This window comes from Leucobacter chromiireducens subsp. solipictus (assembly GCF_016758195.1).
GTDB classification, from domain to species: Bacteria; Actinomycetota; Actinomycetes; order Actinomycetales; family Microbacteriaceae; genus Leucobacter; species Leucobacter solipictus.
In genome coordinates this window covers 57,672-173,014 of record NZ_QYAC01000005.1, presented here as the reverse complement: position 1 = coordinate 173,014, position 115,343 = coordinate 57,672, and the positions used below count along the sequence as shown (strand labels likewise).

The 115,343-nt window shown below is 66.3% G+C and carries 91 protein-coding genes, 6 tRNA genes and 2 pseudogenes (2 of these 99 cut by a window edge); 42 read left to right on the top strand and 57 right to left on the bottom strand.

All coding sequences use genetic code 11. The annotated features are described in order from the left end of the window. The 4 genes in view from D3230_RS10540 to D3230_RS10525 are tightly spaced (at most 5 nt apart) and all read right to left on the bottom strand, a layout consistent with a single transcriptional unit that may run on beyond the window. Positions 1-14: the start of an ABC transporter ATP-binding protein gene (locus D3230_RS10540; protein WP_202344994.1), read on the bottom strand. Its footprint begins 1,168 nt before the window's first position; 14 of the gene's 1,182 nt are visible here — the first part of the coding sequence; its start codon is at positions 12-14; its stop codon lies beyond the left edge, outside the window. Between the two features lie 5 nt (positions 15-19). After that, complete coding sequence (locus D3230_RS10535; protein WP_202344993.1) at positions 20-805, bottom strand: ABC transporter permease; 786 nt, start codon at positions 803-805, stop codon at positions 20-22. Next, on the bottom strand, positions 805-1,722 hold the full coding sequence (locus D3230_RS10530) for an ABC transporter permease (protein WP_202344992.1): 918 nt from the start codon (positions 1,720-1,722) through the stop codon (positions 805-807). The genes D3230_RS10535 and D3230_RS10530 overlap by 1 nt, the downstream gene beginning before the upstream one ends. A 5-nt stretch (positions 1,723-1,727) precedes the next feature. Continuing rightward, positions 1,728-2,879: an extracellular solute-binding protein gene (locus D3230_RS10525; protein WP_237467353.1), complete on the bottom strand. Its 1,152-nt coding sequence runs from the start codon at positions 2,877-2,879 to the stop codon at positions 1,728-1,730. Between the two features lie 303 nt (positions 2,880-3,182). On the opposite strand from D3230_RS10525, the gene D3230_RS10520 reads away from it, so the two are divergent. The 4 genes from D3230_RS10520 to D3230_RS10505 all read left to right on the top strand — a co-directional run bounded on the left by D3230_RS10520 (position 3,183) and on the right by D3230_RS10505 (position 9,238). Then, a complete protein-coding gene (locus D3230_RS10520; RefSeq protein ID WP_202344991.1) occupies positions 3,183-4,412 on the top strand; it encodes a flavin monoamine oxidase family protein in 1,230 nt (409 codons plus the stop codon). A 28-nt stretch (positions 4,413-4,440) separates the two neighbouring features. After that, positions 4,441-5,901 carry a PucR family transcriptional regulator gene (locus D3230_RS10515; protein ID WP_202344990.1) on the top strand — a complete coding sequence of 487 codons (1,461 nt, stop codon included), beginning with the start codon at positions 4,441-4,443 and terminating at the stop codon, positions 5,899-5,901. A gap of 527 nt (positions 5,902-6,428) precedes the next feature. After that, positions 6,429-8,231: a phospho-sugar mutase gene (locus tag D3230_RS10510; protein ID WP_202344989.1), complete on the top strand. Its 1,803-nt coding sequence runs from the start codon at positions 6,429-6,431 to the stop codon at positions 8,229-8,231. Continuing rightward, positions 8,231-9,238, top strand: coding sequence for an ADP-dependent NAD(P)H-hydrate dehydratase (locus tag D3230_RS10505; protein ID WP_202344988.1), 1,008 nt, complete (start codon positions 8,231-8,233; stop codon positions 9,236-9,238). Before D3230_RS10510 ends, D3230_RS10505 begins: the two co-directional genes overlap by 1 nt. Here D3230_RS10505 and D3230_RS10500 read toward each other — a convergent pair. From D3230_RS10500 to sdhC, 6 genes are all read right to left on the bottom strand, one after another. Continuing rightward, positions 9,228-10,529 (bottom strand): thymidine phosphorylase, encoded by a 1,302-nt coding sequence (locus D3230_RS10500; RefSeq protein ID WP_202344987.1) that lies wholly within the window; start codon positions 10,527-10,529, stop codon positions 9,228-9,230. The two genes, D3230_RS10505 and D3230_RS10500, sit on opposite strands and share 11 nt — an antisense overlap. 90 nt (positions 10,530-10,619) lie before the next feature. Continuing rightward, positions 10,620-11,594: a YihY/virulence factor BrkB family protein gene (locus tag D3230_RS10495; RefSeq protein ID WP_237467351.1), complete on the bottom strand. Its 975-nt coding sequence runs from the start codon at positions 11,592-11,594 to the stop codon at positions 10,620-10,622. Between the two features lie 39 nt (positions 11,595-11,633). Then, a complete protein-coding gene (locus D3230_RS10490; RefSeq protein WP_202344986.1) occupies positions 11,634-12,398 on the bottom strand; it encodes a succinate dehydrogenase iron-sulfur subunit in 765 nt (254 codons plus the stop codon). Positions 12,399-12,401: 3 nt separating this feature from the next. Further along, positions 12,402-14,234, bottom strand: a complete 1,833-nt coding sequence (gene sdhA, locus D3230_RS10485) for a succinate dehydrogenase flavoprotein subunit (RefSeq protein WP_202344985.1) — start codon at positions 14,232-14,234, stop codon at positions 12,402-12,404. 45 nt (positions 14,235-14,279) lie between these two features. Next, complete coding sequence (locus D3230_RS10480; protein ID WP_202344984.1) at positions 14,280-14,723, bottom strand: succinate dehydrogenase hydrophobic membrane anchor subunit; 444 nt, start codon at positions 14,721-14,723, stop codon at positions 14,280-14,282. A 15-nt stretch (positions 14,724-14,738) separates the two neighbouring features. After that, complete coding sequence (gene sdhC / locus D3230_RS10475) at positions 14,739-15,155, bottom strand: succinate dehydrogenase, cytochrome b556 subunit (RefSeq protein WP_202344983.1); 417 nt, start codon at positions 15,153-15,155, stop codon at positions 14,739-14,741. Positions 15,156-15,394: 239 nt separating this feature from the next. Between sdhC and D3230_RS10470 the strand changes: the two genes are divergently transcribed. Further along, positions 15,395-16,525: a mannose-1-phosphate guanylyltransferase gene (locus D3230_RS10470; protein ID WP_202344982.1), complete on the top strand. Its 1,131-nt coding sequence runs from the start codon at positions 15,395-15,397 to the stop codon at positions 16,523-16,525. A 7-nt stretch (positions 16,526-16,532) separates the two neighbouring features. Here D3230_RS10470 and D3230_RS10465 read toward each other — a convergent pair whose 3' ends face one another. Together D3230_RS10465 and D3230_RS10460 are read right to left on the bottom strand one after the other, a co-directional pair. Beyond that, positions 16,533-17,249 (bottom strand): hypothetical protein, encoded by a 717-nt coding sequence (locus D3230_RS10465; protein WP_202344981.1) that lies wholly within the window; start codon positions 17,247-17,249, stop codon positions 16,533-16,535. Positions 17,250-17,282: 33 nt separating this feature from the next. Next, positions 17,283-18,089: a FadR/GntR family transcriptional regulator gene (locus D3230_RS10460; RefSeq protein WP_202344980.1), complete on the bottom strand. Its 807-nt coding sequence runs from the start codon at positions 18,087-18,089 to the stop codon at positions 17,283-17,285. Between the two features lie 209 nt (positions 18,090-18,298). Between D3230_RS10460 and D3230_RS16545 the strand changes: the two are divergent. From D3230_RS16545 to D3230_RS10440, 5 genes and pseudogenes are all read left to right on the top strand, one after another. Beyond that, positions 18,299-18,802 (top strand): annotated as a pseudogene (locus tag D3230_RS16545) (ABC transporter ATP-binding protein); the annotation flags it as partial. A 42-nt stretch (positions 18,803-18,844) separates the two neighbouring features. Beyond that, on the top strand, positions 18,845-19,384 hold the full coding sequence (locus tag D3230_RS16540) for an ABC transporter ATP-binding protein (RefSeq protein ID WP_337249165.1): 540 nt from the start codon (positions 18,845-18,847) through the stop codon (positions 19,382-19,384). An 89-nt stretch (positions 19,385-19,473) separates the two neighbouring features. Then, on the top strand, positions 19,474-20,652 hold the full coding sequence (locus tag D3230_RS10450) for an ABC transporter substrate-binding protein (RefSeq protein ID WP_202344979.1): 1,179 nt from the start codon (positions 19,474-19,476) through the stop codon (positions 20,650-20,652). Positions 20,653-20,810: 158 nt separating this feature from the next. Next, complete coding sequence (locus D3230_RS10445) at positions 20,811-21,695, top strand: ABC transporter permease subunit (protein WP_202344978.1); 885 nt, start codon at positions 20,811-20,813, stop codon at positions 21,693-21,695. 26 nt (positions 21,696-21,721) lie between these two features. Continuing rightward, positions 21,722-22,531 carry an ABC transporter permease gene (locus D3230_RS10440; protein ID WP_202344977.1) on the top strand — a complete coding sequence of 270 codons (810 nt, stop codon included), beginning with the start codon at positions 21,722-21,724 and terminating at the stop codon, positions 22,529-22,531. 176 nt (positions 22,532-22,707) lie between these two features. Here D3230_RS10440 and D3230_RS10435 read toward each other — a convergent pair whose 3' ends face one another. Next, positions 22,708-23,484, bottom strand: coding sequence for a TetR/AcrR family transcriptional regulator (locus tag D3230_RS10435; RefSeq protein ID WP_202344976.1), 777 nt, complete (start codon positions 23,482-23,484; stop codon positions 22,708-22,710). Between the two features lie 145 nt (positions 23,485-23,629). Here D3230_RS10435 and D3230_RS10430 point away from each other — a divergent pair, with 145 nt between their 5' ends. From D3230_RS10430 to D3230_RS10415, 4 genes are all read left to right on the top strand, one after another. After that, complete coding sequence (locus D3230_RS10430; RefSeq protein ID WP_337249155.1) at positions 23,630-25,039, top strand: APC family permease; 1,410 nt, start codon at positions 23,630-23,632, stop codon at positions 25,037-25,039. 88 nt (positions 25,040-25,127) lie between these two features. After that, the gene (locus tag D3230_RS10425) at positions 25,128-26,753 is read left to right on the top strand and encodes an amidohydrolase (protein WP_202344974.1); all 1,626 of its coding nucleotides are present in this window, start codon (positions 25,128-25,130) and stop codon (positions 26,751-26,753) included. Between the two features lie 38 nt (positions 26,754-26,791). Further along, positions 26,792-28,207, top strand: a complete 1,416-nt coding sequence (locus D3230_RS10420; RefSeq protein ID WP_337249154.1) for an APC family permease — start codon at positions 26,792-26,794, stop codon at positions 28,205-28,207. Between the two features lie 204 nt (positions 28,208-28,411). After that, on the top strand, positions 28,412-29,176 hold the full coding sequence (locus D3230_RS10415; protein ID WP_202344973.1) for an apolipoprotein A1/A4/E family protein: 765 nt from the start codon (positions 28,412-28,414) through the stop codon (positions 29,174-29,176). A gap of 13 nt (positions 29,177-29,189) precedes the next feature. Here D3230_RS10415 and D3230_RS10410 read toward each other — a convergent pair whose 3' ends face one another. Next, positions 29,190-30,026, bottom strand: coding sequence for a biotin--[acetyl-CoA-carboxylase] ligase (locus D3230_RS10410; protein ID WP_202344972.1), 837 nt, complete (start codon positions 30,024-30,026; stop codon positions 29,190-29,192). A gap of 235 nt (positions 30,027-30,261) precedes the next feature. On the opposite strand from D3230_RS10410, the gene D3230_RS10405 reads away from it, so the two are divergent. Genes D3230_RS10405 through D3230_RS10395 form a run of 3 tightly spaced genes read left to right on the top strand, consistent with a single transcriptional unit; the run spans position 30,262 to position 32,924 of the window. Next, the gene (locus tag D3230_RS10405; RefSeq protein ID WP_202344971.1) at positions 30,262-31,863 is read left to right on the top strand and encodes a carboxyl transferase domain-containing protein; all 1,602 of its coding nucleotides are present in this window, start codon (positions 30,262-30,264) and stop codon (positions 31,861-31,863) included. Then, complete coding sequence (locus D3230_RS10400) at positions 31,860-32,210, top strand: hypothetical protein (RefSeq protein WP_337249153.1); 351 nt, start codon at positions 31,860-31,862, stop codon at positions 32,208-32,210. The genes D3230_RS10405 and D3230_RS10400 overlap by 4 nt, the downstream gene beginning before the upstream one ends. A 27-nt stretch (positions 32,211-32,237) precedes the next feature. Then, positions 32,238-32,924 (top strand): NUDIX hydrolase, encoded by a 687-nt coding sequence (locus tag D3230_RS10395; protein ID WP_202344970.1) that lies wholly within the window; start codon positions 32,238-32,240, stop codon positions 32,922-32,924. On the opposite strand, the gene D3230_RS10390 is transcribed toward D3230_RS10395, so the two are convergent. From D3230_RS10390 to dgt, 5 genes are all read right to left on the bottom strand, one after another. Continuing rightward, entirely contained in the window at positions 32,914-35,616 is a 2,703-nt protein-coding gene (locus tag D3230_RS10390) for a LuxR C-terminal-related transcriptional regulator (RefSeq protein ID WP_202344969.1), read from the bottom strand. The genes D3230_RS10395 and D3230_RS10390 overlap by 11 nt on opposite strands. A 43-nt stretch (positions 35,617-35,659) precedes the next feature. Beyond that, positions 35,660-36,613: a class C sortase gene (locus tag D3230_RS10385; RefSeq protein WP_337249152.1), complete on the bottom strand. Its 954-nt coding sequence runs from the start codon at positions 36,611-36,613 to the stop codon at positions 35,660-35,662. A gap of 21 nt (positions 36,614-36,634) precedes the next feature. Next, positions 36,635-38,176 carry a SpaH/EbpB family LPXTG-anchored major pilin gene (locus D3230_RS10380; RefSeq protein WP_202344968.1) on the bottom strand — a complete coding sequence of 514 codons (1,542 nt, stop codon included), beginning with the start codon at positions 38,174-38,176 and terminating at the stop codon, positions 36,635-36,637. Between the two features lie 50 nt (positions 38,177-38,226). Beyond that, entirely contained in the window at positions 38,227-42,681 is a 4,455-nt protein-coding gene (locus tag D3230_RS10375; protein WP_202344967.1) for a DUF7927 domain-containing protein, read from the bottom strand. Between the two features lie 412 nt (positions 42,682-43,093). Further along, a complete protein-coding gene (dgt, locus tag D3230_RS10370; protein ID WP_202344966.1) occupies positions 43,094-44,707 on the bottom strand; it encodes a dGTP triphosphohydrolase in 1,614 nt (537 codons plus the stop codon). Between the two features lie 99 nt (positions 44,708-44,806). Here dgt and D3230_RS10365 point away from each other — a divergent pair, with 99 nt between their 5' ends. Next, positions 44,807-45,376, top strand: a complete 570-nt coding sequence (locus tag D3230_RS10365) for a hypothetical protein (RefSeq protein WP_202344965.1) — start codon at positions 44,807-44,809, stop codon at positions 45,374-45,376. A 106-nt stretch (positions 45,377-45,482) separates the two neighbouring features. Beyond that, positions 45,483-46,202 carry a YceI family protein gene (locus tag D3230_RS10360; protein ID WP_202344964.1) on the top strand — a complete coding sequence of 240 codons (720 nt, stop codon included), beginning with the start codon at positions 45,483-45,485 and terminating at the stop codon, positions 46,200-46,202. 240 nt (positions 46,203-46,442) lie between these two features. Here D3230_RS10360 and D3230_RS10355 read toward each other — a convergent pair whose 3' ends face one another. Continuing rightward, positions 46,443-47,639, bottom strand: a complete 1,197-nt coding sequence (locus D3230_RS10355) for a RimK family alpha-L-glutamate ligase (protein ID WP_202345160.1) — start codon at positions 47,637-47,639, stop codon at positions 46,443-46,445. Between the two features lie 24 nt (positions 47,640-47,663). On the opposite strand from D3230_RS10355, the gene D3230_RS10350 reads away from it, so the two are divergent. Further along, complete coding sequence (locus D3230_RS10350) at positions 47,664-48,143, top strand: putative ATP-dependent zinc protease (RefSeq protein WP_202344963.1); 480 nt, start codon at positions 47,664-47,666, stop codon at positions 48,141-48,143. 66 nt (positions 48,144-48,209) lie between these two features. Here the strand turns inward: D3230_RS10350 and D3230_RS10345 are convergent, their stop codons facing one another. Then, a complete protein-coding gene (locus D3230_RS10345; protein ID WP_202344962.1) occupies positions 48,210-48,518 on the bottom strand; it encodes an META domain-containing protein in 309 nt (102 codons plus the stop codon). 339 nt (positions 48,519-48,857) lie between these two features. Here D3230_RS10345 and D3230_RS10340 point away from each other — a divergent pair, with 339 nt between their 5' ends. The 3 genes from D3230_RS10340 to D3230_RS10330 all read left to right on the top strand — a co-directional run bounded on the left by D3230_RS10340 (position 48,858) and on the right by D3230_RS10330 (position 52,947). Continuing rightward, positions 48,858-50,957 (top strand): S1 family peptidase, encoded by a 2,100-nt coding sequence (locus D3230_RS10340; RefSeq protein ID WP_202344961.1) that lies wholly within the window; start codon positions 48,858-48,860, stop codon positions 50,955-50,957. A gap of 198 nt (positions 50,958-51,155) precedes the next feature. Next, positions 51,156-52,250, top strand: a complete 1,095-nt coding sequence (locus tag D3230_RS10335; RefSeq protein ID WP_202344960.1) for an N-formylglutamate amidohydrolase — start codon at positions 51,156-51,158, stop codon at positions 52,248-52,250. Between the two features lie 79 nt (positions 52,251-52,329). Beyond that, positions 52,330-52,947, top strand: a complete 618-nt coding sequence (locus tag D3230_RS10330) for a GNAT family N-acetyltransferase (RefSeq protein ID WP_202344959.1) — start codon at positions 52,330-52,332, stop codon at positions 52,945-52,947. Between the two features lie 74 nt (positions 52,948-53,021). Here the strand turns inward: D3230_RS10330 and D3230_RS10325 are convergent, their stop codons facing one another. Further along, positions 53,022-54,365 carry an anaerobic C4-dicarboxylate transporter gene (locus D3230_RS10325; protein ID WP_202344958.1) on the bottom strand — a complete coding sequence of 448 codons (1,344 nt, stop codon included), beginning with the start codon at positions 54,363-54,365 and terminating at the stop codon, positions 53,022-53,024. A gap of 138 nt (positions 54,366-54,503) precedes the next feature. Between D3230_RS10325 and D3230_RS10320 the strand changes: the two genes are divergently transcribed. From D3230_RS10320 to D3230_RS10305, 4 genes are all read left to right on the top strand, one after another. Beyond that, entirely contained in the window at positions 54,504-56,177 is a 1,674-nt protein-coding gene (locus D3230_RS10320; RefSeq protein WP_202344957.1) for a SulP family inorganic anion transporter, read from the top strand. Next, positions 56,174-57,442 carry a heparan-alpha-glucosaminide N-acetyltransferase domain-containing protein gene (locus D3230_RS10315; RefSeq protein ID WP_202344956.1) on the top strand — a complete coding sequence of 423 codons (1,269 nt, stop codon included), beginning with the start codon at positions 56,174-56,176 and terminating at the stop codon, positions 57,440-57,442. Before D3230_RS10320 ends, D3230_RS10315 begins: the two co-directional genes overlap by 4 nt. A gap of 82 nt (positions 57,443-57,524) precedes the next feature. Then, positions 57,525-58,799, top strand: a complete 1,275-nt coding sequence (locus D3230_RS10310; RefSeq protein WP_202344955.1) for a MalY/PatB family protein — start codon at positions 57,525-57,527, stop codon at positions 58,797-58,799. Then, entirely contained in the window at positions 58,796-60,202 is a 1,407-nt protein-coding gene (locus D3230_RS10305) for an O-acetylhomoserine aminocarboxypropyltransferase/cysteine synthase family protein (protein ID WP_202344954.1), read from the top strand. Before D3230_RS10310 ends, D3230_RS10305 begins: the two co-directional genes overlap by 4 nt. A gap of 169 nt (positions 60,203-60,371) precedes the next feature. Here D3230_RS10305 and panB read toward each other — a convergent pair whose 3' ends face one another. The 7 genes from panB to D3230_RS10270 all read right to left on the bottom strand — a co-directional run bounded on the left by panB (position 60,372) and on the right by D3230_RS10270 (position 65,658). After that, positions 60,372-61,220 (bottom strand): 3-methyl-2-oxobutanoate hydroxymethyltransferase, encoded by an 849-nt coding sequence (panB, locus tag D3230_RS10300; protein ID WP_202344953.1) that lies wholly within the window; start codon positions 61,218-61,220, stop codon positions 60,372-60,374. A gap of 5 nt (positions 61,221-61,225) precedes the next feature. Then, positions 61,226-62,098 carry a pantoate--beta-alanine ligase gene (gene panC, locus D3230_RS10295; protein ID WP_202344952.1) on the bottom strand — a complete coding sequence of 291 codons (873 nt, stop codon included), beginning with the start codon at positions 62,096-62,098 and terminating at the stop codon, positions 61,226-61,228. Continuing rightward, positions 62,095-62,844, bottom strand: coding sequence for a DUF2520 domain-containing protein (locus D3230_RS10290; RefSeq protein WP_202345159.1), 750 nt, complete (start codon positions 62,842-62,844; stop codon positions 62,095-62,097). The genes panC and D3230_RS10290 overlap by 4 nt, the downstream gene beginning before the upstream one ends. An 8-nt stretch (positions 62,845-62,852) precedes the next feature. Continuing rightward, a complete protein-coding gene (locus D3230_RS10285; protein WP_202345158.1) occupies positions 62,853-64,016 on the bottom strand; it encodes a UDP-N-acetylmuramate dehydrogenase in 1,164 nt (387 codons plus the stop codon). A gap of 65 nt (positions 64,017-64,081) precedes the next feature. Next, positions 64,082-64,510, bottom strand: coding sequence for a MaoC/PaaZ C-terminal domain-containing protein (locus D3230_RS10280; protein WP_202344951.1), 429 nt, complete (start codon positions 64,508-64,510; stop codon positions 64,082-64,084). Next, on the bottom strand, positions 64,507-64,971 hold the full coding sequence (locus tag D3230_RS10275) for an FAS1-like dehydratase domain-containing protein (RefSeq protein ID WP_202344950.1): 465 nt from the start codon (positions 64,969-64,971) through the stop codon (positions 64,507-64,509). The genes D3230_RS10280 and D3230_RS10275 overlap by 4 nt, the downstream gene beginning before the upstream one ends. Before the next feature lie 57 nt (positions 64,972-65,028). Further along, positions 65,029-65,658: a DUF937 domain-containing protein gene (locus D3230_RS10270; RefSeq protein ID WP_202344949.1), complete on the bottom strand. Its 630-nt coding sequence runs from the start codon at positions 65,656-65,658 to the stop codon at positions 65,029-65,031. A 235-nt stretch (positions 65,659-65,893) separates the two neighbouring features. Here D3230_RS10270 and D3230_RS10265 point away from each other — a divergent pair, with 235 nt between their 5' ends. Then, positions 65,894-67,660 carry an acetyl/propionyl/methylcrotonyl-CoA carboxylase subunit alpha gene (locus tag D3230_RS10265; protein WP_202344948.1) on the top strand — a complete coding sequence of 589 codons (1,767 nt, stop codon included), beginning with the start codon at positions 65,894-65,896 and terminating at the stop codon, positions 67,658-67,660. A 4-nt stretch (positions 67,661-67,664) separates the two neighbouring features. Here the strand turns inward: D3230_RS10265 and D3230_RS10260 are convergent, their stop codons facing one another. Continuing rightward, positions 67,665-68,930 carry a GNAT family N-acetyltransferase gene (locus tag D3230_RS10260; protein ID WP_202344947.1) on the bottom strand — a complete coding sequence of 422 codons (1,266 nt, stop codon included), beginning with the start codon at positions 68,928-68,930 and terminating at the stop codon, positions 67,665-67,667. Positions 68,931-69,071: 141 nt separating this feature from the next. Between D3230_RS10260 and D3230_RS10255 the strand changes: the two genes are divergently transcribed. Beyond that, complete coding sequence (locus D3230_RS10255; RefSeq protein ID WP_202344946.1) at positions 69,072-70,439, top strand: MFS transporter; 1,368 nt, start codon at positions 69,072-69,074, stop codon at positions 70,437-70,439. A gap of 111 nt (positions 70,440-70,550) precedes the next feature. After that, a complete protein-coding gene (locus D3230_RS10250; RefSeq protein WP_202344945.1) occupies positions 70,551-71,537 on the top strand; it encodes an LLM class flavin-dependent oxidoreductase in 987 nt (328 codons plus the stop codon). Positions 71,538-71,564: 27 nt separating this feature from the next. On the opposite strand, the gene D3230_RS10245 is transcribed toward D3230_RS10250, so the two are convergent. Together D3230_RS10245 and D3230_RS10240 are read right to left on the bottom strand one after the other, a co-directional pair. After that, positions 71,565-74,243, bottom strand: a complete 2,679-nt coding sequence (locus D3230_RS10245; RefSeq protein ID WP_202344944.1) for a MucBP domain-containing protein — start codon at positions 74,241-74,243, stop codon at positions 71,565-71,567. A 56-nt stretch (positions 74,244-74,299) separates the two neighbouring features. Further along, positions 74,300-74,473, bottom strand: coding sequence for a hypothetical protein (locus D3230_RS10240; RefSeq protein WP_202344943.1), 174 nt, complete (start codon positions 74,471-74,473; stop codon positions 74,300-74,302). A gap of 215 nt (positions 74,474-74,688) precedes the next feature. Between D3230_RS10240 and D3230_RS10235 the strand changes: the two genes are divergently transcribed. Next, on the top strand, positions 74,689-74,964 hold the full coding sequence (locus tag D3230_RS10235) for a hypothetical protein (RefSeq protein WP_202344942.1): 276 nt from the start codon (positions 74,689-74,691) through the stop codon (positions 74,962-74,964). A gap of 565 nt (positions 74,965-75,529) precedes the next feature. On the opposite strand, the gene D3230_RS10230 is transcribed toward D3230_RS10235, so the two are convergent. The 3 genes from D3230_RS10230 to D3230_RS10220 all read right to left on the bottom strand — a co-directional run bounded on the left by D3230_RS10230 (position 75,530) and on the right by D3230_RS10220 (position 78,628). Continuing rightward, on the bottom strand, positions 75,530-78,091 hold the full coding sequence (locus D3230_RS10230; RefSeq protein ID WP_202344941.1) for a helix-turn-helix transcriptional regulator: 2,562 nt from the start codon (positions 78,089-78,091) through the stop codon (positions 75,530-75,532). Positions 78,092-78,450: 359 nt separating this feature from the next. Beyond that, a tRNA-Met gene (locus D3230_RS10225) sits at positions 78,451-78,524 on the bottom strand. 35 nt (positions 78,525-78,559) lie between these two features. Then, a tRNA-Leu gene (locus tag D3230_RS10220) sits at positions 78,560-78,628 on the bottom strand. Positions 78,629-79,036: 408 nt separating this feature from the next. Between D3230_RS10220 and D3230_RS10215 the strand changes: the two genes are divergently transcribed. Both D3230_RS10215 and D3230_RS10210 read left to right on the top strand, forming a co-directional pair. Next, the gene (locus D3230_RS10215; RefSeq protein ID WP_202344940.1) at positions 79,037-80,035 is read left to right on the top strand and encodes an FRG domain-containing protein; all 999 of its coding nucleotides are present in this window, start codon (positions 79,037-79,039) and stop codon (positions 80,033-80,035) included. A 373-nt stretch (positions 80,036-80,408) separates the two neighbouring features. Then, positions 80,409-81,854, top strand: coding sequence for a hypothetical protein (locus D3230_RS10210; RefSeq protein ID WP_202344939.1), 1,446 nt, complete (start codon positions 80,409-80,411; stop codon positions 81,852-81,854). Positions 81,855-81,945: 91 nt separating this feature from the next. Here the strand turns inward: D3230_RS10210 and D3230_RS10205 are convergent. The 4 genes and pseudogenes from D3230_RS10205 to D3230_RS10190 all read right to left on the bottom strand — a co-directional run bounded on the left by D3230_RS10205 (position 81,946) and on the right by D3230_RS10190 (position 86,483). Then, positions 81,946-83,103: pseudogene (locus D3230_RS10205) on the bottom strand (IS3 family transposase). A gap of 330 nt (positions 83,104-83,433) precedes the next feature. Further along, positions 83,434-84,459: an SNIPE associated domain-containing protein gene (locus tag D3230_RS10200; protein ID WP_237467350.1), complete on the bottom strand. Its 1,026-nt coding sequence runs from the start codon at positions 84,457-84,459 to the stop codon at positions 83,434-83,436. Between the two features lie 303 nt (positions 84,460-84,762). Continuing rightward, complete coding sequence (locus tag D3230_RS10195) at positions 84,763-85,983, bottom strand: hypothetical protein (RefSeq protein ID WP_202345157.1); 1,221 nt, start codon at positions 85,981-85,983, stop codon at positions 84,763-84,765. Between the two features lie 423 nt (positions 85,984-86,406). Continuing rightward, positions 86,407-86,483 (bottom strand) — tRNA-Met (locus tag D3230_RS10190). Positions 86,484-86,915: 432 nt separating this feature from the next. Between D3230_RS10190 and D3230_RS10185 the strand changes: the two genes are divergently transcribed. Continuing rightward, positions 86,916-87,557 (top strand): hypothetical protein, encoded by a 642-nt coding sequence (locus tag D3230_RS10185; RefSeq protein ID WP_202344937.1) that lies wholly within the window; start codon positions 86,916-86,918, stop codon positions 87,555-87,557. Positions 87,558-87,791: 234 nt separating this feature from the next. Here D3230_RS10185 and D3230_RS10180 read toward each other — a convergent pair whose 3' ends face one another. The 4 genes from D3230_RS10180 to D3230_RS10165 form a co-directional block, all read right to left on the bottom strand. Next, the gene (locus D3230_RS10180) at positions 87,792-88,706 is read right to left on the bottom strand and encodes a DUF4238 domain-containing protein (RefSeq protein ID WP_202344936.1); all 915 of its coding nucleotides are present in this window, start codon (positions 88,704-88,706) and stop codon (positions 87,792-87,794) included. Positions 88,707-88,787: 81 nt separating this feature from the next. After that, positions 88,788-89,849 (bottom strand): tyrosine-type recombinase/integrase, encoded by a 1,062-nt coding sequence (locus D3230_RS10175; RefSeq protein WP_202344935.1) that lies wholly within the window; start codon positions 89,847-89,849, stop codon positions 88,788-88,790. 608 nt (positions 89,850-90,457) lie between these two features. Further along, entirely contained in the window at positions 90,458-91,093 is a 636-nt protein-coding gene (locus tag D3230_RS10170; RefSeq protein WP_202344934.1) for a recombinase family protein, read from the bottom strand. A gap of 709 nt (positions 91,094-91,802) precedes the next feature. Continuing rightward, a complete protein-coding gene (locus tag D3230_RS10165) occupies positions 91,803-95,930 on the bottom strand; it encodes a DUF7507 domain-containing protein (protein ID WP_202344933.1) in 4,128 nt (1,375 codons plus the stop codon). 606 nt (positions 95,931-96,536) lie between these two features. Between D3230_RS10165 and D3230_RS10160 the strand changes: the two genes are divergently transcribed. Next, a complete protein-coding gene (locus D3230_RS10160) occupies positions 96,537-97,799 on the top strand; it encodes a helix-turn-helix domain-containing protein (RefSeq protein WP_202344932.1) in 1,263 nt (420 codons plus the stop codon). A 135-nt stretch (positions 97,800-97,934) separates the two neighbouring features. Here the strand turns inward: D3230_RS10160 and D3230_RS10155 are convergent, their stop codons facing one another. Together D3230_RS10155 and D3230_RS10150 are read right to left on the bottom strand one after the other, a co-directional pair. After that, a complete protein-coding gene (locus D3230_RS10155) occupies positions 97,935-98,531 on the bottom strand; it encodes a recombinase family protein (protein ID WP_202344931.1) in 597 nt (198 codons plus the stop codon). Positions 98,532-99,071: 540 nt separating this feature from the next. After that, positions 99,072-99,329 (bottom strand): helix-turn-helix domain-containing protein, encoded by a 258-nt coding sequence (locus D3230_RS10150; protein ID WP_119284855.1) that lies wholly within the window; start codon positions 99,327-99,329, stop codon positions 99,072-99,074. Between the two features lie 157 nt (positions 99,330-99,486). Between D3230_RS10150 and D3230_RS10145 the strand changes: the two genes are divergently transcribed. The 5 genes from D3230_RS10145 to D3230_RS10125 all read left to right on the top strand — a co-directional run bounded on the left by D3230_RS10145 (position 99,487) and on the right by D3230_RS10125 (position 103,298). Next, positions 99,487-100,389, top strand: coding sequence for a hypothetical protein (locus tag D3230_RS10145; protein WP_237467345.1), 903 nt, complete (start codon positions 99,487-99,489; stop codon positions 100,387-100,389). A 73-nt stretch (positions 100,390-100,462) separates the two neighbouring features. Beyond that, positions 100,463-101,137: a DUF4282 domain-containing protein gene (locus D3230_RS10140; RefSeq protein WP_202344929.1), complete on the top strand. Its 675-nt coding sequence runs from the start codon at positions 100,463-100,465 to the stop codon at positions 101,135-101,137. Then, a complete protein-coding gene (locus tag D3230_RS10135) occupies positions 101,110-101,397 on the top strand; it encodes a DUF2510 domain-containing protein (RefSeq protein ID WP_202344928.1) in 288 nt (95 codons plus the stop codon). The genes D3230_RS10140 and D3230_RS10135 overlap by 28 nt, the downstream gene beginning before the upstream one ends. Beyond that, entirely contained in the window at positions 101,394-102,098 is a 705-nt protein-coding gene (locus D3230_RS10130; protein ID WP_202344927.1) for a hypothetical protein, read from the top strand. Before D3230_RS10135 ends, D3230_RS10130 begins: the two co-directional genes overlap by 4 nt. Before the next feature lie 18 nt (positions 102,099-102,116). Beyond that, entirely contained in the window at positions 102,117-103,298 is a 1,182-nt protein-coding gene (locus D3230_RS10125; protein ID WP_202344926.1) for a hypothetical protein, read from the top strand. Positions 103,299-104,088: 790 nt separating this feature from the next. Here D3230_RS10125 and D3230_RS10120 read toward each other — a convergent pair. From D3230_RS10120 to D3230_RS10100, 5 genes are all read right to left on the bottom strand, one after another. After that, positions 104,089-105,504: a class I SAM-dependent methyltransferase gene (locus D3230_RS10120; RefSeq protein WP_202344925.1), complete on the bottom strand. Its 1,416-nt coding sequence runs from the start codon at positions 105,502-105,504 to the stop codon at positions 104,089-104,091. Continuing rightward, positions 105,501-106,346, bottom strand: a complete 846-nt coding sequence (locus D3230_RS10115; RefSeq protein WP_202344924.1) for a hypothetical protein — start codon at positions 106,344-106,346, stop codon at positions 105,501-105,503. Before D3230_RS10115 ends, D3230_RS10120 begins: the two co-directional genes overlap by 4 nt. Before the next feature lie 65 nt (positions 106,347-106,411). Further along, complete coding sequence (locus D3230_RS10110; protein ID WP_202344923.1) at positions 106,412-107,029, bottom strand: recombinase family protein; 618 nt, start codon at positions 107,027-107,029, stop codon at positions 106,412-106,414. Between the two features lie 324 nt (positions 107,030-107,353). Next, a tRNA-Met gene (locus D3230_RS10105) sits at positions 107,354-107,427 on the bottom strand. Positions 107,428-107,456: 29 nt separating this feature from the next. Further along, positions 107,457-107,528 (bottom strand) — tRNA-Thr (locus D3230_RS10100). A 121-nt stretch (positions 107,529-107,649) separates the two neighbouring features. Between D3230_RS10100 and D3230_RS10095 the strand changes: the two genes are divergently transcribed. After that, positions 107,650-108,123 (top strand): hypothetical protein, encoded by a 474-nt coding sequence (locus D3230_RS10095; protein ID WP_337249151.1) that lies wholly within the window; start codon positions 107,650-107,652, stop codon positions 108,121-108,123. 182 nt (positions 108,124-108,305) lie between these two features. Here the strand turns inward: D3230_RS10095 and D3230_RS10090 are convergent. The 3 genes from D3230_RS10090 to serS all read right to left on the bottom strand — a co-directional run bounded on the left by D3230_RS10090 (position 108,306) and on the right by serS (position 110,609). Further along, a tRNA-Ser gene (locus D3230_RS10090) sits at positions 108,306-108,396 on the bottom strand. Between the two features lie 58 nt (positions 108,397-108,454). Continuing rightward, positions 108,455-109,333: an HAD family hydrolase gene (locus D3230_RS10085; protein ID WP_202344922.1), complete on the bottom strand. Its 879-nt coding sequence runs from the start codon at positions 109,331-109,333 to the stop codon at positions 108,455-108,457. A 4-nt stretch (positions 109,334-109,337) separates the two neighbouring features. After that, complete coding sequence (serS, locus tag D3230_RS10080; RefSeq protein ID WP_202344921.1) at positions 109,338-110,609, bottom strand: serine--tRNA ligase; 1,272 nt, start codon at positions 110,607-110,609, stop codon at positions 109,338-109,340. Between the two features lie 103 nt (positions 110,610-110,712). Between serS and D3230_RS10075 the strand changes: the two genes are divergently transcribed. Then, positions 110,713-111,711: a diacylglycerol/lipid kinase family protein gene (locus D3230_RS10075; protein WP_202344920.1), complete on the top strand. Its 999-nt coding sequence runs from the start codon at positions 110,713-110,715 to the stop codon at positions 111,709-111,711. A gap of 62 nt (positions 111,712-111,773) precedes the next feature. On the opposite strand, the gene D3230_RS10070 is transcribed toward D3230_RS10075, so the two are convergent. The 4 genes from D3230_RS10070 to D3230_RS10055 form a co-directional block, all read right to left on the bottom strand. After that, the gene (locus D3230_RS10070; RefSeq protein WP_202344919.1) at positions 111,774-112,898 is read right to left on the bottom strand and encodes a hypothetical protein; all 1,125 of its coding nucleotides are present in this window, start codon (positions 112,896-112,898) and stop codon (positions 111,774-111,776) included. After that, positions 112,895-113,272: a PadR family transcriptional regulator gene (locus tag D3230_RS10065; RefSeq protein ID WP_202344918.1), complete on the bottom strand. Its 378-nt coding sequence runs from the start codon at positions 113,270-113,272 to the stop codon at positions 112,895-112,897. Before D3230_RS10065 ends, D3230_RS10070 begins: the two co-directional genes overlap by 4 nt. A 281-nt stretch (positions 113,273-113,553) precedes the next feature. Further along, on the bottom strand, positions 113,554-114,513 hold the full coding sequence (gene pheA, locus D3230_RS10060) for a prephenate dehydratase (RefSeq protein WP_202344917.1): 960 nt from the start codon (positions 114,511-114,513) through the stop codon (positions 113,554-113,556). 209 nt (positions 114,514-114,722) lie between these two features. Continuing rightward, on the bottom strand, positions 114,723-115,343 hold the 3' portion of the coding sequence (locus tag D3230_RS10055; protein ID WP_202344916.1) for an aspartate-semialdehyde dehydrogenase. It continues 444 nt past the right edge of the window; 621 of the gene's 1,065 nt are visible here — the last part of the coding sequence; its start codon lies off the right edge, out of view; its stop codon occupies positions 114,723-114,725.

Genomic DNA, 115,343 nt, shown 5'->3' with positions numbered 1-115,343 from the left:
TCGTTGTGAGTCATAGCGTTCACGCTACCGGTCGCTTTCTCTTCCGCGTGGCGAACTGGGCGATCAGCATCACGACGACCGAGGTCAGCATCGTGATCACCGCGACGGCCGCCACCGTGGGGTCATTGGTCTGGGTGACGCTGTTGAAGATCTTCACCGGCAGGGTCTGCAGTGAAGGACTCTGGATGAACAGCGACAGGATCACCTCGTCGAACGAGGTAACAAACGCGAACAGGGCTCCCGCGGTCACGCCCGGCGCGATGAGCGGCAGGGTGATGCTGAAGAAGGTGCGGACCCGGCCAGCGCCCAGCGATGCGGAGGCCTGTTCGAGCCGCGGGTCCAAACCCTGCAGCGACGCCATCACGTTCGTGATGACGAGCGGCATGGCGACGATCGTGTGCGCCAGGATGAAGCCGGGCAGGGTGCCCAGCAGGTTCATCCGCAGGAACAGCGAGTACAGACCCACTGCGAGCACGATGCCGGGGACGATGAGCGGAAGCAGGAAGTAGCCTTCCAGGAGCCCCTTGCCCCGAAACTTCACCTTCGAGAGGCCGAGGGCCGCGAGCACGCCCACGGCGGTCGCGACGAGCATCGTCAACACGGCCACCTGCAGCGACGAGAACAGCGCCTTCATCCAGGTCGCGTCCGTGAAGAAGTTCTCGTACCAGCGCAGCGAGAAGCCCTTGGGCGGGAAGTTGAACGAGGGTGCCTCGTTGAATGACATCGGGACAATCACGAGCGTGGGCAGGATCAGCCACAGCACGATCAGCACGGCGAAGACGCCGAGTACACGCTTGAACGTCATCAGCGATTCACCCCCGGGAACAGGCTGCCGCCCTTATTGAGCCGCGATACGACCACCAGGATCAGGATCGTACACACCAGCAAGAAGATGCCGAGCGCGGTGCCCTGGCCCCACATGAGGAAGACGCTGATCTGCTGCTGGATCATCGCGGAGATCATGATCTCCTTCGACGAGCCGAGCAACGCGGGGATGATGTAGAACCCGAGACCGAGGATGAACACGGTCACGCCGCCCGAGAAGATGCCGGGCTTCGACAGCGGCAGATACACCGTGAAGAAGGCGGTCACCGGGTTCGCGCCGAGGTTCGAGGCCGCCGGCAGCAGACGCTTATCGATCTTCGACATCGACGAGTACAGCGGCAACACCATGAACGGCAGCAGCACCTGGCTCATCCCGAGCGCGACGCCGAAGGTAGTGCGGATGAGGGGGATCGGTCCGATCCCGAACCACGCGGCAAGAATGCCGTTGATCGGGCCGGTGTCCTGCAAGAGCACCATCCAGGCAAGGGTGCGGACCAGAATCGAGGTCCACAGCGGCATCATGATGAACAGCTGCATCATGTTGCGCGTGCGATCGGAGACGATCGTCATGAGATACGCGTACGGATAGGCGAGCAGGAGGCAGACGATCGTGACAATGATCGCGGTCCCGAAGGTCCGCAGCACCACCGTGAGATTCGCCTCGGTCGTGAACAGCCAGACGTAATTCTGCATGCCGGGCTGCGGGTCCGTCACCGAACGAATCAACACGTCGATGAGCGGTGCGAGGAAAAACAGGGAAACGATGACGAACGCCGGGATCAGGAGCAGGAGCGGGCGCCAGTTCTTCGGCCCTCGCTTCTTCGCGGCCCCGGGGTCCGCACCGAGGGCGATCGCGCGCGTCGACGCGTCGCCCTCGGTGACGGTGAATTCGGTCATGACGATCAGTTACCGGTCGCCCAGCCAGCCCACGCTGCCGCGAGTGCGTCGTAGTTCTCGACCCAGAAGTCGACGTTCGGGGCGATGCCCGTGTCGAGGTGCTCCGTGGTCATCCACGTGGTGAGCTGCTCGTCCATGTCCGGCTTCGCATCGATATTGACGCCGCCGTAGGAGGTCTCCTCGGTCATCTTGGCCTGCTGCTCAGCGCCCAGCGAGAAGTTCACCGCGGCGAACGCTGCCTGCTTGTCTTTCACGCCCTTGGGGATGCCGTTCGAGTCGACCATGATCATCCACTGATCCCACATCGGGGCGATCGGAGCGCCCGCCTGCGCGGCACCGTAGCCGCGGCCCGACCAGACGAGGCCCATCACGGCTTCCCCGGACTCGAGCTGCTGCTGAGCGGCGGCACCGGTCGTCCAGCCGATCACGTCGTTGCCGAGATCCTTGTACATGTCGAACGCGCCCTCGATGTCCTCGGGCTTCAGGTTCTTCAGGTCCTTGCCCTGCGCGGTGAGCGCGAACTCGACGGTCTGCGGATCCACGTAGGTGGACTGGCTCACCGTGCGCTTGCCGGGGAACTTCTCGGTGTCGAAGAAGTCGGCGGCGCTCGTCGGCGGGTTATCGCCGAACGCCTCGGTGTTGTACGCCACAACCAGGCCGTACAGGATCTGCGGCACCATGCACTCATCGGTGATCGTGCCCTCGGGGATCTTCGAGACGTCGATCTGCGAGTAGTCATACTTCTCGAACAGGGTGCCGCAGCCGCGGGCCGTGTCGAACTGGGTGGTGTTCACGATGTCCCAGCTGACGTTCCCGCTATCGACCATGGCCTTCAGCTTGCCGGCGTCGAAGGCGTCCTGGTTAAAGGTGGCACCGGAGGCCTCCGCGAAGGGATCCCAGAGCGCGGCCTTCTGGCCATCCTGGAACACGCCGCCGGATCCAGCGAACGTCAGCGTGACGCCGTCGAGCGCGCCGGCCTTGATCTCACCGGCGACCGGGGTTCCGAGGTCGCGCTCGGGCGCGGGCTCGGCGGTGCCGCCACCGCCACCGCTGCACCCGACGAGCGCGAGCGCGAGCGCCGCGGTGCCCGCGGCGAGCGCGAAGCCGCGCCGGGCGGTCACGCCGCGGCGTGACGAGAAGGTTCTCAGACTGGACATGGGTTCCTCACTTCGTTGTGATCGTGGTCCACTATGGTCATGATCGGTGCCGGCGCGATCCCGCATCGGGCGGTGTCTCGGACCCCGGCACGACCCGAAGGTAGCAGCGAAATCGGTGTCCTGACCCGGCCGTGTTACCGCTTCGTTACCGCCAGCGGGAAGTTTCATAGCTTTGTACGGCGGCCCCTCCGCGAGGTGTACAAACATAAGGTTTCGCGCGCTCGGCCCCGGTTTCGGTGCCCGGATTTCGCGCGCCGATCTACGATGGGAGCGTTGGATCGGGCTGTTCAAGGAGGAACACGCATGGACGTTGTTGTCATCGGAGCCGGACTCGCGGGACTCACCGCGGCCTGGGAACTCGGCAAGGCCGGGCACCACTGCACCGTGCTTGAGGCACGCGACCGCGTGGGTGGCCGCACCTGGTCCGAGCGGCTCGGCAACGGCGAGATCACCGAGCGCGGCGGCGAGTACGTCTTCCCGACCGAGTTCCCGATCCGGCGGCTCTCCGCAGAACTCGGTGTGCCGATCATGTCGCACAACGTGCGCTACGGCCGCCGCACGGTCAACGGCCGGGTGATCTCGTTCGCGGAGCTCGAACAGACGAGCGAGCGCGTGCGTCAGACGCTCGCGCAGATGCTCGCCGACGGCGAGCGCGAGGTGTCCCTCGAACACGCGTTCGCGACGGCGCTCGGGGCCGACTACCGTCTCGATCCCGTGTACCGGCGCACCACGACCTCGGCGGCGGCGGATCCCACGCGGGTCAGCGCCGAGGCGGTGTTGCTGCACGAGTCCTCGACGGTCAACGGGTACGTCGAGGACGGCGGCCGCTTCGTGGGCGGCAACCAGGCCCTCTCGATCGAACTCGCACGACGCCTGGGGGATCGGGTCCGGCTCGAATCCCCCGTGACCGCCGTCGACCAGTCCGACACCGGCGTGCAGGTCACGCTCCACGACGGCACCCGGATCGACGCGGATGCCGCGGTCATCGCGGTGCCGCTCCCCCTGTTGCGCGAACTGTCGCTCGGATTCGCGCTCCCCGACGCGCAGCAGCGCGCGATCGACCACCGGTTCATGGGCGTCGCCGCGAAGCTCGGCGTTCCCCTCGCCCGAGTCGATGCCGACATCGCCCTGCAGAACCCCGACCACACCTGGTGGTCCTGGCGCTCGCTCAGCGTCGACGGGGAGCACCGCATCAACGCGCTCTCCTCCTTCGCGGGCGGACCGTTTGCGCTCGAGGCGCTCGGCGTCGCACAGGGGCCGGACGGCTGGGTCCAGGCCCTGCGGGAGATGCGCCCCGAGCTCGACATCGCCGGAGACGTGCTCCTCACGACGTGGGAGGACGACCCCTGGGCGCGCGGCGCCTACTCCGCGCCCTCGCTCGCCTGGGAGGCCGCGGATGCCAGCGCGTTTGCGCAGGCCGCGGGACGCGTGGCCCTCGCGGGCGAGCACACGGGACTCGCTCAGTCCCTGTCCGGGGCCGTGGACTCCGGCGTCCGCGCCGCCCTGGCGCTCGGTCGATCGGTGGCGGGCTGAACGTGCCCAGGACGCGTATGCTGAAGCCATGACCTTCACAGTGAGGTCGCTGCTCGATTTAGCCGCTGTCGGCACCACCTCGCTGACGCCCGGGATCGGGGAGGACCGACACATTGAGTGGGCCCACGTCTGCGAGCAGCCGGCGCCCTGGCTGTGGCTCGGTCAGCACGCCCTCGTCATGACCACGGGCATCGGCGTGCCCGAGGGCACCGCCGCACAGTGCGCGTACCTGTCGGGCATGCACGACGCTGGAATCGCGGCGATCACCATCGACGCCGAGATGCCGGCGTACCCGTTCACCCCCGAGGCGCTCGCGCACGCCGCCCGGATCGGCTTCCCCGTGCTCCAAACGGAGTACGAGGTGCGGTTCGTGACGCTCGCCATGACCGTCGCGGAGGCCGGGCAGCGGGAGCGCGCCGCCCGCGTGCGGCAGACCGAACAGTTGTACGCCGCCCTCGGCGAGCACGACGTCGACGACGCGATCGACGCGCTCCTCGACGAGCTGGGCCGGATTCTCGGCGCCGACCTGAGCCTGCACCCGCACGAGCGCGGCGCGGGGCCGGGGGCCTTCCGCCAGCTCGGTGCGGGGCTCTGGGCGGCGCCGCTGCTCTCCCCCGGCGAGCCCGAACTTCAGATCGCGCACTCCGGGCCCGTGGATCGCACGCTCCTCCAACACGCCGCCGCGATCGTCGACAACGCGCTCGCGGTGAAGGTCGCCGCGCGACGCAGCGACTGGCTGCACGGATCGCTGCTCCTCGGGGACCTGTGCGACGAATCGGTCGCGTCCGCCCCCTCAGAGCACCTCGTCGAAGCGTACGGGGTCCACCCGCCGTATCTTCTCGCCGTGGCCCAGCACCCGGATACGCGCGACACCCTCGACCAGGTCCACGCGGCATTCGGATCAAGCCGGATCCCCGCCCTCGCGACGCTGAAGGACGGGCAGGTGCTCGTCCTGATGAGTGCCGCAGACCCCATCGAACCGCTGCTGGGCGCGCTCGCCGACACGCGCTCCGGTATCGGGGTCAGCGCGGCCTTCACCGAGCTCAGCACCCTCCCGAACGCGCTCCGGCAGGCGCGCAGCGCGCTCATCCGCGCGCACCAGTCCGGTCGGGTGATGCGCTTCGACGAGCAAGAGGCGACCTCGCTGTTTCTCCCCAACGACCCGGAGCAGCTGCGCGGCATCGCCCGGCAGGTCCTGGGGCCGCTGCGCACCTACGACGAGCAGCGCGGCACCTCGCTGACGCACACGCTGCGCATCTTCCTGGAGGAGAACCGCAGCTGGGTGCGGGCCTCGGAGCGCCTCTTTGTCCACCGGCAGACCCTCATCGCTCGGATCTCGCGGATCGAGAAGATCATCGGACGCGACCTATCGTCGATGGAGGACACCGCCGAGTGCTGGCTCGCGGTGCAGGCGGCGATTGGCTGCGGCGATCTCGCCCCGAATGACCCGGCTCCCGAGGCGGAGGAATCGCAGCGCGCGCTCCGATAGTCTGGCCATTCGTCTCGAGGAGGCCATGTGTTGCATGTTCTGGTGCCCTGCCGGATCGAAGCCGCGCGCGCACCGAATCACAGGAGATTCACGCTCCCAGGCCCGAAAACGGGAAAAATCTCCTGCGCGTTCGTGAATCTCCGAGGCGTTGGTGAGCGCAGAATCTGGCGCACGCAGGATCTGGTGCACACGGGAACTGGTGCACGCAGGAGCGCGGGAGCGCAGGATCGGCTGCGCGCGGGGCCGGATCCGCGGACCCGGCCCGACGTGGTGTTAGCGGGCGCAGCTGCAGCGCTCGGCTGCGGGCACGCCCGCGAGCGCCTCTTCGATGTGCTCGCCGCAGCCAGCCCAGGTCATCTTGCTGCAGGTCTCGCAGCGCACGGAAGCGCACATGGGCGGTCCTTTCCACGGAGGGTACGGTGTCGGATCCGACACCCCAGATAGCCTACTCGCGCTCCGGGCGGGTCGCATGCGCGAGTGGTAGCGTGAAAAGACTTCGGCGCTGGCCGTGGGAGGGAGAGCACGCGATGGGACTGCGCGCGGGGGATACACACACGCACACGGAGGACCGCGTGCTCGCGGCCGCGACGGCATGGGCGGAGCAGGATCCCGATTCCGACACCCGGCAGCAGGCGCTCGAGTGGGTGGCTCAGGCGTCCGCGGGGGACGCGGCCGCTCGGGCGACGCTCGAGGCCGCGTTCGCCGGCCGGCTCGCCTTCGGCACGGCGGGTCTCCGCGGGCCGCTCGGTGCCGGCCCGGCGCGCATGAACCGCATGGTCGTGGCCCAGACGAGCGCCGGCTTCGCGGCCTACCTGCGGGATCGCGCGGCGCGCGGCGAGACCGCCACCCCACCCTCGGTGGTGATCGGCTTCGACGGCCGGGTGAACTCAGAGGTGTTCGCCCGGGACGCCGCCGAGATCATGGCCGGTGCGGGGCTGCGCGTGTTCCTCTTCCCGGTGGCGGGACCCACACCCCTCACCGCGTTCGCCGTGCGACACCTCGATGTCTCGGCGGGCGTCATGATCACCGCGAGCCACAACCCGCCGCAGGACAATGGCTACAAGGTGTACCTCGGCGATGCCGACGCGGGCTCCCAGATCGTACCGCCCGTCGATGCCGAGATCGCCGCACACATCGACGATGTCGCCGCGCGTCCCCTCGCGGAGCTGCCCCGCTCCAGCGACGTCACGGTACTCGATGCCTCGGTGGCGGACGCCTACGTGTCCGAGACGGCGGCCGCGGTGCTCGCGGCCCTCCCCCATCGCCCCGACGGGTCTGGTGTCGCGAAGGGGTCGGACGCGGCGCTCCGGATCGTCTACACGGCCATGCACGGGGTCGGCTCCGAGCTCGCCCAGCGCGTGTTTTCCGCCGCCGGCCTCCCCGCGGTCATTCCCGTCCCGGAGCAGGACCAGCCCGACGGGGCCTTTCCGACCGTTGACTTCCCCAACCCCGAGGAGCCCGGCGCCCTCGATCTCGCCTACCGCGTGGCCGCCCACCACGACGCCGAGTTCATCGTCGCCCACGACCCGGACGCGGACCGGCTCGCGATCGCCGCGCCGGATCCCTCGGATCCCGCACGGTTCCGTCGGCTCACGGGCAACGAACTCGGGCTGCTCCTGGGCTGGCGGGCCGCCGAGCGCGCGTGGGCGCGAGCCGAGGAGACCGGCGGGTGCCCGAGCGGAACGCTCGCGTGCACCATCGTCTCCTCGCCGGCGCTGCGCGCCGTCGCCGGGGAGTACGAGCTCGGCTACGCGGAAACGCTGTCCGGCTTCAAGTGGGTGTCGCGCACGCCCGAACTGATCTTCGGCTTCGAGGAGGCGCTCGGGTACCTCACCCACCCCGAGATTGTGCGGGACAAGGACGGCATTTCCGCGAGCGCGGACGCGATCGCGATGGCGCGCGAGCTCGCCGCCGAGGGGCGCACGGTGTGGGATCTGCTCGACGAGGCGAGCGAACGCTTTGGGCACTTCGCGAGCGGGCAGATCACGCTGCGGCTGGAATCGATGGCTGCGGCGTCGGAGCTTGCCGCCCGGGTTCGCGCCGAGCCGCCGACGGCGTTCGGGGGCGTCGCCGTGGACCGTCTGCAGGACCTGTTGCACCCGGGTGCCGCCGAGGTGCCCGCTGACGTGCTGCGCTTCGATCTTGCCGACGGTTCCCGGGTGATGATTCGCCCGAGCGGGACGGAGCCGAAGCTCAAGCTGTACCTCGATACCTTCGCGAACGAGGGCGACGCGGCCGCCCGCCGCACCGCCGCAGAGGCCGCACTCGCGGAGCTCACCGCCGCGGTTCAGGAGGTTCTCGCGGACCTGCAGGGAACGCCCGGAGCGTGATGACCGCCGGCCGCATGATCGACGCCGCCCGCTGGCTGCGGCGGCCCGGCGCGGACGATGACAAGTACCGGCGCGGCGTGCTCGGGGTGCGCACCGGGGCGCCGGAGTACCCGGGTGCGGCGGTCCTCAGCGTGACCGCGGCCTGGCGCACGGGCGTCGGGCTCCTGCGCTACGTGCCGCCCGCGTCGATCGCGCCCCGCGAGCTCGGTCTGCCCACCCCGGCAGCGGCGGTGCTGGCGGTGCGCCCGGAAACCGTGTTCGGTGCTTCGGAGCGGCCGTGCGACGCCTGGCTGATCGGTTCGGGCACGAACCCCGCGACCCGCACCCCCGCGGAGACGGAGCAGCTCGCGGAGCTCCTCTGCGGGACATCCCCCGTCGTCGTCGACGCGGGGGCGCTCGATCGTGTCGGGGTCCCGCCGCATCGCGCAGGGGCGGCCCACACGGAGCGCGCCCCGCTCCTGCTCACCCCGCACGCGGGGGAGTTCGCCCGACTGTGGGAGGCGGCGGGACTCGGCCCCGTGCCGGCGGAGATCCGGGCTCCTGACGCGGTCGCGGTCGCGGTCCGCGCGGACGCAACCGCCCGACTCGCCTCGACGCTCGGGGCCACGGTGCTCCTGAAGGGTTCCGTTAGCGTGTGCGCGAGCCCCGAGACCCCGCCGCTCACCGCCGGACCCGCAAGCCCGTGGCTTGCGACGGCGGGCACCGGCGACGTGCTCGCCGGGATCCTCGGCGCGCTCATCGCGAGTCACGCCGCAGCCGTCCGTGAGCATCCAGCACTCCTCTCGGAGCTCGGGATCGCGGGCGCGCTGCTCCACGATCGGGCCGCACGCATTGCCGTCGGCGAGCTTCCGGAGCGCCCGGCCGGGCCGGGCCCGTCCGGGGAGGCGGCACCGGGGCACCCCATCACCGCCCTCGATGTTGCCGAGGCGATTCCCGCGGCCTTCGCACAGCTCGCTTCCGCGACCGGCGGGAAGCGCCCCGCGCGGGGTGCCGCCGCTACCCGGTGATCCGACCCGCCACGAGCGGTCGCGGCTGCGGTGTCTCCGGTCCGAGTTCCACGGCCGTACCGAGCGATTCGAGGCCACGCGACATGCGTCCCGCGTCGTCACATCGGAGCTCGAAGAGCGGATCCCCGGCCCGCACCGGGTCCCCCGGGCGCACGAGGACTTCCACGCCAGCCGCGTGATCCACCGGGTCACCGGGTCGAGCTCGTCCGGCCCCGAGCCGCCACGCCCCGACCCCGACCGCGCGGGCGTCGACCCGCTGCACAACGCCGTCGGCCGCGGCGCGCACGATCTCCGTTTCACGTGCAACCGGGAGCGGTGCATCGGGGTCGCCGCCTTGCGCGCGGATGATCCGTCGCCACGCGTCCCACGCGCGACCGTCGCGGAGCGCGGGTGCGGGATCCACCTCGGGCTTCCCCGCCAGATCCAGCATCTCCCGCGCGAGCGCGAGCGTGAGTTCCACAACGTCCTGCGGTCCGCCACCCTGCAGCACCTCGGTGGACTCCCGCACCTCGTTCGCGTTCCCCACCGCGCGGCCGAGGGGGGCGTCCATATCGGTGAGGAGCGCGACGGTCCGGAGCCCCGAGTCCGCGCCGAGCTGCACCATCGTGGTCGCGAGCTCCCGCGCATCGTCGAGCGCGGGCAGGAATGCCCCCGAACCGAACTTCACATCGAGCACGAGACCGTCCGCGCCCTCGGCGATCTTCTTGCTCATGATCGAGGATGCGATGAGCGGCACCGCAGCGACCGTGCCCGTCACATCGCGCAGCGCGTACATCGCTCGGTCCGCCGGAGCCAGCCCGGGGCCCGCCGCGCAGATCACTCCCCCGGTGTCACGCAGCACGCTGGTCATCTCCTCGGTCGACAGCGCCGCCCGCCAACCGGGGATCGACTCGAGCTTGTCGAGCGTGCCACCGGTGTGCCCGAGACCGCGCCCGGACAGCTGCGGCACGGCGACGCCCAGCGACGCGAGGAGCGGCACGAGCGGGAGGGTGATCTTGTCGCCGACGCCGCCCGTGGAGTGCTTGTCGATGGCAGGGCGGCCGAGGCCCGAGAAGCTCAGGCGCTCACCACTCGCGATCATTGCCGCGGTGAGATCACGAATCTCGCGCCGCTCCATGCCCTGAATCACGATCGCCATCAGCAGCGCGCTCATCTGTTCCGGTGCCACCACGCCGCGTGTGAAGGCGTCCACCACCCAGCCGATCTCCGCGGTACTGAGTTCCCCCGCGTGACGCTTCACCCCGATAAGCTCGACAACGTCGTGGGGCTCGGGGGCGCGGCGATCCTGCATATGGCCAGCCTAGGCTGCGCGGGCGGTCCGGAGCCAGTGAACAGCGCGTGACGCCGGATCCGGCATCCCGACGCGGAGGGCGCTCGGGCGCTAGGAGGCGACGGCCGCGGGCTCCGGCAGACCGAGTTCCCGATCCTGACCGGTCGCGATCCAGGATGCGGTGAGGAGCAGCGTACGGCAGATGAAGTTGAACCACAGCAGCAGGCCGATGAACACCGCGAAGGTCGCGAGCAGCGGGTTGCTGGAAGCCCCGCCGAGCAGGGCGCTCCCGAGGATCTTCAGGCCGAGCAACGCGATCCCGCCGAGCGCACACCCGGTGATGAGCGGCCATCGGGGCACGTACACCTCGGCGAGCAGGCGATGCACCGCGATCAGCACGAGCACATCGAACACATACATCGCCCCGTAGCGCACGAGCGTGCCCACCCAGCCGAAGAACCAGCCGTCGGAGTTCGCGCCGATCACCGAGAAGAACCAATCCACGATGCCCGAGCTGAACACCGTCAGTGCGGCGGAGACCAGGATCGCGACAAAGAATCCCACGGCGAGCAGGAAGTCGCGCAGCTTCAGGAGCAGGGCATTGCGGTACTCCTTGACCTCCAGGCCAAAGATGATCCGGATCGAACGGCGCGTGCCGGTGAACCAGTTGATCGCCACCCACACGAGCGAGGCACCGGCGAGGATGCTGGTCCAGTCGAGCGCACGGGCCGCCAGGAGCGTCGAAATATCGACCGCGCTCCCACTCCCCTCGCCCAGCAGGCCGGGCACGAGGAGGTTGAGCTGGTCGATCAACGTCTGCAGCAGCTCCGGGCGGCTCCGCAGGAAGATCCCAAACGTGCCAAAACCCACATAGAGCCCCGCGAACACCGCGAACAGTGCCTGATAGCTCATGCCGCCCGACAGTACGCTGCCGCCCACGTTGGTGAAGTGCGAGAAGGTGCGCAAGGGGTGCGTGCGCTGAACGCGCTGCCACAGCGTCATCCCGCGCTGTACCGCCTCGGAAACACGCGACGCCCCGCGGTCTTCTTCGGTCGTGGCCGGAGAAGTATCGCGGGGCGTCGTCATGCTGCCATGCTAGCGGGCAAGGTGCCCGCCGTGGGGACCTTAGGAGGTCTTGCCGGTGCGGATCGCAGCCTTGACCTCGGCGATCGCCTTGGTCACCTGGATGCCACGCGGGCACGCGTCCGTGCAGTTGAAGGTGGTGCGGCAGCGCCACACGCCCTCGGTGTCGTTGAGGATGTCGAGGCGAACCTCGGCGTTCTCGTCACGCGAGTCGAAGATGAAGCGGTGCGCGTTCACGATCGCGGCAGGGCCGAAGTACTGGCCGTCGGTCCAGAACACGGGGCACGAGGTGGTGCACGCCGCGCACAGGATGCACTTGGTCGTGTCGTCGAAGCGCTCGCGATCCTCGATGGACTGGATGCGCTCCTTGCCACCCTCGGGTGCCGTGTTCGACACGAGGAACGGCTGCACCTCACGGAACGACGCGAAGAACGGCTCCATGTCGACGATGAGGTCCTTCTCCAGCGGCAGGCCCTTGATGGCCTCGACGTAGATCGGCTTCGAGATATCGAGGTCCTTGATCAGCGTCTTGCAGGCGAGACGGTTGCGGCCGTTGATGCGCATCGCATCGGAGCCACAGATGCCGTGTGCGCAGGAGCGGCGGAAGGACAGCGTGCCGTCCTGGTCCCACTTGATGCGGTGCAGCGCGTCGAGGATACGATCCGTCGGATACATCTCGACGTCGAAGTCCTCCCAGTACGCCTCACGCCCCGACTCGGGGAGATAGCGGCGCACCAGCAGCGTCACGGTAAACGGCTTGGGGGCGTCCTCAACCTGTGCGGGAGCCTCGGTGGTAACGGTGCTCATGACCTAGTACTTCCTCTCCAGCGGCGGGTAACGCAACTCGCCCTGCTCGTTCCTCGTCACGACGACCGGCTTCCAGTCCAGACGGATGTGGTCCTCGGGGTTCGCCGAGTGGGGGTCACCCGTGAGGTACGCCATCGTGTGCTGCATGTAGTTCTCGTCGTCGCGGTTCGGGTAGTCGTCGCGCATGTGGCCGCCACGGCTTTCCTTGCGGTTCCGGGCTGCGAACACGAGCACCTCGGCGAGGTCGAGCAGGAAGCCCAGCTCGATCGCCTCGAGGAGGTCGGTGTTGTACCGCATCCCGCGGTCCTGCACGCCGACGTTGTTGTAGCGCAGGCGCAGGTTGTGGATCACGCCGAGAACCTCGGTGAGCGACTCCTCGGTGCGGAACACCTGAGCGCCGCGATCCATCGACTCCTGGAGCTCCTTGCGGATGTCGGCAACGCGCTCGGTGCCGTTTCCGTTCCGGAAGCCCTCCACGAGCTCGCGCACGAACTTCGCGGGGTCCTCGGGCAGCGGCGTGAAGTCCACCGTCTGCGCGTAGTCCGCCGCGTGGTTGCCGGAGCGCTTGCCGAACACGTTGATGTCGAGCAGCGAGTTGGTGCCGAGGCGGTTCGAGCCGTGCACCGAGACGCACGCGCACTCGCCGGCGGCGTAGAGGCCGGGGACGACGGTGGTGTTGTCCGAGAGGACCTGCGCGTCGTTGTTCGTCGGGATGCCACCCATCGCGTAGTGCGCGGTCGGGAAGACCGGGACCGGCTCGGTCACGGGGTCGACGCCCAGGTACGTGCGCGCGAACTCGGTGATGTCCGGGAGCTTCGTCTCGAGGACCTCGGCGCCCAGGTGGGTGCAGTCGAGGTACACGTAGTCCTTGTGCGGACCGGCACCGCGGCCGTCGAGCACTTCCTGCACCATCGAGCGGGCAACGATGTCGCGCGGCGCGAGGTCCTTAATCGTGGGCGCGTAGCGCTCCATGAAGCGCTCGCCCGAGGCGTTGCGGAGGATCGCGCCCTCGCCGCGCGCACCCTCGGTGAGGAGGATGCCGAGGCCGGCAAGGCCGGTCGGGTGGAACTGGTAGAACTCGATGTCCTCGAGCGGCAGGCCCTTGCGCCAGATGATGCCGACGCCGTCGCCCGTGAGGGTGTGCGCGTTCGACGTCGTCTTGAATACCTTGCCAAAGCCGCCGGTCGCGAACACGATCGACTTGGCCTGGAAGACGTGCAGTGCACCCGTCGAAAGCTCGTAGGCGACCACACCGGACGGCTTCTGCACGCCGTCGACCTCGGTCATCACGAGATCGAGCACGTAGTACTCGTTGAAGAAGTTCACGCCGAGCTTGACGCAGTTCTGGAACAGCGTCTGGAGGATCATGTGGCCCGTGCGGTCGGCGGCGTAGCAGGCGCGGCGCACCGCGGCCTTACCGTGGTCACGGGTGTGCCCGCCGAAACGACGCTGGTCGATCTTGCCGTCCGGGGTGCGGTTGAAGGGCAGGCCCATGTTCTCGAGGTCGATGACCGCGTCGATGGCCTCCTTCGCGAGGATCTCAGCCGCGTCCTGGTCGACGAGGTAGTCGCCGCCCTTGACGGTGTCGAAGGTGTGCCACTCCCAGTTGTCGTCCTCAACGTTGGCGAGCGCCGCGGCCATGCCGCCCTGCGCTGCGCCCGTGTGCGAACGGGTGGGGTAGAGCTTCGTGATGACCGCGGTCTTCGCCTTCGGTCCGGCCTCGATGGCCGCGCGCATGCCGGCACCGCCGGCACCCACGATCACGACGTCGAACTGGTGATAGGTAACGCCGTCCTTGACGGTAACCTCTTCGCCCTGATGGGTATCTGTAGCCACGTGGGTCCTATTCTCGTTACTGAAAATCTGTGCCGGGATACCGGGTTATGCCTTGCAGAACGACGCGACGAGCGCCGGGTCTGCACCAGCGGGGCAGGGATCCAGCGTGTAAATCACGAAGGTGCCCAGCAGGATCAGCAGTGCTGCCGACAGGAAGAGCGCGACCTTGAAGGCCTTGGCGAGTCCGGGGCGCGACACGTAGTCGTTCACGATCGTGCGCATGCCGTTGGCGCCGTGAATGAGCGCGAGGATCAGCAGCAGCGTGTCCCAGATCTGCCAGAACGGGCTCGCGAGCTTGCCGGCCACGAAACCGAAGTTGATGGCGTGGACCCCGCCCTCGGTGAGGAGGAGGTTGGAGGCGAGGTGTCCGAACACGAGCACCACGAGCAGCACGCCCGAGACGCGCATGTAGATCCAGCCCCACTTTTCCCAGTTGGTGCGCTTCTTCGCGGGGGTCTGTGAGCGCGGAGCGTCAATCGTCATCGTCATGTTTCTCTCCTCGCCTTAGTGACCGAACACGTTCATCAGGTGGCGCGGCAGGAAGCCGGCCATCGTGATGACCCAGGCGGCGATGACAACCCAGAACATGACGCGCTGGTACTTCGCGCCCTTGCTCCAGTAGTCCACCAGGATGATTCGGATGCCGTTGTAGGCGTGGAAGACGATGGCGGCGACCAGCGCAGCCTCGCCGAGGCCCATAATGGGCGTCTTGTAGGTGCTCATGACCGCGTTGTACGCCTCAGGGCTGACCCGGATGAGCGCGGTGTCCAGCACGTGGACGAGCAGGAAGAAGAAGATGGCGACACCGGTAATGCGGTGCAGAACCCACGACCACATTCCCTCGTAGCCGCGGTAGAGCGTGCCACCCGGGCGACTCTTTTGCTTCGCCGCGGGCGCGGCCTCTGCCGTTTGGGCTGACACGAGCTTCCTCCTTGGTCTTGCTTCGCCGGACAGGAGCCGGCAGCTGACATCGTGTTCTCACCGCAGTACGGGCGCGCTCGGCGCACCCAAAACCACACCAGGCTGAGAATCCACTGCGCCATCCATTATGACACCATTCTGAAGCGCACCCGAACCCACGCGGCGGAGGCTGTTTTTCGTCCGCGAGCGCCGCAGCTTCTCCCCGCGGAGGCCCAGCGCACCCGGCTAGTCTGGAGTCCATGACCGACGCTTCTGAGCACTCCTCCGCCATCGACCGGCTCACCTGCGTGATCCCCGCGGGCGGGGTGGGTTCACGACTCTGGCCACTCTCCCGCGCCAATGCCCCGAAATTCCTGCTCGATCTCACGGGATCCGGCGATTCGTTGCTACGCGCGACCTGGGTGCGTCTCGCACCGATCGCGCCGCCTGAGCGCGTCATGGTGGTGACCGGGAACTCGCACCGCACCTCCGTGGCGGATCAGCTGCCCGAGCTCCTCGCGGAGAACCTGATCACGGAAAGTGAGCCCAAGGACTCCTCCGCCGCGATCGGCCTCGCGGCCGCGATCCTCGAGCTGCGCGATCCGGACGCGATCCTCGGCTCCTTTGCCGCCGACCACGTGATCCGCGGCGACGTCCTCTTCCAGCGCGCGGTCACCACCGCGGTGCAAGCCGCCGACCAGGGATATATCGCCACGATCGGCATCCACCCGTCGCATCCGGCGACCGGCTTCGGATACATTTCATGCGGCACTGCCCGCGGCGATCTCGCGCCCTTCGACGTCTACGACGTGACCGAGTTCGTTGAGAAGCCCGACGCCGCCCAGGCAGAGCAGTATCTCGCCGATGGCGGGTACCTCTGGAACGCGGGGATGTTCATCGCCCGCGCGAGCGTCCTCCTGGACCAGATGGCCCTCGCGGAGCCCGAAATGGTCCGCGCACTGCGCGAGATCGCGGCAACGTGGGGCACCGAGCAGGGCGCGGCGACCCGCGATCGGCTGTGGCCTACGCTCCCGAAGATCGCGATCGATTACACGGTCGCGGAGCCGGCAGCGGCCGCGGGCAAGATGGTCTGCGTGGCCGCCCACTTCGACTGGGACGACGTGGGCGACTTCGCCTCCGTGGCGAATCTCCTGACGCGCGGCCGCGGCAGCGACCTCGCGGTCCTGGGCGATGGGGCGCAGGTGCTGTCCGACGCGTCGAGCGGCATTGTGGTCTCCGAGAGCAACCGGCTCGTCGCCCTCGTCGGCGTCGAGGACGTCGTGGTGGTGGACACCGCCGACGTGCTCCTTGTGACCTCGAAGCGGCGCGCACAAGATGTGAAGAACCTGGTGAACCGCATGAAGGTCTCGGGCGGCGGGCACCTGCTTTAGGAGCGTCTCAGCCGAGGAGCGCGAAGGGGTAGCGGGTCGAGCGAACCGCGCGGCCCGCGGCGACCAGGGCGTCAAGTTCACGCTCGGGTTCGGGCCCCATGCACCGGTCGCCGGTCTCACGGTCGGGATCTGCGGAGAGGACCACGCGCCCACTGGCGTTAATGAGCGTCGCGCCGCCGGCGAGTTCGGCCTGCAGCGCCCCCTCCAACGAGGAGACGAGCACGTCGGCGCAGACCACGCCCGCGAACGTGCCGTTCAGGAACACCGGGATCGCCGAGGTCAGCGTGATTTCGTTGGAGCACAGGTAATCCACAAAGGGCCCCGCAACGTGCCGAACGCCCGTCGCTTCGGGCACGCGGTACCACTCGAGTCGCACGAGATCGATGGCGGCCTGGCCGGGGCCAAAGGTCGAGGCGGCCAGAAGATTGCGGTGCGGACCCTGCCACCATGCGAGGGGGTTTCCTTCGGACACGACCGCGTCGCTGGCGCAATATCCGGCACCGTAGAGCGGCCGCTCGCTGCCGTCGAGGATCGCGTGGGCGTCACGTTCCACCAGGCCAGCAAGGTGCGGGCCCGTCACGCGCCCGTCAGCGATCGCCTCGGTCAGCTGCGCCTGCAGCCGCGGAAGCCACTCGTCGAGCGGGGCGAACACGCCGTCGAAGAACTCCTCGATGCGCGCCAGCGCGGCGTCCAGCTTCCGATCCTGTACGGCCTGCTGTGGCATGTCGTCCCCCTCTCCGCTGAGGCTCTGCCCGGATCACTCGTCCCGGCTTCGAGCCTCCAGTGTGCCACGAAGATGCTCCGGGCGGGGATCCGCGAGAAGTTCGGCGCGAAACGCGACGAGCCACCGCACGGAGGCGCGAACCCCCTCGCGCACGGCCGCACGCGCCCGGGACACGTCGCCGGCGCGGGTCGCCTCGAGCTGGGCGACCAGCGCGTCGTGGGTCCCGAGCCGGGCTTCCCGGTCCAGGTCCTGGAGCGCGAGGAACGGGGTGAACTCGGTTTGCACGCGCACGTGCTCGTTCGTGAGCCGCACTGACTGGCTGAGCGCCGCGAGCTCCAGCTGCACCTCGGTGATGCGGCGCCGCCACGGCGCCCGCTCCAGGCCGCGGGACTCGTCGAGAATCTCGGCGACAATCTCAAGCTCCTCCGGCGTGGCGCGCTGGCACGCGTATTCGGCGCAGGCCGCGGACACGACCTCATAGTGCACGCCGAGATCGGCGAGCGAGACGCGCGGGAGGTCCATCAGGGCGCGCGCGTTCACTTCCTCGACCGCGCCGTGGCTCGGGCGCACGAAGCTGCCGCCGTTCCGACCGCGCCGCGTTTCGATCAGGCCGCGGTGCCGGAGCGTGCCCAGCGCCTCGCGCACCGTGACGACGGCGACGCCGAGGAGCGCCGAGAGTTCCGTTTCGCTCGGCAGTCGCTCCCCCTCGGTGAACGCGCCCACCGAGATCGCCTGGACGATCCGGGACTCGACGAGCTCGGTGCGCCCTTCCTCGCCGATCGGGGAGAACGCGGCGACGCGCAGGCGGCTCGGCGGCGACAGCAGCGCGGTTTCGCTCATGCGTTCCCTCCGTTCGCGGCCGATGTGCGTCGAGTCGGATCGAACTGAGCCGGATCCCACTTGAGTCTGTCACGGCCGGCGTGGAGATTTGCTGTGCCGCTCCGTCATCGAATCGTGATCTTGGCACACGCACATCGTTAAAATCCTATAAACCCATATGTTATGGTTCATCACATTGGTTCGACAACGACGTTGAGGAGCAGCGCACCATGCCCCACCCCACCCCCCACGCCACCGAGGCAGAGATCGCCGTCTCGGTCCAGGGCGTGCGCAAGCAGTTCGGCGACCTCGTGGCCGTCAACGAGCTCGACATCGACATCCGCGCGGGCGAGTTCTTCTCGATGCTGGGCCCGTCGGGCTCCGGCAAAACCACCGTGCTGCGCATGATCGCCGGCTTCGAAGAGCCCACCGCCGGTCGGATCCTGCTCCACGGCACGGACGTCACGAAGTCGGCCCCGTTCGATCGCGCGGTCAACACCGTGTTCCAGGACTACGCGCTCTTCCCGCACCTCACCATCGCGGAGAACGTGGCCTAAGGGCTCAAGGTGCGCGGGATCAGCAAGACGGAGCGCGCGGCCCGGGTCGGGGAGTCCCTCGAACAGGTACAGCTCAGCCACCTGGCGCAGCGCCGGCCGTCGCAGCTCTCCGGCGGGCAGCGCCAGCGGATCGCCCTCGCTCGCGCCCTGATCCTGCGCCCCCAGGTGCTCCTCCTCGACGAGCCGCTCGGCGCCCTTGACAAGCAGCTCCGCGAGCAGATGCAGTTCGAGCTCAAGCAGATCCAGCGCGAGGTGGGGATCACCTTCGTGTTCGTGACCCACGATCAGGAAGAGGCCCTGACGCTCTCCGACCGCGTCGCGGTGTTCAACGGCGGCAAGATCGAGCAGGTCGGCAGCCCCCGCGAGGTGTACGAGTTCCCGCAGACCGAGTTCGTGGCGCGCTTCCTCGGCGTCACGAACTTCCTCGCCGGCGCCGACGCCCAGCGGGTGCTGGGCACGGCCGCGCCCCACAGCGTGCGCCCCGAACGCGTCGTACTGCAGGATCCGAGCGCGCCCGTCGCGAGCGGCGAGATCGCGCTTCCCGGCACCGTCGTCGAGACCGTCTACGCCGGCGCACACACGCGCACCCTCGTCGAGACGGCCGGCGGGTTCCGGTTCATCGCCGAGCAGCAGAATTCGGGCACGCCACACGCAGCGCCCACGATCTCGCGCGGCGACGCCGTGAGCGTTCGCTTCGCACGGGATCACGCGGTCGCCGTGCCCGAAGCCGCGCAGGCCGCAACTCGCACCGCGGCCTGATCCCGCGGGGCCAGCGGCTCCGCTCTCCCGCCCCACCGTTCTCATCCGCCACATCCACCCCATCCACCCCATCCACCCAAGGAGTTCCAATGAAGAAACAACTGCTCATCCCCGCGGCGTTGATCGCCGCGGCGGGCCTCGCGCTCTCCGGCTGCGCCTCGTCGAGCGGCGGCGATGCCGCCCCGGGCGAAATCTCGATCGACGTCCCCGATATCCCCACCATGGAGGGGCTCGGCGACACGGAGCAGGAGGTCAACATTGTGGCCTGGTCCGGCTTCGTCGAGGACGCCTGGGCCAAGCCGTTCGAGGACGCCACAGGATGCACCGTGAACCGCAAGGTCGCCGCGACCAGCGACGAGATGGTGCAGCTGATGCGCACCGGCGAGTACGATCTGGTCTCCGCGTCCGGTGACGCGAGCCTCCGGCTCATCGTCGACGGCAACGTGCAGCCCATCAACACCGAGCTCATCCCGAACTTCGGCGACGATATCGTCCCGGGCATGAAGGGCCAGATGTACGACACCCTGAACGGCAACGTGTACGGGATCCCGATCGGCCGCGGCGCGAACATCCTGCAGTACGATTCCACGGTCGTGACCGAAGAGCCCACGAGCTGGGACGTTGTGTGGGAGAAGGACAGCCCCTACGCGGGCAAGATCGCCGCCTACGATAGCCCCATCTATCTCGCGGACGCCGCGATCTACCTCATGGAGCACGAGCCGGATCTCGGGATCACGAACCCCTACGCGCTCGACGAGGCTCAGCTTCAGGCCGCGACCGACCTCATGAAGCAGCAGAACGGCATGGTGTCCGAGTACTGGTCGCCCGCGACCAACGTCACCTCCTTCACCGGCGGCAACTCGGTGGTCGGCACGTCCTGGGAAGTGCTGCGCAAGGCCACCCAGGACGACAAGTTCAAGAGCGTGCTCCCCGAAGAGGGATCGACCGGCTGGTCGGACGCGTGGATGCTCGCCGCCGAGGCGAAGAACCCGAACTGCGCCTACGCCTGGATGGACTACACCAGCGCGCCCGACGTGAACGGCCAGATCGCGATGAACTTCGGTATGGCCCCGGCGAACGCCGCGTTCTGCGAGACCAGCGACGAGGCGAAGGCGCACTGCGACTACTTCAACGCCACCGACGAGGAGTACTTCACGCAGGTGTGGTTCTGGACCACCCCGATCGACCAGTGCATCGACGGCCGCACCGACGTGCGGTGCACGAACTACCAGGACTGGACGAAGGCCTGGGCCACGGTCAAGGGCTAACGCTCGCCCACACATGACGATGGGCGCCCGCTTCGCGGTCGCGCCGCGGGCACCCATCGTTTCCCATCCGGGCGCACAGCGCCCATCCCCACGGGACATAACGCGCGACGCCGCCCGGTATTCCCGTCCCGTCACCACTCTCGCAGCGAGGAAGCACCGTGAGTCACCAGCCCGCACTCGACCGCCGCCCCACTCCCCTCTCCACCGCGCTCGCCCGGCACCCACGGGCGCGCCTCGCGTCACTTCTGGCTTTGCCGATGACCTGGCTCGTGGGCGTGTACATCCTGTCGCTCGCGCTCCTCCTGATCACGGCGTTCTGGACGACGGATCCGTTTACCTCACGCGTCAAGCCCGGCTTCACGCTCGAGAACTTCCAGCAGATCTTCACCGTCCCGGCCTATCTCGGCACGGCGCTGCGCACGCTCGGGATCGCACTCGCGGTGACGGCGATCTGCGCGGCCGTGGCGATCCCGCTCGCCGTCTTCATGGCGAAGGTCGCGGGTCCGAAGCTCCGCGCCACGCTTGCCGTCCTGGTGACGCTGCCGCTCTGGGCCGGGTACCTGGTCAAGATCATCGCCATGCGCCTGGTCTGGACCGAAACCGGCTTCTTCAATTGGGCGCTCTCGCCCCTCGGAATCGAGGGACCCGGCTTCGGCATCCTGACGGTGATCCTCACGCTCGTGTACCTCTGGTTCCCCTATATGGCGATCCCCGTATACGCGGCGGTGTCACAGATCCCGGCGAATCTCTTCGATGCGTCCTCGGACTTGGGCGCGCGTGGCGGCCGCACGATCCGCACCGTCGTGGCCCCGCTCCTCCTCCCCTCGCTGATCGCCGGATCGATCTTCACGTTCTCGCTCAGCCTCGGTGACTACATCGCCGCGATGTACGTCGGCGGCTCCACGCAGATGATCGGCAGCATCATTGCCCAGAACATCAACCTGAACCCGCCGCTGGCGGCCGCGTTCTCGGTGGTGCCCATCGTGCTCGTGGTGCTGTATCTCACCGCCGTGCGCCGCACCGGCGCGCTCAACAATCTGTAGCCCGGTCGGCTCGCAAAGGAGACCCCATGCTTCGCCTCACTCGCGGCACGAAGATCGTGCTCGGCCTCGTCACCCTCGTCGCCCTCGGGTTCATGTACATCCCCCTGTTCGTGATCATCATGAACTCCTTCAACGCGGGCCGCGTGCCCGGTTGGCCGATCCCGGGGTTCTCGCTGGAGTGGTGGCAGAAGGCGCTCGCCAATCCGGCGGTGCATGCCGCGCTGCTCAACTCCGTGGTCGTCGCCCTCATTGCGACCGCGATCGCGCTCCTGCTCGGCACGCTGGCGGCCTTCGCGCTGCAGCGCTTCCGGTTCTTCGGGCAGCAGACCGTGAACCTGCTGATCGTGCTTCCGATTACCCTCCCCGGCATCGTCACCGGTGTCGCGCTCTCGAACACCTTCCACCAGGTGCTGAAGCCGATGGGGATCAATGTCGGGTACTGGGGCATGATCATTGCCCACGCGACGTTCTGCGTCGTGATGGTGTTCAACAACGTGATCGCCCGGTTGCGTCGCATGAATCCGAACCTCGAAGAGGCCTCGATGGATCTCGGCGCCGGCATCGCGCAGACCTTCCGGCTCGTCACGTTCCCGCAGTTCCGCAGCGCCTTCATTGCGGGCGGCCTGCTCGCCTTCGCGCTGTCCTTCGATGAGATCGTGGTCACGATCTTCACGGCGCCACCCGGGGTCGAGACCCTGCCGCTGTGGATCATGAACCAGATGGCTCGCCCCAACGAGGTCAACCAGGTCAACGTGGTCGCGACGGTGATGATCCTGCTGTCCCTGATCCCCGTGTACTTCTCCCAGAAAGCCTCCGCCGCGGGCGACGCCCGCTAGGGGTGCCGGCCGCGCTCATCAAAACCTCGGAGATCCTGCGCCCAGGTCCGGTTTCAGGGAGAAAATCTCCTCGATTTCCGTGAATCTCCTACCGTTTGAGTGACGTGTGGAATGGTCGTACCGAGCGTCAACGCCCAGACGAGTGCCTACCGGGCGTCTGGGCGGGGCGGGGGCGGCTATGCCGCTCCGGCCCCGTCTGCCGTATCGGGAAGGTCTGTGCCGGATCGGGGGCTCAGGCCCGCCGCCGCGTACTCGGCACGGAAGCCGGCGAGCAGTGCGCGTAGCCCGAACTCGAACGCGGCGTCGGCCGTGCTCGTGCCCGTGGCGGCGAGCGCCGTCTCACGCGCGGCGTAGGCTGCGGCGAAGGCGGGCACATCGCTGCGGGGGCCGGGATTGAGCATCTCGTCCTCCGCCGCGAGGTCCAGCGCCGATCCGAGAATGAAGGACTCGAGCGACACCATCAGGGTGAGGGCCCGATCCCCCGGCCAGCCGGCACGCACCAGCGCGGAGATCACGGTCTCGTACATGAGCGAGGTGACTGAATCCGGCGTGAGCGGGAGCACGGCGAGCAGCGCGATCGTGGGCGGGTGCGCGGCGAAGGTGTCGCGATAGTGCCGCGCCCAGCCGGCGAGGGCGGTATCCCACGGCTCGCTCGCGAACATGTCGGTCGCGATGCGGTCGCTGATGAGTTCGCGGACACCGGCGATCAGCTCGGACTGCCCCGCGACGTGGTTGTAGAGCGCGGACGGTCGCACGCCGAGCTCACTCGCGATTGCGCGCATGCCGACGCTGTGGGCGCCGCGTTCCACGATGAGTCGCAGGCCGGTTTCCAGAATGAGTTGGCGCGACAGCACGCTCGTGCGGGGTCGCCCGACACGGCGCTTCGGGGGCTCTGTGCCGGTCTCGCTGCGTCGCGGACCGTGCGGCCTGGGCGTCTTCGCCGGTGTCGACATGTGTTCCTCCGCGCCCAGCTTGGCACGAATGTGCGGGCTCGTGGGTTTCGAAGTCGCGCTCGGGCGCGTTTCGTACTATTCTCAACTCGGCCGTAAAAGAACCCTGTTCATTTATGACCGATCGATCCGCATCAAAGGAGATCCAGTGAGTCAAGCAGCCACACGAAACGGCCTCAAACGAGAACTCGGCTTGGGAGGCCTCGTCCTGTTCGGCCTCGCGTACATGGCCGTGGCAACGGTGTTCACGACGTACGGAATCGTGAATCAGATCACCGAGGGCAAGCTCCCCCTCGCCTATGTCGTCGCGCTGCTCACCATGCTCTTCACCGCCAACAGCTACGCCGCGATGGTGCGCAAGTACCCGGTCGCCGGATCCGCCTACACGTACACGCAGCAGGCCTTCGGCGGCGGTGCGGGCTTCCTCACCGGCTGGGTGCTCCTGCTCGACTACCTCTTCATCCCCATGATCAACTTCATGATCCTGGGGCTCTACGTCAGCACGCAGTTCCCGAGCGTCCCCGCGGAGCTCGTTTCGCTGATCACCCTCATCGCCGTGTTCATTTTCAACGTGCTCGGCATCACCCTCGTCAACAAGCTCAACATCGTCATCGTCAGCATCTCCGGCGCCGCGATCATCCTCTTCGCCGTGTTCGCCATCAAGACCGCGATCGCGGATCCGACGGCCCCCGGACTGATCGACCCGTTCATCCCCGGCAGCGCAGGCTTCAGCCCGATCTTCACGGGGGCCGGGATCCTCGCGCTCTCATTCCTCGGCTTCGATGCCGTCTCCACGCTCTCCGAAGAGGCCAAGCACCCCCGCCGCGACATCCCCCGCGCCATCATCCTGACCGCGCTCATCGGCGGCGCGCTGTTCATCTTCGTCTCCTGGGTCGGTGCCCGCGCGTACCACCTGGACGACTGGAGCCAGGCACCGCGCGAACTGCTCGACGCCGCGGGCGTGGTCCTCGCCCACCACGTCGCCGGCGAGTGGCTGGGCATCCTGTTCGTGGTCTTCACCGTGGCGGGCTGCTTCGGATCCGGCCTCGCCGGCCAGGTCTCGGTCTCACGCATCCTCTATTCGATGGGCCGCGACGGCACGCTCCCAAAGCCGCTCGGGATCCTCTGGAAGCGCTTCGGCACCCCGGTCGTCGCCGCCGGCACCGTGTCGGTCTTCGCGCTCGCGAGCCTCTTCCTCACCCTGGAGCAGGCGGCGTTCATGATCAGCTTCGGCGCGCTCGCCGCCTTCGCCATGGTGAACCTCTCCGTGATTCGCGTGCACCTCTTCCCGCGGCGCGGAGACGAGGCACAGCGCTCCGCCAAGGACCTGATCCTGCGCGGCCTCTTCCCGCTGATCGGCTTCGCTCTGACCATCTGGCTCTGGACCTCGCTCGAGTCCATGACCTGGATCGTTGGCGGAATCTGGTTCGCGATCGGCCTCCTCATTCTCCTGTTCAAGACGAACTTCTTCCGCAAGCCCGTCCCCCGCATGGATTTCTCCGAGGGGCCCGAAACCTCGGTCGTCGACGCCATGGGCGAGGCGACCCCCTTCAAGTAATCTGACGGGAGCCGTCCACGGCCCCGCACCCATCACCGGCGACCGCCACCGCGCGGCGCCACCACCGAGTAGCGAAGGACGCAGTCACATGAGCACCACCGTATTCACCGGCGGCACCATCCTCGTCGATCCGAATCCCGCGGGCCCCGCCCGCACCAGCGACGCGATCGCGTTCCGCGACGGCCGGGTCGTCGCGCTCGGCACCGAGGCCGCCGCGCTCGCCGACGCGCCCGGTGCCGAGGTTGTCGATCTGGCGGGCGGCACGCTGGCACCCGCCCCCGGCGACGGCCACGCGCACCCGATGCTCGGCGGCGTCGAGGCGCTCGGCCCGGCCGTGCGCCAGGCAGCCGACCTCCAGGGGATCCTCGACGCGGTCGCCGAGTGGAAGGCCGCGCACCCCGACGCCGAGTGGATCGTCGGGGCGAGCTACGACGCCACCTTCGCGGAGGGTGGGCTGTTCGACGCGCGCTGGCTCGACGAGGTGACGGGCGACACCCCCACGATCCTGCGCGCCTGGGACTACCACACGGCATGGGTGAACTCCGCCGCTCTGGCGGCCGGCGGGATCACCGCCGACACCCCGGATCCGCACCTCGGCCGGATCGTGCGCCGCGCGGACGGCAGCCCCCTGGGCACGCTGCAGGAGTCCGCCGCTAACAACTTCCTCGCCGACGTCGTGCCGGCGTTCCCGCTCGCACAGCGCCTCGACGCGATCGAACGCGCCACGCGCAACTACGCCGAACTCGGCATGACCTGGGTGCAGGACGCCTGGGTGGAGCCCAGCGATATCGAGGTCTACCTCACCGCGGCGCAGGCCGGGCGGCTGCACACGCGGGTGAACCTGGCGTTCCGCGCCGACCCGGTGCGGTGGCGGGAGCAGCTCGCCGAGTTCGAGGCGGCACGCGCGAGCGTCCGAGACCTGGGCGCGGAGCGGCTCTCCGGCGAGACCGTGAAGTTCTTCCTCGACGGCGTCGTTGAGAGCCACACCGCCGCGCTGCTCGCCCCCTACGCGGATCGCAGCGACGACTCCGGGCTGCCGAACTGGGAGACCGCGGAACTGAACGCTGCGACGGCCGCGTTCGACGCGCTCGGCTTCCAGCTCCACCTGCACGCCATCGGCGACGCCGCGAACCGCAGCGCTTTGAACGCCCTGGAAGGTGCCGCGGCGCAGGATCCGGAGCGCGAGCGGCACCACGTTATCGCGCACGTCGCCGTGCTGGACCCCGCGGATGTCGACCGCTTCGCGCAGCTCGGGATCATCGCGAACTTCGAGCCGTACTGGGCGCAGTGCGACGCCGTCATGCGGGACCTGACGATCCCGCACCTGGGCCAGCCGCGCGACGAGTGGCAGTACCTCATCGGTTCGGTCCACCGCAGCGGCGCGACCGTGTCCTTCGGCAGCGACTGGCCCGTGACCACGATCGACTGGCGGCCGGCGCTCGCGACCGCGATCACCCGGCACGACCCGACGGACCCCACGGCAACCGCGTGGCTCCCCGAGGAGCGCGTCGACGCGGCGACGGCGTTCGGGGCATACACCACGGGCATCGCGCGGCAGGCCCTCGCGGCGGAACGCCGCGGCACGCTCGCCGTCGGCCAGGACGCCGACGCCGTGTGGCTCGCCGACAACCCGCTCGCCATCGCGCCCGAAGCCATCACGGGACTCGCCGTGCGCGGCACGTGGTTGGCCGGAGCACGCACCTTTACCCCATAATTCCAGTAACACTGCTGCACAGAGTCAAGGGAGACATCGTGAGCACATCCACCCAACCGCAGATGAAACGGTCGCTCGGCCTCGTCGGGCTCACCCTGTTCGGGGTGACCTACATGACCGTGATCACCGTGTTCACGACCTACGGGATCGTGAACCAGGTGACCGACGGACACCTCCCGGCCGCCTACATCGTCGCGGTCGTGACGATGCTGTTCACCGCGGCCAGCTACGGCGCCATGGTGCGCCGCTATCCGGTCGCGGGCTCCGCCTATACCTACACGCAGCAGTCCTTCGGGGGCGCGGCGGGCTTCCTCACCGGCTGGGTGATGCTGCTCGACTACCTCTTCATCCCCATGATCAACTTCATGCTGATCGGGATCTACCTGAACACGCAATTCCCGGGGATCCCGGTGTGGGTGTTCACGCTCGCCGCGCTGCTCCTCGTGCTCCTGTTCAACATCCTCGGGATCAACCTGGTCAACAAGGTGAACATGGCGATCATCGCGCTCTCCGTGGTGCTCGTCGTGATCTTCATGGTGCTCGCCTTCAAGCACGCCCTCGGCGGCAACACCGAGATCAGCCTGATCGAACCCTTCACCTTCGGTGAGGGCGGCATCGGCGCGGTCGCCTCGGGTGCCGCGATCCTCGCCCTGTCCTTCCTCGGCTTCGACGCGGTTTCGACGCTCTCTGAGGAGGCCAAGCGGCCCCGCAAGGACATCCCCCGCGCCATCGTGTTTGCGACGCTGCTGGGCGGCCTGTTCTTCATCCTCGTGTCCTGGGCCGGAGCCGTCGCCTACGCGCCGGACTGGGCCGGATTGAGCGACGCAGAAATCGAGGCGGCGGGTGTCACCGTCATGAACAACATCGGCGGCGAGGCGTTCACCGCGTTCTTCGTGGCCGTGTACGTGGTCGGCGCGTTCGGATCCGGCATGACCGGCCAGGTGTCGGTGTCCCGCATCCTCTACGCCATGGGCCGCGACGGCATGCTTCCCCGCCCGCTCTCCCGTCTGCACCAGCGCTTCGGCACGCCGATCGTCGCCGCGATCGTCGTGTCGGTGTTCGCGCTCTCGAGCCTGTTCCTCTCGCTCGACACCGTGGCGTTCATGATCAGCTTCGGCGCGCTCGCCGCGTTTGCGATGGTGAACCTCTCCGTGATCCGCACATACCTCTTCCCGAAGGGTGGGCGTCGGGAACCGCTCACCGCCCGATCGGTCCTGGTCCACGGCGTCGCCCCGCTCATCGGTTTTGCGCTCACCATCTGGCTGTGGACCTCCCTTGAGGCGACCACCTGGCTCGTGGGTGGGATCTGGTTGCTCGTCGGCGTGGTGATCATCGGCCTGGTGACGCGCGGGTTCAGACGCCCCGTACCGAAGATGGACTTCACGGAGGGCGACCCGACCACCCAGCAGATCGACGCCCTGGGCGAGGAGTACCCGCTCGAGGGGACGCGCTAGCCCGGCGGAACGGTGTCGCGCGAGTTACCCAGGGTGGGCCTGGAGCACGCAGGTGCTCCAGGCCCACCCCTGCGTCGCTCACAGGCGCACCTTTCGAAGGCTTATCCACAGTTCCCCGCAACTGAGGACTTCGTGCTTTCGCAGCCCGTGTTCAGCACGTAGTGTGGGGCGCATTCGAGCAGCCACGCACCGATCGGAGGCACCGTGGACGCGCCATCACTCATCCCGCTCATCTCAGCGGTCGCCGCGGTCATCGCAACGACCCTGGTGGGTCTCCGCACGATCTCGCGGCAGGCCGAACAGCGAGCTGACGCGCACACGGCGCAGATCCGGGGACTCGATACCCGGCTCACCGCGCAGATCAGCGCCGTCGACACCACACTCACGGACCGAATCGACGGGCTCGACACACGACTCAACGGGCGAATCGACAAGCTCGACACCACACTCAACGGCCGAATCGACAAGCTCGACACGACGCTCAACGACCGAATCGACAAGCTCGATGCCAAAGTCGACGCGTTGGACACGAAGCTCACCGAGCGAATCAACAAGCTCGACACCACACTCACCGAGCGAATCAACAAGCTCGATGCCAAAGTCGACGCATTGGACACGAAGCTCACCGAGCGAATCAACAAGCTCGACACAACACTCACCGACCGAATCAACAAGCTCGATGCCAAAGTCGACGCATTGGACGCGAAGCTCACGGCCCGAATCGAGAACGTCAACTCCAGCCTCACCGCCCGGATCGACCACTTCAACACCACCCTCAGCACCCGAATCGACAGCCTCGATACCAGGCTTGCCCAGGAGTCCCATGATCTTCGCGCAGAGCTTAGCTCGGGTCTCCTCCGGCTCGACGACCGGCTGTACGCGATCATCACCAGGCTCAGCGAGCCGAGTGATGATCAGGGACGCACGTCGGAACACCCGGACCGGAACGGGCGTGCGGTGCCGGGGTAAGGCACGCGCAGGGTTAGGGCACGCGCAGGTGTTCCACATCCCCAGCGGAGACCGTGAGGACCCCGCCAGTGGGCAGGTCCACGATGAGCGCACCATCGTCGGCGAGCGCCCTGGCCCTCCCGTCAACGACCTCATCCCCCGGCAGGTGGACCCGCACTTCGGTGCCGAGCGTCAACGAATGTCGAGCCACTCGGGCGCGCGCGGCGGCCGGCTGCGTCTCAGCGAGTGTCAAGAGCTCCCGCAACGCGGTGACGTAGTCGGCGAGGATCGTGTCCGCGAGCGCCGTGCCGGCCGGTTCGAAAAGGTTCTCCACGCCGTTGACGTCCGCGCCCGCGGCGAGCAACGAAGACGCCCGATCCGTCGGCAGCTCCTCCTCGGGGATCAGGAGGTTCAGCCCCGTCCCGACCACCACCGCCCCGTCCGGAAGCAGCTCGCACAGGATCCCGCACAGTTTCTGCCCCGGCCGCCCGGCGATCGCGTCGTCCTCGTCGCGCACGTGAACATCATTCGGCCACTTCACGCCGACGCGTCTGTCGTCGCCAAAACGCCGCTGCAGCGCGGTGGTCATGGCGGAACCGACGAGCAGCGGGAGCCAGCTCAGGCCCAGCCCCACCCGCGTGCCCGGGCGGCGCACCAGCACTGAGATGGCGAGCGCCTGCCCGGGCGGCGTGACCCAACCGCGATCCAGCCGGCCCCGGCCCGCCGTCTGGTCCGAAGTCAGAAGCATGGTGCCATCGGCCAGCGGCGACTGCGCGCTCCGCGCGAGCTCGCGCAGCTCCGCATTTGTCGAGGAGGAGCTCTCCCGCCAGATCACTCGCGGCAGCAGTTCGGCGGTGCGCGTTAGGTCCATACCCCCACGCTATACCGCTCGGCCGCGGCTGGCCCCGCGGGCCCGCCTGACCGGCCACGCGGCTGCCCGCGCGTCTGGCCGCTCCCCCTCGCGACGCATCGCCGACACGGGCGGGGCACTCCGGCCGGCACGCCTGGGTGCGGGCGGCATTTGGTAGGGAAGTGACGAAGGATCCGGCATTCCGTTGGAGAGGTTGGGAGGGTACGGGCATGGGCTCCGCGCTAGGCTGGCATCCGTGACTGCAGAAAACGCCACCCCAGCGACCCCGGCCACCACCGCGGGCCGTATCGCCGACCACCGCCGCAAGTACCAGGAGGCCGTGGGCGATCGCGATGCCGCGGCCGCGGCGAAGCAGCACCCCCGCGGCAAGATGACCGCGCGGGAGCGGATCACCGCGCTGCTCGACCCGGGCTCGTTCGTTGAGTTCGACAAGTACGTGAAGCACCGCAGTGTGGGCTTCGGCATGGAGAAGAGCCACCCGTTCGGCGACTCGGTCGTCACCGGCGCGGGCACCATCCACGGCCGCCAGGTCGTGGTCTACTCGCAGGACTTCACCACCTTCGGCGGCTCGCTCGGCGAGGTGGCCGGCGAGAAGATCGTGAAGGCCATGGAATTTGCGCTCAAGACCGGCGCACCCGTGTTCGGAATCCTGGACTCGGGCGGGGCACGCATTCAGGAGGGCGTGGTCTCCCTCTCCAAGTACGCGAATATCTTCCGCTTGAACACGATGTGCTCGGGCGTGATCCCGCAGATCTCGATCGTCATGGGCCCGTCGGCCGGCGGCGCGGTGTACTCCCCGGCACTCACCGACTTCGTGATCATGGTGGACAAGACGAGCCACATGTTTGTCACCGGCCCCGACGTCATCAAGACGGTCACGGGCGAGGAGGTCGGCTTCGAGGAGCTGGGCGGCGCGCTCACGCACAACAAGACCAGCGGCGTCTCCCATTACCTCGCGAGCGATGAGCACGACGCGCTCGACTACGCGCGCGCCCTGATCAGCTACCTGCCGGACAATAACCTGGCCGAAGCCCCGGTGTACGACAGCGACACGGCGCTCGAGATCACGGATGCGGATCGCCGCCTCAACACGCTGATCCCGGACAGCCCGAACCAGCCCTACGACATGAAGACCGTCATCGAGGGGATCCTCGATTCGGGCGATTTCCTCGAGGTGCAGCCGCTGTTCGCCCCGAACATGCTCATTGGCTTTGGCCGTGTTGAGGGGCGCACGGTCGGCATCGTGGCGAACCAGCCAAACCAGATGGCCGGAACGCTGAACATCGACGCGAGCGAGAAGGCCGCGCGATTCGTGCGGTTCTGCGACGCGTTCTCGATCCCCATCCTCACGCTCGTCGACGTGCCCGGCTACCTGCCCGGCACCGATCAGGAGCTCCAGGGCGTGATCCGCCGCGGCGCGAAGCTGCTGTACGCCTACGCTGAGGCCACCGTGCCGCTCGTCACGATTATTACGCGCAAGGCCTACGGTGGCGCGTACATCGTGATGGGGTCGAAGCAGATGGGTGCCGACTTCAACATCGCGTGGCCCACCGCCGAAATCGCCGTCATGGGCGGCTCCGGTGCGGTCAACATCCTGTACCGCAAGGAGCTCGCGGCCGCCGCCGAACGCGGCGAGGACGTCGAAGCGCTGCGCGCCGAGCTCACCGCGAAGTACACCCAGGACGTGACGAGCCCGTTCCTCGCCGCTGAGCGTGGCGAGCTCGACAACGTGCTGGAGCCCGCGGGAACGCGTCTTGCGGTGATCAAGTCCCTGCGCGGCCTGCGCGGCAAGCGCACCGAGCAGCCCGCCAAGAAGCACGGCAACATTCCACTGTGAGCGCCGTGCAGACTCCGAGCAGCGCCGAGTCTATCGCTGTCTCAGTGCGTGAGGACGCGGACCTCGCCGAACTCTCCGACGGCCACCTGCCGCCGGACGCGGCCGCCCGCGACGCCGCGAAGCGCGAAGAACTCGGCCCGCAGGACGACACGATCCGCGGTGAGGACATTCACTTCGTGACCCGGCAGGTGAGCGCCGAAGAGCGCGCCGCCGTGATCGCCGTGCTCACGCAGGTCCGTGCGGAAGAGTCCCAGCAGATGAAGCGTGTGGCGCGCCGCGACCGCGAGCCGTGGGCGCGCTCGCAGCGTGTGCCCGAGGGGATCTCGGACCTGCTCGCGGAGGGATAACCCCGGCGGACCGCTAGGCTGACGGCTATGGACCGGTCAGTTGCCGCTGCGCAGGAGGAGCTTCGGGCGCTCATGGGGCGTGGACTCCGACTCCAGTTTCCGCCCCAAGGCGCGCTTGCGGATGCGCCGCTTCGGCACTCCGCGGTGCTCATCCTGTTTGGCGCGCTGGATCGGAAGCCCGCCGTCGGCGGGGCCACGACGGTGCCGCCGGAACTGGACGTCTTGCTCACCCGGCGTGCCGACAGGATGCGGCATCACGCGGGGCAGATTGCGTTCCCCGGCGGGGGCGTCGAGGCCGGGGATGCCGACGCCGCGGCGACCGCGCTGCGCGAGGCCCAGGAAGAGACCGGGCTGGAGCCGGCGGGGGTTGAGGTCCTGGGGATGTTGCCCGAGGTCCACATTCCCGTGAGCAACAATCTCGTTACCCCCGTCGTCGGCTGGTGGCGGTTGCCGAGTGCCGTGGCTGCCGATCATTCGGAGTCGGTCGAAGTGTTCCGAACCCCGGTCGCCGAGCTGCTCAGCCCTCGCGCGCGCGGCACCTCGGTCCTCACTCGCTCGGGGTATCACCATCGGGGTGCCGCGTTCAAGCTGGGACCCCAGTTCGGCTCCCGCATCGTGTGGGGGTTCACCGGGATCCTGCTGGCGACCCTGTTCGACGAGCTCGGCTGGTCTGAACCGTGGGATGCGGGCCGAGAGTTTCCCGTCAGGCCGTAGCCGCGACGCCAGGCATGCGGGGCGCGGTGATCGCCGGCACCGGGTCGACGATGCCGATCTCGCGGGCCCGCACCGCGGCCGCTTCGCGCCCGGCCACCCGCAGTTTTCGATACACGCTCCGCAGGTGAAACTTGACGGTGTGCGGCGTCACGAACAGCGATTCTGCGATGACGGGGAGCGGCGCGGAAGACTCGGCGATGGCCTCGAGAATCCGGAGTTCGGCTTCGGTCAGTGACGCGTACGGCTCACAGCGGCTCGACGCGGGGAGATCCCGAATGACGCGCGCGAGTGTCGCGGGAAGCGGTTGCGGTGACGCCTCGGCGAGCTCGGTGAGCGTGTCGTAGGGGATGAGTTCGAGGCCGCTGTGGGTGCCGTGTTTGGTCATCGCCTCTGCCGCAGCCTGAAAGTCTCCCGCAGCGGCGTGAGCGTCCCCGAGCGACCAGTGGGCGGCGGCGCGCACGAGCCGCGCCGCGATCCGCAACCAGGTGCTGGCGCGACCGTTGAGCAGCGCCGAGCTTTCGGCCACCGCCGCGGCGTCGTCCCCGCGGAGGAGAGCCAGGCGCGCCCGGCCCAGGATGCCGTCCGGGAATCCCTGGGGCAGCGTTGCCAGCCGATCCCAGGACTCCCGGTAGTTGCCGTGCGTGGCGAGGACCTGCGCGGCGTAGGCTTCAAGCACCTGTTGCGGGTCGTTCCGGTGCGGGTAGAACCGCTTGGCCTCACGGATCCGTGCGTCGAGCCCCGCGATCGCGGCGAGGTTGCCGTCGCGCTGTCGCACGATCTCCGCTTCGGCCAACGCAAGGTACGGCCACTCGATCAGTGTGGCGTGCGGTTGTGTCACCGTGGCGAGAAGATCGGCCAGCTGCGCCGGATCCGCCGCCTCCGCGGCGATCAACAGGCGCGCGACCGTGACGTTGAGGCTGGCGCGTGCGCCGTGCCCGTCGGGCAGGAGCTGGGTGAGTTCCTCAGCGGCGGCGAGCACGCTGCGCGCTCGAGCCGTCTCTCCATTGATCGCAGCGACCACCGCGATCCCGGTGTACGCCCGGTACTGCTTCGCTTCCGCGTCGAGCAGTTCCGCCCACTCCGCCGCGCGTTGAAAGCAGCGGGCCGCAAGTCTGAGATCGCCTGAGGTTTGTCCGGTCTCGGCGATGGTCGAGAAAATGAACGGTGTGGCCAGATGCAGCGGCGTGAAACTCACGCCGGCCGCGCTCGCCGCGTAGCCCTCCAGGAGTTCCCGTTCGAGCGCACGCGCCAATTCGAGCGCGCGTCCGTCATCGTCGAGCCGTTCCACCGCGACCAGGATAGCCCGCGTTGGGAAGTACCGTTCAGGATCCTCCGGGTGCACGTGCTGGGCAACGCCGACGCGGAGCGCCTCACGCATGTCCGTTGCCTCATCGACCGTGCAGTTGGCGTTCCAGATCTCTGAGAGCAGGAAGGCCCCGAGCAGAAAGGGGTGTGCGGTGAGGTCGTCGATCGGGATGCCGTGTAAGGGTTCGAAAACCTGGCCGGAAACGCCGATGCGTTCGGGAAACACGGTCGACAGTGCCCGGCTCGCATCCGCGTACTCGCGCAGCGAGAGCAGAGCGCGGATGCCCTGCTCGGGTTCGTCGTGGCTCAGTTCGATCGCGTGCTGGTGCTGCAGTTGCCGAGTCTCGGTCGCGCCGAGCTCGCGCCGGGCGCGACGCCGCAAGGCCGTGGCGAAGCCGGGATGACAGCGGAGGCGGGCGCCGCCCGGGTACCAGTGGAGCGTGCCGAGGCCGAGCTCGCAGATGCGGTCCACGATCGAGGCGGTTTCGGCGTACGCCAGTCCGATCGTTTCACTGAGCAGCTCGATGCTCACGCGATCGCACACGGCGGTGATGTACAGGGCGCGCTGCCCGAGGGCGGAAAGCGAGCGTTCGGTGTAGTCGGTCACGAAGCGCTCACTGAGCGCGTCGAGGTCATCCACGGTGGCCCCGTCGGTGATCGCATTCAGCAGAAGCCTGACCGCATAGGGCCAGCCGCCAGCCCCCACATGAATCTTGTCCACGAGCCGCTCGCTGCTCAGTCCGAGGCGCGCACCGAGGGCGCGTGAGTCTTCGACCGTGAAGGCGAAGTGTTCGTCGCTGCACACCTGGACCGTGCTCCGGGCGGCGACGAGCGGACCGTCGAGCGCGGCGAAGCGACGGGACAGCACCGTGAGGTGGAGGTGCGCGCTGAGCTCAGGGAGCTCTGCCAGTTCCAGGTCGAGCGCGGGCCGAGTGAGACGCTGATAGTCGTCGATGATGAGCATGGTCGGGCCCGTGAGCCGGGTCACGGCGCGGTGTGCGGCGGTACGCTCGTGGGCGACGACAAAGCGTGCGGCGCTGCCCTGCGCGGCCCCACGCTCCTCACACGCTTCTTCGCCGGTGAGCGCCTCACGTATGGCCCGCCACAGCTCTCCCGGGCCGCTGCCGGCTTCGGGCACGCGCACCCAGCAGACCCGGAGGTGCGCAAACGCGGGACTGCGCACCCACTGGCTCGCGAGCACGGTCTTCCCCATGCCCGCGGGGGCAGAGAACAGGGTGATCGGGGCGATGAGCTGCGGGAAGAGCCGCGCGCGCTCGATCGCGGTGAACCGCTGCTGCGGAATGCTTCCCCCGGGTCGCGGCGGGGTGAGGGGAACGGGGTCCGCGGCGGGCATCGCCAATGATGTACCTGTGTGTTCACTTGCCATAGACCATCCCCCGAAGTCTCCACCTTCAGGATAACCCACGGCGCTAGAGTGTGCCGCCCCCAGGTTCGTCCACTGCGCTTGCACCTGTCGCCGCCAGCCGACGTCGTGTCCGGGCCCGCTGCTGCAGGATGAGCGCGCCGCTCGTCGCACCAGCACCGCCGAGCAACGCCAGAATCCACCACGGGAACCCAGCGCTCAACTCGTCACTGTGCAGCGCACCCGAGTCGGCCTCGGGTCCCGGCACACGCTCACCTCGCACGAGGAGGCGGTGGCTATTCACGCCGATCGGTGAACAGGTAATGAGGGTGACCATGTCCTTCCCCGCTTCAATGCGGAGCGAGTCAGTGTTATCGGGAAGAACGTTCCGCACCGAACGAACCTCGTAGTAGTGCTTCTCCCCGAGCACTTCCACGGAGAACGTATCCCCCACGCGAGCGCCGTCGACGAGCGGGGTAAACAGCCGCGCGTTCGCAAGACCGGAGTGCGCGGTGAGGACGGAGTGGGTGGAGGGTCCGCCCACGGGCAGCGAGGAGCCGTAGAGGTGGCCGGCGCCCTTCGAGATGACCTCATCGGAGGTACCGTGTGACAGCGGCAGGGTGATCCCGAGCGACGGGTAGCTCACCGCGCCGATCACCCCGCGGTCGCTCACTCGGAGAATCTGTTCGTAGGCCGCGTACGCCTCGTCTTCTTCTTCCGGCCCGACCGGGGCGCTTGAGTACGGATCGCGCAGCAGTCCCTGCGGCATATGTGCATTGTAGGCGTCAGCGAGCAGCAGCTCTTCGGCGCGAGCGGCCGGGTCGATATCGGTGACCTCCTGGCGGTAGCCGGTGATCTCCGAGTTGTGGTTGCGGGACGAGAACCAATCCGCGGCAACCGGATAGAGCAGGATCGCAAGTCCGATCGTGATCACGAGGACGACGAGCACGGCATCGCCGCGCCCGCGCTTCCGACCGCCCCGTAGGGTGGTCGGAAGCGCGGGCGCGGTCGACGTCGTCACGAAAGGATCCCCTGAACGCGCTTATGCGGCGCGATCCGCCTTCCGGCGGCGCAGCAGCATCGCGATGCCGCCGCCGATGACCAGCAGGCCCGCGATGGTGAACATCCAGGTCCCCGCCGCGCCCGTGAGGGGCAGCTCGAATCCGGCGTTCTTCGGAGCGTTCTCGACAGTCAGCGCCTCCACGGCGGTGCCGCCCGCGGTGACGGTCGTGCGGATCGGTTCGGCGAGGAGCTCGTACCCCTTCGGTGCCTCGACCTCAACGATCCAGTAGTAGCGGTAGTCGTCCGCGCTGGAGATCTCCGCACCGTTCACGAAATCGCTGACGTGCAGGCCGGAGATCCGAACCGTGCCGTCGGCCGCCGTCTCGAAGGTATCCACGCCGTTGATCGCCACCGGCTTGGCCGCTGCGGTACCGGCCTGCTTTGCGTCGGCCTCGGAGGTGAAAACCTGGAACTTGGCACCGGCGAGCTTCGCCGCGGCGTCCTGGGTGGAGACCTTGCTGATGAGCACGTCGCCCCAGCGACTCTCGACCTCGGGGGTCACGACCGGGCCACCCGGCTCGCCGGGCTTCACCTCGAAGGAGTCCTTGTTGGGGAACACGACGGCGGTGTTCGTGATCTTGCCGTCACCGATGGTGCCATCCGCGAGCGAGATCACCGTCGTGGTCAGCACCACGCGCACCTTCGCCTGGGGGTCCGCGGCGGCGGTGCCGAGCTTCACGAGGCCGGGGGCCTGGAAATCGATCGTGACGGTGTTGCCGACGGTGTCGACGAAGTAGTCGGTGCCCTCGACGAGCGCGGGGCCTGCGGTCAGCGAGACCTCGGTCTTCGTGAGCGCCAGACGCGCGTCGAGCTCGTCAACCACGCGGTACCCGGTCGGTGCCGCGAAGCTCCCATCGGCGTTCGCCGTGCGGGGCAGGTCGCCCGTGATCGTCCAGCTGATCGCGTCGCCGACCTTGGTCGCGCGCTCATCCTGAACCGACTTCTCGGCCTTCACCGTCGAGTTCTTCGGGTAGACGTGAATGTCGGTGATCCACGCGTCACGCGTGTCGGGGTCCGTCAGCGGCACCGTCACCAGGAACGGTGCGGCCTTGGTCACACCGGCGGGTGCCTGGGTCTCCTGCACCAGGTACATGCCGAGCGGGAGGTCAGCGAACGTCGCGTCGCCCGCCGCGTTCGTGGTCTGCGGCGGGAGCGCGGTGCCCAGCTGAGCCGGCTTGCCGTCCGTTCCGGTGCCCGAGATCCGGGCGGTCGCGGCGTCCAGCGTCAGCCTGCTGGCGGCCTGCCAGCCGGCATTCTTCGTGAGGTCCAGATTCGTGATCGGGGTGACCGTGAAGGTCACGCCCGGAATCGCGGTCAGGCCGGTGGTGTCGCGCACCGCGCCCGTGGACTCGTCGCCCGCGGTTGCAGGCTGCTCGAACTTGTGAATGTTGATGCTGCCGGTGGCTCCGGGATCGGGCAAGCTGCTGGGCGCAGCCTGCGCGGCGGATGCCCCGCCGAAGGCAAGCAGCAGCGCGGTGGCTGCCGCGCCGATGCTGGCGAGAATGCCTCGCTGTCGATTCATGGGTGTTCCTTTCGTGAACGGTGAAACGTTGAGAAATCTGTGCGGCCGAGTCAGGCGGCAGCGCGGGCGCGCAGTGAGCGCCGGATCCACAGCCCCGCACCCAGCGCCAGGAGCGCCCCGCCCGCGATCAGTGTGATCGGCGGGACCCCGCCGGCCATCGGGAGCGGCAGGAGCTTCGGGTCGTAGACCTGCATGAGCCAGCCGGTCGGCATGACACACGCCGGGCCGCCGCCGCTCGGCAGCTTCGTGGGCGCGTCACAGCGCGGCAGGAAGAAATCGTCGACGCGATCGCCCGCGGCGCCATTGAACGAGCGGTCCGCCGGGATCCCGGGCTGGTAGATCCCGAGCTGCCCCTGACCGAGCGGCTGCCCGGCCTGGACGGGTCCCACGTGGAACCGGATCGGCTCGGCGAGCAACTGGTGCCCCTCCGCCGCCTTCGTCTCCACCAGGTAGTAGTCGCCCTCGGGCAGGTTGCTCGCGTGCCAGGAGCCCGGGGCCTGCCCGTCAGAGGCGTCCGTGTGCCGGAAGAATTCCGCGCACTCAGCGTTCTGCGTCACATCGCAGATCGCCTGCGTGGGCCCCCCGTTCGGGGTGTCCCGGATCTCGAATTCCACGCCCTGCAGGTTCCACTTCACGGAGCCAGGGTTGTCCGGATCGGCCGCGGTCGAGTTCTTCTGGATGTGGAAGTAGCCGTCACCGAGCTGGTGCCGGGTCTGGCACCGCTCGTCCTGCGTCACGTCCGTGCCGAGCTCACAGCTCAGCGGCGGGAGCGAGGTCGACGTGCCAGCGACAAAGTTGTCGAACAGCGCCATTGGGGCCGCAGGCACCTTGGACCCATCACGCTGCCACGGCTGCGTCGGATTCACCGGATCTGCCGGGTACCCCACCTGCACGGCGTAACTGACCTCGGCGCGCACAACGCCCTGAGGGATGTCGAACGCCTCGGTGTCGAGCGTCCACGAACCGCGTCGCGGATCCTCCGAGGCCGCGCGACCACTCGGGTTCTGGTGCACCGGTGCGGTCACCACCTCGTAGGGCAGCGAGTCAGGGCCGTCCTGCGCGGCGATGCCGGGGCGCCCCGCGTTCTGCATCACGTTGCCGTCCTGGTCCACCTGCGCGCCCGCGGCGTTCAGGAACCGCACACCCTGCACCTTGGGCACCACCCGGGGAGCCTCGGGGTCCCAGGTGGCGACGCGCATCACCTCAGTGATGTCGTCCGAAAGGTGCACGCCCGCGAGCGGGGAGCCCGAGAAGTTCCGGATCGCCACCGTGTAGTAGACGTTGCCGCCGGTGTGGAGTGACGCATTGTTCGGTGGCTGCGCGGACTTCACGATGTCCCACGCGGGGATCGGGTGCTCAGTGCAGAGCACGTTCTCGCCGGGCTTCGGCGCGCACTCGGTCGGCGGGGTCTTGCCCGCGCTGGTCACAAAGTTCCGCAGCAGGTAGCCGTGCGGTTCGCCGTCCCCCGCCGGTGCCTGGCGCGACTCCGCGTTGGCGTCCGCCGCGAGCACCGTCACGGTGTAGGAGACCGTGCGCTTCGCCCCGGGTGGGACGGCCCCCGTGATCGCAAGCTGTCCGTTCTCCGGGGTGAACTTCCCGGTGATGCCCACGGGAGTGAGCGGGGCGGTCTGCCCCGTGACGCGCGCGCCGTCGCCGTAGCGCAGACTCTTCACGTCCAGCTTCGCGTCGTCGAGCACGTCAGCGAGGTGGTCGACGTGCTTGACGCGCGCCTCGCCACGGCCGGTGTTCTCGAACGTCACCGTGTACGTGATCTGTTGCCCCGCCTGCACCGCGGTACCAGAGGCCGGGTTCGCGGTCTTGGTGATGGCGAGGTTCGGGTGCAGCGGATCGTTCGTGATCGTGCACAGCACCTCGGCACCGGTCACGCCGGCCGCGGTCGGGATCGTGACGTCCCACTCGTGAGCCTGCACCGGCGTGACCGTGAGCGGCTTCTTCGAGCCAGCGGGATCCTGCACGCACGCGAGCGCGCTCTGGTACATCTTGGCGGAGCCCGCGGCGGGGAAGGTCTCGCGGATGCGGTACGTTGCCCCCGCCTCAACGGGGACGTTCTCGATCTTCTCCGCCTGAACGCCGGCCTTCGTTCCGCTCGTCAGCGCCTCGTTGAGAACGGTGCCGCCGCGCAGGAGCTCCAGCTGGAACTGATCGGCGTTCTCGACTCGGTCGATCACGTTCTTCTGCAGCGTCAGCGTCGGGGGCGAGGCGCAGGAGGCGAGATCGACGAGGCTGAAGTTCGAGTTCTGCTGGGGGGTTCCAATGGGCTTCAGTGTGCCCGGCTCCGCAAGGGTCTGTGAGCTCCCCTGTTCCGCAACCATCTTGCCGCTGCCGAGGTAGGCGAGCCCGTTGAACCCACCCGCCTCATTCAGCGGGTTGCGCTGTGGGGTGCTGCTCGAAACGCGAACGCTCTTCCCGCTCTCGAGCTGTTGTGCGGTGAGGCTCCCCACGACCGCCTGGCCGGGAACCGCCGGTTGCCACCAATCTCCGGCCTTCGTGCTGCTGCTGAGCACGAAGTGCAGGTTGCCGTTCGCATCAAACGCGAAATCGCCGTTCCCCCAATAGTTGGTCATCTCGACGGAGGTGGTGATCGTCGCCGTCAGCAATTTGGCCGTTTCCGCCGTTCCCGAGCCCGGCGTGCGGTAGACGTGCAGGGTCGCCTGCTTCTGACCCGTGGCAACGCTGTAATAGCCGAAATAGAAGTCGCCAGACTTCGGCTCAACAGCGCCCGCGACGACGGTCTTTCCGCTGTCGATGTTCAGTTTCTTCGTTCCGACGCGGGTCACGCTCAGATTTCCGCTCTGCCCCTGCGTCGCGCGGAACACGCGCACCTCAGTGTCGGTGGACTTCTGCCCGGTGAACATGAAGTCTCGCGGCGAGCTCATCCCCAGCGCATTCGCGTTCCAGCCCTGCAACAGACTGGACTGTCCGAGCAAGACGTCAGCGTCGTGCCGGGTGATGCGATCCCTGTCGTTCACCGTGTACCGGTGCAGCTTGAAGGTTGTTCCCTGGACCTGGTCGAGGGCGTAAAACGTGTTCGCGTCGCAGGTCGCGGGAGCCTCGGGCTCGACCACGACAGGCGGCTCCGGATCGACCGGGTTCTCGCAGCCGGTCTCCGGGTCGCCGATGAAGGGGAAGGCGTGGAACTCGGATCCCGCGCCGTTGTGGGTGAGGTCGCCCGCGACCCAGTAGCGGCCATTGGCGCCCATGGCGGTCACGGTGGTGGCGGATCCGGGCGTGGGCACGATCACCGAGCCGGGGACCTGGGCACCGGCGACGGTGACCTTCGTGGCGGTCGGGAACGCCCACAGGAGCTGTGTTGCGGCCTGCCCGAACCGGGCATCGCCCATGCTGAGCTGCTGTTTGTTGACCCAGACACCCGAGATGTTGACCGTGGGGCTGGCACCCGTGACGGTGATCACGATGGGGTGGTTCGGTGCGATGTTCGCGCCGAGATTCAGCGCCCACGCCTGCGTGCCGAGCAGGCTCGCGTCGATCACGAACTGGTGCCGCGTGGCGCCCGGGGCACCCGTGAGCGTCAGGAAGCCGCCGGCCTCCGTGGTGACGGTTCCCAGCGCACCGCTGTTCTGATTGCGCTCGACCACCTGGCGCAGCGCGGCGTGACCGCCATCCGCCCACGTGCTGAAGGCGGGGCGTCCGAGGGCCGCGTCCCGGCCGAGCGCGGTCTGCGTGGTGCTACCGGTGTGCTGCAGGGCGATGCTGCCCGAGCCCGTGACCGTGCCGCCGACCCGCACGTGAACCGGCTTGGGCGCACCGGTCGCCGCGTCCACGGTGCCGGTGATCAGCTCGGCCCCGGAGCCGACGGAAACGTTCCCGCCCACGCGCAGCGCGGTGCTGCCCTCGGCCGGGATCAACCCCGATCCGGCACCGACCCAGCCGATGTTGTACTTCGATCCCGCCGCAAACGTCGCGTTGCCGCGCACCACGAGCTGACCCTCCAGCTCCGCACCCGCGGTGCGGGTGTAGTTGCCGCCCACGTAGACGCTGGCGTTGCCGTCGACCGGCGTGGGCTTGCTGGGGTTCGCGGGGTGCACCGTGCCGACGCCGCTCGGCGGCACGCACACGGGCGCTGCCGCGAACGGGGCCGCAGCGAGCGGCGCAGCCGCACCGCGATCCGTCACCTCACCGGGGGTTTCGGGGTTCGGCACCGCAGCGTCCGGGAGCTCCGTCGGCGCGGGCTCCGCGGTGCCACCGGGCTGGCCGGAGGCCGCGTCCGGCTGCGCAGGGGCTTCGATGTCCGCGGGGTCTTCGGGAGCGGTCGGCGGCTCGCCGGCCGGCTCGGAGTACTGGTGCTCGGGCGCGCTGCTGTCGAGCTCCGGCGTGGTCTCTGCCGGGGCGGCCTCCGCGAATGCGGGGACCACCGCGCTCAGCGGCATGATCGCCCCGGCCAGCACCGCGCCAGCGACGATGATGCCCGCGAGACGGCGCTGCGGCTTCCGCAGCGCGCGGCGCAACATCGATCGGTTCTGCATGCTTCCCCCACCGCGGCACTCCGCGGTTCTCCCCGTTGTTCTGTGCGTCGCGGTTTTCCGGCGCACTCCAGCGCGTGCGCGCACACCACAATGGGCCGTGCGGGCACGCCTCAGAGACGCACCCGAACGGGCGCGTCGATGCTCGTCGCGCGCCGAGGTCGTTCTGACGCGCACGAGTGCAGGGTCGTCGAGATTGCCCGGATCCGTCCCCACGGCTCCGGCGCGACACCCCCTGTCACCAGCCCCGTGTCCGCGAGCGCGGGCACGACGGCTTCGGTGTTCCCACCTGTGCTCACGCTAACAGCCCGTCGCGCGGAGCACCCGGCGGAAGCCGAAACCCTACCCCTCCCCCGCCGGAACCCTACCCCGCCGCCGCAAGGGCCGGCGGGGTCGCGGTGCCGCGGGCCAGGCGCTATCGGCCGGTGAGATCCCGGTGCGTGGTCACGGCCTGCTGATCGCTCAGCGCGGCCACGTAGTCAAGGATGGCGCGGGCCCGGCCCTGGCGCCGCAGCGACGCGTCATCGGCATCGCCGATCAGAAGCTCGGGCCGTTCCGAACGGAGTGCAAAGGTGGCCGCCGTGGCCTCATCCACCCACTCGAGCAGACGCCGGGGTGCGCGGCCCGCGTCGTCATCGTCCGTCAGCCACGCGTCAAAACCCAGGGCAAGGTCCGCCACGATCCGCGCCTGGCCCCGCTGGGTCTGCCCGAGTTCGGGGCGTTCGAGCACGAAGTGTGCGTGCACAAACTTCAGCACCATCACCTCATGCCAGGCCCGCTGATCGAGGCGGACGTGGCCGCTACGCACGTGCGGACGCTCCTCGACCACGATCGAGGTCCGCAGGTGCTCGATCCAGCGTCGCGTGAACCCGGAGACCGCGCGCTCACTGTCGATGCCGCCATCGTAAGGTGTGGCGAGGAGCGATTCGGCGACCTCCTCGGCGACGCGCGCAACCGCGGCGCGGAACGCGCTCCGGTCCGCGATCCAGGCGTCTTTGAGCTGGATCCGCCGCCAGAGCAGCTCGAGCGAGTGTCCGGGGGCCCGCCAGCTGGCTTCGAGCACCGGAAGGTCGATCGCCGCGAACGCGTCCGCGCCCGCCAGCCAGCTCCGGAGCTCCCCGGCGACCGCCGACTGCTGCAGCACACCCGCGCGCGCAAAATCGTCGAGGTCGTGCACCGCGTAGGCGATATCGTCCGCGAGATCCATGACCGCGCACTCCACGGTCTGCGCGCCGGGCGCGATCCCGGGGAACGCGGCGAGCGCGGTCTCCATCTCGGCGATGTCGAGCGTGTACCCGGAGAACTTCTCTGCCCCGGAGCGCGCGTCCGCACCCACGCCGCGCGGCCGCTCCGCAACGGGCTGCTCGTCCGTGGAGACGCCGATCCACGCGGCACGGGTCCACGGGTATTTGAGGGTCGCCGCCCGCGTCGCGGCGGTGAGGTTCAGCCCCGGGAAATCCCGGCCGAGCGTGTCGAGCTGCGTCAGGATCCGAAAGCTCTGCGCGTTTCCTTCAAAACCCTCTGCCAGGCCGAGGCGCTCGCGGGCGACCCGATCGAGCACCCGCTCGCCCAGGTGACCGAAGGGCGGGTGGCCAAGATCGTGCGCGTGCGCGGCGGCCTGCGCCACGACCGTGTCGCAGCCACCGAGCCGCGTGACGATGGCCCCGACCGCGTCGTCCGTGTGGCTCTCACCGCGGGCGAAGGCACGGTGCGCTGCCGCCTGCCCCGCAAGCTGGGCGGCGATCACGCGCGCCACGGCGCTCACCTTCAGGGAGTGCGTCAGGCGGTTGTGCATCACGGGGCCGACCCCGGACTGCGGCACCACCTGGGTCACATCCGACAACCGCGCGAAGTAGGAGGAAAAACGGATGCGTTCCAGATCCACCCGGAATTCCTGGGCAGCGGTGGCGTACTCGATCGCCAGATCAGCATCATCGGTCCCGGCGGAGCGGTGCTGTGAGGACTCGTGCTCGACGTGGCGTCGATCCAGACGAGTCTCACTCAGGGACCCTGGGGTGCTCGCGTTCATGCCCCCATTCAAGCAGCACCCGCGGGACCCGGCCGCCTCCGGGGGACGCATGTCGCACGTCCTCGGTACACTGAGCGCACACCCGTGGAGGAGGATCTTGTGAGCGACGCACCCCCGACTGGAAACCTGACCCGCGGCGAGCGCGTCCCCGCGATCGAGCGCGCCACCGGGCGGAGCTGGAACGACTGGCTCGAGATATTCTCGGCGGCGCGGGCCGCCCAGCTGAGCCACCCCGAGATTGCGCGCGTCGCCCGGGACCACGTGCCTGCCGAGCTGCAGAACCCGGATTGGTGGGCGCAGGGCATCGCGATCGCGTTCGAACAGCACGCCGGGCTCCGCGTCCCCGGGCAGTCATCGACGGGAGACTTCCGCGTCAGCGCGAGCCGCACCCTGCCGCTCGATCGCGACGCCGCGATCGACGCGTGGGTCGCCGCGCACGGCGACCTCGCCGAGCATCGGGGACACGCCCCCGGCGCACCGCGCCCTTCCCGCACGGAGAAGCGAACGTTCTGGCGGTTCCCGCTTGACGGTGCCGGGAAGGTCGAGGTCTCGGCCACGCCGAAGGCGCCGGATCGCGCGGTGCTGACGGTCAGCCAGGACGGGCTCGCGAACGGCGAGGAGATCGAGGCGTGGCGCGCGCACTGGAAGGCGTTGCTCGCCGCCCTGTAGCCGGGCTACTCCGCACGCGTACAGGCTTTTCCCGAGTTCCGTGGAGCCGCCTCATGGGCGCGGCTGCGAAGGTAGAACCTTCAGTACCACTCGGGAAGGCAGTGCGGTGAGGACATCACAGAAGGTTTTGGTCGGCGCGGGGGTGAGCGTGCTGGTGCTCGCCGCGGGTGCCGCCGTCGCGGGCCCCATCATCTACCGTGAACTCCTCACGCCGCCCGCGGCGGAGGCACCCGCGCTCAGTGGCGGCGAGCAGATCCTGAGCGATGTCGCGACCGGGCCACTCGACCCCACCGCGCTTGCGGGAACGTGGGAGGTCGCCGAGGATTCCGAGGCGGGATACCGGGTCGACGAAGTCCTGAGCGGCACCGACGTCACCGTCACCGGGCGGACGCCCGACGTCGCCGGGACGTTCCAGATCAGCGCGGACGGGCTGACGCTCGAGGCGGCGAGCCTCACCGTGGACGTCGCCTCGATCAGCACCGATAGCGCCCAGCGCGACGCATACTTCCGGGACGAAGCGCTCCGCACAGACGAGCACCCGGAGGCGAGCTTCGTGCTCGCCGAGCCGGTCACGCTCGAGCGTGTGCCCGCAGCGGGCGAAACCGTGCAGACGAGCGCCGTCGGGGAGCTCACGCTCGCCGGCGTCGCCCAGACGGTCACCGCCGAGGTGCAGCTCCGCAGCGACGGGACCAGCGCGGAGATCGTTGGCTCGATCCCGATCACCTTCGCCGACTACGGCGTCGCCGCCCCGAGCCTCGGCTTCGTGACCGTCGAGCCGGAGGGCCTCGTCGAGTTCCAGCTCGTCGCGGAGCGCGACGGCGCGTAGCTGGCCGCCGCCCGGGTTCGGCCCGGCCAGCCGGACCCGACCGTCCCCGCGGGCCACGGCCTTCCCGCCGGCCCGCGCACACTCGCCGCCCCGCGCAGACTCGGCTCCCCCGCGCAGAGTCGCCGAAACCGAGGGATATTCTCCTACCCGACGCGTTTTCGCGCGAAAATGGATCGTGCTGGCAAACATGCCTCAGTTTCGGCGGGTGGCCTGGTCCTCGGGGCGACGCGCGGGGTGGGGCTACCCCTCGGCGAGGTCCTTCGCTTCCTGAGGGAGCTTGCGCACCCGCGCGCGGCGCCGCCGGCGTTCGGGGATCATCGAACGCATCTCCTCGAGCTTGCCGAAGCACAGGAGGCGGTCCTCAGGCTCCAGCACGACGTGCTTGCGCGGGTTCGGGATCACCTGCACGCCGCGATGCAGCGTCAACACAGTGATATCGCGGTCCCACAGGCCCAGGTCACCGAGCTGCTTGCCCACGTGCTCGGAGCCCGCGTGCATGGAGATCTCCGCCACCCCGTACCCCGTGGACACGCTGAGCCGTTGGCGCACGTCGATCTCGGGGAAGTTCACCTGATTGGCGATGTAGTCGATGATCGCGCCTGCCACATCGAGCCCGGTCGCGGCCTCGATCCCCTGGAGTCCCGGAGACGAGTTCACCTCCATCACGAGCGGGCCGTCTTCGCCCTCGAGCATGTCGACCCCGGCGACACGGAGGCCCATGATCTGGGCGGCCCGCACCGCGATCTGCTCAGAGGCGGCGTCGAGTTCGACCGCCTCGACGGTGCCGCCCCGGTGCACATTCGAACGGAACTCATCACCGCTCGCGATCCGGCGCATCGCGGCGACGACCCGGTCTCCCACCACGAGCGCGCGGATGTCCCGCCCCCGACTCTCCGCGATAAAACGCTGGATGAGCACGTTCTGCCGCGTGGAGTGCAGGGTCTCGATAATGGCCTCCGCGACCTTGACCTGCGGAGCGAGGATCACCCCGATGCCCTGGGTCCCCTCGAGCAGCTTGATCACGACGGGCGCCCCGCCGACGCTCTCGATCGCCGCGCGCACGTCGGCGCGATTGCGCACAAACGCGGTCGCCGGCATATCGATGCTGTGCCGCGAGAGAATCTGGATGGCGCGCAGTTTGTCGCGCGCGTTGGAGATGCCGTTGGCCGTATTGGGCGTATACACGTCCATCTGCTCGAACTGGCGCACCACGGCGGTCCCGAAGTACGTGATTGAGTTCCCGATCCGGGGCAGGATCGCGTCGTAATCGCTGAGCTGCTTCCCCCGGTACAGCAAATCGGGTTGCTCGCCAGCGAGATCAATCCCGAACCGCAGGGTGTTGAGGACACGCGCCTGGTGCCCGCGCTGCTCGCTCGCCGCCATCAGGCGCTGGGTCGAGTACGCCTGGGGGGCGCGCGAAAGGATCGCGAGTTTCACCGTGTTTCCTGCCAAGATAGAACCGTGAGCGGACACCACTATTCAAGCACTCTCTGCGGGTGGCGCGAGTGGGTGTCGCTCCCGGATGTGGGCGTCCCGTGGATCAAAGCCAAGATCGACACCGGCGCACAGACCTCCGCGCTCCACGCCACCGGGATCACCGAATTCGAACGCGACGGCGCGCCGTGGGTGCGGTTCATCGCCCACCCGTGGCAGCTCAGCGACGATGACGCCGTCGAGGTCGAGCTTCCCGTGCACGATCGTCGGACTGTGCGGAGCTCGTCCGGGCATGCCCAGGAGCGGCCGGTCGTCCGCATCGACGTTGAGCTCGTGGGGCGACGCATCTCGGCAGAGTTCACCCTCACCGACCGCGAGGAGATGTTGTTTCGCGTGCTGATCGGCCGGGAAGCGCTCCGGCAGGGGTTCGTGGTCGATTCCGCCGAGTCGTTTCGAGGCGGCAAGCCGCCCCGCCCGATCCGCCGCCGCAACCGGGGCCGCGCCTAGGCTCAACGCCCTCGGCCGCGCACGAGCGGGCTCGGTGCGCGCTCCCTCAGTCCACGGTGCCGCGCCTCATTCCGTGGTGCCGCGGCGCGTGAGCCAGCCGATCGGACGGCCGTCCGCCGCATAGACGCGCAGACGATCGCCGACGAGACGAACCTCGGCAGCGGCGGCGAGCCACTGGTCAACGCCGATGCAGGCGCGCGCAGTCATCACCGCTGGCGCGATCTGCGCCCCACCGGCCACGCGCCGGTACGTGCTCACGATCTCATTGCAGCCGTCGGAACCCCGGACCGTGCCCGACGGCTCGAAATTGAGTCCAGGGGTTCCGGGTTCCGCGGACTCCCAGCCGCCCCAGAGCGCATCGCGGGTCTCGGTCATGAACGCCTCGCTCTCTCGCGGTCCTCGCCCCCGCGGGCACCGCGAGGGTACGGACAGGATAACGACCCGGCTCTGTCGCGGGGAACCCCACTCAGCAGCGGCCCGGACCCTCGTGAGTGGTTTCGTAAACGCGCCTTCAGTTTCAGAACCGTTCTACTCATTTTCCTTCCGGGCCGGTGAATCTTCCGTAGCGTGGTGCCGTCCTTCGGGCTGTCGAACAGCCGTCACGGGGCGGTGGCTCCGGGCGACACTCGGTCCCGGACCTCGCGGCTCGCACTGCTTCACCCACCAACCCGGCGGATCGCACTGCTTCACCAACCAACTGGGAGGAACCCACCCGTGACACAACGTCGCCCCGCTGCGCTTTGCGCCGCCGCTCTACTGACCCTCGGGACGGTGTGGGGAGCCGCACCGGCATTCGCCGAGGGCCCCACATCGTCCGACCTGGACCCCACGGCCGCCGCCGCAGCGGCCGCCGCGACCCTCACCGCAACGAGCACGACGCCGGACGCAGCCCTCGGCTACGGCGTCACGACGGACGGTACCTCCATCGTCCTCGTGAACGAGGCGCTGCGGGACGCTCCGGGTACGGCGGAGCTCCTGGAGAGTCTCGATGTGGAAGACATCGCCTTTGTTGATGCTCCCGTCGCGGACACGGCGACCGACGTCGTCGGCGGTGCCGGCTACCTCAGCGGACAGAACGGGAACTTCGACGCGCTGTGCTCCGTGGGATTCACGGCGTGGAGCCCCACGGGCGATCCGGCGCTGCTCAGCGCCGGACACTGCACCTCGGACGGCGCGCTCACCGAGGTCACCCTGTCCCAGCCATCGGACGACGCGGCCCACGCCGGGAACAACGATGCAACCGGTCCGAACGGGACGGGCCTCACCGGACACTTCGGCTTCTCGCAGTACGGCGGCCCCGGGAATACCCTCGGCGCAGAGAACGCCCCGGACTCCACGGACATCAGCGTGATCGATATTGCGAACGATTCCCTGACGCTGCACCCGTCGGTCACGGATTGGAGCACCGCCGCCGACAACGACCTCGCCGCCGCAGCGACCCCGGTCAAAGGCCTGGCGGATCCGGTCTCGGGGACCATCGCGAAGTCGGGCCGGACGACGGGGCTGACCTCCGGAAACACGACGGTCGAACTGCTGTACACCGACGGACAGCTCCGCCCCACCGAGATCCTGGACGGCTACATGCAGGTGTCCGGCCGCTGGGTGCACGGCTTCCTGGGCGGCGCGACCAGCAATCCGGGCGATTCCGGCGGTGCCGTCTTCCAGGGCGACCAGGCCGTGGGGATCGTGAGCGGGAGTCCATCCACCGTCACCGCCGGTGACGACTGGGCATGGTACACGCGGCTCGCCGACGCACTTGAGTACACCGGCGGTTATACCGTCTCCCTCGATATCGACGCCCCAACCGTCACGACGCCCGCTGCCGGGGAGAGCATTCCGGCAGGCGGAGACATCGTGGTCGCCGTGCCCAGCAACGCCGCTGAGCTGAGCGTTTCAGCTCCCGGCCTCGAGACGCGGGTGTTCCCGAACGACGGCGGGGAGGTCCAATTCTCCGCTCCGGATACTCCCGGGGACGTGACCTACTCGCTCGTCGCCACGAATGGTTACAGCTCCTCGGCCACCACGACCGCCGCGCTCACGGTCGCGCTGCCCGCCCCCACGCTCGACGACCAGGAGGTCGCGGCGGACGAGGGCGCGCGGACGGCCGATGCCCGGGTGTCGGGCACCGGGGCACCCGACGCCACCGTCGCGGTAACCGGGCTCCCGGGCGACGCGGCACGCACCGCACGTGTGGCTGCCGACGGGACATGGAGCCTCGTCGCCCACGGGGTCGATATTGGTCGGCACACCATCTCGGCGAGCCAGGAACTCGACGGGGCCACCTCCGGCACCTCGACCGCGACGCTCACGGTGACTCCGGCAGCGCCGCAGATCACCTCGATCACCCCGGACGATCGTTTCACCGTCGGACAGGCACCACGCACGGTAGCCGGAACCGGCCTGCCCGGTGCCGTCATCACCGCGACGCTGGGCGATGCGTCGGCGAACAGCGGGGACGCGGCGATCCGGGTGGGCGCGGACGGCACGTGGCAGGCACCGCTCAGCGGTCTGGACGCGCCGGCCGGATACACGCTCACCGCGGCACAGACCGTCAACGGCGTGAATTCCCCGTCCGCAGCCGTCACGTTCGCGGTCGTCGCGACCGGTGCCGGCAGCGGCGGTTCCGGCAGCGGAACCGACGACACCGGACTCTCCCCGGAGGACCCGACCGTCGCCGGGCTGTCTGAGACGGGCGGCTCGACCGTCCTGCCCTTTGCGGTCCTGGGCGTGATCGCCGTACTGCTCGGCACCGCGGCCGCAGTCGCAGGCGCACGCCGACGCGCACACCGGAACGGTGCAGCCGCCGGAGTGTAAGACCCTGCGCGGTGCGCCGGGCCGGGCGGGAGTGACTCATCCGCCCGGCCCGGCGCACCGCAATCCGGGGACGCCAGGCAGACGCTCAGGAGCTGCACCGTCCGGATCCCCGGTGGCGGGTTGCCCCCCTCACGGGGCGTCTCAGCGAACTCACGCGAAGCTCTGGTCAGCCACCTCGGTCCTGGATACTCTGATCACATGAGCACCTCACTCGACCTCATTCCCGCCGGCACCGTGTTCACTCCCGAGCAGATCACGCACTACGCCGACTCGGACACCCGCACCCTGGAGCAGGCCATCGCCGACGCTGACCTGCTCGTGGCGACCCCGCACTCGGGGGCCGCGATCCCCGAGGAAGTTGCCGAGTTCCTCTCTCCCGCGCTCACCCGCCGGTTGCAGTACGACTTCAGCGACGTCGCCACCGCATCAATCGTGCGCCGCTGGGCAGAGATCGATCCCCGCATCGTCGCGGTCATCAACCCGCATCCCCGGCTCATCCGGGACCCGAACCGCCGCAAGCCCGACGACGTGCGCGCGGACCTCGCCGCCGCCATTGAACGCGTACGCGCTGCCGGCCCGTGGCACAAGGTCGATCTCACCGGTGTCGACGCCATCCGCCCCGTCACGTTCTCCTTCTTCCCGATCCTGGAGATCCCCGACACCGACGCCGGGCTGCAACGCCTCGTCGACGCGTTCGCGGACACCGCGGAGCAGGGGCTCGGCGTGTATGAACGCACCCGCGAGGCACTCACCGACATGTTCCTGGAGCACGGCCTCGCTCACGGCGGCTCGTTCACGCGCCTCTCGTTCCACGACACCATGAACACCACGACCACGCGCGACGGCGCCGTGAACGTGGCCCGTGCCGAGGCAGACAGGCTGCCCGACGTTGTCGCCCTGTCGAACCGCGGCGACCACCAGGGCGAAGAGCGCGACCCGGCGGACCGTCCCACGATGGACGCTGCCGCGCTGCGGGCACTGGCCGAGGCCCACCGCGCGGGCTTCGAGGTGTCGCATCCGGAGGCCGTGCTCTTGAACCAGCCGTACCTCGGAAGCGAGGAGATCCGCGCGGCTGGCGCCCGGTTTGGGGCGATGCGGGCGGAAGCCGACGCGGCCGGGCTGCGGCTCGGAGCGGTCCAGGCAGAATTCCTGCGGGAATACCTGCTCGGCCCAGTCGCAGCCGCCGAACTCCAGGAGCCGGGCACCGAGTGGGTCGCGGAGGATCCGGCGCACATCGACGCGATCGCGCACGCCTGCAAGCGCGCGTGGGACGCATACCGCGACGCCCAGTAGCGGCGCATGCGCGGCGCGCAGCCCAACGTCCGACACGATCTGCCACACGATCACGGGTGCCCTGCACCCCAGGAACACCATGACGCTCACCGATTTCACCGTCCGCCCCTTGACCGTTGCCGACCTCGGCGTGACGGCCCGCGTCCTCGCGGAAGGATTCTGGGACGACCCGGTGTGGGGGCCCGCGTTTCCCGCGCACCCCGCACGCATGGCGCACGCGCTCGCGCACTGGCGCTTCATGGCGGATCAGGCCGTGCGCTACGGAACCCCGCTCGTCGCGGAGCTGCCAGACGGCACCGTGGCCGCGGTCTCGACGTGGTTCCCGCCAGGGCAGGACGAGGTTCACGAGGCCGATCTCCCCGCGTATGAGCGGCTCCTGCGCGACACGATCGGTGACGTCGCCGCGGCAGCGCTCCTCACCGAGGGCGAGCTCTTCGCGGCCGCCCGCCCCACGACGCCGCACGCATACCTCTCCCTGCTGGCGGTCGCCCGCGAGGCCCGCGGCCTCGGGATCGGGATGCGCCTGGTGCAGGCGGCACTCGAGCGGTATGACGCCGCGGGGCTGCAGAGCTATCTGGAGTCGTCGAATCCCGCGAACGATGCGCGGTACGAGCGGCTCGGATATCGCCCGGCACAGCGAATCCACATCCCGGGTTCCCCGGTGGTGCAGAGCTTTCTGAGGCCGCCGGCCGGCTAGGCCCGCTGCCCCACACGCGACGCCCCCGAGGAGCCGGAGCTCCTCGGGGGCGTCGTTTCTGTCCCGGCGTGAACTTATCCGCCCCAGAGCACCCCGAACAGGGCACCGACGGCAATGGTGGTCACCGCGAGGATCAGTGTGGGGAGGAAGAAGGAGTGGTCGACGAGCTTTGTGCCGAGCTTCGTGGAGCCCGAGGTGTCGAAGTTCGCGGCGGCGATCTGCGAGCCGTTGGTCGGCAGCAGGTAGATGCCGGCAAACGCGCCCGCCCACATGCCCGAGAGGAGTCCGAGCGGGATCCCCGCCGCCAGTCCGATCGGCACGATGGTCCGGGTGGCGGTGGATTGACTCGTCGTGAGCACGCACACGAGGAACACGCCCAGCGCGAAGATCCAGGGGGCCGCCGTCACGAGCCCGCCGACACCATCAGCGATCAGCGTGGTGTGGGCACCGAGGAAGGTGTCCGTCAGCCAGGCGAGCCCGAAGAGCGCGATCGCCGAGACCATACCCGCCTTGAACACCGTCATGGTCGGGATCTCGGCAACCTTCGGTCGGGACACCACGAGGATCAGCGTGCCGACCACGAACATCACGATCTCGATGATCGGCGTCATCGCGACCGGGTCACCCGCGGCATCGAGCGGGCGCATCCCCTTGAACAGGCCGAACGCGACGATCGCGGCGACGCCGAGCAAGAAGATGATGGCGGCGTTGCGGCCGGCTGCTGTCACCGTGACCTCGGCGCGGACCTCAGCGGCGTTTGCGGAGGGGGCCGGGATCTTCCCGGAGGCGATGCGCTCCTGGATCTCGGGATCGTCGGCGATGTCCTTGCCGAGCCGGTTGACGATGATGCCCGAAATGATGATGCCCACGACGGCCGCGGGGATCGTGACCTTCAGGATGTCGACGAGTTCGAAGTCCCAGGGTGCCGTGTCCGTGAGGGTCACCATCGCTGCCATGGCCGCGGAGACCGGGCTACAGGCCAGCGCCACGCCCGTCGCGACCACCGAGAGCGACAGCGGACGTGAGGGGCGCACGCCATTGCGGTAGGACAGATCCTGGATCACGGGAAGCAGCGGGTACAGGATGTTCGAGGTTCCGGCGCCAACGGCGAACAGGAACGACACCAGCGGGGCGACCAGCGTGATCTGCTTCGGGCTGCGCGCGATCAGCTTCGCCGCGATCGAGACCATCCAATCGATCCCGCCCGCGGACTGCATCATGGAGGAGGCGAGCACCACGGCGAGCACAATCAGCAGTGCGTCGACGGGAGGCGAACCGGGGACAAGCCCGAACACGAACACGAGGATCGCGACTCCGGCACCGCCCCAGAGGCCGAGGCCGACACCACTCGAGCGCGTGCCCATAACAATACAGCCGAGCACCACCAGCAACTGAGTGATAAAGAGCAACACGTCCATAGGATCCCCCTTGAGTCTTCTGTGTCACAGATTAGCCCGTGGATCGCCCCGCGCACAGCACCAATCTGGACCCGTGTCATCGTTCTCCTCCGCACGCCCCGAGTACGGCAAGATGGAGGGGAACCAGGGAGGCATCACATGACGGCAATCCTGCACGGACTTCGCGCGCTGCTCCCCACTCGCGCCGATTACCACGGGCTGGGAAGCAGCTGGCGGGCCGACCTCGTCGCCGGACTCACGGTGGGTATCGTGGCCCTGCCGCTCGCCCTCGCGTTTGGGGTGAGTTCCGGTGTCGGGGCCGAAGCGGGGCTCATCACGGCGATCGTGGCCGGGCTGGTCGCCGCCGTATTCGGCGGATCGAACGTGCAGGTGTCGGGCCCGACCGGGGCCATGGTGGTGGTGCTCGCCCCGATCGTGATGGCGCACGGCGTCGGAGCGGTCGCCGTCGTCAGTCTCATGGCCGGCCTGCTCGTCGTCGCCGCGGGAGTGCTGCGCCTCGGCCGGGCCGTCAGCTACATTCCCTGGCCCGTCATCGAGGGTTTCACCGCGGGGATCGGCATCATCATCTTTCTGCAGCAGGTCCCTGCGGCGCTCGGCGTTTCCGCGGCGGGCCACTCCTCCAACGCGGTCGTCGCGGCCTGGCAGGTGGTCACCGAGGCGAGCTGGCCGCAGGCGCTGCTCCCGCTCGCGGCCGTCGTCGGGGTCGCCGTCGTCATGCAGGTGCTCGGGCGCTTCGCCCCGGCCATCCCCGCGTCCTTCGTCGCGATCGTGGTGGTGTCCGTGATCACCGCGCTCTCCGGCTCACCGCTGCCCGTGATCGGCGAGCTTCCGAGCACGCTGCCCGCGCCCACGCTGCCCGCGTTCGATCCCGCGATGCTGACGGCGCTCGCGGGGCCCGCCGTGGCGGTCGCGGCGCTCGCTGCAATCGAATCGCTGCTCTCCGCGCGCGTCGCGGCAACAATCGTCGACACGGGCCCCGTGAACGCGGACCGCGAGCTCTTCGGGCAGGGGCTCGCGTCGATCGCTTCCGGGTTCTTTGGCGGAATGCCCGCGACCGGGGCGATCGCCCGCACCGCGGTGAATGTCCGGAGTGGGGCGCGCACCCGGTTCGCCGCGGTCGTTCACGCGCTCGCACTTCTGCTGGTCGTACTGGTGGCCGCACCCGTGGTCGGCGCGATCCCCCTCGCCGCGCTCTCCGGTGTCTTGATGATGACCGCGGCGCGCATGGTCGCGCCAGCGACGATCCGGCGCGTGCTGCGCTCCGGCCGCTCCAGCGCGGCCGTATTCGCGGTCACACTGTTCGTCACCGTCGCCTTTGACCTGGTCATCGCAGTCGGTATCGGCCTGGCCGCCGCCGCGTTCTTCGCCCTGCGAGCGCTGAGCCGCATGAGCGACGCGGAACGCTCGGAGCTTCCCGGCCATCCCGAAACGGGCGACGAGCGCATCGCGCTCTTCACGGTGCGCGGCTCCCTGTTCTTCGGTGCCGCCGATCGCCTAATCGATCAGATCGCCGAGACTCCCGACGTTGAGGTCGTCGTGCTGCGCCTCTCCGACGTCCAGATCATCGACGCGACCGGCGCGAACGCGCTCTCGGAGCTGATCGCCGCGCTCGAACGCCGCGGGGCCACCGTACTCCTCAAGGGCATCCGCGCCGAGCACCGGCCGCTGCTCGAACAGCTCGGCGTCATCACCGCGCTGCGCCACCCGCACCACCTCTTCGACGAGCTCGGGCCCGCGCTCGCGCATGCCCGCGACCACATCCGCCGCGGCGAGGCCGACCGTGCGGCCCCGCCGGGAGCACCCACCCCATGACCGCGCGATACATCGGCGTCGACGTCGCCCGGTTCCTTGCCATCGCCGGCATGATGGCGGCGCACCTCGTCACCATCGGCGCGCTCCTCGCGGAGCCCGGTTCTTTCGCGGAGTCGGCCGGAGCGCTCACGGACACGCTCACCGAGGGCATCGCGGCACCACTGTTCGCGGTGCTCGGTGGCGTCAGCGTCGTGTTCGCGTCCCGCCGGCCGCTTCGTGAGGGGCGCGTCGGTGCCGCGATCTCGGGCACCCTGATCCGCGGTGCGCTCTTGATCCTGATCGGGCTGCTCCTGGGGCTGATCGAGACGCCCGTCGCGATCGTTCTCGCGTACTACGGTGCCGCGATGATCCTGGTTGCGCCCCTGATCGCAGCGCGCGGCTGGGTCCTCGGTCTCCTGGCCGGTGCGCTCGGACTCGTCGGCGGTCCGCTCAATGCGATGCTGCGCGAGGGGCTGTCGGAGCTCAGCACGACCGACCCCTCGGGATCGGTGACGTTCGAGGATTTCGGGATCGACTGGGTGGGCGCGACCCGAGCGTTGCTCATGACCGGGGAGTATCCCGCCCTGACCTGGTGCGTATACCTCTTGATCGGGATCCTCGTGGGCCGAGCACTCGTCTCCGCGACCGCACAGGGCACGCTCGGCCGCGTCGCGCTCGCGTGTTTCGGGGGCGGGGCGGTCGTCGCCGCGGCGGCGCAGCTCCTCTCGTCCCTGGTGATCGCGAATCTCCCGCGCCTGGGTACGCCCTGGCCGGTCGGCACCGACCCCGACGCAATCCGCGAGGTGGTGACGCACTCTGCCGCGGGGGCGCCGCTCGCCCCGGAGCTGTGGGCGCAACTGATCGCCACGCCACACTCCGGCTCCCCGGTCGACATCCTGCGCACCGCGGGCATCGCGTGTGCCGTGATCGGTCTGCTCGTGCTCGTCTGCGACGTCGCGCGTGGGACCGGCCGCGACCCCGGCGATGGCCGGCACACCCCGCCCCGACCGCTGGGACCCGTGCTCGGCACGATCCGCGCCGCGGGCGCCGCGCCGCTCACCATCTATGCGCTCCACATCGTCGCGACGGGTATCTGGCTCGAACCGGCGCTGCAGGATCCCGCGATCTGGGACACCGGGTTCCCCTGGTGGGCGGCGGGGGTCGGAGCGTACGCGCTGCAGCTCGCGGGGGCCCTCCTGATCGGTGCGATTCTTGCGGTGACCGGGAGACGCGGACCGCTCGAAGCCGCGGTGTCAGGGATCGTTCGGCTCGCGGTGCGCCCCTAGCTCGGGCGCGCTCGCAGGCCGCGTGTGACGCCGCTTTACTCGCGGGGTCGCGGGATCCGGCGCGAGCCGCGAGCATGGAGGCATGACCGAGCCCGACTGTCGCAACGCCCCCGACGCTGATCCGTCGGGCGTGCCCTTCACCACGCTGGACCCCGCGCTCCTGCGCACCGAGCGCACGAGCCTGAAGTGGACGCGCTACCCCGCCGACGTTCTGCCCCTGTTTGTGGCGGAAATGGACTTCGCCGTCGCCCCCGAGGTGCAGCAGGCGATCATCGAACGGGTCACGGCATCCGACATCGGCTACCTCGATGGGCCGGGGCCGCTCGCCCCCGCCTTCGCGGGGTACGCCGAGGCGGCGTGGGGCTGGACCGTCCCACACGAGCACGTCCATCTCGCGACCGACGTCGCAACCGGCGTGGTCGAATCGCTCCGGGTGGCCTGGGAGCTGCGCGACCAGGCCGGCCCCGAGTTGGCTCGGCGGCAGCGGATCGTGCTCCCCACCCCCGTGTATCCCGGCTTCTTCGAGATGCTTGAGGAGCTGCCGTACGACATCGTCGAGGTGCCCCTCCGCGTCGCCCGCGAGACGCCCATCGGGCAGGAGTTCCGCCTCGACCTCGACGCCGTGGCTCGTGCCTTCGCGGACGGTGCCGAGGCCTTCCTCTTGTGCAGCCCGCACAACCCGCACGGCACGGTGCACACCGAAGCCGAGCTCGCGGAGCTGGCACGGCTCGCCGCGCAGCACGGGGTCTGTGTGATCGCCGACGAGATCCACGCGCCGCTCACCCACTCGGGCGCGCGCTTCGTGCCGTTCGCGCCCCTCGCGGCCGCCGCCGGCGCGCTTTCGGTGACCACGACGTCCCCGAGCAAAGGCTGGAACATTGCTGGCGCGAAGTGCTCCGTGATCGTCGCCGCCGATGCGCGCGCACACGCCGCGCTCGCGTCTCTCCCTCCGGAGACCACGACGCGGGCGAGCATCCTCGGATTGCACGCCGGCGTTGCCGCGTTCACCCACGGCCGCGCCTGGCTCGACCGCGCGATCGCGCAGATCGAAGCGAACACCGCGTACCTGGCCGAACTCGTGGCGACCCAGCTGCCGGGCGTGCGCCTCGCACCCGCCCAGGCCGGATACCTGGCCTGGCTCGATTTCCGGGAGGCCGGGCTCGGCCCCGACCCGCACGGGCAGATCCTCTCGGAGGCCCGCGTCGCACTCAACAACGGTGCCGACTTCGGGCTCGGCGGTGCCGGGCACGTCAGGCTGAACCTCGCCTGCGCGCCCGAGACGATCCGCGAGGCGGTCGCGCGGATCGCCGCGATCCTCCCCGCGGCCGCCCCGACATCCGCGGAGGTCTCCCGATGAACGCTGCTCCCACTCCTGCGACGCCGGTCACCGACTGGGCGGGTTTCGATTTCGATACCCGTCAGGTTCACGCGGGCGAGTACGTCGACCGGAACGCCGGGCTGCGCATCCCCCCGATCGCGCTCTCCGCGGGCTATGTGTTCGACAGCTTCGACGATCAGGTTGATCGGTTCGCCGGCCGGGCGTTGTGGCGCGGCGGGGTCGGGCTCACCCGCGGTACCGACGCGGTGCCCGACATCGTCGACGAGCTTGCCCCCGGCGAGCCCGCGCCCATCTACTCGCGCCAGGGCAACCCGACAAACGCGGTCGCCGAGGACCGGCTGGCCTCCCTCGAAGGGGGCACGGCCGCGGTTGCGGTCTCCAGCGGCCAGGCCGCGATCTCGTCGGCGCTGTTCGCGCTCGCCGGGCAGGGCGACCACATCGTGTCGACGGCCTCGATCTACGGCGGCACGCGAATCCTGTTCGGCCGCAGCTTCAAGCGTTTCGGAATCGGCATCGACTACGTCTGGGACGCAGACGACGATGCTGAGTGGGATCGGGCGATCCGCCCCACCACCAAGGCGATCTACACCGAGACGATCCCGAACCCCCGCAACGACGTCACGGATCTGCGCCGAATCGCAGCGGTCGCCGCTCGCCACAACCTGCCGCTGGTGGTCGACAACACGGTCGGCACGCCCGCGCTGATTCGCCCGTTCGAGCACGGCGCGAACATCGTGGTGCACTCCACCACGAAGTTCCTGACCGGGCACGGCGCGGCCGTGGGCGGTGCCATCGTCGACGGCGGCACCTTCGATTGGGAGGCGGCCGAGCGAGCTGGCCGCTCGTTCCCGCTCATTACCGCAGCGCCCCGCCCCGGGCTCGGGTCCCTGCTCGACCGTTTTGGGCCGATCGCCTACTCGCGGGCCGTGCGCGAGGCGGTCGTGAACGACATCGGCCCCGCGCTCTCCCCGTTCACGGGCTTCCTGCTCCACCAGGGGATGGAAACGCTGTCGTTGCGCATGGACCGGCACGTCGCGTCCTCCCAGCGGATCGCCGCGTGGCTCGAACAGCAGCCCGAGGTCGAGTCCGTCGACTACGCGGGATTGCCTTCCAACCCTCTGTTCGGGATCGCCGAGCGAGACTACGCCGGGCGCACCGGATCCGTGTTCGGGGTGACCGTCCGCGGCGGCATCGACGGCGCTCGGTCGTGTGTCGACGGGCTGCGCGTGTTCTCGCGGATGACCGGGATCGGCGACACCCGCTCAATGGTGATCCACCCGCTCAGCTCGACGCACGCGACGTTCGCGCCGGAGATCACCGAGCGGCTCGGGATCACGCCCGGACTCCTGCGGCTCTCCGTCGGCCTGGAGTCGGCCGACGACCTGATCCGGGATCTGCGCACCGCCCTCGACCGCGTCTGATCCGACCCGGACCCCGGCCCGGGCGCCCGGCGCGGGCAGCCGAACACCGCCATCCACCCTGAGGCAAATTATCTAACGTGATGGTTTTTCGGGCGAGAAACCGTCGGTTTAGATAATTTGCCTCAGTTTGGGCGGGATCCGGGTGACGCGCCGGGGCGGGGGCGGGCGGCTAGGCGTTCGGGAGCGCCGCGCGGGCCGCGGCGACCGCCTCCGGGGTCGCCGCGTAGCCGTGCTCCGGCCCGGGGAATGCCGCGGCTCGGACCTCAGCCGCGTAGGCCGCAATCGCGGCGGTCATGTCCGCACCGATCGTGCCGTAGGACTTCACGAACTTCGCGGTGTGCCCCTCGGTGATCCCGAGCAGGTCGTGCAGCACGAGCACCTGCCCGTCGGCGGGGCCGGCACCGATGCCGATGATCGGGATGTCGAGCGCCTCGCGCAGCACCGCGGTGATCTCGCTCGGCACGGCCTCGACCACGAGGCAGAACGCACCGGCCGCTTGCACGCCGAGTGCCTCGGCGACGAGCCGCGTCGCGCTCTCGACGGTCCGTCCCTGCGCGCGAAGCCCGCCCAGCGCGGTGGCGGTCTGGGGCGTCAGGCCGATGTGGCCCACCACCGGTATCCCGGCCGCGACGATCGCGCGGATCCGGCTCAGGCGCGCCTCGCTGCCGCCCTCAAGTTTCACGGCGTCGGCACCGGCCTCCTTCACGAAGCGCACCGCCGTGTCCACGGCCTGCGCGTCGGAGGTCTCGGTCGTGCCGAAGGCCACATCGCACACGACAAACGCGGTGTCGGTGCCGCGGCGCACGGCCTTCGCGAGCACCAACAACTCGTCCGTGGTGACCGCGACCGTGGAATCGTGTCCCAGCACCACCTGCGCCCCGGAGTCGCCGACCAGCACCATGTCGACGCCCGCGCGTTCGGCGGCGCGCGCCCCCGGGTAGTCGTAGGCGGTCACCATCACGATGGCGTCACCCGCCGCTCGTCGATCGCGCAACTGGGGAATCGTGATTCGTGCCATGCCGGTCACTCCTTTGTGGGAACGGGGGTCGGGGTCAACACCACATTATCGATCAGCCGGACCTCGCCGACGCGCGCGGCGATCGCGCACAGCACGGGCCCGGTCACCGACTCGACCGGTGCCAGCGACTCGGGGACGACAAACGCGAGATACTCCGGAGCGACGTCTGCGGCGGCGAGAATCTCGCTCGCCGCCTCCCGCAGCGGGGCCACCTCGTGCACCCCCTCCGCGACGAGCGCGGCCGCGGCCTCCAGAGCGCGCGGGATCGCGAGCGCGCGAGATCGTTCCGCTGTGCTCAGCCGCACGTTCCGGCTCGACAGCGCGAGTCCGTCCTGGTCGCGGGCGGTAGGACACGCGGCGATACGCGTCGGAATCCCCAGGTCAGCGACCATACGCCGCACGACGAGCAGCTGCTGCGCGTCCTTCTGCCCGAGGTAGGCCGTGCCGGGGAGGACGGCCAGCAGCAGCTTGGTCACGATCGTGGCCATGCCGTCGAAGTGTCCCTGACCGCGGCCCGCGCCCTCGAGGGTCTCGGTCAGCGGTCCCGCGACGCGCACGGTGGTCGCGTAGCCGGCGGGATACAGTTCTGCCGCGTCGGGCGCAAAGAGGAGGTCGACTCCGGCGGCGGCGGCGAGCTCGGCATCGGCCTCCTCGGTGCGCGGATAGGCGTCGAGGTCGCTCGAATCCGTGAACTGCGTCGGGTTCACGAAGATGGACAGCACCACGACGTCGTTTTCGGCACGGGCCGCCCGCAGCAGGGAGAGGTGCCCCTCGTGGAGCGCCCCCATGGTCGGCACAAAACCGACCCGGGTGGCACCCGCGGCGCGGGCCTCTGCGCGCGCCGCGTGCAGCTCGGGAATGGTGCGGATGATCCTCATGGTGAGTCCTCTGTGGGGGTATCGGCTGGGACGCGGCGAGCGGCGAGCGCACGGCCGGCGTCGGTGAGGGCGTCGAACAGGGCGAGCTCCGCGGGAAGCCGCTCCGCGACGGCCGCGCGCTGGCGTGCGACGGTCGCCTCGTCGCCCCGGACGAGGGGCCCGGTGAGCGCTGCCTCCCCGCCCATCGCAGCCCAGTTGTCGAGGGCGACCCGGGCCAGGGGCACGAGGGCCGCGCGGGGAACGCCCGCGGTGGCGGCCAGTCGTTCGGCGATGTCCTCCAACGTCACGAGCGCGTTCGCGGCGAGACTCGCGGCGGCGTGGTAGGCGGCGCGGTCGGCGTCGGCGACCGCGAAGGGGACGAGCCCGAGCCGGGTCGCGAGCTCCTCGGCCGCGCCCCGCGCCCGCGCCGTGGAACCCGCCACGGCCGCGTGCGCCCCGGTGAATTCGGTGCCTACCCCGGTCACGCTCAGGAGCGGGTGCAGGCTGAATGCCTCGTGCGGGGCGAGCGCGTCCACACCGGTCATCCCGGAGAGGTGTCCGACCAGCGGCCCCGGCAGGATCGCGGCCGCGGCCGCCGGGATCGCGGCGTCCGGCACGGCGAGCAGCACCAGATCCACGGGGGATCCGGTGGGGTCCCGTCCGTCCGCGCCGCGGCCGGCGAGCGCCAGCACGTCCGCTCCCGCCGCGCGCAGCGCGGCGTCGAGTGCCGTGCCCATGCGGCCCGCGCCGACGATCTGGATCCGCATCACGCGCGCTAGAGCTCGAGTCCGTACAGATTGGGCTCGGGAACGAGAATCACCCCGAATTCCTGCTGCACGCGCTGCACGATGAGGCGGGCTAGTTCGGCAACCTGCGCCGCGGTCGCGCCGCCGCGGTTGGTGATCGCGAGGGTGTGCTTTGAGGACACCGCGGCACCAGATCCGGGAAGCCGGAAGCCCTTGCTGACGCCCGCGTGATCGATCAGCCAGGCCGCGGACAGCTTCACCATGCGTTCCGGCGCGGGGCGCGGGGCCACAATTTCTGCCCCGGCGGCCACGTCCGCGAGCGAGATCACCGTGTCCGGCTGGTCCACGGCCCCCATCGGGAAGCGCGGCGCGTCCTCGGGCAGGCTATTCGCGAACCGCTCCGTCACGATCGGGTTCGTGAAGAAGGAACCGCAGCTCCAGGTGTCGTGATCGGCGGGGTCCAGGACCATGCCCTTGGCGGCCCGCAGCCGCAGCACCGCGTCGCGCATCACCTGGATCGGGATCTCAGTTCCCGGGTCGACGCCGAGCGCGGTGGCCAGTTGACCGTAGCGGACGGGCGCGACCGGTGCGGCGACGTCGGCGTCCGCGTCGGCGTCCGCGTCGGAGGGTGCCCCGTGGCGCCCGCGCTGCGGGGACGACCCGCCGGCGGTGGCGAGCACGAGGTCGATCGAGAGGACCACGCCCTCCCGCCCCTGCTTGATCACCGAGTCCCGGTAGCCGAGTTCAAGTTCGGCGGCGGAGAGCCGTCGCGGTTCCTCGGCATACGCGTCGAGAAACTCGATGGAGTGCAGCACATCGGAAAGCTCTTGCCCGTAGGCGCCGATGTTTTGGACCGGCGCGGCCCCCACTCGGCCGGGGATCCCGGACAGGGCTTCGATCCCCGCCCAGCCCCGCGATACCGCGGTGGCGACGAGGCCGTCCCAGTCCTCGCCGGCGGCGACGCGGATGCGCACGTGACCGGGAGCCACTTCCGGATCATCGATCCGCTCGATGCCGGAGCTGCGTACGAGCAGCACAGGTCCCGGATAGCCGTCGTCGTGCACGACGGTGTTGGAGCCGCCCCCGAGGAGCAGCCACGGCTCGCCGTCACGCCAGAGTTCCGTGGCGCGGGCGATCAGCTCGTCCCGCGTTTCCGCGGTCAGGATCCGGTGCGCCGGGCCCCCCACGCGCATGGTGGTGAGCTGCGACAGCGGCGTGTGGTCCGTGACCGGACCCTCCCCGCGCGTGCCGGCCTGGGTCACGCGAACTCCGCCAGCAGCTGCGCCTTGCCGAGTACGGTGGCCCCGTCGAAGACGACCTTCAGGTCGAGCCGGACGGTGCGGGCCTCGGCGTCGATCGCACCGACCACGGCGGTGACGGAGACGGTGGCACCTTCTGCGGCGTCCACGGGGACGGGCCGGGTGAAGCGGGACTGGAAGTCGCGCACCCAGCCGGCTGCGCCCAGCCAGTCGCTCCCGACCGCGCCCGCGGCCCCCATGGTGAGCATGCCGTGCGCGAGTACCCCGGGAAGCCCGACGGACTGCGCAACGTCGTCGCGGTAGTGGATCGGGTTGAAGTCGCCGGAGGCTCCGGCGTACCGCACCAGGCGATCGCGGGTGAGCGTCAGTTCTCGCTCGGCGACGGTGTCGCCCACGGCGAGTTCGGCGAATACGGGTGCGGTGGTCATGCGACGTCCCCCTGGTCCTGCTCCGGCGCGCGCACCACGAGCGTCGAGATCGCGGTGACGACGTGTTCCCCGGCGGCGTCGGTCATGCTGCTCGAGGCGGTCACCATCGAGTGCCCACCGAGCTGCTTCACCGCCGCGATGGTCAGTGTTGCGGTCAGCTCGTCACCGGCCACGATCGGGCGCGTATAGCTGAAACGCTGGTCGCCGTGGACCACGCGCGTGAAGTCGACCCCGGCCTCGGGGTCGGCCAGCAGCTGAGCGAGCGTTGCTTCCTGCACCACGACCGCGAAGGTGGGCGGTGCAACCACGTCGGCGTACCCGGCGCTGCGCGCGGCCTCGGGGTCGGAATGGAGCGCAGACTCGCTGAGCACGGCGCGAGCGAACTCGCGGATCTTTTCACGGCCCACCAGATAGGGGGCGGTCGGCGGGTAGACCCGGCCTTGGATTTCAGGATTCACCACCCCGCCAGTGTACAGAGTCACTGTGCGACCCGGCGGGGTGGGATCCGGAGTGGGGACTTACTTCTTGCCGCCAAGCAGGCCGCCAAGCAGATCGCCGAGCCCGCCGCCAGCGGACTGCTGCTGGCCGCCGCCGCCGAGGAGGCCACCGAGCAGATCGCCCAGGCCGCCACCCGCGGAGGCCTGCTGGGTCTGCTGGCCGCCACCGACGAGCCCGCCCAGCAGGTTGCCGAGGACGCCACCGAGGCCACCCTGGTCGTTCGAGGCCGCGACGGTGCCCTGCCCGCCACCCATCTTCCCCGCGAGGAACTGCATGACGAGCGGTGCCAGCATCGGCAGCAGCTGCGGCACCAGCGTCGCGATGGCGTTGTTGCCAGCCTGCTCGCCGAGCGCCTGCGCCACCTGCTCCTGCTTGTCACCGAGGACATGCTTGACGATCTTCTCGCCGTCAGCGGTGTCGATATTCTCGAGCGAGACGGCACCGTCTGCGGGCTGGTGCTTCTGCAGGGCGCTCTCGAGCTTCGACGCACCGTCGGCGTCGCTCGCGTTCACGGCCATGCCGCCGATCAGCCCGGGCAGCGCCTGCTGCACGGCCGCACCGATCGTGTTCTCATCGACGCCAAACTTTGCGGCGAGCTCGCCCAAGGGAATGTTCTGCAGCAGGGAATCAAGATCGGTGTTCTGTGCCATGGTGTGCTCCATCTGTGCGTACGGGAGGGGGTGGGAACCGGCCCGCGGCCGCCCAGTCTCAGCGTACTCGCTGCGTCAGCTGTGCGAAATAGCCGCACGCGCACCCGCGAAGCCTGTGGCACCGCACGGGTCACGCCCGGGCAGACCGCCACCTGTTCGTTTCCGCAACGGATCTCAGAAAGGTTTGTTGTGTATATCCAAGGATGGGTGGGCCCCCTCCAATAGGCTGGAACGCATGTCGCGCATTCGTAAAGTCCTCATCGCCAACCGTGGTGAGATCGCCGTCCGCATTATCCGTGCCGCCGCTGACAGCGGCATCGCCTCCGTCGCCGTCTTCGCCGACCAGGATCGCGACGCCCTGCACGCCCAGCTGGCCGACGAGGCGTACGCGCTGAACGGCACGACCAGCGCCGAGACCTACCTGGTCATCGACAAGATCCTCGGAGTCGCACGGCGCTCCGGCGCGTACGCGGTGCACCCCGGCTACGGCTTCCTCGCGGAGAACGCCGACTTCGCTCGCGCCGTCATCGCGGCGGGCCTGACCTGGATCGGCCCGAGCCCGGAGGCCATCGAGCGCCTCGGCGACAAGGTTTCCGCGCGGCACGTCGCCGAGAAGGTGGGGGCACCGCTCGCGGCGGGCACCAGCGATCCGGTGGCGAACGCCGATGAGGTCGTCGCCTTCGCCGATGAGGTGGGGCTGCCGATCGCGATCAAGGCCGCGTTTGGCGGCGGGGGCCGTGGCCTCAAGGTCGCGTACGAGCGGGATGAGATCGCGGAGCTGTTCGAGTCCGCCACCCGTGAGGCCGTGGCAGCGTTCGGCCGCGGCGAGTGCTTCGTGGAGAAGTACCTCGAGAAGCCCCGTCACGTCGAGACCCAGTGCCTCGCCGACAGCCACGGCAACGTCGTGGTCGTGTCGACGCGCGACTGCTCCCTGCAGCGCCGCCACCAGAAGCTCGTCGAGGAGGCCCCCGCGCCGTTCCTCACCGACGCGCAAAACGCGCAGCTCGTGTCGTCGTCGAAGGCCATCCTCAAGGAGGTCGGGTACGTCGGCGCCGGCACCTGCGAGTTCCTCGTCGCGAAGGACGGCACGGTCTCCTTCCTCGAGGTCAACACCCGCCTGCAGGTCGAGCATCCCGTGACCGAAGAGGTCACCGGGATCGATCTCGTTCGCGAGCAGTTCCGGATCGCCGAGGGCGGCACCATCGACTACGCCGACCCGGTCCCCCACGGCCACTCCTTCGAGTTCCGGCTGAACGGCGAGGATCCGGGCAATGGCTTCCTCCCCGCCCCGGGCCCGGTCACCCTGTTCAAGGCGGCCTCGGGACCCGGCGTGCGCGTCGACACGGGCGTGACCTCCGGCGACGTCGTCTCCGGCGCGTTCGACTCGATGCTCGGCAAGCTGATCGTCACCGGCGCCACCCGCGAGGAAGCGCTGCAGCGCGCCCGCCGCGCCCTCGATGAGTTCGAGGTCCAGGGGCTGCCGACCGTCCTGCCGTTCCACCGGAAGATCGTCCGCGATCCCGCGTTCACCGCGGAAGACGGCAACTTCGGCATCTACACGCTGTGGATCGAGACCGAGTTCGACAACGACATTGAGCCGTGGGAGGGCGAGGTCCCGGCCCTCGGCCAGGACCCGAAGCGCCGCGCGGTGGTCGTTGAGGTCGAGGGACGCCGTGTCGAGGTCTCCATGCCGGCCACGCTCCTCCCCCTCGTGGATCAGGACGTGACCCGTGGCCCTGCCCCGCGCCGCGCGAAGGGTGCCGGCGTTTCCGCCGCCGCCGGGAACGGGATCACCGCGCCCATGCAGGCAACCGTCCTGAAGCTCGCCACCGCTGAGGGCGAGACGGTCGCCGAGGGTGATCTGGTCGTGGTGCTTGAGGCGATGAAGATGGAGCAGTCGATTTACGCGCACCGCGCCGGCGTCGTCGCGGGCATCGACGCACCCGTGGGGCAGACGGTGCCGAGCGGGCACCTGCTGCTGTCCATCGTCGACGCGGAGTAACCCGCTAGAACACCCAGCTCGCTCCCGCGGCGACCGGCCACGACCAGGCCGTCGCCGCGTGAGCGATCACTGCCGCGTCGCCCTGCACCAGCCCCGCCTGCGCAAGCGCCGAGAGGGACGTCGAGCCCAGGTGTGCGGCACCGAGTTCCCGGATATCGAGCCGCAGATCCGGCGCGGCATCGCTGCGCGTCACTTCCGCGTACCCGAAGCTGTCGGCCACCACGCGCCACCGTCCGGCGTTCGCGGGGAGCAACGCGTCGGTCACCTCGAGCACTACGTCGATCGGGGCCGCGAAGCGCCGATCCGCGAGCGCGCGCGGCAGGTCGAGGATGCGCACCCACTGCAGGTCGGCGGCGACCGGCAGCGCGGCGCGGGTGTTCTCGAGCAACGTCAGAATCGGGTCATCGGTGGTCAGCAGCCCCGTCTCGACCCGCGCCATCAGGTCGAGATCGAGGAGCACGCTCCAGAGCCGGTGCGCGGCGGCCGCGGTGTGGGCGACCACGTCGCGGAGCTGCACGGTCCCCTCCGCAACGTGCCGGTTCCAGTCCGGCTTGCGCCGGAACCGGGCGTACCCGAGCGCCGTCCCGCCTGCGTCGCGGACCACGAGCAGCCGCAGTGATTCAAGCCCGTGCCGCAGCGCGGGAGGGTCTTGGTCGGCAGTAGCGCGCAGCTCCGGGGTCTCCCAGGTGACCCAGCCGGGCCGCCCGACCCCCTCGGGGAGCGTTGCGTAGTCGGCGTGGAGCCGCGCGATCTCGGAGCCGTGGCGCGCCGCGTCCCACTCGCTCAACTCAACGTCCAGCTCGTCGGCGCCGGGAACGGGCCGCAGCTTCGCACCGCGCGGGATCGTGAGCGACACCTGGGGCGCAGCCATTCCGTATCCGAAGCGGCCGTAAATGGCGGCCTCGGACGCGTTGAGCCCCGAGATCGCTTCGCCCCGAGCGAGCGCGTCTGCGAAGTGATGGGTGATGAGGTGACGCAGGATCCCGCGCCGGCGGAAGCCTGGGTGCACGCCCACCCAGGTGAGCCACGCTCCCGCCACCCGCGCGCCCGGTACCGGGAACTGAGTCAGGGTGTAGGCCCCGTACATGGCCGCGAGCTCATCCCCGCCCGTTTCGACGCCCCACGTGCGGCCCCACGGGATCGGGCTGTGCAGTTCCAGGAGGTCGCTCAGCGGCACCTCCGACGGGAAAGCCCAGGTGTCGAAGCGCAGCACCTCTTCGAGGCGAGCGGGCGAATCCAAGAGCGTGAGGGCTGTGCCGTGGGGAAGCATGCCCCCAGTATTGCGGAGAATCTCCACAGATCGATACGCATTCCCCCCAGAAGTCGGGTGGGATTCGACCGGACACGGGCAGCAGCGTAAAATATCTGTCAGACATCGAAGTTTTCAATAGTTGGACAAGGGCGTCAAATAATGACACATATCACACCCGCCGTAGCGAGCACGCCACAGGAGCGCCGCAAGGTCGTCGCGGCCTCCATCATCGGCACCACCATCGAGTGGTACGACTTCTTCATCTACGCGTTCGCCGCGAATCTTGTCCTCGCGAAGCTCTTCTTCGAGCCCGCGGGGCCGGGCATGATGCAGATCCTTTCGCTCGTCACGATCGGCCTCTCCTTCCTCTTCCGCCCCCTGGGCGCGTTCCTCGCGGGGCACTTCGGCGACAAGCTCGGCCGGCAGCCCATGCTGGTCATTACGCTGCTCCTAATGGGGGTCGCCACCGTCGGCATCGGGATCCTGCCGACCTACCAGTCGATCGGGATCATCGCCCCCGTCCTGCTGATCGCCTTGCGCATCCTGCAGGGCTTGTCGGCCGGCGGCGAGTGGGGCGGCGCGGTGCTCATGTCCGTCGAGCACGCCCCCGAGGGCAAGCGTGGCCTGTTCGGAATCTTCCCGCAGCTGGGCGTGCCCTTCGGCATGCTGCTCGCGTCCGCGATGCTCGCGCTCATGCGGATCATCGCGCCCGGCGACGCCTTCGAAGAGTGGGGCTGGCGGGTGCCGTTCCTGTTCTCCGTGGTGCTCATCATCGTGGGTTTCGTGATCCGGCGCACCGTCAACGAGTCCCCCGTGTTCAGCGAGATCGCCGAGGCGAAGCAGCAGGAATCGGCCCCCATCGTGCAGATCTTCAAGCAGCACCTCCCGCTCGTGATCCTGAGCGCGCTGCTGTTTGCCGGGAACAACGCCGTCGGTTACATGCTGACCGGCGGCTACGTGCAGGGGCTCGCCTCGCGCCCTGAGGCAGACGGCGGCCTCGGCTACGATCCGGTACAGGTGCAGCTCGCAGTGCTGACGGCCGCCATCGTGTGGGCGATCTTCACCTACGCCTCCGGCCCGCTCTCCGACCGCTACGGCCGCAAGTCGATCATGGCGATCGGCTGGGTCGCGCAGGCCGCGGCAGTCATCCCGCTGTTCCAGTTCGTCTTCAACGGCGGCGTCCTCGGGGTGCTGCTCGGCACGAGTCTGCTCGCGATCGGCCTCGGCCTGACCTACGGGCCCGCGGCCGTCTGGTTTGCGGAGAGCTTCCCCGCGTCCGTGCGGTACTCCGGGATTTCGATCAGCTACGCGCTCGGCGGCATCATCGGCGGCGCGTTCGCCCCGACCATCGCGCAGGTGCTGCTGCAGTCCTTCGGCAGCACGTGGGCCATCGTCGTGTACCTGCTGCTGATGACGAGCCTCGGTATGCTCGCCACGATCCTGCTGCGGGATCGCAGCAACATCCCGCTCGACCTGGAGTTCGAGCGCAGCGGCCAGTGGCAGAGCTGGACCCCGGCGGGCAAGTAGAGCACGTCCGCGTTCCACGGCGGTCGCTTCCCCAGCGGGGGCGACCGCCGTTCGCGTCTCCCCGCACAGGAGATCACGGAATACGCGCCGCGGCGGTGCGTTGTACCCCATATGACTGCGCTGCCGCCCCTCTCTGTCCTGGACCTTGCGACCGTGGAGGCCGACGGCACCATCGCCGACGCGCTGGCGCACTCCGTGGCGCTCGCCCAGACCGCGGAGACGCACGGCTACAGCCGGATCTGGTACGCCGAACACCACAACATGCCGTCGATCGCGTCGAGCGCCACGGCGGTGCTGATCGCCCACATCGCGTCCCAGACCCGCACCATCGGCCTGGGCGCGGGTGGCGTGATGCTCCCGAACCACGCGCCGCTGCTCATTGCCGAGCAGTTCGGCACGCTTGCCGAGCTGCACCCCGGGCGCATCCACCTGGGGCTGGGGCGCGCTCCCGGCACCGACGGGGCCACGTTCCGCGCGCTGCGGCGCACCCACGAGGCGGCGGAACGCTTCCCCTCCGACGTGCTCGAGCTGCAGCAGTTCCTCTCGGAGGATCTCTCCCGCACCGCGGTCAACGCGTACCCGGGACGCGGCACCCGCGTCCCGCTCACGATCCTCGGCTCGTCCCTGTTCGGGGCGCAACTCGCCGCGCAGCTCGGCCTGCCGTACTCTTTCGCCTCGCACTTTGCCCCGGAGCTGCTCACCACCGCGGTGCAGCACTACCGCGCGAACTATGTGCCGAGCACCGCCCACCCGACCCCGTACGTGAGCGCGGGCGTCAATGTGATCGCCGCGGAGTCCGATGCGGCCGCGGAGCAACTCTTCGCCCGGGCTGAGCTGGATCGCGTCCGCCGGTTCCTCTCCCGCGGTCGCGAGCAGGAACTCACCGCTGACGAGGCGGCACCGCTGCTCGATACGCCCGCGGGACTGGAGATTCGGAAGATGCTCACCCACACGGCAATCGGCGGCCCCGAACGCGTGCGCACCGAACTCGCCGCATTCGCGAAGTTCGCCGATGTGGACGAACTCGTCACGGTGCACGCCGCGCCGACCCGGGAAGAGCAGCTCGCGTCCGTGCGGTTCACAGTGTCGGCCGCCTGAGGTCACCGCGGCCGACACCGGTTCCCGTTACTCCGTCGGGTCACCTTCTCCGAGCCGACGCCGCCCCAGGAGGAAGACGCCTGCCGCGACGACCATGGCGACGCCCGTTGCGGCGGCGAGCGGCCATCCCAGGTTCAGGCCTGTGGTCGCGAGGGGCCCGGTGACGGTCGCGGGGGGCGTCTTCCCCTCCGGCGGGTCCACGACCGGGGGCGGAGTCACCGCACCGTCCTGTTGATAGACGTAGGTCACCGCGATCGGGGTCTGCGCGTAGGTTCCTGTCGCTTTGCCGTCGACGCGCGCGAACGAGTAGCCCGAGAAGCTCAGCCGTTTGGTCTGATACTTCTCTCCGATCTTGCCCGTCTGGGTAATGGGGCTCCGCAACGCTTTCCCGGCATCGTCGACGTAGGCGGTGACCACCGTTCCGGTTCCGGTGGGTGGCGGAATATCTTGCGCACGATAGTGGTAGCGCACGATCACCGCTTCGTCGCCGTACGTACCATTGGGCACGCCCTCGATCCGCAGCAAGTCGTATCCCTCGAACACCACCTGCTCGGTCGTGTAGGGATCTCCCACCTTTCCGGTGAGCACGATCGGGTCGCGAAGCGGCGCACCGTCAGCGTCCACATACTCGACGGTCACCGTGCCGTCCTTCACGGGCGGCGTCTCGGTGTCCCACTGTGCGAATACGCGCAGATTGCCCGGGGGGATCGCGATCGTCCCGGCGGGGAAGGCCGTGCCGGATCCATCCGCCGCGGTGTTCCAGCCGGCGAACACCTTCCCCTCGGGTGCGGTGGTGGGTGCCGGCTCCGTGCTGATTTCGCTGCCCACCGGCCCGACCGCCCACACGAGCGCCGTCTCATCGCGGAGCACGATCCGAGCACCGTCAAATGGCCGCTCCACGAGAGCCTCCCAGTCGCCGCCGTTCGGGTCGTATCGGATGAACGCCTGCTGCAGCGCACCCGCATCGGCCGGCTCGTCCACCGGGAAGCCACGCTGGTCCTGGGACACTCCCGCGGCAGCGGCGGGGTCACCAGCGGCCCCGTCCGCCAATCCGACGAGGAACGGGGCGTCCTCGGGCAGGAACCGGATGGTGCCCGGTGTCTGCGCGGTGCCGGTCCGCGCGTCGCCCGCGATCACCGTGCTCCCGTTGGCCGCCGGGCTCGCCGCGTCGTCGCCCAGGACGGCGAGGCGGCTCACCGCGTCGTAGTCAATGGCGGTGCCGTTGTCGACGCCCACGTTCTTCCGCTCATCCACCTCGACAAGCGGCACAAAGTCGGTCTCGTCCCCGTCGGCGGGGTGCTGCGTCCGCACCGGGTACTGCAGTTCCGCGTCATCGCTCGTGAGGTCCGGGGCGTCAGGAGACTCGTCCACGGCGATCGTCGGGTCCGCCAGCGCCTCCGGAGTCTCGATCCCGCCTCGCGCCGAGACCTGCCGGTAGAGGCTTGAAGGTGCAGAGACGCCGTCGTTCGTGACGACGTCGTTCCCCACGAACAGGTTGTGGGACAGCGTCAACGGCTGCGCGGTCAGGTGTGCGGTATCGCCGGTCGTGGACACCGCACCGCCGCGCTGATGCCCAAAGAACGAGGTGCCCTTGTGGGCCAGATTATTCACGAAGGTGTTGTGCTCCAGCGTGAGCGGTGTGCCGAACGCCTCGATCGCACCGCCACCGCTCGTATCGTCGAAGGACACCTGTTTGCCCTCAGCTCGGTTCGCGTAGAACGTGCTGTTCTGGATGACGGCGGAGGAACCATTCCCCGACTGAATCAGCAGGGCACCGCCCTCGTCCGCCGCGACGTTTTCGCTGAAGGTGCTGCCGGTGATCCGCGTCTTTCCTGTCTGCGCCCCCGCGATCGGGCGTTCATTGACCGCGATCGCGCCGCCGTCATTCACGGTGGTGTTGTTCGCCGCAAGCGGGACCCGGTTTCCCGTGAACACGCTGTCGCGAACCGTGAGCGCACCGTCCATCTGGTGGAACGCAATCGCGCCGCCGCGGGTCAGCGAAACGTTCCCCGTAAACACCGAATTCTCCACGGTCAAGGTACTCTTGCCCATTGCCCGAAGGGCGCCGCCCGAGTATCCCGGCTGCGTTCCCCAGTTCTTGTGCATGGTGGTTCGCGTGAACGTCGCGTCGATCCCCACGGGGAGCTCCACCGCGGCCCCTGCGGCCGCCCGGTTCCCCAGGAAACTCGCGTCGGAGACCTCGAGGCGCTTCACGCCTCCGAGGGCGAGCCCCGCCGAACTGTCGATCCCCGCGAACGTCGCCTCCATCACCACAACCTTGGCAAAGTTCTGCAGGCCCAGGCCGCCGCCCGGGACGCCGCCCGCTTGTCCCGCGGGGTCGGGATCGTTGAAGCCGACGAAGTCGATCCCGGTCACCGTCATCGTCTGGCTGCCGTTCCCCACGAGGTCGAGGTGGCGCCCCGTGGTGCCGTCAGCCTTGGTCACGGTCGTCCCCGCACCCGCAAGCGTGAGATCCACCCCATCGGGCACGGTGATGGTCGGGGGTGCCCCGACCGGCGCGAAACCGTTCGCCAGCTCGATCGTCGCGGCCCCCGCTGGTAACGCCTCAACCGCGGTCTTCAGCTCCGCGACATTGGCGACGCTGGTGCCGGCGGCGAGCGCCGGCGAGGCCGGACTCAGCACCGCCGCGAACATCGCCGCGCTCAGTCCGACGGCACCCCACACACCAGTTCGGCGTTTCCCCATTGTTTCCCCCTCGTGCCTGTGCACAGGACTCCCCCGAGCCCCTGATGTACTTTCGACTACCGCTCTGGGAGCGTGTCGTCTGCGTCGTCGGTCACGCGCGGCGGCCCGTCCGGATGAGCCGCACCACCCTCGCCGACCCAGTCGTCGATCTCCGCGGCGTCCTCGGGTGTAAAGACCCGGCGCTCGCGTCGCCCAAACAGTGACTTCACCGAATCAGTGAACCGCCCCATACTCACGTCTCCTTTATGACCCTGTGTACTCGGGAACGCACCACTCGTGTTCGGCGATGAACATCGTGGCTCTGAGAATCACGCTTCTTGTCAGTAACTCTCGTGGGAATTCGGGGATCCGTCAAGTGTTGTCCCCCGCTACTTGACAGCGCGGGCCGTCCCAACTTGACTGTGGTGAGCGTCTGGAGCGGCGATGACCTCAGCGAGGAGGGCGTGTGAACGAGGATCCGCGAGCGCGACTGGGCACGGTCGCCGCCGCACTGATCCACGCCTACCGTCGGTTGTGCACGCACGCGGCCGAGTCCGCTCCGCTCTCCGAGTGTGCCGGGTGCGAACTGATCGGCGAGGTCATCGACATGATCCGGTGTTCGGCGGACTCCGAATTCGAGGCCTCGGCGCTGTGCAGTCATTTCGTGCGTGAGCTCCGCGCGGTTCAAGCCTCGTCGCACACTGCGCCGAGCGGTGCCCCCTGGGCAGGGCTGCACGGGTGACCGCTCGACACTCGTCGAGAATCCTGCACACATGCAAGGGTCTCCCGGAACCCAATCGTGTTTCTCAGGAGACCCGGCCTCACCCGAGTGCAGATCGCGCCTGGGGATGTGTTGGGGATCACGACGCGGCATCGCTGCGAGGCCCTGCACTCTGAAAAGTACGTCTGAACTCGCATTTCGTCAAGGGGAATCGCGAGCTTTCGAAGATACGAGTACGCTGTCGCCGCGGGCCACCGTACCCGACCCGTGCGGGAACGGCGGAAGAATGACGCTGTGGTCGACCGAGGGGATGGGGGATGGGGGTATCGGTCGACCACAGCGAAGTGCTAGCTTCATCAACTCCGTCGTTGCGAAGATTCCACCAGCGTTGAGAGATTCGCAGAGACATGACCATTGCCGTGCCCCTCCCTTTCCGCTCCGCGACTCGGGAACCGAGTCTGTGTGGTGCGTTGCGAACCTCTCAACATTGAGACTAGGCCCGATTTTCGCGGCTCCGCGGAAACTGAGTAGCCAGCATGCTGAGTCGAGTGCGCCGCGGAGCGGTTCTGAGTATCGTTCACCGAAACTAGGCGCGATCCGTCACGGGTTCTCCCACCCATCCGCGCACCGCATCAATGACTTCCTGTCGCGACGATACGCGGAGCTTTCGCATGAGCCGGTGCACGTGGTTCTCGACGGTCCGAATGCTCAGCACGAGTTCTTCCTGGATCTGTCGATTCGTGAGGCCGGTCGCGATCAGTCGTGCGACCTCCTCCTCTCGCCGCGTGAGCCTCGCCTCGGTGGCAACGATCTGGAGGAGGTCAATGCCGTTACTCTCAAGTGCGCTGCTGAACGCATCTCGCTCCGCGGAAATATCGGCCGCAAGCTGGTGATCATTTCTCACTTCCTGCAGCCGCCCGAGATCGCGGTAGGCCTGCATTGCGTGGCCCACCTGGCCGGTTGCCGCAAGGCGCTGAATCACATCCCGCACCCCGGCGGCGTCCCCACGCGCACGCGCACGGAAGTACTCAAGGATCGCGCGGAGCGGTTCGCTGTCGATGTCTTGCAGCCACTCAGCGAGCTCACGGGCATGCGCCTCATCGTAGGAATACTCCAACGCCCGGATGGCGCTGTACGCGGCGGCGAGCGCGCCGCCGCGCCGACGCAACTCCAGGGCGTCGTTCCAGCACAGCTCGGCCGCGACCGCGGCATCGCCTCGGATCGCCGCAAGTTTTGCGTCTACCAGAGCCCGACTCGTTCCGGGCAGCGTTCCTGACGAGAGCGGAACCGCTCCCAGATCCTGCACGAGCGCATGAATCTCTTCCGCGGAGCCGCTTGCACTCATCACGCCGCAGACGCGCACTCCCAAATCGGCGTTCTGCGGGAACGTGGGGACGCTGCCCAGCGCGGCGAAGAGTTCGTTCACCCGCGGCACTCCGAGGCTCTGTCCACGCGCCACGATGAGTAGCAGCAACACATAGGTATAGGCCCGCATCATGGCCCCGTCGAGCTCATCCTTTGCGTCGTCAAATCCCCGTGTCGCGGCATCGGTCGCGGCGTCGACTCTCCCCGCCCCCAGATCCACCAGGGCCTCGTAGAGCCGCACACGATGACCGACCCGACCGGAGCTCCACTGCCGAAGCTCTGCGAGCCCGGCACTCGCTGCCGCCAGGTGTCCTCGCGCGTAGCGCACCGCGCTCAGCTCGGTCCGGAGTTCGTGTCGCACCAGCAACGGCAAGGTATCCGAGTCGGCGAGCTGGGTTTCCGCGTCCGCGGGAATGACGTCCAGGTCCGCAGCGAGCCGCACCCGGGCGGCGACGACCAGGCCGCGATACGCGCCGAGCTCTCGGCCCCGCTCCCCGGACGTATCCAGCAGCGAAAGCGCTCGACGCACTTCGCCGTTCTGGTACCCCTGTACGCGCGCCTCCCAGATCCGGAGCGTTGCGCGCTGTTCCTGGCTGAGGCTGTACTGCGATACCCGCGCGACAACGTCGAGCACCTCCGGTGCCGGGGCGCTCGTCGCGACAAGCTCTTCGATCAGCCGCAGGCCAGCGCCGGCGCTCGCCTGCTCAGTCCAGGCACGGCGCGCGTTTCGCAGCGCGGCCGCCCGGCTCTCGGCCACACGACGCATCATGAGTGGGTCGATGCGACCGATCCGAAGTCCCGTTTCCCCGGCAACGACAGGTTTCACGGGCTTCGACGTGACCGCCTCGACCTGAGTCCGGACACGGCTCAGCCTCATTGCGGACCCGCCGCGCCGGAGCATTTCACCGAGGATCGGCGGATTCACCGTCACCCAATGTCGCGTCCCCGAGACCTCTACGGCGACCAATCGCTGGCGCTCCAGGCGCTCTTCCCCGACGAGAGCGACCGCGTCGGTGGCCGCCACCACGCCCGCCACCGAGAGCGCTTCGAGCGCTTCTCGGTCCTCGGTGGGTGCCGCCTGCGCATACCGCCGCACCATCGGGAGGAGGCGGGGGCTCCACAGATCCCGGGCGGCCGTCCACACGCCGTCGACGAGCTTGAGGTTCCCCTCAATCGTGCCGATCTCCGTAATCGCGATCGCAAGTTTGACGAGCCCCGCGGATTTCGCGTACACCCGACTCAGCGAGCCCGCGTCGAGCGGCGCACCGCTCACCCCGTGGAGCACGGCGCCCAGTTCTTCGAGCGTGAGCGTTGGCAGGGGCACCGTGACCGCTCGTGGGGCGCGCTCGGGAGCGGAATCCTCACTCTCGCAGAGCAGGACGATCTGCAACTGAGCGGAGGCCCGGTAGAGCGCAATCGCAGCCTGGAGCAACGGGGTCAACGCCTGCGGGCCATCGACAATCAGGATCAGGGAGCGATTGCCAAACGCCCGCTCCATGTGCGCCGCGAGCTCGAGCGGGGAGCTCACCGACGCGTTCGGGACGGTCCGCCCCTGATCGGCAAGAGCCGCCAGCAGCGTGCTCGGGACGGGACGCTCCTCCCCGACGTCGGGGAGCAATACGGCAGAGTGGCCGTGCTCTTTGATCTCCGCGAGGAACTCACGCAGAAACCGCGATCCGCCGTTGCCCCGCGGAGACAGCAGTTCGATGTCGTATCCGGCGAGCAAGTATCGGCGCAGGATCTGCACCAAGTGTGGACGCGGCTGATAAGCGATCTTGCGCAACTGGACCTCCAGGTTCGGTCCCCCGAGCCCCGTGGATGCCGCGTCCGAGCGAACCCAGGGCAGCGCCCACCAGTGTATCGGTGCCCAGCTGAGTGTGGGGAGGACAGTCCCCCGCGGCGAAAGGCCTTCCTGCACTCAGTGATTTCCCGGCGTCTCCCCGGCGACCCACCCGACTCGAATGCAGCGAACTCAACCCCTCGGTGGTTCAGGCGCTCAGCGCCCGGCTCGCCCGGCTCAGCCGCTTCACCGACTCGCCCACGTCGCAGGACAAGCTGCGTGTCGGAGCGTCGACCGGAGCCGATGCGCGAGCGGGACGACAAAACCCCCGGCCGAAACCGGGGGTTTGTCGTGACCCTCTGTAGCTGAGGCGGGGCTCGATCCCGCGACCTCACGATTATGAGTCGTGCGCTCTAACCAGCTGAGCTACTCAGCCAAACTGGCCCGCACGAGTGCGAGCCAGAGAGTCAGAGCCCCGAGCCAGGATTGAACTGGCGACCCCTTCCTTACCATGGAAGCAATACCATCTCCGATCTGGGCTTTTACGCAACAGGTGTTTGCACATTTTGCACCCCCTTTGGGCGACTCCATCACACTCACCTTGTACCAAAACTTAAATCACGATTTTCAGGGAGTGCGCTGTGTGCACACCGTGTGCAACGGTGCAGGAACCGAACTAGATAGTCCCGATTGGCGCGAATAGGCGCACTGAATCAGGGCAGGGGGAAGGACACGAGCTCTCGCGTCACTTGTGCGGCGCGAGCCCCAGCACCAAAGTCCGGAAGCCGGCTACCTCTCAAATGCCGAAGATTTGTCCGCTGTTGCAACACTTTGACTCGGAGCCCAAGATAACGCGTAGGTGACCCAACCAAATCGATAGCCACTTCTTATCGTCCGCTATTTGACTGGGCAGGGATCCCCGATCCATAATTCGGTGACAGATAGTAGGTGAACCAATTGAGACGCATCACACTGCAACAGCTCAATAAGATGCGGCAAGAAAGCTGGCGGGCATTCAGCATCAATGAGGAAATGGGGCTGAATAGCGCTGCTGCTCTCTGGTCTTTTCTCGAGTCCGACTTTGTTGAACTCGGAGCCTGGGACTTTCAATACCAAGCACAAGGCGACCTGAAGGGCGACAAGCAGAAGCTGTTCTTCCGAGGGCAGTCAGATATCTTCTACGGGCTTACGAGCTCACTTTATCGCGAGATGCGGGGTGCGTCGCTAAGGGGAGCCGTTACTGAGGCAAGACTTCAAATGATGGAGCGAAAGCTCATAGCGGAAGCCAGACGGCAAGGCTTAGGCCTAGGTATGACAGATGGCCAGCTACTCATGGTGATGCAACACCATGGATCTCCGACTCGCCTATTGGACGTTTCACTCGGCCCTTTAGAAGCACTGTACTTTGCAGTTGAAACTAATCACGACCGTGACGGAGTACTCTTCCTACTTCATACCCGCGTTGCCAAAGCCAAGGAGGGTAAGCTCCACGACAGCGACAACTTGCCCTGGCTGATGGCAGGAAGAGACGACCAGCCTGGGAATAAGTGGATCCGAAAAGTAGTCCCAGTGAAGCATCTGTCCCTCGATTCCCGAATGCACGCGCAACGGGGAGCCTTTATTTGCGGCGGCCTAGATACATTCCTGAACGAAGCACTGCACGATGAAGGATTCCACAGCAGAGGCAGAGGGGAGCAATTCGCGGTTCCCCTCGAAGAAGATCTGAGCAATTTCTGGATCGATTGGCAACTGCAAAAAAACCAAGCCCGTCGCGGCAGAGACCAGCCGGTCGGCTGGGTAGTGACAATACCTGCGAGCTGGAAGCGAGAACTCCTGGGGCACCTATCCGAAGCGGATATCCGCAAGGACACCCTTTACCCTCCGGTAACGGAGATTGCGAGACTCTCAAAATACTTGATCAGTAGCTCTTTGCGAGAAGACGGCTAGAAGCAGCGCTTCTTGGGGTGAGGGCAACCTTGCCCTGGTCGGGCGGTGTGAAATGTGGAGGGATTGTGGCATAAACTCCAGAGACTCGTTACGAATGCCTTATGCGACCCCAAAGGCATTCAGCTACGCACCATCAGATCACTCACATCTTCCCTCTTACCCACCTGCCGTTTGAATGTCCATCAACCCCCAGGCAATTTACTCAAAACTCCGAGTGCGCGGCTAGCTAAGGGACGCCGCCCCTAAATCGGACAGCAAGTCAAGTCTGCTCCACTCGGCGTTGAAATGGCTCTACCCCAGAGAGAACGAGAAGCTCCCTAGCCCACAGATATGCTGGCAGAAACGTTTGTCATAGCTGCCACTTGGAGAGACAATGAGAGTTTCAGAGTTCTACGGGCTCGCAGTTTCACAGCCTTCGCTCGATTTCCTTGATGTAGACACCATCTTGGATACTCCCGTATTCGTTGACCCAAGCGCACTTAGGGGAATGAAGTCCGAGTGGGCTCAAGAATGCGTAAGTCTGCTACAGGACTTTTACGACGAGGTTCTGGCATCCATCCGTTCAGGCGATCGAAACAGAGGTATCTACCTACTTTCAATGCTGGGCGAGTCCAACGAAGCTCATCTTGGGTTGTCGCGTGCGGCTTCCAGCGGAAGTGGAGTGGCAGCTGGTCTAGCGGCTGACATCTACGACGCACTCAGCAGTAGCGGGGCGGTAACAAGCGGACTCCTCAACGACATCGAAGAAACAGCCCTGTTTGTACCGGGCATTGGCCATGATCGCATCTCAGACATGACGATCAACATCATCCGGAGCCAACTCATCAAGTTCACCCAAAGGATGTGCTTGGAGCATGGAATCCCTCTGGAGCCAGGGCTTGATTCTGGACCGCAGTGGAATCGGCACACACACAGGTGGGAGGCAGAACACGTTTCCCTTCCAATGCCGAACAGCAAGCTCCTACTAATCCCGAAGGGAATAGTCCGCAAAACTTCCATATTCGACGCAGGGGATTATCTGACCCACTACGTGCTGCCGTACCTTCAAGAGAAGGAACTCAGAAAGACTCACTCACCTTTAGTCAAACAGCGCTCTAAACGCAGGGGCTTTGCGCGGTACGTGACCAAGAAGTCTTTACGGGAGCAGAATAGAAAACCCACTAAACCATGGAATGAAGAAGTCACCGAGGAACGGCCAAAACTACTTAGCCAGTACAGGGGGGACAAGGCCGGACTCACTGAGCCACCGGGCCACGACGACATCGCCGCGATAACAGGCACACCGCCCCCTGATTGGAGTTCGCTCCTCGAGGCAGTTTTGATTATTCCGCCCGGCACGAAACATGCGGATGATTATCACCGAGCTATTCAAAACCTTCTGACAGCGCTCCTTTACCCTGCTTTGGATATGCCAATCCGGGAATTCCAAATTCATGAAGGGCGCAAGCGCGTCGACCTCGTATACACAAACGTTGCAGAAACGGGTTTCTTTCACTGGATCACAACCAAGGGCAACGTGGAGGCACCAAATGTGTTTGTCGAATGCAAAAACTACAGTAACAACTTGGCGAATCCAGAATTTGATCAACTGTCAGGAAGGTTTTCGCCGCGCAAAGGGCGACTTGGGCTGCTTTGCTACCGCGGGTTTGGAGACAATAGGTCAAGAGTTATTGCGCGGTGCAAGGACACTGCTCTCGACAACCGCGGCATCATTATTGCCTTAGACGACGACGATCTAAAGCTCCTTGTTCAGGCTCGGATTGACGGGCACATGACCCTCTTCGAACATCTAAAACAGAGATACATGGAAATAATCTAGGAGCTGATGAGGTCGCCATACGGGTCCGATGCAGGTTTCAGGGACAGTTTGACCTGACCTACAGTTTGGTTTCCAGTCCCGGTCGCTAGCTTCAGGCGGATGTCAACTGCTTTGAAAGGGCGAGATCGAAGTCCGTGGGAGTTCGATAACCCAACGACGAATGCCTTCGTCTGCGATTGGTGAACACCTCGATGTACTCGAATATCGCATTCGCGAGCTCAATCCGCGTTCTCCATTTCTTCCGGTTCAGCAACTCGATCTGCATCGATGACCAGAACGATTCCATCATCGCGTTATCAAGCGCATCACCGACGGTTCCGAACAACGGCAGAAGCCCTGCAGAGCGGATCTTCTGGGTGAACGCCCACGAGGTGAACTGGACTCCGTGATCGGCGTGGACGATGCCACCTGGGGCTGGTTTTCGCGCGCGGAGCGCCATGTCGAGGGCATTCACCACGAGCGTTGAATCTTGCTTGGAATCGATCGCCCATCCCACGATCTTCCGGCTACAGGCGTCAAGCACCGCGGCACAGAACACTTTTCCTTCCCGTGTAGGATGCTCCGTGATATCCGTCACCCAGAGCTCGTCCGGCGTGTGCCTGTGGAACTTGCGATGCACGAGATCATCAGCAGTAGCCACCCCCTTTCAGTCGCTTCACCTGGGTCGGGCCCGGAAGCCCGTACATCGCGCCGCGAGTCATCAGTACTGAGATCAGTCGACTCGAACACGGGATCTCCATCCCGATGGTGAGCTCAGCGTGGATGCGCCGGTACCCGCATGTTCCGCGGGAGGCCGTGTGAATTTCACGAATCAGACCCGTGAGCCACTGCCTCCGCAACTGCGTAGCGCTCGTGGGACGTTTTCGATACCGGTAATAGCCCTGCCTGGAGACACCCAAGAGTCGGCAGCAGGTCTCTACGGGTGCCCTGGTGTCGACGAGACGATCGATCACCGGGTGCGCCCTTTTGGGTCAACGCGTTCCTCCTCGGAGAGCCATTTCGATGCCAGTTTCACGATCTCAAGCTCCTGCTCGAGCTGTCTGATTCGGCTTCGTGCTGCTCGCAGCTCAGCGTCTTCGCTGCTAGATCTACCAGGTCTGCGGCCACAATCTATATCGTCTTGACGGAGCCAGGAATGCAGCGTGACCTCGTGGATGCCAAGGTCTGCAGCGGTTTGCGTGACCTGTCGGCCCTCGCGGACGAGCGCGATTGCGTGTGCACGGAACTCAGGTGGATACGGGCGTGGCATGCTGGTGAGCCTTTCATGAAGGCCATCGACTAGCTACCCCGAGTGGAAACCAAACTGTAGGTCAGGTCAGAATGTCACCTAAAGGTGCGTCAGACCCTATATCCATAACCTGGTGAGCCATGATGACCCGCCTTCCGTTTCATCGATGAGCGGCATCGTTCCGCCAATGAGGAAACCACTCTCACTGCTCGCACTTCGCAGCCTTACACCATCGAAAGCATGAGTATAAGCGCAGAGGTTGCTTACAAGACACTTCTCAGCGACGAAGCCCGGAACTCAGGCGCGGCCAAAGACGTTCGAGCACCAGTTGCTTGGAGCACGTCATGCTCATCAGGTTGCACGCATCTGGTGAGGCCAGGAGCCGACTGATTGCCTGTATTCAGTAGCTTCCGCCTCTTCCGTGAACTCGAGAATATTTCCAACTCGTTGCAGCAAAACTTCTCGTACTTCGCTAGGTGTGGCAAAGAAGAATTCCTTCCGCGAATTTGCCTGGTTAAGCGCCCGCGTGGCGAAATTCTTGTGCAAGTCATTTTCCAGCGTCACGGCATCCTCTGAGAAGAAGAGCGCATGTACGTCAAATCTGAATGGCACGGAAGCACCGCTGAGTTCAGAGATACGTTCCAAAGGCTGAAGACGCCGGGTTAGTCCAATCTTGACCACGCCCGAGCCAAAGGCTCCCTCGTTCGAAATTACATAAATGTAACCCGCCCGAATGTTAGCTGCACGATAATCGTTCTGCTCGATGGCTTGATCTACAGCTGCAAGCCGCGCGATCAGATCTGAGTCTTCTCGACCTTGCAACCGGAGCGCTGCAAGGGTATTTGTAAGGTGGGTTCGTTCCTTATCCAACCGAGCGCGTTCTTCTTCAAGTTCGCGTTGCACTCGGGCTTCCTCCCGAAGCCGCGCTCGTTCTTCCTTGGCCTCTTCACGCTCTTCTTGCTTCTTCATCAGCCAATCAGCCGTAAGCTCAATTTCGGCTATGCGAAGCTGGTGGAAAGCCTCGTCGATCCGCATTTCCATGAGAGCGCCAAGTTTTGCAATCGCCGAACGTGAAGCTTCAAGACGCCGCTTCGCAGTCTCTATGTTTCCCGCCCGGAGCGAGCGGATCACATTGTCTGCTTCAGCGTTATAGGCACGAAGCATCAACTTGCCAAGGTCAGCGGTCATCCGTCGCCCTTGGGCGAGGGAGTTGTTCAATGTGAACAACTCAGACTTTGCAATAGCCCGACCGCTTCGCACCAAGTCGGCAATGTCTGATTCAAGAGATTTCAGGCGTTCTTTGTATGCTGCCGCCGACTCAAGTGGATGGTGATAGCGATAGATTCCTACGTCCTGAAGGACACGTGCGTCATCCAATTCGATAAGCCCATGCCCTGATGATTCCTCAAGTCGAAGTCTCAGCTCAGCGTTCTCTGCTTCAAGAAACTCGACTCTTGCATTTTCGCTAGTCCCGGGAGTGCTGGTCTTAGCTGCCTTAGCTGCCTCGTTCTCGGCATCCCCAGTTGTATTTACGGCAGGTGTCCCGTCATCAGATACCCAGAGTTGCCACCCTGCAGGCGGTTCCGGCCAGTTTGAGTCTGGGGTCCACCCCGCGGGCGGTTGCCATCCTGCCGGGGGCTTAGGCCAGCCCGGTGGTGGATTGAATACAACGCTCATTGTCTACGACACTCGCTTAATACCAGAAGAATCAATTTCTACAAGACCCATCGGGTTTTTAGAAACCGTAGCTCCAAGGTGATCGAGCGTTGCCGAGGGAACTACAGAAGAAAGATCCAAACCAGCAAAGGCGCTTCGCTCTACTGCAACAGCAACGAATGGAACATATGTTTCTCGTCCAGTCGCTGGGCTGATCGTCTTCGCCCCCAGTTCCAGGGAGATACTACGCACAATTTCGCGACGATCTGCCTCAAAGACTTCGTGGAGGCTCCTTAAGGCGACCTGGTGCACGATACCGGCGTATCGATCTTTCATATCCTTTTGCGAGAGCTGCGTTTCAGTGATCTGATCCGTCGACTTCGTGTACTTAAACGCTTTGGTCTTTGGGACAGCCTCAGGCCCCGGAATTGTGAGTCGCAGCGTAAGCTCCGCCGCTGTCGGGTCAAAACTCGACTCGTGCTTCACCGGGAAGTGCTCGGGATACACCGAGTTCATGAGCACAATGCTCACGTATTCTTGGACAGCATCGACGGTCCCATACCCAAGACCTGCGATGAGCTGGTCAAGCTCCTCGTTTTGTTCGGCCGCATCTCGCTCGCGCGCTTCGCACTCAGACGCGTAACGCTGCTCGGCTTCTTCCAGCGACACAAGTCTGGCCCGCTCGGCCTCATCGTACTTGGTAGCTTGTGCTGCCCGGCGACCAGGCAACGCTTCCGTAGCGGCTTGCCAGGCATAGTAGTCAGTCGCATACTGTTGCTCCACGGCTGCCTGTGCCGCTTCGAGCTTCTTTTTCTTACCGAAGAACCCTGTCGGAGCTGGCACTTCACCGCGTACAGGCAGGGGTGGATCAGCAATCGGGGTAGGCGAAGGAGTCGGTCGCCTCAACTGTTCAGCAGGAAATGGTGGATGCTCCGCTACCACCCGCAGCGTTTCAAGGTCCACGAAATCATCGACACCAAGTGTTGCTTCAAGAAGTCCATCAAGCTCTGCATAATGCTCAGCCAGTCCGAGGTTCAACGACTCAACTTCTGCCTGCATCGCGGCAACGTGAGCGGCAAGCGCCTCACGTTCGAGTCGCTTTCTATCCGCTTCAGCCGCGCGGGCAGCCGCTGCTTGAGCCCGTTCCGCAGCTTTCTGAGCCTGCTCGGCGCGCCTTGCAGCGGCAAGCTGCTGCCTCGCAGCCGCACGCTGCCTTTGCTCAGCAAGCCGGGCCTGATGCTGCATTTCCGCCAAGAATCCCCTACGACGAGCCACTCAAACCTCCGAATGAACCAAGCCCATCCTAAATTTGAGTCAGGGCACAGCTGAATATCTGGCGACACAGGCTTCCCTATGCGCATGGATTACCAATTGTCATCTTATCGAGTGGCCCGAATGTGACGTCGACACCCCAGGCTGAACATTGGGATGCAGTAAACAAGTTTGCCACACGCACCAAGCGTGTACATGAAATGTGCACACACTGGATTTTGGGCAGCATTTGAGGCACGCGACACAACAGCGACAGTGCTGGCCGTCGGCCTAGAATCAGGGAAACAAGGCTGATAGAGCACCATCAGTGAGCCTGTATCAACGCTGCCGGAGCCCCCATCAGCATCTTCCATCTACAACAAAACCCCCACCATCAGCAGGGGTTTTGTGTGACTCTGGTAGCTGAGGCGGGGCTCGATCCCGCGACCTCACGATTATGAGTCGTGCGCTCTAACCAGCTGAGCTACTCAGCCAAACTCTTGGCGAACCAAGCAGAGTCAGAGCCCCGAGCCAGGATTGAACTGGCGACCCCTTCTTTACCATGGAAGTTGTCTTATCTCTCATCAGGCATTTTGCTTTACTGTGGTCTGCACATTTTGCACATGACTCATTAGTAGTTTTAGCTGCTCCCCATAGCCAGTGGGTCGCATCAACGAATCGATACCCAGGAGAGGTGTCCATGCCGTGTCCATCCGGCACAGAATAGGCCCCTGAACGCACGCCGTGCACCCCTGACACGGACGGCAACGGCCTAGCCGGATTAACGCCATCAAACGCTGAGGCCGGATTTAGAAGAAGCCAGCCCAAGCCTCGCTTCGTTCTTGATCGCTGGCTACACAACAAGCCACACAAGTACGCTCAAAGAACCGGACTGAAATGTCGGATGCGCCTCCTAAGCTCTCCGTATGGCAACTAGGAAACAGGATTCAGAGATTTGGGACGCAAGGCGTTTCGCCGAGGGAGCATCAAAAGCTCGTGAGACCGTCGAGCAAACGGCCTACTTTATCGTCAGCGCGAAGAAGCGCCCTGACTGGGAGTCACACCGTCCGGGCGTCGAGCTTGTCTTCTACCTGGCACTCATCGACTACGAAACGAAGGCGCTGGTATATCGTCTTCTGGAATCCCCTGAGGACCGGTACGTCTGGGAGAAATATCTCGCGCTACACCTTTACGAAGTACTAGAACGCGCGCCTCTTGCAATCAGTGAGGCTATCCGCGAGATGAGTAGACCCGGCAGCGCGTCCAAGGCTGACCCAGAACTCCATAAGGCTGCTGCCCGACAGTTCCGCGAGGATCTCCGCCCCATTCGTCAGGACGCTGACTTCATGAAGGCGCTATCTCTGATCCGTAATGCCGTGGCGGCCCACCACGCCGACAAGAAGTCCGCCACGATGGACCCCAGCATCACCTGGATGCTGACGACAGCGACACAGCGGAACAATGGCGGAAGTCCGATGTCGAGCCAGATTCTGGAGTACTCCGTGCGAGCTGCGATGGCCGTTCAAGATTTCGCGCACGCATCGATACGCGGCGATCAGACGACTTAAATCGTCCTTCAACAGGGAATCATGTTCTCTTGAGGCTGCTACATGCGCAGAAGATCAATTCACCTAACTACTGCTTCTATCGTTCGTTCGGGCGTGATGCAAGGTGAGATGCCAACCCGGCTTACTACGCGAACAAGCGTCAGATCCAACTGCTCACTTCGGAACGACCTTAAGCCGCTAATTCCACGCAGTAGCCGCGTTCAGCACACTTAGAAAATCAACAACGGTCCTCCTTCACAAAGAAGGAGGAATACAGGAACGCAATCCCCTCGCTTCGAAAACCCAGTCCAGGAGAGGGACAAGGACTTCCTTAGGATTCGCATCACCAGGGAACGCGATGAAGGACCTCGCGTTAAGGACAGTGTGCATGTTTACAGTATTTGGATCACCACCCCAGCGTTCATTCCGATGGTGAATATGAAGCGCCATCCTCGGGGATAAAGCTATCGTGAATCCCTCCGCGCGCGAGAACGGGACGTTGACTCCAAATTTTGCTCCCCAAACTTCCGACGGGCTGGGGGGCTTGCCGAGAGCGCTGACACCATACTGAGCAGCAAACGCATCTGAGACAACAAGTTCGGGCTGTTCGAAGCGCATCACGTCCCATCGCAGCGACAATAGGTAGTGGACGAATGGTTCATAACTTTCTGCTACGGAAACCGAATCATTATCCTGAACCGCCCACTTACCCAAAAGGTTCCACAGTCCCGTTCGAAGAAGGGTGGTCTGCAGCTCGAACTGAGTACCTTTGAGTTCCTCTTCGTTGGGCGCGTCCCCCAGGACGTGGGCCACCGAGCCAAGGAATGTCCTGCTCCTTGCCCTCTGGAGCGCAGCTAGCCAAGCGATGGGCTCTTTCAATTCACGCGAAACCAAGGAAATGCTTTTGTCCTCATGAAGCTGTTTGATCGCTAAGCTTGCGGCGGTCTCTAACTTGTTCATAGATGCTTCGAGCGTCGTCCAATCTTCAGTGCCATCGGCCTTGATCATGCGATGTCCACCATTGACATGGCCAACGTTCTTGACCGATGCCTTGTATGGAAGACTTCTCTCCTGCTCGATTGGCATCACCCATAGTTGTTCGTCGGAGGCAAAGTTGTTAAGCAAAAGCTGGGGAACAAAGTGATGCTTCTTCGGATGTTGATTGCTCACAAAATAAGAGTAGCTCCGCATCAGCGGGCCTGATGCGGACCAAGACGACCAGTCTTCTCAGCCCGCACCAGACCCAATTACCTATTTGGCTGTGATTCCAAGGCGTTGGTTATGGGCGTTGATCATTGCTACACCCGCAGCGCTCGCCTGATCACCCACCAAGTGCACATACTTCATCGTGGTCTCAACCCGAGCATGTCCAGCCCACTTCTGCATGAGCGGCACTGGCAGCCCGGCTTCTGCCCACGCAGTAATACCTCCATGCCTCAGCGAGTGGAGATTCTTCCCCTGCCCGGTCTCGTCCCAGCGCAGCCGCCACTTGAAACGTGTGCGGGTTAGCTCAGGAAAAAGTCGTTCTCGTTTTCCTCGGCCTTCCACCATCCGCTGCAAGGTCGGCAGAATCACGTTAGAGATCGGAACCCAACGAACCTTTTTCGTCTTCGTGCTCTTCGGAACAGTCTTCCCTTCTGACAGAGACCGCTGAACGAGCACGCGCGGCTTACCATCAAGCATCACATCACCGACTTCCATCGCGCGAGCCTCTCCCCAGCGCAGTGCGAGGAAGTAGATCACCAACGCGATCTCAGCCATCCCTCTGTCCTTTTCCTTCCAAATGAGGAAGCGCTCATCGATCTCAGTGCCCAGCCACGGGATTTTCTCTGGTGACAGTTGCGTGCCAGGGATCGCCGCGGCTCGTGCAGGGTTCCGTGTGATGATCTGCCGCGTGTTCATCAAGTAGGTAAAGAACGCAGAGAGAGTCGTCCGATACCGGATAATGCTTCCTTCTTTTCGCTCGTGCTCTCGCGCGTCCTCGGCTAACGCCTTCTCAACATGATGAGTCTTCACGTCTTTCACCCGGAGGCTCAGGAACCATGTCGGAACTCGTTTGAACATATGCTTATCAGTTTCCCGTGTTGCTTCAGAAACTCGGTTCATGAGTTCCCGATACTCATGAAAATCAGCCACATACTCAGATACCTGACGACTGCCCTGACGCACATCGATACCGTCAGCATATTCTTCCAAGAGCTTCCGCTCGTATGCCTCCGCGTCACGCTTCAGATCAAACTTCCTCGATCCGAGGTACTCGCCGTTTTTGCGCACCATCGCCCGCCAACGGTTCCCATGCTTCTTGACGGTCATTTGGCTGCCCCCTGCCCACGTACGTATGCGTCTATGAGTTCGCGCGAGTAGACCCGCTTGTTCTCCGTGACCGTGAGGCACGCTCTAGCGATCGGGTGGTCGGGCTTAGTGAGCGCGACTCGTCGCACTGACGTGCGGTCAACGCCGATGCGCGTTGCCGTCTCGGTCTCGGTGTAGGTGCCAACCTCGACCGTCGCCACTTCTGGAGGTGTCTGTTCTTGCATCTTTGGAATCATTGGTGATTCTCCTTCTTGAATCATTGATAGGTGCGGCGGCTAGCACCTGCCCCGGTGCGGGGTGGTGCGGGCTGCCACCTACGAGAAGCGACTCAGACACATGCGTCACAATAAGCACCGCTTCACACGCTGAGCACAATGACTGCCTTCGGGATGACGAGCAAGATGGGCTACTCCCACGACTTCTTCCCGCTCGGACCTTCTTCTTGGTGTCCTTCTTTACTGATTCGGTTTGCTCGTTTCCGACGCTGCTCGCGGTAGCACCGTGCTTGGACGGCGGTTGCGCGCCCACCTGAAAGTGATCACGTAGGCACACAACTCTCTCCGTCTTGACGGCCTCAGCCGGACCTATGCCCGAGAGGGGATTAGCGCTCAGGGGTAGTTGGAATACTCCCCGTGTCGGTGGGTTGCGAGGAAGAGTGTTGCGGGCGATACCCCAAGGCCTTCCGCTATCTTCTTGCGGGGGATGTGTGCCTCGATCTGCCGCTCGGCAAGTTCCACGTCCTCGATGGACAGCGCAGGCTTCGTATCTTCGTCTCCGCCATTACTGAAGAAGTGGTTGTGCCAGACGGCCCCAGCGTTGCGGAGGGCTCGGTCAGCTGCGCGGATGTGGTTGAGTACGAGCCAGTCGCGTTCCTCTGCCGTTGACCGTTCAAGCGTCACTGGCTGGCAGATCAGCTTCTGGTCACCGAACTGCACTTCCAGCCCCTTACCGGTGAGGAGCGTCAGCATGTCGATTGCGTCAGCGAGGGTGGTGCCGAGGCGGTCGATAGTGGCGACTCTGATCACGTCGCCCCGCCTTGCGATAGTCAGCATTGCGTTGAGCTGTGGTTGAGAGCCGTTCATGCCTGAGGTGGCGTCGATGAATAGGGCCTCGACGGTTCCCAGGAGCGCTTCCTGGGCCTCTGGTTCGGTGTCGTTGTCGTGGATGCGGAGGTATCCGATCACGCGGGGCTCGCGTTCGGGTGCATAGGTGCGGGGCATAAGTTTTGAGGCTTTGAGTGCCATAGCTTGCTGTTCCTTAATCGTTTGCCCTTGGCAGCCAGGGGTTGGCTGCTTCCCAAGGGGTCTCGATCATGCCCGCGCCGCTACGTGCCCGCGACCGATCTACAGAACGACTTTCATCCATCTGAAATTGCAAGAGTTTCATCACCCATGAGCATTTCCCGCTCCTGGTCGCTCGACGCTCGCTTCTGCACGTCTATGTGCTCGCGTCGGCGCTCGTTTGGGGTCCGGCTCGCATCCAATTGGCTAATCTGCCGTCGAGGCGATCGTTAGGCCAGACTCCGACAAGCCGTGCTTGGGTAGGCCCGGCTTCTCATGAGCTTCGGGGTGAGAATCGGATGCGGGTTCGCATCGCGCAGACAGATCAAGCTCACCTCGTCGGCTATGTAGGAGCGTGATGTTCCACCGCGGCAACAAACATCGGCCCGGCTCCCAGCTCAGGCTTTAACAGGACATCAACTGCCCCAAAAGGTGTGTGCCCCGTATCGGACCTTAGTCCGATACGGGGCACACAAACGCCGCCTAGGCTCGCAAGGGGGGGATGAGCCCGGCGGCGTTGGACGCCACAACCAGCACTTAAGAAGCTCCGCTAAACGGCGGTGCCCTTCGGCTTGCGTGACGGGTCTTTGGGCTGCTGCAAGTCACGGAGCACCGTCTCAAGCCTTTACGGGGGAACCCGAGGGCTTGAGACGGTGCCCCAATGAACTCGTTGCTAGCTCAGCTGAGTGAGCTCGCCAGCTGTGCGGCGCTTGCGCACCATCAGTAGCAGGAGCGCTCCGCCTCCGAGCAGCAGACCTGCGGCGAGGATCCCCGCACCGACGTAGTCAGAACCGGTGATCGCGAGCGTCCCAACGACGACCTTCACGTCGTCTTCGTCGGTCACTGACTGTCCCGAAGGCGGGTTTCCGGTAACGGTGGCATGGTTATCCACTCGTCCACGGTCTCGATCGGCATCGGTGACCTTGTACTCTGCGGAAGCAGTGACCTGCTCGCCCGGGGCGAGTACACCAGCTTCGGTTGGCCATCCGCCGTAGGTGATCTCCGACAGGCCCGCGAGCTTGTCAGTGATCTCTACGCCCGTGAGCGTGACGTTGCCGGTATTGGTCACGGTGAAGCTGTAAGCGATAGTGTCACCGTTCAGCTTCCCGGTCTTCACCAGCTCGATGGAGGGGGACTGGGGCAACGGCGTCTTCTCGTCGTCGTCATCGTCCACTGGATCGCCGGTCGGCGGGGTGCCGGTCGTGATCGCGTGGTTGTCCACGTTTCCAGCGTCTACATCAGCTTGGGTGAGCGTGTAGGTCGCTGTCGCGGTCACCTGTTCACCTGGAGCGAGGGTCCCTGCTTCGCCGGGCCAGGTGTAGCTCAGCTCAGAGAGGCCTTCCATCTCATCGACGATCGTCACGCCTGTAAGTGTCACGTTGCCGGTGTTGGTGGCGGTGAAACGGTAGTTGACGGTATCGCCCGCAACTGAGCCGGCTCCCTGTTCGAGGCTGCTCGACTTCCGCAGATCGATCCCGGGGCCAGGGGCGACAGGTACGGTCACGTCGTCCGTGTCCGTCACGTCCTCCCCCTTCGGCGGGGTACCGGTCGCAGTTGCAGTGTTGTCTACACTGCCTGCATCCACGTCAGCCTGGGTGAGCGTGTAGGCGGCACTGGCTGTGACGCTCTCACCCGGGGCAAGAACCCCAGCCGTTCCGGGCCACGTGCCGAACACGATGTCTGACAGGCCCTCCAGCTCGTCGACAACCGTGACATCAGTAAGTGTGACATTGCCGGTGTTGGTGACAGTGAAACCGTAGTTGACCGTATCGCCTGCGAATCCTTCACCGTCGAGCTGACCGGTCTTCACCAGATCAATTACGGGCAGCTGCGTGAGCGGCACGTCATGCTCATCCTCGTCCTCGACTGGCTCGCCAGTGGGCGGGTTGCCGGTCGAGATAGCGGAGTTGTGGACAATACCCGCGTCGATATCGGCCTGGGTGATGGTGTAGGTCGCGGTTGCAGTCACCTGCTCACCGGGAGCGAGGACGCCTGCTTCGCCGGGCCACGTGTAGGTCAGCTCCGACAGGCCTTCCAGCTCGTCAGCGATTGTCACGTCAATGAGCGTTACATTGCCCGTGTTCTGCGCGGTGAACGAGTACTCGATGAGATCGCCCGGGACTACGGTTGCACCGTCTTCCAGCCCGCCGGCTTTCACTAGAGTGATCGCAGGTGAGGGCTCAACGGGAACAATCACAATGTCGTCATCCTCCACCGGATCACCCGTTGGCGGGTTGCCAGTAGCGGTTGCGGTGTTCTCCACACGCCCGCTATCTACATCGCTTTGCGTGAGGACATACGATGCGGTCGCAGTCACACTCTCTCCGGGTGCAAGCACACCAGTGTCACCAGGCCACACGCCGTACGCGATCTCTGACAGGCCGTTGAGCTCGTCCGAGATCGTGACACCCGTAAGTGTCACATTGCCGGTATTCGTTGCGGTGAACGAGTACTGGACGGTGTCGCCAGCTTCACCGGTTGCGCCGTCTTCGAGACCGCCTGTCTTCACAAGGTTGATCGCCGGGTTTGAATCCACAGGAACAGTCACGTCGTCCTGGTCTTCGACAGGTTCACCAGTTGGCGGGTTGCCGGTGGCGGTGACAGAGTTGTCCACGCCGCCTGCATTCACATCGTTCTGAGTGAGGACGTAGGTTGCCGTAGCCGTGACGCTCTCCCCGGGTTCGAGGACGCCAGCAGCAGCGGGCCATGCGCCGTACGTGATGTCAGACAGGCCGGGAAGCGGATCTTCGAGCTCGACATTAGTGAGGGTCACTGAGCCGGTGTTGGTGACAGTGAAGCCGAACTCCACAGTGTCACCCGCCCGACCAGTCGCATCCTGTGCAAGCGCACCCGTCTTCTCAACAGCGATGCGCGCATCCTGCGGCAGCGGGACGGTGGCATCGTCGGTGTCGGTGACATCGTCGCCAGCGGGCGGGGTGCCAACGGTCGTAGCGGTGTTATCGACTACTCCTGCGTTCACGTCCGACTGCTTCACCGTGTAGTTTGCGGTGGCAGTGATGTTCTGACCGGGCGCAAGAACACCTGTTTCACTGGGCCAGTCACCGTACACAATGTCGGAGAGGCCGGGCATGTGATCGGCGATCGACACATCAGTGAGGGTCACGTTCCCGGTATTGGTTGCCGTGAACTTGTACTCGACGGTGTCACCGGGCTTGCCGGTCTGCCCCTCAGCGATAGCACCGGTCTTCACAAGGGTGATTGCCGGGTTGGACGCCAGCGGCACATCGTTGTCATCAGTGTCAGCCACATTGTCGCCGGTAGGCGGGGTGCCGGTAGCGGTTGCGACGTTGTGGATGTTGCCAGCGTTCACGTCCGACTGCTTCACCGTGTACGTGGCGTTCGCGGTAACGCTCTGGCCGGGCTCGAGAACGCCAGGCGCTCCTGGCCATTCAACATAGGTGAGGTCCGAGAGCCCAGGGAGCGGATCAGTGATTTCAACACCGGTGAGGGTCACCCCACCGGTGTTCGTTGCGGTGAACGCGTACTCAACGATATCTCCGGCGACGCCAGTCGCGCCGTCAGAGAGGCCACCAGTCTTCACAAGCTCGATAGCCGGATCGTTCGGAAGGAGTACCTCTGCGTCATCTTCATCGGTCACCGGAGGGCCGGTCGGCGGGTTTCCGGTGACGCTTGCGGAGTTCTGGACAACCTTGTTGTCCCGGTCCGACTCAATGATCGTGTACGTTGCTGTCGCTGTGACTTGCTGACCAGGCTCAAGCACTCCTGGCTCGCCGGGCCAGCTGTACACCAAGTCCGACAGCCCCGGCTTCGGATCTGAGATCTCAACGCCAGTCAGGGTGACGTTGCCAGTGTTCGTCGCAGCGAACGAGTACTCAACCGTGTCTCCGGCAAGCCCGACAGAGCCGTCAGCGAGTGCTGCGGTCTTCACGAGCTCGATCGCTGGATTCGATGCTGCAGCACAGTTGTCTGAAATGAGGGCGAGGAGAATGTCCGAGAGCCCCTCGAAGTTCGTTGACAGGTAGTCGCTGCCTTCAACGGGACCCGAGATCTGTGACATGTGCTCGCGGAACTCGTCCATGTCAGTGATGTTGTCCGTCAGGCCAACACCGACGACACGGGTGCCCTGAGCCTTGACGGCATTCGCGCTCGTCACTGCGGCGTTAATCGTGGCAGTGTTCGTGGAGTTGCCGGGCCCCTGTGCGGGGCTGCCGTACTGAGTCGGGTTTCCATCGGTGACGAACAGGAGCGCGTCGTAGGTGTCACTGCTGCTACCCACTGCAGCGAAGGCTCGGTCCCAGTTCGTGCCCCCCTGCTGGCTGGAGGGGCGTTGGATACCGTTGACCCAACTTGTCACCGCTTGCACGCCTGCATTGTCGAGCGCCGTGATCGGCAACGGAGCGTTGCTGCCTGCGTTTGTTGCCGGTGCATTCGAGGCGAAGTTGTGCAGCGACAACCGCACGGGATATTCGCTCAGTGACTCGGCCAGTTCTGCCACGCCGTCGCGCATTTGCTGCAACTGCGCGTCATCGACGCTGTTCGAAAGGTCGAGGCTCATGACGAGGTCGAGTTCGCACTGAGCTGGCATGGGTGGGTTGTCGGCGGGCGGTACCTGTGCTTGAACTGCCTGCGCAGCTCCTGCGCCACCGAAAGTCAGAAGGGAGGCTGCAAGCGCAGTTGCTAGCACTTTCTTGATACCACGCCCAAACCCGCTGTAGGAATGGTCGGACCCCATAGTCACCTCCTCCGTCGTAAAGGGCACTTCTTTGCCCCGCAAAGTTTTCCGTTGCACGTTATTCCTTTCCACTTTCAGTGGAGGCATTGGTTCTGGTTTCGTCGATGGTCATCGATTCGTATGATTCGGAATCCAGAAACGACGTACCCTCTTTGAACCTTGATCCAGACCAGTGGGAACGCTCACAAGGCACGTCGAGGCGCATGCGAGGGTACTGGGCTTAAAGGTAAAGCCTCCAGTCACCCAGTATTCTTAGATTTTTCGCAGCTGAGCAGGGATTTCACCCCGCCTGTGGGAACTTCACCCTTACTTCACCCCGGGCGGTTCTCGCCTCCACCCCTGAGTCGTGTGAGCATGAACTCCAGGTTCAGCATGCAGAGAGGTGCGTGAGAAATGTCTGTCGAGGGCAGCGAGTCGGCTTCACTGGCCAACGGTCGTGGCCTTGCCTGGGCTCTAGAACCAGCCTTGCATTCTTGTGATTGGGACAAGGTAGCGGAGTTGCTGGTGGATGCCCCCTTGTCGCTCGTACACGACTCTGGGGGTTTGTCCCTGATGCAACGCACCTTGGAGCAAATGCCTAGGGAATTTCGCGACGCTCGACCAGACCTGCGATTTCATTTGGAGCTCACTGGCCTAGCGCCAATATCGGACTTTCAGTTCGAGGCTGCTAGGTACTCTGCGGCAAGGACTCCTATGTCACGCGCTGCGCTCGTGCGGAGAGTAACTCTTGCTGTAATTGCGCGCAGGTTGGATGGACTCGTAGATGAAGCACTCGAGCTTGTTGGCGATTCAGAAGCCTGGGTTCTTGCTGAGGCCAGCAGGATCGGCTCCGCAGCTGAGAAGGCCGCGTCCGCATATTTTGCCCAAGCGGCCAAGACGCATCTGCTGGCAGGAAACCTTGCGAAAGCGCTCGAAGCGTATCTGCAGGCATGGCGCTGGAGGCATCAAGATGAATTAGGGGTCATTGCGCACGAGGCAGCCGGGAACATTGGGCTGATCCATGCTCTCATGGGCCGACTCGAACAAGGAAAAGAATGGCTTACCCGGTCGCGCGCCTGGCCCTCATCGATTAGCCCGGACTACTCTCCGGTGGTGCAGTTTGCCGCTCCGCTTGCTGAGTTCATCATTGCCACCGAGGAACTGGATCTCTTGAGGGCTAGAACCTTGCTTCAGGATCTGGCGCAACCGACACACGGATTCGAGTTCTATCATCTGATTGTTGAAGCACGGGTGAAGTTCTTGCTCCTGTCGGGACAACCGCTACAGGCTCAACAGCAAATTGCCGAAGCGTCTAGCTGGCTGCCACAGGACGTCTTGAAACGGTTGAACGTCGAAGCTCTCATCAGTCTTGGAGACATCGAAGAAGCTTCAGGGCAGCTGGACTCAATCCATGACACTGCATTTGTACAGCTGTTTCGGGCGCGGATCGCGTCATTGAGCGGCGATTACCAACACTCACTTGATGAGCTAGCCGCAGGTGCAATCAAAGCTGAAGACCGCGCGAAGCTGGACTATCTGGCCCTCGAAGCAAGTTGTCAACTGGTGTTAGGCAGGAGAATCGAAGCCAAGGAAACGTTTGAGGAACTGTTAAATCGCTTTAATGGCTGCATCTCGGTGTTCGCTTCAGCCCCATCGGACGCCGCTCGGGCTCTATTTGACCTCGTTCCGGAATCTCCCTGTACTGACGCTATCTACGAGAAATGGCGGTCCAGTGGCGTCGGCCCCCAATTTAACTTTCCGCAGGGAGATGACAAGGCACCATTAGTTGGCCTCACGTCTCGCGAACTCGTAATCCTCAAGCAGCTATTGAGAGGTTCTTCGAGAAAGGAAGTCGCTGCTCGTGAATCAGTATCTCTAAATACGGTAAAGTCCCAGAGCCGTTCGGCGTTTCGGAAGCTCAGCGTTTCAAGCATCCAAGAGGCACGTACTAAGAGTATTGCGCTGGGAATTATCTAACCGCGACCGCATGCAGAGACACGCGTGGAGCACCTTATGGCAATAGACCCTGGCGGGGGTGGGGAAGGTCTAATCCACAAAAGCGGGTCTCAGTACTTTGCGCCCGATACATTAGAGATCAAGAGCTGCGGTGGACTATTCGTGCTCGACTTCCACTTCACTGTACCTACCAGTACCCTTCAATGCTTGGTACAACGTCGAGCGCGATACCCCTAGGCGTTCGGCAATCCGGGTCTTCGGCACCCCTGAGGCAATCAGCGCCTGTGCTTCCGTGATCTGCTCCGATGAGAGCTTCGGTGCGCGGTCGTACACTCCGCGCTTCCTCGCAGCCCGGATGCCTTCTGCCTGTCGTTCCCGGATCAGTGCGCGTTCGAATTGGGCGATAGCGCCGAGCATCGCGAGCATGAGTTGATCCATCGGGGAGGCATCCGCGCCGGGCTCAAACTTCAGTCCTTCTTTCACGAACTCCACACCGATACCCTCGTCGGTGAAGAAGTGGATCAGCTCGTGTAGGTCGTGGGTTGAGCGCGCGAGACGGTCGATGCTCGCCACTCGGATCTTGTCGCCGGTTCTCGCGTATCCGATGAGTTCGCGCAGTTCTGGTCGGTCGGTGCTGCCTCCTGATGCGTAGTCGGTGAAGTTCCGGTCGGTTGAGCCGATGCTTTCGACCTGCCGTTCGGGGTTCTGGTCGATGCTACTGACTCGTAGGTATCCGATGAGTTGACCGGCCATGTCTAGACCTCCATGCGTAAGTGTGTTTTGTGGCGGGATGCCACCCTGAACAACACACTTTCAGGCAGCATGCTCACTGCCCGGTGAGGTGTACCCCACCGCACACATCACCTCCCACGACGCTCTCGAATCAGCGCCCGAAAGCTAAGCACACGGAGCGAGGGCGCTCAGCTATCGGGCTGGCACCTGTAACGCCGTCCGAACCGCCGAAGCCCGCACGCGACGCGGAGGCGAACTAACAAGCGTGATGCGGCCCCGAGGGGCCACGCGCGCCCGAAAAGCGCGCCACGGGGCCGTCCGGGGCAGGAAACAGGGACCCGGAAGGGTTTATTGTGAGCGCGGAGCTAACAAGAAAAACTAACTACGCAAAGGCCCATGAAGGGCCGTACTAACTCTTTCGCGCCTCAGCGCTTACTCGCGCGCGGATCACAATCATCTATGGCGCAGGCGCGAGAAATGTGCGCGGATCAGTCGGCGAGTTTCGAATTGTGGTTTCTAATACTGCCATTCACGTTTCTAATGCTGACACCTTTGGGCCAGTTAGAGGTCAGCAGCTTCCATGAGTTCAGCAAGAGACATGCCAAGCGCATCCGCAAGCCCCATCAGTGATGTGATTCTCGGATTTGAAGGCCGATCAACGCCCTGATTCCCAGAAGCTTTTCCCGATTCAAGGAGCTGAATCTGGTTCTTGGTCGTCCCAGCATGCCAAGCCAACGACTCTTGCGTGAAGCCCTTCGCTCCTCGGAGGTCCTTCAGCGTTTCCCCGAACCGCTCAGCTTTCTGTTTGTCCCATGCCACTAATTAATCATCTGCACGGGTACAGCAATAGAACACCCTTTATTGAGGTCATGCTATAAAGTGTCAAGTTGAGGCACGCATAGCCGATACCTAGACGCGTGCATCTATAGCAATCAGGGCAGCAGCGATTGCCTGAGACACCGAGAGGGAACAACACATGCAGCGTTCAAGTTTTTGGCGGAACGACAAGAAGAAAGCCATGGCCACAGTCGTGGCAACCGGGGTTGTAGCAGCGGGGCTTCTGAGTCCTGCGGCTGCATTCGCAGTTGACACCATCGACACGGCTCCAACTGTTGACGTCGAGGTGTCCGCAAACAGCGAGGAGACCTCAGCCGAGACACTGGCAGCACCCGTAGCCGCAGGATCGGGTATTGATTGGGGATTTGACCCCGCCGATCATCCCCGCCCGGGCGATGCTGACAACTCGTGGGGTGCCTACGGCGAGTCAGTTGGTTCGACCTACTGGAGCTTCCAGTGGTTCATGAACTACACCGACCAGGACCAGCTCATCACCGGCTACGACCTGGTAAAGACCGGGGCCTACGGCAACGTCGATATGTCTACCTGCCCACTCCCTATCGCGATCCCGGCTGGCGGCTCAGCTTCGTGCGAGTTCTCTTATGAGATGGACTACCGCGACGCTGATCGCATCACCTTCGACCTGACCTGGGTGGGTGACAACGGCCTCGAACTGAACTCGTTGATCATGTTCAATACGACCGGCAAGCCGTCAGGACCGACCGACCCAGTCGACCCTGTTGATCCGGTAGACCCCGTGGACCCGGTCGATCCCGTAGACCCCGTTAATCCTGTGGACCCAGTCGATCCCGTTCCCCCGGTTGATCCGAAGCCTGTTCCTCCGGTCAACCCAACGGTTCCTGACGGCCCCCAAGGCGAGAGCGGCGCGACTCCCGTTGCAGTGAAGACCGATACCCAGGTTCCCGCAACGCTTGCTGAGACCGGCAGCACACCGTTTGGAGTACTCGCAGGGGCCGCTGCCACAATCCTTGCCGCTGGAGCAGGGCTCCTCGGTTTCGCGGCGAAGCGCCGCCAGGCGTAGAACCGCATCTAACAAATCTTGAGGAGGTCTCCCAGTACTTGCCGGGAGACCTCCTCAGTGACGTAGGAGAGTCATGACTGAGCATCCAAACAATTTGCCTCCTGCTGGCTGGCATCCCGATCCCACTCACAGCGAGCAACTCCGCTACTGGGATGGAACAACCTGGACTGAAAAGGTTCGCCCCGTCGCACCCGAGGTCGCAGGCGATACCCCGGCGAGAGGCAACGCGCCCCAACAGCCAGCGCCAACACCATCACCATCACCAGCGCCCCAAGGTTCCGGGGCAGGGCTTCCACCCGCGCCGCCCGAGTCCGTTGCTTCGGTGCGCGGCTCGATCCCGCCCGCCTCGATGCGTCCACAGGTCGCTCCGCCACGTCCGAGCCGTGAGGCGGGGTTCTTCCGCAGCCTCTTCGATCTTTCGTTCGCATCAGATCGCGTGGTCACGGTTTCGTTTGCGCGGTTGATCTATCTGTTGGTGTCGATCTTTTCGGTGCTCTGGTGGATCGTCGGCGCGATCATTCTGTTTACTATCGGAGGCCAATCTTCCGACCTCGAATTCTTCCAGGTCTTGGGAGTGCTGCAACTGGTTCTCGGCCCTATCGGTGTGCTCTTGACGGTCCTGTTCTGCCGGGTCACGCTCGAAGTGACCATCGCACTCATCCGCACCTCGCAGCACACCGCGAAGCTCGTACACCTGACGGAAACTTCAGGAGGTGCACAGTGTTCAACACCGGAGGTGAAGGCATAACCGGCGGCGGTTCGGGCTTCAACATGCTCCCTTGGCTCATCATCATCGTGCCGATCCTGGTGATCGCCGTGATCGTGTTCGCTATCGTCTTCCTCTCTATCAGGGGCAAAGCGAAGCAGCGGCAAGCCGAACGGCTTGAGACGCCCGCAGGCTGGTATCTCGACCCCACGAATACAAGCATTGAACGCTACTGGGATGGGTCAGCATGGACCGAACACGAGCAGCCAGCGATACCCGGGCACCCTACGAGCACATCATGAGCGTTCCCGAAACCCCTGGCCCTGATCTGTCACAGTTACCGCCTCCTCCGCTGCCAGGCAACGCGTCGCTGCCAGACCCGAGCCTGTCGGAGCTACCCCCGCCGGATTTCAGCACAGACACTCAGAAAGTCACCGAAAAGCCCCGGCACCTCGGCATCATTGTCACCGCAGCCACCTCCGCGGTCGTGCTGGTCGGGGCAGTGGTCGCCGTGCTCGTTTTCACACCGTTCTCGTCATCACCGGGCACCTCTGAGCAGCCAGACTCCGCTCCGACAGCACGCGTCGATAGCGACGTCCCGGAGGTAATGCCGGTCACGCCCACACCGGGCGAGACGGAACCCCAGCCGACCACCGAGTCAGCGCCAACGCTCGAGGTTCCCGGCAGTGGTGCGGCACCGATACCCGAAGAAGCTACAAAGCTCTGCGTGTACGGCACCACCAAAGAGGTCGAGGTGTATCTGTTCGAGAACAGCAACACTGCTTCGGGTGATTGGATCTACGTCGGCGGGAACGCTGACCTTGGCTACCTCACTCTCCCGGCCAAGGCCGTCTATTTCCCGGGTGGCGGGGTCTCCGGGCACCGTATGACCAACGCTGACGGCACGGAGTATTACCTCACCGGGCACGAACTCACTGTCACCCCGGCAAATGGTGAAGGTTTCTATCAGATCGTCCGCAGCTGGGAACAATACGGCTGCTAACCCTCGAACGGATCAACGATGAACACCCCCGATACCCCGACTACGCCCGACCTGTCACAGCTCCCACCACCCTCAGTTAGCACCGCGCCTCTGCCGTCAGCGGCGCTTGGGCCGGAGGCTCAACAGGCCACTCCACCGCCACCTCCGAGCGATACCCCCGGTGTCTCCAGCACGCCGAAGAAGAAGCGGCACAAGTGGTTGTGGATCATCACGGCCGCGGCACTTGTTCTCGGGGGCGGAGCCGCGACTACGGTTGTGTTCATCAATCAGGCGACCCAAGCCGCTGAGCACAAGGCCGCACTCACGAAGCACGCCGATGCAATCACCGCATACGAAGCCGCATGGACTGAGTTTGATCGCCAGAGCACCGATACCCGGGACGATCACGGGCAGCTGTCGATGACCTCGCTTGACAACATCGAAGAGGTCAATGAATCGTTCACCACTGCGATAGCTGCGGCTGACGAACTCGAACATCACGACTTCATCAAGGCCGATCCGAGCGAGACGAACGAGCAGATCGGGAGCGACACCCAGCACATCGAGAAAGCCACCAGTGAGGTGCGGGCGGTCACGAAACAGCTTGCCGACGCATCCGCACTGTTTCTCGACAGCCACCGGCAAACAATGGTGAAGTCACTCACCAACGAGATTGAGAAAGCTGAGCAGATCCTCGACGCCTCACGAGATACAGGCGACGCTGAACTCGTTGCTCAGCTGGAGCAGGCGATCAGCGATGCCCAGGTGCTGGCCGACGATCCGAAGGCACACCCCGCAGATCTGCGCACCACTATGGAGAATCTGAATACCCTCAGCGGGAAGGTGAAGGACTCGGCTGGGCCGCGAGTAGAAGACATCGCTGACGGTGAGTGGAGCATCCTCCCCGGCGAATCTCTCGGCACCGGAGGCGCAATCGGGCTCTTCGTCGAAGGCACCCAGATCAGCATGATCGACGTTCCAAGCGGTGCATACACCGGCCCTGCCATCTTCGTGCACGATACCCCGACCTGGAGCAAACAGGGCGGGTGCCTCCGCGCAACTGGGAAGGTGCATCGCCATAGCCAACTGTGGTTCTGCCCAGCGGGCACCCCGGTCCCGGTGGAAGCGCACGAGAACATCTACAGCTTGAAGAGCGGCGATCAGACTGAGGATGTGTCACGGGATCGATTGATCGGGAACTGGTTCATGTATCTCAAATAGGTTCCTCAGAAGCCCTGCCTCCTCAGCGATACCCTCGTGCGACGACACCGGCACCATCACCGGGTGGCACTCACACCGGACGACTCACCGGCACGCACCAAGCTCGATTCGGCGAATATCCCGGCGACTCACGGCAGCCGGAGGGAGGTCTCCGATGGGCGTTCTCTCTCCAGCCCCCGGCTTGTGTTGTAGGTCTATTCAACCGCCGACTCACTTGATTGAAAGAGACTGCCTCATGATGTTCCGTCTGTTCCTGTAACGGACCGTATTTCGCGCGAGAGCACAGGAAGGCCGACAACCCTGGCATTCAGCCGCACCAGAACGTCACTCAGTGCCCGAGCGCCGGGAGCCAATCGAACGTTTCTGTGGCTGAACGGGGTATTCATGCCGATTCTAGTACCGCTCAGGGTTCCAGTGAGGCTTCAGTATCCACCAATTGACCACGAATGCCCGTAACGGCGCTGTAAGCGACGAAACTAGCCAGGAAGCCCCTAGCCACCCGAGAGGCAGGAAAGGCCGCGTAAGAGGCCGTGTCGCGCGCCCAGGAGCACACGCGGGGTAAAACGGAGCCGAACGAGAGGTAACACGAGGCCCAGAGCGGCCCACGAGCATGGCAAACCAGCCTCAGAACCACACAGAATTGGCCTCCAGAAAACCACATACCCTCATCGGCAATCCGCATAAACTCTGCACTCGGATTGCTGGCCGACTGCACTACTGTGCACGTTCACCTGCACTATCAGCCCCTTCCACCTGCACTTAAACTGCTTCGTACATTGCTTGACAAGGTCTATTTAGCAGTGGTATGCGGTTTGTAGAAGTGCAGGAGGGGTTCTGACTTCTTCGCTGGCGCGAGCTGCAAGATGTCGCGGGTGACGTTGTTCACTTTGCTTTGCAATGGGGTCCTCGAACCAGCGGTGAGTTCGAGGGAGTCTTGACGAATGAAGCGGAATCCCTCCTTGAGGCTCAGCTCCACCCACCGGTCAACGTAGTTCACCCGCTCCTTCTTCCGGCCCTGTTTCCCGCTGTCGCCGTCTGCTGCTGCGTCCACATCGAAGTCTGCAATATTCACCGCATACCTCGCCCCGGGCTTCAACGCCCGGAATATCCGCTTGATGGTGACGGTGACGTATTCATCGAACCATCTCTCTAGGGTCTGGTCTTTGTCGGTGGTCTCGTACCATTCAAGGTTCCAGTACGGCGGCGACGTGAACGCAAAATCAATCTCTGAGACCAGGCCAATATCTTCTTCGGAACCGGCTTGATGGAGTTCATAACTATGGCGCTTCCCGGTCACCGTCTCGATGAGGTTCCCGAGCTTGCCGAGGTTGTGCCTCGTCTCGCCCGCTGGGTCGGTTCCGATATAGGTGAGTCGTTTTGGTGAGGTCAGCGCGCCGAGCATCCTGCCGCCGAACCCGCAACTCATATCCCACACCACACCGCCTTCTGGCGCCCACCTTCGGTAGATCTCTTGCGCGGCCATCGGATAGAAGTTCGTCGGCTGCGGCTTCCCATCTCGCACCCGACTTCGCAGCGTCGTGGTACTCTCTGGCAGTCCGGTTCGTTGCAGGGTCTTCGCGAGCTTCTGGTTCCCCGGTTCCTGTATCTGCTGAAACTGCCCAAACCACGTCAGTCCACCATCTTTTCTCCCAACGTCAAAAAGGTTCGGGAACATCCACCGGCACAAGTCCGCCCCCTCGGTGTGCCCTGACGACACCACCGAGTACCGGTCTCTCCGTCGCCCTGCATTCTTCTTGGTCGTTGGAGCGATACCCAGACCGCGCTCCATGCATTTCAACACTTCGAGTTCAGCGCCAGCAGTCGAGTAGTAAGTGATCGGGAAGATGTTCCGCTCCCTCACCAACTGCACGGCCTCCTCAGCAACCGCCCGAATCTCCGCGCGGTGCGTTTCGGCCCGGCCATCAGACGCTGCCAGCACTTCACGGTCCGGCATGAGGCTTCCCCGCTCAGCCCTCGAAATGACAGTCTCAGCCTTCACGCCCAAGCGGGCATTCTGCTCCCTGCGTCTGAGAGCCTGCCAGTGCTCCTCGATTTCTTCATACCCGGTCGCAGTCATCGCGGGTTCTGGCACCTTGAATTTCCAATCGAGTACCCATGCTTCACGCTCAGGCAACCAAGTCTCATTCGCCCACGTGTAGGCACCTCGTTTTGGTGACTTCTTCGACGTTTCAACATCCGAGGTCATGATCCCGCTGCCGCCTTCTTTGCGTCCGCGCGGCTCGCCCCGTGGAATGCCTGCATCTGCCGATACGAGCGCTCCCCCTCCTCACGATGCTTGTCATCGCTGTGCTCCGCGCCAACCCACCGGCTGACCTCTGCAATGTGTGGCCACCCCTCGAAGAAATTCACCATGCGCAGCTTCGCCCGCACATGCAACGGATTTAAATACTGCTCAACCACCTTGCCGCCGAGCACAACCGCCAAACCCTCTATCACTTCATTCTCCCCAGAACGATTCAGCATGGCACTGGTCGGTTTCGGCGTGTGCACCCGACGTTCCTTCTTGGCGCTCTCCTGCGCTTTCCACTCATCACGGTAAGTGGCAGCCTCCTTATCAACGTCAGCAACCCGACGCGAGAGCACCCAACCGGCCTCATACTGCCGGTCGACCTCGACCAACCACATCGGGGAAGGAAGCCCACACATCACCGCACCATGCAACTGCTGCTGCCTCGGAAAACGAATCACGGCTAGCGTCGTCGCTGCCGCAGGAGTGTCATTCGTGACACGCAAACGACGCTGATGTTCAATGCTCAGGATCGTTCCGACCTTGACCGAACCATCCTCGTGCCGCACGGGGCGCGGGTCATACCGCCAGACCTCCCACATATTCGCGTCAGAGTACGGCGCATTAATGGGCATCATGCAGCGCTGCACACCCCTCAGGATCATGCTGTGAGCTTCCGCGTGGAGCTGAGCGCCCGGCACATTGCGATACCCGAAGTCAAAGCGATAGAAACAGCCGTCACGGTACACGGCATCGTTCCCGAACAGCTTCATCACTTCCCTCTCGCTCACCAGATGCACAGAGGCCCGCCCTGCTCAGCACCATCAGCACCGAACAGAGCGGGTCTCCCGCTTATCTTCTGAGGCTACCTCTTCAGATACGACGCATACTCGTTATCGCGGCGCAACGCTTTGAACAGCTCCACCGCGGTCACTCGCAACGCGGTAGCGATCCGTGCCAGCGGCACACCGGCTGCGAGCTGCTGCTCAGCGCCCAAGACCCGTTCCAACGACAGCAACGGATCGGTCTCGTGCATCGTCGCGAAATCGAACGCGAAGCCGCGAGGACCCTTCATCGAGGTTCCCCGCTCAAGCGCTGCCATGCGGCCAATCAGTTCAAGCGATTCGTCCGGCACCTGGGCAGGCCACGAGTCCTTCCGATTGACTGCATGCCCGTCAGCGCCGGTCGCGGGCTTCAAGATGAACGCGTCTTCCAGCGCTTCAAACCCGACCCCACGCTCTTTCAAGAACAGCAGGAGGTCGTAGAAGTCGGACACGGAGTCCGCGATCCGGTCGATACGGTCCACGAAGATGAAATCGCCCGCCTGGGTTGCTGCGAGCATCCGGTTCAGGTTCACCCTCGCCGTGTCATGCCGTGGCCCGTAGTCGCAGAAGACCGTCACTGATCCGAGTGCTTCCGCACGCTGCTCGGGGCGCTCGTCGCTGTAGTCGAGGTGCATGTATCCGTAATCTTGGTGAGCCATGATGACCCGCCTTCCGTCTCATCGATGAGCGGCACGTTGCCGCCGATGATGAACGTGCGATCACGGGTCAGGCTCCCCGACCGAACACCCCGCGAGCGTGTGCAAAAAATGTGCACACACTGGATTTTGGGCAGCATTTGAGGCACGCCGAGCACCGGCGACAGGGCCGAGCAGATTCGGCCACACCCATGGCGATGAGCCCTGAGCGAGGCCAGCAGAAGACACCCTCTTGTCAGGGCAGGTCGGCAGCATTCAGAACACCAGACAGCCAACAGATGCAACAAAACCCCTGGTTTGACCAGGGGTTTTAATTGCGGCCTGTCGTAGCTGAGGCGGGGCTCGATCCCGCGACCTCACGATTATGAGTCGTGCGCTCTAACCAGCTGAGCTACTCAGCCATGCTGACCATACAGATCAAACAGACCAGAGCCCCGAGCCAGGATTGAACTGGCGACCCCTTCCTTACCATGGAAGTGCTCTACCACTGAGCTATCGGGGCGCGGCCACCTTGCGATGACAACCGTTTGAGAATAGCACCTTTCGCATCGCGATACGAAATCTGCTTGGCTATACATGAACGCCGGGCATGTCGGCGGGACGTTTGCAGAGAAGGAGCGCGCGTGAACAGCCGCGTAGTAGGTGTTGTTGGAGTGGTGCTGGCGCTGTGGATGGCGCTGGGCCGGTGGCCATTCGGGATCGGCGGGTCACTCTCCTGGTGGTACGTCCCCACCATCGGGCTCATCTTTGCCGGGCTGCAACTGTGGCTGGCGCGCCGGATCGCGATCACGCGTGAGCGCGGCAAACGCACGGGCCGCAGCACCATCGTCACCCTGATCCTGACCTGGGTGTGCGCGATCGGCTTCGGGTTCACGGTGCCCGATCTCGCGAACGGGGAACTGGAGTCGATCCTGAGCCTTGCGTCCGGGTCCGCGTTCTCGGCGGAAATGTCGATCGCCCTGTGTAACCCGCTCGGGATCATCGCGTTTGTGCTCGCCACCGCCTCGATCATGTTCGCCTACTCCGACGCCCGCGACCCCAAACCCGAAGAGGACGAGGGGCTCGAGGGCACGATGGTGCCACACCCGCTGCAGTAGGCGGGCTCGGTAGCTCGCGAGATCGCACTTTCGCGCGTTATTCCGCCGGAACGGGTGCGAAATTGGCGTCTCAGCGAGGGAGCGGGCTGGTGGCAGCGCGGGAAAGGGGCCCGCAGCGCGGACACGGACCAGCGCCCCAACGCAGAACGTGCCCGAGCAGGATCACCTGCTCGGGCACTTCGTGGCGGAGGGTAGGGGATTTGAACCCCTGAGACGGGGTTACCGCCTGCTTGTTTTCAAGACAAGTTCCTTCGGCCGCTCGGACAACCCTCCGCGGAAGAGCCTAGCAAACCGCGGCCCCCTTCGTGCGCGGGGCAGCCCCCGGGCCGCGCTATCCGAGCTCGGGGAAGCGATCACGGAGGGCGAGCAGCAAGCCGTTCTGTTCGATCGGCAGCGTCACGCGTGAGGCGACCTGCTGCACGTTTGGGTCGGCCTGCCCCATGGCGACCGCGTCCCCGCGGTGCGCCGCCCACCGGAGCATGTCGACGTCGTTGCGCCCATCCCCCGCCGCGAACACGCGCGAACGATCAATGCCGAGCCGCTCACGCACCACCTCGAGGGCGCTCGCCTTCGTCACCCCGTCCGGGGCGATATCGAGCCAGGACGTGGTCCCCACCGCGTACGAGACGTGCGTGAGCCCGAGGGATTCCACGGCCCCGAGGAACTCTTCGAGGCGGTGATCCGGCGACACGACAACCACGCGGGAGGCCTGCACCCCGAGGAGGTCCTCGAAGGGCACCTTCCGCTGCTTCGTGGGGAGCGTGCCGGTGGGAATCTGCTCGGTGTACAGGAACCCGCCATCGGCGAGCTCCACCGCGAAGCGGGCGGTGAGCAGCTGTGGGCGGATCTTCCGAAGCGCGTCGCTCGGGTCGAAGGCCTCGACGATCTCCCGGCGGTACGCCCGCGTCGCGAGCGGATCGCGTTTCAGCGTCACCGCACCGTTGGCCGCCACCACCCAGTCGGGGCGGATCCCGAGCCGCTCCACGATGGGGAGCGTCGCGTCCACCGACCGCCCCGTGGCGATGACCACCTCGTGGCCGGCCTCGTGCAGGGCGCGGATCGCAACGGCCAGATCCGGGTCGATCCGGCCGCCTTCCGCGTCGTCGCCAGCTCCCTCCCCGAAGCCGTGGCTCAGCACGGTGCCGTCGATGTCCAGGGCAACGAGGTGGCGTGCCGCCTCGGAAACAGGCGACAGCAGGGGGGTCGTCATTCGGTTACGCTCCAGCGATCGGGGTGAGGACCTCAAGCCCTCCGAGATAGGGGCGCAGCGCTTCGGGCACGATGACGCTACCGTCGGCCTGCTGGTGGGTTTCGAGGATCGCGACCAGCCAGCGGGTCGTCGCGAGGGTGCCGTTCAGGGTCGCCACGGGGGCGGTCTTGCCGCTCTCGGTGCGGAATCGCGTCGCGAGCCGGCGCGACTGGAACGTGGTGCAGTTGCTCGTCGACGTGAGCTCGCGGTACGCGTCCTGGGTGGGCACCCAGGCCTCGATGTCGAACTTGCGCGCGGCGCTGGATCCGAGATCCCCCGCCGCGACGTCGATCACCCGGTAGTGCAGGCCGAGCGCCTGCAGCATCTCCTCCTGCCACGCGACGAGGCGATCGTGTTCCGCCTCGGCGTCTGCCGGATCGGCGTAGACGAACATCTCGAGCTTGTTGAACTGGTGCACGCGCAGGATCCCGCGGGTGTCCTTGCCGTGCGATCCGGCCTCGCGGCGGTAGCAGGTCGACCAGCCCGCGTAGCGCATCGCGCCGGGGGTCAGGTCAATGATCTCGTCCGAGTGGTACCCGGCGAGCGCAACCTCGCTGGTGCCCGTCAGGAACAGGTCGTCGGCGGGGAGGTGGTACACCTCGTCAGCGTGCTCACCCAGGAACCCGGTGCCGCGCATCACCTCGGGCTTCACGAGCGTGGGCGTGATCAACGGGGTGAAGCCGTGGCTCAGCGCCCGGTCGAGCGCGAGGTTCATGAGGGCGAGCTCCAGCCGGGCCCCCACTCCCCGAAGGAAGTAGAAGCGCGCGCCGGACACCTTTGCCCCGCGCTCCATGTCGATAGCGCCGAGCATCTCGCCCAGCTCCAGGTGGTCACGCGCCGGGAAGTCGAACTCCGGCTTGGTCCCGACCTCGCGCAGCGTGACGAAGTTCTCCTCGCCGCCGGCCGGCACGCCATCGATGACGATGTTCTCGATGCGCATCGCGAGCGCGGTGAACTCCGCGTCCGCCTCCTTCGCGCGGGCATCTGCGGCCTTCACTGCGGCCGCGAGCTCCTGGGCGCGAGCGATCAGCGCGGGCTTATCCTCCTTCGAGGCCGACTTGACCTGCTTGCCGAACTCATTCTGTTCGGCGCGGAGGGACTCGAACTCAGCCAGGGCGGAACGCCGCGCGGCGTCTGCGGCGAGCGCGCTGTCCACCACCCCCTCGTCGCTGCCTCGTGCGCGCTGCGAGCGCTTCACGGCTTCGGGATCTGTGCGGAGCAAGACTGGATCGATCACGCCTCCCAGCTTAGCCGTGCCCGGCTGAACGGTGGCGGCTTCCGCCCCCGGGGCTCGCGCGTCCGGTCCGGGCTCCGACCCCCGCGGGCAGTACGCTGGTGCCATGTCTGACTCCCCCGCGCGCCCGCAACCGAGCGCGGCCGTGGTGTACCACCCGCTCAAGACCGATATCACCGCGCTCCGATCCGCGGTATCGCGGCATGAGCAGCAGACCGGCTGGGCGCCCACACAGTGGTACGAGACGGCCGCCGATGACGCGGGGGTGAGCGCCGCGCAGAACGCCCTCGCGCACGGCGCGAGCGTGGTCCTGGTCAGCGGCGGCGACGGCACGATCCGAGCGGTGTCCGAGGTGCTGCGCGGCACCGGGGTACCCCTGGGCATTGTGCCGCAGGGCACGGGAAATCTGCTCGCCCGCAACCTCGGCATTCCGCTGAACCGGATCGAGGAGGCCGTGCGGGCAGCCTTTTACGGGCGGAACCGCGCAGTGGATGTCGGCATCCTCACGATCACGCGCGAGGACGAGTCCCAGGTGGAGCACCTGTTCCTTGTGCTTGCCGGGATGGGGCTCGACGCCCGCACGATCTCCGCGACCCGGTCAACGCTCAAGAAGCGCCTGGGGTGGCTCGCCTACGTCGATGCCGGGGTGCGCACCATGCTGCGTGACGGGCCGCTGCAGATTCACTTCTCAATCGACAATTCCCCGGTACAGCCGCTTTCGGTATACACGGTGATGATCGGCAACTGCGGGCTGATGCCCGGCGGGGTGCTCCTCATCCCGGACGCGAAGCTCGACGACGGCAAGCTCGACGTGGTCGCCCTGCGCCCCCTCGGGCCGTTCTCCTGGCTGCGCATCTGGAACAAGATCGGGTGGGAGAACGGCGTGCTTCGCAAGACGAAGACGGGCCGCCGGATCATCGACCTCGTCAACGACACCCGCAGCGTCTCCTACCTCCAGGCGACGCGATACGCGCTCTCGGTGCCGGGGCCGGAGCCCGTGCAGCTCGACGGGGACGACTTCGGGCTCGCCCTCGCGGTCTCCGGGGTGGTCGACCCCGGCGCGCTCCTCGTGCGCGTGCTTCCGGAGTGGAACGCGCAGGCCTGAGGGATCCGGCGCAGCGTTTGCGACGTGGCGACGCGCGCTCACCGGCGCGGAGCCCGGCCCGATCATGGCCGGCTCGGCGCTTTCTCGGCGGCACGATCCTTGGGGTCCTCGGCGGCCTCGGGGTCCGCAGTGGCCTCGGCAGCGCTGGCCGCGGATCCGGTCGCGCCGGCATCGTTCTCGGCGGCGCGATCCGTTGCTGCGGGGTCGTCAGCGTTCGCGTCACAGTCCGCGAGCGCGGCGAGCTTCTCGAAGGGGAGTTTCGCGGCGCTCCCGGGCCGCGCCTGGTACTCCTCCATGTCTTCGCTGTCGCCCCAGCCGAGGTCGTGGAGCTGCCGCAGCGGGAACACGTTCCATTCGTCCGGCATCGTCGTTGCCGCGTTGCGGCGCATTTCGCCCGGCCCCTCGGACATGGGCGTCCACCCGAAGTCCCCGCCGGGCTCGCCGGATCCCGTGTGGAGCGGTCGCCCGTCAGGGCGGTACAGGCGCACCTCGGAGAGCGGGTCGCCCGCGCAGTCGTAGGCGAAGATGTTGGTGATCATCTCACCGTCAGAGGTGAGGCCGGGCTGCATCCATGGCTCCTCTGACGTCTGCGTGAACGCCTGTGATGCACGCTCCATCACCAGTGCCGACATCGGAAGCAGCGCCACAATCACCACGGCGCTGGCAATCCGGCGCACCCAGCGCCCCCAGGCACTCACGGCCCACTTGCCACGCCCCCATTGCACGCTCACTACGATTGCCGCGAGGGCCGTGACGGCCAGCCACCACGCCAAGCCCCAGTTCAGGAACAGGGCGATGAGTGCGGCGAGCACGAGGCCGCGCAGCACCCACCACACGGGGCGCAGCGCCACCACGAACTCGCTCACCGCGCGGCGGGTGGGCGTCGCCGTGACCCAGCGCTGCGCGCGATCGCCCCACGCGGCCACGCGATCGCGAAGCGGGACCGCGGCCGGGCTGGAGTCGGGCGAGGCGGTGCGCGGCGGCAGCCCCGCGGCCTGGCGCAGCTCTGCGGCGTAGCCGGCCGGGTCCCCGAGTTCGCCGCCGTCCCCGAGACGATCAGCGAGGTCGGCGGGAAGTCCGTCGGTGAGCTCGTCGACCTCCTCCCGCGGGAGATCCGACAGATGCTGGCGCACTGCCGCCGCGAACTCGGCCGCGCGTGCTTCGTGGGTGCCGGTCGTGGTGCTCATGCGTCCGCTCCTGACGGGGTCGTGGGTGTGGCGGGGGAAAGGTCTGGCCCCGGAGAGCCACCGGCAATCAGCGCGCTCAGCGTTGCGGCGAAGCGCTCCCACCCGGCCCGTTGCTCGGCGAGGAGGTCGAGGCCCACCGGGGTGATGCTGTAGTACTTTCGGTGCGGGCCGCCGTCTGACGGCACCACGTAGGTCGAGAGCGCACCCGCCGCGTACAGGCGTCGCAGGGTCCCGTAGACCGAGGCGTCACCGACCTCTTCGAGCCCCGCTTCCCGAAGTCGACGCACCACGTCATAGCCGTAGCCGTCTTCTCGGTGCACCACCGCGAGTACGGCGACGTCGAGCACCCCCTTCAGGAGTTGCGTCGTATCCATTCTGACCTCCGTCACCCGCGGGCACTTCGCCCTGCCACACTAGTGTGCATTACACAGTAGTGTGGTGTCAAGAATGGTGGAATGCCTCAGCGGAGAACCGCGCACCCCCGCGCCCTGAGGCCTACGCCTTAAGAAGCCCTAAGCCCTAAGCCCTAAGCCCGAAGCCCTAAGCCCTAAGCCCGAAGCTCTCAACTCTGACTCCAGAGGCCAGAGGCCAGAGGCCAGAGCCCAGAGCCCAGAGCCCAGAGCCCAGAGGCCAGAGCCCGGGCGCCCGAGCCTGGCTAGGCTTCCCCGTCGGCGGTGCCCTCGATCACGCCGCGCAGCCAGTCCCGGGCATCGCGGAAGGCGTCGTCGTCGTGCGCGGCACGGGTCGTCGCCGCGACCCGGTCGGCCCGCGGGTAAGAGCCGAGGAACACCACGCGCGGGCTGAACCGTTTGATGCCGAGAAGAGCGTCGGCCACGCGTGCGTCCTTCACGTGCCCCTCCGCATCGAGCACGAAGCGATAGCGGCCCATGCGATCTCCGATCGGGCGCGAGGCCAGCAGGGTGAGGTTCACGCCGCGGGTGGCAAACTGCTCCAGGAGGTCGAGCAACGCGCCCGATCGGTCCTCGGGAAGCTCCACAATCAGCGAGGTCTTGTCCGCTCCGGTGGGCTCCCCCACGGGCACCGTGCGGCTCACGAGCACGAAACGCGTCATCGCGTCGGGGTTCTCGGCGAGACCCTCGGCGAGCACCTCCACGTCGTAGTGCGCCTCGATCCCGGGCGGCGCGATCGCTGCGTCGATCCCCTTTTCCGCGTCGAACAGGTCCGCGGCGGCCTGCACGTTCGAGGTCGCGATCAGGTGCCGGTGCTGCGTGGTGTGCGCGTCGAGCCAGGTGCGGCACTGCCCGTAGGCGACGGGGTGCCCCGATACGACGGTGACGCGGTCGAGCGTCATGCCCGGCCGCGCGACCAGCACGAAGCTCACGGGGACGAGGTACTCGCCAATGATCCGGAGGCCCGGCATCGTCGCGAGGGCGTCCTGCGCGACCGTGACCCCACCGTCGATCGAGTTCTCGATCGCGATCATCGCGGCATCGCTGCGCCCGGAGACCACGTCCGCGAGCGCCTCGCCGAGGTTCTCGACCGGGTGCCAGTCCTGTCCCACGGCCTCCGGCACCTGCTTGAGCGCCGCCTCGGTAAACGTCCCCGCCGGCCCCAGATAGGAGTAACGGCGGAGCGGGGCGGCGTGTGCTGACATGCACCCCAGCGTATCGTCTTCCTCCGCGGCAGATCTGGCGTGGCCACCGCGCCCCGAGTCGGGAGATCCATCCCGTGCAGTCGCGCCTCGTACCGCGACGTGAAGGGCCCGATCGGCCGCCGCCCGGGCGGAGCGCAGACACCCGCACAGACGACCGCGGGGGCAGGATCCGATCGGATCCTGCCCCCGCGAGGCACGGCGCGGAAGCGCTACGCCGTGGCGAGCAGCTTCGCCGCGACGAGCTCCGCGATCTGCACCGCGTTCAGCGCGGCACCCTTGCGCAGGTTGTCGCTCGAGATGAAGAGCGTGAGCCCACGGCCCTCGGGCGCGGACTGATCCTCGCGGATGCGGCCCACAAGCGTCGGATCCTGGCCAGCGGCCTCGAGCGGGGTCGGCACGTCACTGAGCGCCACGCCGGGTGCCGATGCGAGCACCTCGCGGGCACGGTCCGCGGAGATCGGCCGCGCAAACTCGGCGTTGATCGACAGCGAGTGACCGGTGAAGACCGGGACGCGCACGCAGGTGCCCGCTACCCGCAGCTCGGGCAGGCCGAGGATCTTGCGGCTCTCGTTGCGAAGCTTCTTCTCCTCGTCGGTCTCGCCCTCGCCGTCCTCCACAATGGAGCCGGCGAGCGGCAGCACGTCGAACGCGATCGTCTTCGTGTACACCTCGGGGGCGGGGAACTCGACGGCCGAGCCGTCGTGCACGAGCTGCTCAAGCTTCCCGGACTCGACCGCCGCAGCGGCCTGGCCCGCGAGCTCGCGCGCACCGACGAGCCCGGAGCCGGAAACGGCCTGGAACGTGGTGACCACGAGGCGTTCGAGCCCCGC

Excerpts from the sequence above, each read along its gene's own strand:
- dgt (WP_202344966.1), bottom strand. The coding sequence starts at position 44,707 with ATGAACGCGAGCACCCCAGGGTCCCTGAGTGAGACTCGTCTGGATCGA.
- D3230_RS10185 (WP_202344937.1), top strand. The coding sequence starts at position 86,916 with ATGGCAACTAGGAAACAGGATTCAGAGATTTGGGACGCAAGGCGTTTC.
- D3230_RS10125 (WP_202344926.1), top strand. The coding sequence starts at position 102,117 with ATGAACACCCCCGATACCCCGACTACGCCCGACCTGTCACAGCTCCCA.
- D3230_RS10290 (WP_202345159.1), bottom strand. The coding sequence starts at position 62,844 with ATGCGGATCCAGATCGTCGGCGCGGGCCGCATGGGCACGGCACTCGAC.
- D3230_RS10160 (WP_202344932.1), top strand. The coding sequence starts at position 96,537 with ATGTCACGCGCTGCGCTCGTGCGGAGAGTAACTCTTGCTGTAATTGCG.
- D3230_RS10380 (WP_202344968.1), bottom strand. The coding sequence starts at position 38,176 with ATGAATCGACAGCGAGGCATTCTCGCCAGCATCGGCGCGGCAGCCACC.
- D3230_RS10065 (WP_202344918.1), bottom strand. The coding sequence starts at position 113,272 with ATGGATACGACGCAACTCCTGAAGGGGGTGCTCGACGTCGCCGTACTC.
- D3230_RS10425 (WP_202344974.1), top strand. The coding sequence starts at position 25,128 with ATGAGCACCACCGTATTCACCGGCGGCACCATCCTCGTCGATCCGAAT.
- D3230_RS10535 (WP_202344993.1), bottom strand. The coding sequence starts at position 805 with ATGACGTTCAAGCGTGTACTCGGCGTCTTCGCCGTGCTGATCGTGCTG.
- D3230_RS10145 (WP_237467345.1), top strand. The coding sequence starts at position 99,487 with ATGCAGCGTTCAAGTTTTTGGCGGAACGACAAGAAGAAAGCCATGGCC.
- D3230_RS10450 (WP_202344979.1), top strand. The coding sequence starts at position 19,474 with ATGAAGAAACAACTGCTCATCCCCGCGGCGTTGATCGCCGCGGCGGGC.
- D3230_RS10165 (WP_202344933.1), bottom strand. The coding sequence starts at position 95,930 with ATGCCTCCACTGAAAGTGGAAAGGAATAACGTGCAACGGAAAACTTTG.
- D3230_RS10175 (WP_202344935.1), bottom strand. The coding sequence starts at position 89,849 with ATGACCGTCAAGAAGCATGGGAACCGTTGGCGGGCGATGGTGCGCAAA.
- D3230_RS10325 (WP_202344958.1), bottom strand. The coding sequence starts at position 54,365 with ATGGACGTGTTGCTCTTTATCACTCAGTTGCTGGTGGTGCTCGGCTGT.
- D3230_RS10320 (WP_202344957.1), top strand. The coding sequence starts at position 54,504 with ATGACGGCAATCCTGCACGGACTTCGCGCGCTGCTCCCCACTCGCGCC.
- D3230_RS10255 (WP_202344946.1), top strand. The coding sequence starts at position 69,072 with ATGACACATATCACACCCGCCGTAGCGAGCACGCCACAGGAGCGCCGC.
- D3230_RS10260 (WP_202344947.1), bottom strand. The coding sequence starts at position 68,930 with ATGCTTCCCCACGGCACAGCCCTCACGCTCTTGGATTCGCCCGCTCGC.
- D3230_RS10120 (WP_202344925.1), bottom strand. The coding sequence starts at position 105,504 with ATGACCTCGGATGTTGAAACGTCGAAGAAGTCACCAAAACGAGGTGCC.
- D3230_RS10530 (WP_202344992.1), bottom strand. The coding sequence starts at position 1,722 with ATGACCGAATTCACCGTCACCGAGGGCGACGCGTCGACGCGCGCGATC.
- D3230_RS10305 (WP_202344954.1), top strand. The coding sequence starts at position 58,796 with ATGAACGCTGCTCCCACTCCTGCGACGCCGGTCACCGACTGGGCGGGT.
- D3230_RS10330 (WP_202344959.1), top strand. The coding sequence starts at position 52,330 with ATGACGCTCACCGATTTCACCGTCCGCCCCTTGACCGTTGCCGACCTC.
- pheA (WP_202344917.1), bottom strand. The coding sequence starts at position 114,513 with ATGTCAGCACACGCCGCCCCGCTCCGCCGTTACTCCTATCTGGGGCCG.
- D3230_RS10085 (WP_202344922.1), bottom strand. The coding sequence starts at position 109,333 with ATGACGACCCCCCTGCTGTCGCCTGTTTCCGAGGCGGCACGCCACCTC.
- D3230_RS10155 (WP_202344931.1), bottom strand. The coding sequence starts at position 98,531 with ATGGCCGGTCAACTCATCGGATACCTACGAGTCAGTAGCATCGACCAG.
- D3230_RS10480 (WP_202344984.1), bottom strand. The coding sequence starts at position 14,723 with ATGACGATGACGATTGACGCTCCGCGCTCACAGACCCCCGCGAAGAAG.
- D3230_RS10250 (WP_202344945.1), top strand. The coding sequence starts at position 70,551 with ATGACTGCGCTGCCGCCCCTCTCTGTCCTGGACCTTGCGACCGTGGAG.
- D3230_RS10510 (WP_202344989.1), top strand. The coding sequence starts at position 6,429 with ATGGGACTGCGCGCGGGGGATACACACACGCACACGGAGGACCGCGTG.
- D3230_RS10170 (WP_202344934.1), bottom strand. The coding sequence starts at position 91,093 with ATGGCACTCAAAGCCTCAAAACTTATGCCCCGCACCTATGCACCCGAA.
- D3230_RS10265 (WP_202344948.1), top strand. The coding sequence starts at position 65,894 with ATGTCGCGCATTCGTAAAGTCCTCATCGCCAACCGTGGTGAGATCGCC.
- D3230_RS10075 (WP_202344920.1), top strand. The coding sequence starts at position 110,713 with ATGTCTGACTCCCCCGCGCGCCCGCAACCGAGCGCGGCCGTGGTGTAC.
- D3230_RS10395 (WP_202344970.1), top strand. The coding sequence starts at position 32,238 with ATGGACCGGTCAGTTGCCGCTGCGCAGGAGGAGCTTCGGGCGCTCATG.
- D3230_RS10515 (WP_202344990.1), top strand. The coding sequence starts at position 4,441 with ATGACCTTCACAGTGAGGTCGCTGCTCGATTTAGCCGCTGTCGGCACC.
- D3230_RS10310 (WP_202344955.1), top strand. The coding sequence starts at position 57,525 with ATGACCGAGCCCGACTGTCGCAACGCCCCCGACGCTGATCCGTCGGGC.
- panB (WP_202344953.1), bottom strand. The coding sequence starts at position 61,220 with ATGGCACGAATCACGATTCCCCAGTTGCGCGATCGACGAGCGGCGGGT.
- D3230_RS10315 (WP_202344956.1), top strand. The coding sequence starts at position 56,174 with ATGACCGCGCGATACATCGGCGTCGACGTCGCCCGGTTCCTTGCCATC.
- D3230_RS10195 (WP_202345157.1), bottom strand. The coding sequence starts at position 85,983 with ATGCAGCATCAGGCCCGGCTTGCTGAGCAAAGGCAGCGTGCGGCTGCG.
- D3230_RS10500 (WP_202344987.1), bottom strand. The coding sequence starts at position 10,529 with ATGCAGGATCGCCGCGCCCCCGAGCCCCACGACGTTGTCGAGCTTATC.
- D3230_RS10465 (WP_202344981.1), bottom strand. The coding sequence starts at position 17,249 with ATGCCACAGCAGGCCGTACAGGATCGGAAGCTGGACGCCGCGCTGGCG.
- D3230_RS10070 (WP_202344919.1), bottom strand. The coding sequence starts at position 112,898 with ATGAGCACCACGACCGGCACCCACGAAGCACGCGCGGCCGAGTTCGCG.
- D3230_RS10245 (WP_202344944.1), bottom strand. The coding sequence starts at position 74,243 with ATGGGGAAACGCCGAACTGGTGTGTGGGGTGCCGTCGGACTGAGCGCG.
- D3230_RS10345 (WP_202344962.1), bottom strand. The coding sequence starts at position 48,518 with ATGACCGAGACCCGCGATGCGCTCTGGGGCGGCTGGGAGTCCGCGGAA.
- D3230_RS10130 (WP_202344927.1), top strand. The coding sequence starts at position 101,394 with ATGAGCGTTCCCGAAACCCCTGGCCCTGATCTGTCACAGTTACCGCCT.
- D3230_RS10460 (WP_202344980.1), bottom strand. The coding sequence starts at position 18,089 with ATGAGCGAAACCGCGCTGCTGTCGCCGCCGAGCCGCCTGCGCGTCGCC.
- D3230_RS10435 (WP_202344976.1), bottom strand. The coding sequence starts at position 23,484 with ATGTCGACACCGGCGAAGACGCCCAGGCCGCACGGTCCGCGACGCAGC.
- D3230_RS10140 (WP_202344929.1), top strand. The coding sequence starts at position 100,463 with ATGACTGAGCATCCAAACAATTTGCCTCCTGCTGGCTGGCATCCCGAT.
- D3230_RS10495 (WP_237467351.1), bottom strand. The coding sequence starts at position 11,594 with ATGACGACGCCCCGCGATACTTCTCCGGCCACGACCGAAGAAGACCGC.
- D3230_RS10505 (WP_202344988.1), top strand. The coding sequence starts at position 8,231 with ATGACCGCCGGCCGCATGATCGACGCCGCCCGCTGGCTGCGGCGGCCC.
- D3230_RS10285 (WP_202345158.1), bottom strand. The coding sequence starts at position 64,016 with ATGCGCGTGGGGGGCCCGGCGCACCGGATCCTGACCGCGGAAACGCGG.
- D3230_RS10440 (WP_202344977.1), top strand. The coding sequence starts at position 21,722 with ATGCTTCGCCTCACTCGCGGCACGAAGATCGTGCTCGGCCTCGTCACC.
- D3230_RS10390 (WP_202344969.1), bottom strand. The coding sequence starts at position 35,616 with ATGGCAAGTGAACACACAGGTACATCATTGGCGATGCCCGCCGCGGAC.
- D3230_RS10240 (WP_202344943.1), bottom strand. The coding sequence starts at position 74,473 with ATGGGGCGGTTCACTGATTCGGTGAAGTCACTGTTTGGGCGACGCGAG.
- D3230_RS10490 (WP_202344986.1), bottom strand. The coding sequence starts at position 12,398 with ATGAGCACCGTTACCACCGAGGCTCCCGCACAGGTTGAGGACGCCCCC.
- D3230_RS10375 (WP_202344967.1), bottom strand. The coding sequence starts at position 42,681 with ATGCAGAACCGATCGATGTTGCGCCGCGCGCTGCGGAAGCCGCAGCGC.
- D3230_RS10335 (WP_202344960.1), top strand. The coding sequence starts at position 51,156 with ATGAGCACCTCACTCGACCTCATTCCCGCCGGCACCGTGTTCACTCCC.
- D3230_RS10410 (WP_202344972.1), bottom strand. The coding sequence starts at position 30,026 with ATGGACCTAACGCGCACCGCCGAACTGCTGCCGCGAGTGATCTGGCGG.
- D3230_RS10270 (WP_202344949.1), bottom strand. The coding sequence starts at position 65,658 with ATGGCACAGAACACCGATCTTGATTCCCTGCTGCAGAACATTCCCTTG.
- D3230_RS10110 (WP_202344923.1), bottom strand. The coding sequence starts at position 107,029 with ATGGCTCACCAAGATTACGGATACATGCACCTCGACTACAGCGACGAG.
- panC (WP_202344952.1), bottom strand. The coding sequence starts at position 62,098 with ATGAGGATCATCCGCACCATTCCCGAGCTGCACGCGGCGCGCGCAGAG.
- D3230_RS10520 (WP_202344991.1), top strand. The coding sequence starts at position 3,183 with ATGGACGTTGTTGTCATCGGAGCCGGACTCGCGGGACTCACCGCGGCC.
- D3230_RS10470 (WP_202344982.1), top strand. The coding sequence starts at position 15,395 with ATGACCGACGCTTCTGAGCACTCCTCCGCCATCGACCGGCTCACCTGC.
- D3230_RS16540 (WP_337249165.1), top strand. The coding sequence starts at position 18,845 with ATGCAGTTCGAGCTCAAGCAGATCCAGCGCGAGGTGGGGATCACCTTC.
- D3230_RS10525 (WP_237467353.1), bottom strand. The coding sequence starts at position 2,879 with ATGTCCAGTCTGAGAACCTTCTCGTCACGCCGCGGCGTGACCGCCCGG.
- D3230_RS10280 (WP_202344951.1), bottom strand. The coding sequence starts at position 64,510 with ATGACCACCGCACCCGTATTCGCCGAACTCGCCGTGGGCGACACCGTC.
- D3230_RS10210 (WP_202344939.1), top strand. The coding sequence starts at position 80,409 with ATGAGAGTTTCAGAGTTCTACGGGCTCGCAGTTTCACAGCCTTCGCTC.